We start from the raw sequence: 105,820 nt of genomic DNA on the forward strand, positions 1-105,820 counted from the left end.
AAGGAGATGTTCAAAAAGCATCAATATAGGAGTTTCCCCCTCCGAACACATGGCTTCCATTATTCGCAACTCCAAAAACGTATGAAAATGAAGGGGAACGGCACGTTGGTCACGAACATTTTCATTGTGAAAGGAGTTTAGACTTAATGCCTTTGTCTAATTGGATGTACAGGAGGATCAATGGTCGTATCGTACTCATTGCCTTTCTCCTTTTTGGATTCTTTATTCTTATGGTGTTACCCTGGATATCCGGCTTAACTGACTCATTAATAGGGTCAGGTGAATCTCCTGACAGCTCATTTTATTATTCTGCTACCGATTTATACGACATGGCTGACTCCTATGGCGAGGACGGTCGTCAAGCCTATATCATACTGCGCTGGACCTTTGATATTGTATGGCCGCTCGTCTATGTCTTTTTTCTAAGTGCTTTGCTCTCATGGTTTCTTCAATCAGTGGTTCCCACCAACAAACTTCGCCTTCTCAATCTTCTTCCGGTTGCTGGGGCCATGTTGGATATACTGGAGAACACAGGGGCATCCATCGTAATGGCTCGTTACCCCGAACGTTCGAACGGCATCGCTGAGGTAACGCCCTTTTTTACAGCGTTGAAATGGAGTTTTCTTTACGCAAGCTTTTTCATCGTTTTCCTAGCTGGTCTATGGTGGGTGTACAGGCTTCTGTCTTTAGCAAGAAATAAGAAACGGTGATTGTGTTTTCGTGGTACATTGAACGTAAGCTTTATACACTAACTCATACGAAGAGGTGGACGAAAAATGTCAACGTTAACTGCTGGACAAATCTTTGTCAATTTACCTGTAAAAGACATTAAACGTACGACGACGTTTTTTACCGCATTAGGATTTGAATTCAATCCACAATTTTCTAATGAAAATACAGGATGCATGGTCATTAGCGAACATATTTTTGTCATGCTTCTTGAGGAAGCACGCTTCAAAGATTTTACTAAAAAAGACATCGTTGACGCGTCCAAAGGTACTGAAGCGATTCTTTGCTTGTCCGCAACGAGTCGTGAAGCAGTTGACGAATTAGTCAATAAAGCTGTTGCAGCCGGGGCAACGACACCAAATGAAGTTCAGGATCATGGCTTTATGTACGGCTGGGGTTTTGAAGACTTGGACGGTCACCTTTGGGAACTCATGTATATGGATCCTAGCGCGTTCGAATAAAAGGAGACTGCCGTGTCCTGTCGCTCTTCACAGGACGCGGGGTTTTTTTGATTGGCCGTTAGAGTAACTCCATGCGTTCGAGGCACACTACATAAAGTCATGTAAGAAAGTAGGGATGAATCATGTGGAGTGCAGTTTTATGGGGAGGCATCGCTGGTTCGGCAACCTTGCTGGGCGCTTTGGCAGTCTTGTTTTTTTCCATTCCTAAACAGCTGATTGCGTACATTATGGCACTGGGCACAGGAGCTTTGATTGGCGCAACATTATACGAGTTGCTAGAGGATTCGCTACAGATCAGCAATATTGTCGTTATTTCCATTGGCTTTTTTTCGGGTGCCGTGATATTCACGCTTTTTGATTATCTTGTGACGAAAAAAGGTGGCGAAAAACGGAAGCATTCCTCTCGCGGAATGAAGCAAGCTGGCGGTGCTGGCCTTGCCATTTTCTTCGGTACGATAATGGATGCCTTACCTGAATCGGCCATGATTGGTCTCAGCTTAATGGAACGCCACAGCGTAAGCCTCTCACTTGTGATTGCCATTTTTATAAGCAATTTTCCTGAAGGTCTTTCAAGTACTGAAGGACTTCAAAAAAGCGGCTTTGCAAGGAAGCATATTTTAATGATGTGGACCTCTGTATTGCTAGTCTCAGCTTTAAGCTCGCTTGCAGGCGCCTCGTTGCTCGTGCATGCAACCAATGACATTAAGGCGGGAATGAGCGCCTTCGCTGGTGGTGGCATTATCGCTATGGTCGCCTCTACAATGATGCCAGAAGCGTATAAGGAAGGCGGACCTGTTGTCGGCTTTTTTACTGCGATCGGTGTTTTTATTTCGTTGACTTTAAATCACCTTGGATAGCCATATGCAATCCAAATGGTACAATGATCATTTGCAAGGCATCGTGAATTTTTGTTAAATAGTGTTATAAACGTAGGTTTTTAAAGGAGAGGGATGAAAGGATGGATGAGCAAAAGACGAAACAAACGGATGGTAGTGTAATAGAATTTCTTGAGCAGATTGAGCGTTCTGCGAAAAAAACCGATGCTTATCAATTATTGGATTTGTTCACAGAAGTCTCTGGCCACCCTGCAAAAATGTGGGGTCCAAGCATTATAGGCTTTGGTTCCTATCATTATACGTACGCTTCTGGTCACGAAGGCGATGCTCCCCTAGTCGGTTTTTCACCACGCAAAACAAATTTTAGTCTCTACTTTGCCACAGGCGATGAACAACGTGAAGCTTTATTGGCAAAGCTCGGCAAACACAAAGCTGGTAAGGCCTGTGTGTATATCAATAAACTAGCGGACATTGACGAAACTGCCCTCATTGAACTTATTAATCAGTCTATCGCCTTTTTGCAAGAAACGTATCCCGATTGAGTGTTTTAAAAAACAGGCTGAAACGACCAGTGAATTTTTCACTGGTCGCTCTTTTTCATTATCCGAGTACTTCTGTAAGCACAGGGACGACTTGCTTTTTCCGTGATACAACACCAGGCAATGGAATGACTTGATCAATGATGTTTTGTTCAAAGGCTTTGGCTGCTTTATCTTCGGATAATCCAAGTACGAGGCCTGTCGAATCACTCTTAATAATGTCAGTAATCACAAGCAAAAAGAGATCGAGGTTCTTCTCACTGACGGACGTTGTCATTTCTGCCAGCAATTCAGATCTCAACGCAAGCACTTCCTGGACATCAACCGTGTTAATCTGGGCAATTTCTACACGATGCACACCCATTGAAAATTCCTTCGCATCAATGGAGATGAGCTCTTTCGCTGTTTTTCCAGCCAAGGATGCACCGGCCTTAAGCATGGCGAGACCATATTCATTGACGTCCACTTCCGCAATGGCCGCAAGCTCAGCTGCCGCTGCCTTGTCCTCCTCTGTACACGTTGGAGATTGGAACAATAGTGAGTCAGAAATAATGGCCGAGAGCATTAATCCAGCATTGACTTTAGAGACTTCAACCCCATGCTCCTTAAACAACTTGTTTAAAATCGTCGCTGTACAGCCTACCGGTTCGGCACGATAATAAAGGGGCTCTGCGGTTTGAAAGCCAGAAATGCGATGATGGTCAACCACTTCAACAATGCGCACTTGATCGATATCATTTGCACTTTGGAGTGGCTCATTATGGTCGACAAGGATGACATCCTTTGCCTCCTCAGCTACACGTTCAACGAAACGAGGAGCTTCTACATTAAAGTACTCTAATGCGTAAGCTGTCTCTCCGTTGACTTCCCCAAGGCGAATGGCCTCAGCATCCAAGCCCATTTGTTGCTTCAGAGACGCATATACAATTGCTGAAGTAATTGTATCGGTATCCGGATTTTTATGACCAAACACTAATGTTTTCATTGACGTGCTTCACTCCTTATATGTATAGGTTTGCTTGTACAAAAGTGTACCATACAAACCAATTTTAGCGGAAATAAAAACTTGAGTGAACCTTTTACTGCTATTTTGTCAAAAACGCCATGCGAACACCAAGAATAACAAACAATCCTGCCTTTGTCAGTTGCATCGCATGAACAATCCGCGGATGACGTTGCAGTGTCGTTCCAAGAGTACCGGCAAACATAGACAAAACGGTGAAAACAACAATGGCTTGAAGAATAAACAATCCACCGAGGACCATCATCTGTAATGGAACCGAGCCCTGCTCAACAGACACAAATTGCGGCAACAGCGCGAGAAAGTAGAGGGACACTTTAGGGTTCAACACATTCATGACAATACCCTTTCGATACAAAGCATAAGAGCTTTGGTTCTTCAATTTGTCCGCTCCCTGTTCCTCATGACGCTCAGCGAAAGCTCGCCAAGCGAGATACAACAAATACAAAGCGCCTGCCCATTTGACGACTTGAAAAGCAAAGGCGGACTGGTACACAATCGCAGAAATGCCTAGTGCCGCTGCTGCCGTATGACCAAGAAGACCCGTACATAAGCCGAGCGATGTAGCGAAACCTGCCCTTTTTCCATACGTCATGCTCTGAGCGAGCACAAACAAATTATCTGGTCCTGGCGCCAGGGTGACTAGTATGGCGACACCAAGAAAAGATAAAACAACAGGGACATCCAAAACGTAACCTCCTTCAGTAAACAACATGTTCATTTTATCAGTTCTTCAAGCATTAAGTTAGAGTTTCCTCTTCTCCAGCCGCACCCGTTCTTCATCAATTCGGGTAAGATCAATTCTTGAGAAGAGCGGTTCTGGCGACAATTCAAGCCTCGGAACATGGCGAATGACGAACCAGTTGAATTCTTGTAAGCCGAGCAGCTGTTTCACTTTCTCACTTGAAAAAGGCAGAAACGGCGCAAGGAGTTGGGCAAAGTTGGCGATCCAAACAAGGCAGGTCGCCAACGTGCATTCGGCGTCCGTAGGCTCTTTGCGTACCTGAATCCAAGGTTCCCGACGATCAAAATAAACATTGCAATCACGGATCGCATGAAAAATCAGTTCGATCGCTTTTTTACAGTGCCCAGCTTCCAGACAATCCCCTACTTGTGAGTACAACTCTGTAATTCGCTCAAGCGTCCCGTTTCCCACCTGGCAGTGCTGCAATCCCTCTGGATAGGATTTTTCAATGAATATCAATGTTCGATTGACAAAGTTCCCATAGGCTCCTAATAGCTCACTATTGTGACTATAAATAAACTCCCGCCAAGAAAAATCAGCATCACGTTGCTCCGGTGCGTTCATGAGCAAATAATACCGTAATGAATCTGGTTCATAGCGTTCCAACGTCTCTTTAACCCACACGGCCCAATTTTGACTCGTGGACAGTTTCTTTTTTTCAAGCGTCATATACTCACTTGAGATGATATGGGTAGGATGATCTCCACGATTTGTTCCCATCAATAAGGCTGGCCAAATGATTGTATGAAAAGGAATATTGTCTTTTCCATGAACATAATATGCCTTTGCCCCCTCTGACCAAAAAGGCAACGCACTTTGCCCGCTTGTTTTTTCCCATTTCAGACTGGCAGACAAATAGCCAGCAACAGCTTCAATCCAGACGTAGATTTTCTTAGTAGTGAACCCTTCAATCGGCACTGGCACCCCATTCGGAAGATCACGAGACACGGCTCGGTCCCGGAGTGACTCATGAAGGTAACGCTTTGATAGCTGGATCGCATTGTCACGCCAACGTTTTTCATTTGCAGCTGTTTCTACAAATGTTTCAAGTGCCCGTTGCCATTGACTTAATGCCAAATAAAGATGGGTTGTTTTCCTAGTTTCTGGGACATCTCCACACAGCTTGCATGTTTTTTGCAGCAAGTCTAGGGGATCTAAAATAGTTGCACAAAAGTCGCATTGATCACCTCGCGCCTGACGTCCACATGAAGGACATTGCCCTTCAACATAACGATCTGGGAGGAATTGCGCACAATTGATGCAGTACGTTTGTTCAGTCTCCTTTTCATAAATCCACCCATTGTCATACAGTTCCTTAAAAAGCTCCTGCACAACGACATGATGTTGCTCACAATCGGTTCTCGAGTAGACATCATACGAAAATCCAAGCGTTGCGAACGTAGTGGAAAATTCTTCGTGAAAACGATCAGCAATTTCCGTCGTACTGACGCCTTCTTGTCGTGCACGAATTGAAATTGGAGTTCCATTACAATCAGACCCTGAAACATACAGCACCTCCTCCCCACATTGTCGAAAAAACCTTGCAAGCACATCACCTGGCAAAAGACTCGCCACATGCCCTATGTGTAATGAACCATTGGCATATGGCCACGCCCCTCCAATAAACACCGTCATTTCAACCACGCCTTTCCTTTTGGTAAAATAAAAAACCCTCGTCCGCTATCGTTGTTTAACGATAAAGGACGAGGGTTTTCCGCTCGTGGTACCACCTTTGTTCACAGGTAATTCAATACCTGCCTCAACACGTACGCCGCCATTCATTGCTTGATACGTTGGTCATGATAACGGCGACCGATCCCGTCAAACCCTACTATCCGAAAAAAAGAGTTCAGGTCTGAAGCTTAGAGGCCATTGTTCAAAGGGGGAGATATCGCTTCTTTTCAGCTTCCGAAGCTCTCTGGTAGATATACCCTTCTTTTACTTTTCCTCGTCAATGCTTTTCGATATAAAGTATTCGTAGTATACGCTATAGATTCGATTGATGCAAGGGCGTGAGGCTTGAACCATAATATATCCCTATCCACATATGAAGTTCCAATTTGAAGCAACTTCACAGAACTCATTGGTATAGTTAGTATATGTAACTTATCTATGTGATCCGGAATCAATCAGTTTTTTCGTCAGCTGTAAAAATGCAGCAGCCGATGGCTTTTCAAACCGCATTGGCTTCGTCACACACCAAAACGGTCTCGTCAATTTCACATCTGCCAGGTCCACTTGCACTAACAGACCATGCTTCAGTTCATGTTGAACGGTTGCAGCGGACACAAAACCAAAGCCAAGACCTGACTGTACGGCATTTTTCACCGCCTGTGTTGTGCTTAAAGCCAAGCAGCGGTTAAGCTCTTTCGTTTGAATCTTTTTAGCCAGATGTTCCTCCACCATCCGTCTCGTGTGCGAGGTCTCTTCTCTAGACACATAGGCATGTCCAAGCAAGTCGCGCGCAAAAACATGGTGTTGATTTGCCCAAGGATGCTTAGGATCGACAATAAGAATGACTTCGTCGTACGCGATCGCTTCGGCGTGAAATGATTTACTCTCAACTTCCCCTTCAACAAATGCCATATCAATCGTCTGCATGTCCAGCATTTGTAAAATGGTGGGCGTGTTATAGATCGCAAGCTGTACGCGATCATGGGTGTGTACATCTTGATAGGCTTGGATCACAGGCGGCAGAACGTACTCACCAAGTGTAAAGGAGGCGCCAATATTCAAGCGGGAAAAAGATGCATCCTTTAAGTGCCCAATCGCCTCTACTGAATTTTGGTATTCGGCGAGCATCGCTTTGGCATGAGGGTACAGTAACTCCCCAGCGTCCGTCAGCGTTAAGCTATTTTTCTCACGTTGAAATAACAAAATGCCATATACATCTTCTAAGGAGCGTATATTTTTTGTCACAGAGGGCTGCGAAATAAAGGCTCGTCGTCCCGCACTGCTTATGCTTCCTTCTTCAACAATGTAACAAAACAATTCAAGCCATTTAATATTCATGCGTACACTTCCTTGAAAGGATTTCTTCAGTATTATGTCATAAAGAGGACGTTCCCATTTGCACTAAACATCATTATATCGCTTTTTTCGTTGTAACCCAGATGGTTCCCCCTATACCCCAAAGTACAACTGCCGATCCGAAACTGGCAATGATCCAAGCAAGCCATATGGAATGGTCAAAAACAACGATTTCATTTGGGGCCACTGTTAATGAGATGAGACCGAGTAAACAAAGAGCCCCACCAGCCCAGTGATAGAGCTTTAAGCGAAATAAAAAAGCTAACGGTATGAAATGAACACCAACAATGATTGCAATACTCGCGGGAATATGTTCAGCTAGGTTAAATTGATTTAGCATAAAGGCGACGATAAAAATAGCAACGCCCTCTAAGGCAAAGACCAAATTAAATACTCGCTGCGTGGTAAGCTGGTCTCCCCGCGAAGTTTTATCTTCTGTTTTTCGTGTCAACTTTTTTGAGGATTTCATTAAATAAATGCCGCCAACCATAAGCAGGATACTTATCATCATCGACAAGAGGAAGACCCATGGTTCACCCCACCCTTGCAGCCCTAACGTTCCCGTATATGCCCAAAGGACCGAAAATACAGCCATAAAGATCATTCCCGTTGCTGCACCTTTTACTTGATCAGCTAAATACATGCTCATCTTACCCTTCCCCCTCATTCACGTCCTTTTAAGTATACAAAAAAAATGCGGTAACGTTGCAAGTCGTTACCGCATTTTTTCTTGACTATTATCGTGCGTGCATCTCGTTAGGCGCAGCGCCTTTTCGATCGCCGCTGTCGTAACCATCAATAAATGCCATTTCCTCAGAGGTCAATTCAAAATTAAACACATCAAAATTTTCTTCAATTCGGGACGGTGTGACGGATTTCGGAATCACAATGGAATTGTTTTGCAGATGCCAACGAAGAACGACCTGTGCATTGGTTTTGCCATGGCGATCTGCAATCTCTTTAAGCTTTTCATCTCTTAGAATATCCCCACCTTGAGCAAGGGGACTCCATGCCTCAATGAAAATATTATGCTTCGCACAAAATTCCTTTAGCTCTTTCTGTACAAGACCAGGATGGCACTCCACCTGATTCAGAACTGGAGTAACATCGCACTCGTCTAGCAAACGCTGCAAGTGCTCAATCTCAAAGTTACAGACACCAATGGCTTTTACTCTGCCATCTTTATAGAGCTTTTCTAATGCCTTGTATGTATCCACATAGTTGTCATATTTTGGCGTAGGCCAATGAATCAAATATAAGTCAATGTACTCCAAGCCTAGACGTTCAAGACTGGCATCAAAAGCTTCAAGAGTTTGGTCATAGCCTTGATCACTGTTCCATACCTTTGTTGTAATGAATAGCTTTTCTCTTGGAATATCAGATTGCTTAATCGCCTTACCTACCCCTACTTCATTTTTATAAATCATCGCTGTATCAATCGATGTATAGCCTACCTCCAGCGCTTTAGAAACTGCGGAAGTCGCTTTATCATCTTCGACTTGCCAAACACCAAAACCTAATTGTGGCATCGACACACCATTATTCAGCGTTACATTTTGCATGCTAACCGCTCCTTCGTCGCTCAATTTTTCACTTGTAGTATGACATATACAAGTCAAAAAAGCGTTTTTTTTGCTTATGAATAAGCAAGACAACCATGTTCACACATTGTGATTACACAAAGTTTAGAAATGAGCAATAACCCCAAAGCATCTCCGCCCTGGGGTTTAATCATTGTTACACTGCAGCTTGAATTTGCCTCGTATACAAGTAGCGGACAATAAGAAAATAAATCACTTGAATCACAAGAAAAGCTACAAGGACTGTTCCCGATTGCACTGTTAAATTCGCTTTAAATCCATTAGCCATCGCTGTTAGGGCGACCGCCCCATGAATGAGGGCAACAGCAATGGGCGCAAAAAAAAGAATCGCCGTTTGCCGTGTAATGACTTTATTCAATTCCTTGTTTGTAAGGCCGATTTTTGCGATTGCCTTAAACTTTTCTTTATCGCTGTCCAGATCTGTATATAGTCTAAAGTACAGAAAGCTGCCAGCAGAAACGAAAAAGACAATGCCGATGAACAAGCCTACGAACAATATGGGACCAAAGGTTTGGCCTAAGGCGTACAATTCATAGTCGACGGCAGCAAAATCTAGTGGTCCTACCTTTTCTTTCAGCTCACCACCGACTTGGATAACATCCTGTTTCTTAGCGTCAGTCGTATTCCATACATACGTCGCATTGCTCTGCACAGGGGTTGGAAGGTGCTGAAACGCCTCATCTGAAACGACAAAATACGGATTCGTTTCAGGAATCACCTTAGAGGCAATGACCGTTTCATCACCGGGCATGAGCGATTGTCCGTTGGTCAGTTCTATTACTGATGCTTGTACCTTTGACACTAGATCATCCTCTGCAAACCTAAGCATGCCTTGAGACGGAGAGTCATAATACGTTACGACCGTCACCTTGTTTGTACCTAGTGTTAAAGGTGATTGTCCTGAAAGCTGAGCAAATTCATTGTACACGGATAACGGGATGATTAATATCGCCCTATTGAGATCTAGCTCATAATAATTCAATTGTGCATATGCAGATTCTGTTTGAATATTGTATCTGTCTAAAGTTTTCTTAATCAGGTCAAGGTTATTATCCTCAGTTGGGCTGTTGATATCGCCGTTCACTTTATAATTAAACGTATAGGGGTTATCCTCTTCAATTCCACCTAAAAGCAAAGACTGCAAGCCATATAGTGTGCCGATGGCAGAGAAAGCGACTGTTGAGATAATCGAGACTAGGAAAAAAGTCCGCGCATTGTCCTTCATACGAAAGGCCAAGTCTGAAAACAGAAGCATAGTTGTTTTTTTCCAAAACAACGATTTCCTACGCTTTAACAGGCGAACCAAAAAGACACTGGCTTGTGTAAAAAATAAATAGGTTCCTATGGTCACAACAAGAACAACAGGTAAGAGCGCCAACACCACAACGGCACCTTGCACATTGACGGAAACGACATATCCACCAGCAAGCAAAAGGACGGCGAGGGTAGCTAGAAAAACTGATGCTTTTGGCTCTCCCTTCGATTGCACATCACCTTTGATCATACGTTGCAACTTGCTTTTTCGAAGCAGAAGGGTAATTGAAAACGAAATGACAAGGAACAGCAAAAGAAAGGAAAGCAGTGTCACTACAATGGCCTCTCTCGGAAAATAAAAGGGCAGTGCTGTCTTTATTGTTATGACGGTTTCAGCTGTCAATAAAATACCTTTCGCGAACAGCAGACCTAAGCCAATTCCTCCAACAGTTGCAAGGAAGCCAATCAGCATATTTTCAAGAAACACCATAGAACGGACTTGCCTCAAGGACATCCCCTGCATAACGAGCAGGCCAAATTCTTTTTTTCGACTCTGTAAAAACGAACCCATAGAGTAAAGCACGAAGAAGAACGAAAACACATAAATGATTCCACCAGAAACAGTCATTCCAGTTTGAGCATGTGAAATGTTCTCAGCAGCGAGCGAAGGGTGAAAGGCAAATATAGCAAACGTGAAAAACACCATCACCGTGAACAAACTGCTTAAAAAATAGGCTGCGTAAATACGCTTGTTGCGGAGCACATTGTTAAACGCGAATTGACGAAAGGTCATGACCGTCGCCCCCCATTAATGACAACGTGTCGAGAATGCTTTGGAAAAAGGCTTGGCGATTGTCCCCCCGGTGAATTTCTGAAAACAAAATGCCATCGCGTATAAACACGACGCGATCGCAGTAGCTTGCCGCTTGTGGATCATGGGTGACGAGCATCGTCGTCGTCTTCTCTGTTTGATTAATATTGGATAGCATTTGCATGACTGTTTTGGAGGATTTTGAATCAAGGTTGCCTGTTGGTTCATCTGCGAGAAGCAATTTTGGCGAATGTATCATTGCTCTCGCCACTGCCACACGTTGTGCTTGTCCCCCCGACACCTCGTAAATTCGTTTGCCCATTAAGTCAGTAATGCCAAGCTTTTCTGCGATCGACTCTGCCTTTTGCTTCATTTCGCGAACCTTTGCACCGTCCAATGTCAAAGGCAGGACGATGTTTTCTTCGATTGTAAGGGTATGAAGAAGATTAAAGTCTTGGAAAACAAACCCAAGCTCACGACGACGAAACTTCGCCAACTCCTCATTCTCTAATTTATGCGGATTCTCCCCACCAATCAGAATCTCTCCAGTGGTCGGTTCATCGATCGTCGCAATCAGATTCAACAATGTCGTTTTCCCACTACCTGATGGTCCCATAATGCCGACAAATTCTCCGGGCTCGGTCGTTAAATCAACGTCTGTTAACGCCCGGTAGGCGACTTTACCTTCATATATCTTACTTACCTTGTTTACTTGTAACATATAATCCTTCCTTTCCTACAAAGCTCCCCTTTACCTTACGCTTCGTCGGCTCTTGCCTCTATCGATTTATCTTTCAATTGCCTTACATCGATGTAAGGTTTTGCGTAGTAGGAAAGACGATGCGAAAGGTTGTCCCTTTTTCTTGTTGTGTATTGACCTCTAATTTGTGGCCTAAATATAGAGCTGCTTGCTTTGAGAGGAACAACCCCATCCCCGTTGACTCTCGAAATCGCCGCCCATTTTCGCCGGTAAAAAAGGCATCAAATACGCGTCTTACATCTGTTTTTGAGATACCTACGCCGTAGTCGCAGACGTCCAAAACCGCTCCATTGCTATTCTCATACAATTTAATGTCTACTCGATTGCTTTTTCCTGCCGAGTATTTGACTGCATTTTCAATAAGCTGAGACAAAATAAATCGGAGCCACTTCTCATCTGACTCGACAATAATGTCTGGACGTGATGCCGTAAAATGGGGATATACTTCGTGGCGAATGAAATACCTTTTGTGCTCTTGATTCACGTCATGAACGAGCCCGGCGACATGTACTGGGGCAACGGCAAAGTCCCGATCTATCGTCCGCAGCCTCGCCATGTAAAGCACCTTGTTCAGCCCAATCTTCATCCGGTCCGTTTCCTCGCGTACATTCGACGATTCCGGCTCGTCCAATTGCTCTGCGGTCAATTCAATAACGGACAAAGGCGTTTTCATATGATGCACCCACATGTCGATGTATTTTAGGTGCTCTTTTTGTTGCTGCTCTGCACGTTTCAACCGCTCCTGATACAGCTTGTATTGACTATGTAAAACCTTAGTAAATGCCTCTGGAACGGGTGCCATATCAAGTTGTTCAAAGGTTTCCTCCAGTGTTTCTAACGGACGACTTAATCGCTCATAATACCGCTTTTGACTGGCATAGCGATACACCAGGTAACAGCCTAAAAAAAAGACATTGATCAGAAATGCATAATTGAGGATGGCAAACGAATCTGTATTCCCGTCCATCCAATACAAATAAAGAAAGACCACGGCTTGAAGCACTTGAAGCACAACCAAAAAAATATGCTCCTTTAAGAAAATCTTCACTTACGTATCACCCTTTCCTGCCCATGTGACATGTAATCGATACCCCGCCCCTCTCACAGTTTCAACAATATCGTTAAGCCCAAGCTCAGCAAATTTCTTCCGCACACGCGTGATGTTGACATTTAATGTATTCTCATCGACATACGCTTCCACATCCCAAAGTTTTTCAAGCAAGTCTTCCCTGCTAGTCACTCTAGGAAAACGGTCCATAAGACGTTCAATCGTATCCGCTTCTTTTTTTGTTAAGGAGACTGTTTTTTCTGCAAAGTTAAGCTCTAATCGTTCTGGGTAAAGAACAAGTCCATGCTGTTCGATGACTTGTTCAGTTGACTTTGCAGCATATTCCCCATAGGCACGACGCAAATGACTGCGGATTTTCGCCATCACGACTTCTGCATGAAAGGGTTTCGTAATAAAATCATCTGCGCCATTTTCCAGCGCCAAAATTTGGTCCATTTCACCCGTTCGCGCCGAAATAAACAACACCGGACAAATCGACTCATTCCGAATTTGGCGACACCAGTAATACCCATCAAAGCGCGGCAAATTAATGTCCAGCAAGACAATGTCAGGCTTGAGCTTATGAAAATCACCCATGATGTCAGCAAAGTCTGTGACCACAAAAACATGATGATCGTATTTATGCAATTGTTGTTGAAGCAGTGTTGCAATTTTAGGATCGTCCTCAACGATCATAATTTGTGCCATACCTAATGTCTCCATTTCATTTGGTCCTTATGTACATAGTTAACGATCATAAAATCCGTAGTGACCAATTGCGCTTTTCAATACACTGGCCTCATGATTCATAAATGCTTCATTCGTAATATACGTTAAAAAGAACCTTCACTCATTTTATGAAGAAGCAGCTAACACACCCTTTTGGACAAATTATGTCCGGCATGACTTGTAAAGGAACTGACCGTTCTCCATACCAATTACATCATAACAGTCTTTTGGTTTAAAGTGGATGTTCTCCCGTCCATACTGAAAGATAGAAGAACATTGTGGGCTATGGTTGAATAGGAGGAATGAAAAGATGTGTGGGCGTTTTACACTTACTGCTTCAAACGAGGAAATTGCCGAAACGTTTCAAGTAACCATCCCAGCGGAGAATTGGGCAAGATACAATATCGCCCCAACGCAAAACGTGCTTGCCATTGTAGGTGATGCTAATGGACGTAAAAAAGCAGGTTATTTGCGTTGGGGGCTTGTGCCATCGTGGGCAAAGGACGTCAACATTGGCCATAAACTCATTAATGCACGTGCTGAAACGCTAGCTGAAAAACCAGCTTTTAAGCGGTTACTCCCCCGACGTCGTTGTTTGATTCCTGCAAACTCCTTTTATGAATGGACCCGGCAAGGCGACGCAAAACAACCGTATCGAATTGCACTGGAGAAGGAAAACGTCTTTGCCTTCGCTGGTTTATGGGACCGCTGGACAGACGGCAAGGAAGAGATCGTTTCCTGTGTAATTGTCACTACAGCGCCTAATGGATTCATGTCTCCCTTGCATGATCGCATGCCCGTCATTCTCTCCGAAAACACCCAACAGCTGTGGCTCGATGCCAAAGAGAAAGACCCCTCTTTGTTGACATCAATTTTGGTGCCTTATGTTCATAAGATGAAGGCATATGCTGTATCAAAAGCTGTCAACTCTCCCAAAAATGAAGATGCTTCTGTGGTTGAGCCCATATAACCAAAGCATTACAAATCTCAACTTTTGCAACGCAAAAATAACTCCATGCACCATTCCACTATCTACGCAACACCTTCACAACGACGATCTGATTTTTGTAGCCTGCCTCCCTTAAACAACGACGGACAAAAATGGAGCTGAAGACGCTAAAAAGAATGGCAACCATATCGTAGTGTACGATGTTTTTCGCGGAATAATAGCACACGGTGGCGCCAATGATGTCTGACCAAAACACTTCTCTGGCAAATCCTTTGCGCGCATACACGTCTACAAAATGCCATTCTGATGTATGTGCCATCGTTCAATGCCTCCTAGAGGTTTTTTAGAAGTCTATGACTCTTTCTCGCTGGAAAAACGTTGTCCACACATTGGTCAAGCCATTATTGACAATCGGATCATTTACTTATAAAATTTACTTACCGGTAAGTAAAAAAGGAGAAAAGCCCATGCAAAAAAAAGAACTCACCTCTCAGCAGATTATTGACGTGGCTTTTGGCCTCTTTGCAAAACATGGCATTGACCGGACGAGCTTGGCGATGATCGCGAAAGAAATCGGCATTTCAAAACCAGCCATATATTATCATTTCGATTCAAAGGAAGCATTAATTCAGGCGATCTTTGAAATCGTTTTTCGTGATTACAAGTTTGAAAATGATTTCGACCTTGAAGCGTTTACGAAGGATAATTTCGCCTCCCTTCTTTTTGAGAGTGGGATGAAAACGTTGCCGGACGATGCTCCAGAGCATCAGGTGATGTACCGGGTTCTTATGGAATTCGTGGTGCTCTCAGGTCGAGATGCTACTTATGCAGAACGACTAAAAACGATGCAGTTGGATTATATAAAAGGCTTTCAATCACTTATTACAAAGGGAATCGCGTTAGGCGTTTGTAAACCCGAGCATACTGAAGCAAGTGCTCAATCACTTGCCCTACTGCTTGATAATCTGTCAAGCTACCGTTTTATGGGAATCGCAGTGGACGCTGAGCTCGTTTGGCGTTTGGCGGTTAATCATGTCTTGTTGAGAGAGGATGTATAAGCATGACTCATGTAGGTCTATCAAAGGCAGGAAAAGTTGCCTTTTTCATAGGTCCTCTTGTTCTGTGTGGGATCTTGGGCTGGTTCTTGCCAGTGCTCCTTTATTGGGCAATGACGATAGAGTGGCTGCCACTCCCAGGTTGGCTTGAAAAACTGTCTTTGTTAAAAGGGTTCTGGGTCCCATTTGCCACAACGGCTCTAGGTCTAATCGCAGGTGCTTGGCTCGCGGATGTGATAAAAAAAGAAACCTTAGACGTTGTTCTGACAGATTGTAAGGTGGAGGCAACGTTAAACAGAGAAAAAACGATTTTTATAAAAAAGGATATACAGTATGTTTTTCTCAACCACTCCAACTTAGTGATCGTAGGGTTCACTGGTCGTGAATGGCTACACGCAGAACACGCCTCTACAAAAAAACGTGTACGTGATGCTTTCATTTCTCATGGCTACCCTTGGATTGATACAGACCCCTTCCAGAACGATTATCGTCTCTGGGTGCCTGATACAACTGAATTGCCTCCGAGTGCAAACGCGATTTTGACAGAAAGAGCTAAAGCAATGAAAAAGGACAAAACGAAGGATGTCAAACTACTCAAACGCGAGGTTGAAAAACTGGGGGTGACCGTTCAAAACAAAGAAAAACATCAGTACTGGCGCTTGCACAAAGAAGTATAACGATCTAACCGTAATGAAAGGATGTCTTCCATATGTTTCGTTTTTTTCTCGTATTTCTCTTTACTTTCACCTTTACTTTAGGGCTTAACTATTTTGGTGCTAGCTATTTTGGCGATTTGTTAACATGCGTTAGAGTGTCCCTTAGTACGATGTTTTTCGTGGCAGGAATGGCCCACTTTGGCAAGCACCGTGCTCAGCTCATCCAGATGATTCCCCCCAGCTTTCCGAAAGCAGAAAAGATTGTTTTTTTCGCAGGAGTTCTCCTCATCGCAGGGGCGATTGGCATGGTAATTCCAATCACTCAAATATGGGCTGCGGCATGCTTAGCCATACTTGTCGTTAGCTTTTTGCCAGCCAATATACGCGCAGCTGAGTTAAAACTATTGTTTCTGGGGAAGCCGTCTCCATCCCTTCTTACGACCACTTTGTTCCTTTTGGTGCTTTGCTTTCTATTGCTAATTGTCGCTTAATTCTATGTATGAATGAAAAGAGTAGTGAACTCCCGACGATAGATCCTATTTTTCTCGTATGTTCATAAGGAAGGCAGCTCTCGTATTTGAATAACCTCCATGGACGAGTGATTAATGACTAACAATTCATACTATTAACTTCAATTTCCTTCTTATGGTTCTTTTAAAACCCCGCTCTGAAATGAATAATGAACACATTCTGTAAAATTTACTGAATACAGCAGAAGTTGTTTTGAAATGCTCAATTCAACTATTTCACCTTGCTTCCACTCAAGTACAGCTAGCGTTGAAGGTGATTTTGCACGTTGCCAGAATCACAAACAAACCTGAAGTCCACACTTCAATCTACATTAGATGATGTAACTTTGCATGAAACGATGCGCTTACTTTTCTTGTTTGCTGAAGCAACACAGCTAACTCACTTTTCCATTTTCCCCATTATACGAGACCAATAAAAAATAAAAACAATTTTCGCAGAAACAAACATCAGCGTAGTCAAAATACGTAGACTCCTGCGGGAACAGCGCGAGCTGAAGATCCCGCAGGAAAGCTTGCTTTCCGAGGAAGCTGAAGCCGTGCCCGCGGAAAGCGGAGTATTTTGATGAAGCGGTCGTGTTTTCTTTGCACCCTAAAGGGCACAAGGTACAACATCGATTCGAAATGACCTCATCGTGTTTTTTTGCCGCTAGTTATTTAAAACGTAGAGATCCGCTTAGTTATTATAAAGGCGATTTTAGAAAATACAGGATTATGAGCATTTGCACCTTTAAATTCCCTCAATATTCAAGATGTCAAACCATCTATCTCATCTTGCTTTCACGCAGCCATAGTCAGCGTTGAAGAGGGTTTTTGCACCGCGAAAGTTTTGTTATGTAAATCAAAAACAGCTAGCACGTAAACGTGTTAGCTACTCTTGATCGGTATAATACATTAATGCGAGGGCACCAGGTCCTGTGTGTGCCGTAACAACTGCCGTCGTGTCAACAATGAACATTTCTGCCGAAGTCACAGTAAGCAGTTTTTCCTTTAACGTTTGAGCCAAAGCCTCTGCATCTGCATGGGCAATCGCTATTCTGCGCGTCACACGACCCTTTGTTTCCTCTTCAAATGTTTGCATAAATTGTTTCATCACCTGAGAATGTGTACGCACAGAGTTGATCGGACTCAATGTGCCTTCTTCAAGTCGAGCTACAGGCTTTCGCTTTAACAAAGAACCTATAAGCGCTTTGACTCGGCCAATGCGTCCACCCTTTTTCAAATATTCAAGCGTATCCACCATAATCATAAGTGTGGTTGAGGCTCTAACTTCGTTTAGTCGAGTTACGATCGAAGCCATAGAGTAATTTTCAGCTGCCATTTTTGCTGCTTCTAACACCTGAAATCCTAGAGCGCTTGATGTATACAACGAATCCACGACCGTTACATCGGCGTCGACCTGTGAGGCAGCCGTCCTTGCTGATTCAACCGTCCCACTCATGCCGCCCGTCATATGAATCGAAAGCACCTGATGTCCTTTTTTGGCTAATTCTTCATAGATTGAAACAAACTGACCCACTGCGGGCTGAGATGTCTTTGGTAAGTCCTCTGATTGCTTTAATTTTAATAAAAACTCATGTGCACTAATATCCACACGGTCGGTATATGATGTATTGTCGAGGGTAATCGTTAGCGGAACGACATGGACCTCATACATTTCTAATAAATGGTCTGGTAAGTCTAACGTTGAGTCAGTGACAATCGAAATAGGCTGCATAGTAGCTCCTCTCAAATCTAGGTCTTTAGCTCTACAGATAGAATGACCTTAAGCGTACTGTTTGAACATCGTTTTGTAAACTGTTTCATTTAGTGTTTCGGATGTCGAAGGACTTGCCTGACACAGCTTCGTCACAATACGAAAAGAACCGCAATCTGTCGGTTCACAGATTGCGATTTTTTTAAACGCCGTCTGTCTCATTGGCAGCCTTTTCTGCAGCTGTTGCGAGGGAGAGGTCTTTGTCGGTCACCTTGTCCTCATCATGTGTTCTCAGGCGCAAGGTTACTTTGTCGTACTGAATGAGTATTTCCGGATGATGATTGACATCTTCTGCAATCGAGGCGACATTTTTTACAAAAGCGATTGACGTTAGGAAACTCTGACAAGAAAAGGTTTTTTCAATGCGATCAGCACCTGCTTCATATGTCCATCCTGGCATGCCCGCTAGCGTGTCTGCTAATTCGTCCTTTTTCATGGTGGTACCTGCCTCCTTTTGGTTGGTATCCCCTCTGCTCAAGATTTAAAACCAGATGAAGGGAATTGTTTGATATGTTAGACTATAATGGAGTTTAGCTGAGAGGAGACGAGATGAGATGAGTGAAGGAATGAAATTAGAGGATGTTGTTTGCATAGGGCGAACGCATGGAGAATACTTGGCATTGTTTGATTTGGCATCAGAACGTTTAAAAGGCCTACGCGTGCTTGATTGTCCAGCAGGTGTCTGCTCGTTTACAGCGGATGCTTGCCAACATGGAGTTGATGCTGTCGCAAGTGATCGCGCGTATGCATTTGATGCCTCTGCGCTTTATGAAAAAGGAACGCAAGACATCGTTACAACGATGAAAGCACTGGAACCGATACAGGATCGGTATGTATGGAGCACCTATCAGACAATCGAAGGGCTCACCGCCTTTAGGCGAGAAGCACTTGAAAAATCAACAGCACATCGTAAGCGTTCACCAGAGCGCTACGTGGAAGCAAGTTTGCCCCAGCTTCCTTTTACGGACAGCAGCTTTGATCTTGTGTTGTCGGCGAATTTTCTATTTTTATATGAAGAGCATTTTGATGAAGCCTTTCATGTTCAAGCGTTGCAAGAGCTGATTCGCGTGAGTTCTCGGGAAGTTCGCGTTTATCCAATCGTTGGGCTTAACGGCAAACCATCAATACATTTGGACGCCTGTATCCGTTTGGCAGAGGCGCAAGGGTGCCGAGTCACTCAAGCGGATGTCCCCTATGAATTTTTAAAAGGGGCCTCACGTATGCTTCTTGTTGAAAAATAAATCACAAGTCAGCACCCCTGTATATACTGAGCCAGGGGTGTTTTTTTCACTCTTATTTATTCACTTAATCAGGGGGATAACCAGGTACGTGAATACACCGTCAAGAATTTGAAAACACATCACAAGGAGGGAATTGGTCTATGATTTCCAATACCAGAAAAGTAATGGGCTCATTCCTTAAATCACGAAGAGAACGTTTATCCCCTAAGGATGTAAACCTCCCTATACCACAGGGACAAAGACGAACACCTGGACTACGACGTGAGGAAGTAGCTCTCCTGGCTGGTGTGAGCGTGACCTACTATACTTGGCTTGAGCAAGGTCGAGAGCTGACACCATCAAGAAGTGTTATTGATAGCATCGCACGTGCATTACAGCTATCCCCAGACGAAGAGCAACATTTAATTCAGCTTTGGGACTCTCATACATCTGAAACACCTGACCAAGAGTTGGCTATGTCCTTTTCGCAGATGCAAAAGATGATCGACCAACTTGAAGATCCAGCGCATATCACAAATGAAAGAACGGAAATTCTCGCTTGGAACAAGGCGGCAAAAGAAAAGCTGACCGACTTTTCCGCCATCCCCATCCAAGAGCGTTACTTCATTGAGTTATTAATGGAAGACGATGTCTTGCGCCGTCGTATCCTAAACATTGAGGAATTCACAAGCTATTCAGTTGCGGTCTTCCGTACATATTATGACAAGCACCGTGATGATCCGTGGTTTGACGAAACAGTCAATCATTTAATCCAAAGCAATACTGAATTTGAACGATTATGGAAGCAATACGATGTCCAGGGTAAGAAAGTGAACAGACTGACTTTACAGATGGACGATACGAATTCCCTCACGACATATGACATGCATTCACTCGTCAACATGCCTGGAAACGCAAATGTTCACATCTGTATCTACACACCCGTTTCGGACCAAATAGTTGCTGACGGGTAATTTTTTTACTAGTAAAAGCATTGTGTGGCTGGCCTCATCGATGTGATTTAGACTAAATATAACGTTTAAGTGTATAGAAATGAGGAGTCCATGATGCTTGCAAAACGAAAGCTTGGTAATGAAGGTCTTGAAGTTTCTGCCCTCGGTCTCGGAACGATGCTGATGCCTGATAACGAGGAGTCTGTTCGCACAATTCATGGAGCGTTGGATCTTGGAGTGACGATGTTTGATACAGCTGATCTTTATGGCGACTTTTTGCTTGGACAGTTTGGAGGCAATGAAAAACTTGTCGGTCGTGCCATAAAAGGTCGACGAGATGAGGCCATTATTGCCACAAAGTTTGGTGTAACGCATAGTCAAGGACCAAAAGGGGATCCAGCTTATATTAAAAAATCGGTAGACGCCAGCCTCTATAGTCTAGGCATTGATTATATCGACCTCTACTATCAACACCGGCCAGATCCGAACACCCCTATCGAGGAAACGATCGGTACATTAGCTGACCTCGTGAAGCAAGGTAAGATTCGGTATATTGGGTTGTCAGAAGCTCCTGCTGACCTCATTCGTCGCGCGCATACCGTCCACCCGATTACTGCGGTCGAAACTGAGTATTCGCTTTGGAGCAGGGAAGTTGAGGATGAAGTCATTCCTGTACTGAACGAGCTAGGGATTGGTTTAGTCCCTTATAGCCCTCTTGGTCGTGGCTTTCTAACCGGTCAAATCAAGACGTTTGAGGATCTACCTTTGGACGATTATCGCCGTCATTTTCCAAGGTTTCAAGGTGAAAATTTCGCTAAAAACCTCAACGTTGTTTCTTTGATTGAAGACTTGGCTCATCAAAAAGGGTGTACGGCAGCGCAACTAAGCTTGGCTTGGCTCCTTTCAAGAGGCGAGCACATTGTCCCTATTCCAGGAACCAAACACTTGGATCGTCTAAAAGAAAACATCGGTGCGTTGGACGTGACGTTATCGGCTGGTGATTTGGAAGAGATTGAACGGATCTCTCCTAAAGGCATTGCTGCGGGAAGTCGCTTTGGCGCCATCTAGAAAAGAAAAGACCTCTTCTGTGAACAGTGAAGGGGTCTTTTTTAACCGCTTCGTCAAAATACTTCGCTTTCACCCTAAAGGGCACAAGCGCAACATCGACTCGAAAAGACCTCGTCGTGTTTTCTTTGCCGCCGGGCACGGCTTCAGCTTCCTCGGAAAGCAAAAGCTTTCCTCCGGGATCTTCAGCTCGCGCTGTTCCACCCTAAAGGGTACAAGTGCAACATCGACTCAAAAAGACTTCGTCGTGTTTTCTTTGCCGTAAGAGTCTACGTATTTTGACTACGCTAATATATTGTTTCTGCATAAAATGCTTTTACTTTTTCCGCATGCGATAACAAGCCTGCTTAAATGCGTTTGTGGTAAACATCAAGCGAATGATAAACCTATTAGTGAAAAAACAGCCCACCCTCGGATGTGAAATGGCCTGCTTTATTCACCTTCTTTAAGCACGTTATTCGAAAGTCGATGATGATACGACCTTTATGCGAATGAAAGATGATCACATGGGCAATTAAAAACAAGCTACAACTGGCAGGTAGGAACTCAACATCAATTTATTCTTCATTGAAGTGTGCACTTAAAATGCCCATTTGAATTTAAATCACGAAAAACCTCGACGCAGTTGTTCAAAGCATCGAGGCTTTCTACATTAAAGGGCTTTTGAGACAGCCCCTTTTGAATAGAAACTATGACTCAATCGAGATGAAACACTTCATGCTGAATGAGCTTCATTTTCGGCTGTCCGTTCTCGTCCATTTCGAGGATATCACTCATGTACGATTGCCATTTTGTATTGGCAGGCTCTGCTTCCATTCGTTTGTTCGCCGCTTCAAGATCATTCGTTTCCACATAAGCGTATAGCGTATTGCCTTCCATAAAAATACTGTAATTGTGAAAACCGTTTCGTTGCAGGGCCTCTAGCATCTCTGGAAACACCTCTTTATGGCGCTTCTCGTATTCTACTTCTGAGCCTGGTTTGCAAGACATGATAAACATATACCGTTTCATTTAAACACCTCTCCAATGTTTGTTAGTTGGATACATGTCTCCATCGTATGAAACCGATTACAAATTGTCAATTTTCAGATTCATGATATTTAGTTCATGCTTTGATCATTTGCTTGAGCGCCCCAAGATGATAGGCTGCATGCGCCAATGAGCCCAGCATTTCATTCGCATGAGCCTCGTCCCATTGCACCTGATCGATTCCTGCTAGCAAGGTGTTGAATTCCTTTACTAGAGCTTGCTTGATGTCATCCCATTCTGCCTCATTGACCGCATTGATTTGCCAACTCTGTTGCCAATCCATATCAGGGAATGTGCCTGTTCTCAAAAACTCATTCGTTCCCCACATATGGTAACGCACATGATCGGCATGCGCCGCAATGGTTGATCCATTCCTTGACAATGATGCCTTCTCTGCGGGTAACCCTTCAAGAATACCGAAGATCCCGGCATTTTCCTCCGCATTCGTAAACCAACTCCACTCCTCAGACGGTCCCTCAAACGCTTCTTTCAGTAATAGCTTTAACGACTCCTGTAAGGCATGTGCCATGGATAAGACCTCCAATCTTTATAATGGGTTAGGAATGATACACCCAAAACCAATGGTTGTAAAGCTCAATGAGATCTGCATTTTGATTTTTGCTACTAACAGTCATTGATCCTAATGGAAGGGTCACTACTCCTTCATCAATTTTCACATCGATTAAGATCGCATAGATATCGTCAATTTTTATATCTTGATTTAGTTGAACACATGTGACATCCATTTGCAAAACCGACGTTGGCCCATTCTCTTCTTCATACATCGCGTCAAAAGGAAATGACAAATTGTCCTGTAAATATGTATAAAACGTTTCAAGCCTTTCTGGAGTAACTGCCAGAAATCTAAAAATGTCACTATCATGATAATCTTTTGACGGGTCTAATTCATCGATGCCAAGGATTTTAGCAACTTCGGCCTCCCATTCTACGACTTTATCTTTTACAAGGTCATTAGAAAGAAGGAACCCATTCATCATTGACATGCTGTTAAAGGGACTTGATTCACTCATTGAAGCTGTAGAAAATTCATTATCGTAATAAGACATTTTAAACATGTCTCTGATTACTTTTGACTTTTGTACGCTTGTGCTTTGCTTTGTATTGAAAAATTCGCAAATGTCCGAGACCGCCACATAAGGTTCAAACGATTTGTCAAATAAGAAATTAATTGTTCCAAGAGAATGAACGACTGCAGCTGCCCAAATATCCATACGACCTGTTAAAAAAGGAACCTCTCTCTTTCTACCCATTTTATCAATAAGTTTTTCAATCACTTCATCATACTCGCTATTTAAATGCTCTTGGCTGAATGCCAGGGATAATTCTTTTAGTTGCTTTTTCTTTTCGGCTACTTTTTCTTTTTTTGTTGACATAATGTACACCTTACCCTGATTGTTTTGAATTTGAATGTAACCAAGCAAAAGGATCAAAAAGGCACTTCATCAATGCTAATTTCTTCGACTTTGCTATGCGTCTTGTGAGTATCCTTAACTCTCGTCGCTGATGAATTGTTCGGCTTGAGAACATGACAAAACTTCTCCTCATATAGTCGACGTACCCAGATTTTCACTGGATCCTTCCATTGCTGAGTCGGTGAAGGAATGTTTTTCTCTAAACTTTTTGGAGTCATGCCTAGTTCTTTTGCCATCGAAATATCTGCTTCGTTTAGGCGGCAGCGTTTTTTTGCAGCAGCCCAAGCAGCATCTGAATGTCTTTTCCCCACAAACCGTCCGCTCCCTTTTTAAAAATGATACATCTTCAAGATGAACAAAAATGAAGCTTTAATTAATCATAACAACGCACGTCTAATTAGATCAAGTGGTCATTTTCTACATAGAGGTTTTCTATCCCCCTCTAAAATACCGAAGCTCCCATCACTTTCCTCCACATTCGTAAACCAACTCCACTTCTTAGACGGTCCCTCAAACGCAAAAGCTTTAACGATTCCTCTAAGGCATATGCCATGCGTTCACCCTCCGTTTCTTTATTAAATGATCCATAAATCCAGAACTGCAAATGCACCCATAATCAGAACACACTGCAGCAACGTGTAAAAGAATATCGACGAAATGGAACGCTCTCGCTTCGTTTTTCCAATCAACGTCATGATGAGCAGGTTCACCCAAAAAAGGGCAAACATGAATACAGCGCCGAAGACAATATACGTGATCAAAGCTTCCCTCTCCAATCTCAATCTAAAAATGGCTACCTTCATCATATGGGAAGTTTCCCCATTGATCAACTGCTAGCACGATGTTTGAGCATCTCTTATACCTCTAACAAAAAAACCACATGTCGGCAACATGCGGTCGCTTGTTAGCTTAATTATCTGCAAACTCATGATCGGATTTAAAGAAGTGCATAAACAAGTATTTATGTTTTCCAGATGTTGAAGTATCGTACGATTTTTTAAGGATCTGATGCATAAACACATCACCTGAAGGCAAGTCGGTTTCATTAAGACCTGTTCCATCCATCGGATCGGTTATTCCAAACGTCCCGTATGCGTAAGAGTCTGGACCTACATAATTAAAAGCACTCCAATGCAATTGATGTTCTTTTACGACCTGGCCAGAAATATTGGCCACGTATACTTTGAGTCGCCCACTATTCGGAAACCCTCTGAAAGGAACATCGCTATACACAGCTGTTAACGGCACCAATTCGCCTTCAAAACTCATGTCTCGATTATGCAGCTCCTCCAGCTTCCATTGCTCGCTCTCCTTAAAAAACATCTCACTTTCCAGCCCAATCCTTCGGTATTTTGCTTCCAAAGTGACTTTGATGTCAAGACCCTCTGCTAAATATCGCGATGGCACCATTGTCGTGTCATTCGTTACGACAGCCTCCGTGTCCAAATCCACACGGTTTCCATTCACCGTCATCCATGCTTCTCCAATTGGCATCACAATCGTAAACCATTAAACGTAATGGTAACCTCTTGCTTGCTTTCATTCCAAGAGGTTTCCGCGCCTTTTAACAGGTCAGCAACGAGTCGAAGGGGGACAAGCGTCCGATCTCGTTCATCTACATACGGCATTGTCTGGTGCGAGTAAATGACATAGGCCTCATTCAGTTTCATATGCACATCTTCTTTTTTAACATATGTTGCAGAAGCGGTTGGAACATTCGCAAAAATGAACACACTTATGAGACCAATAAAACAAAGTAGTGTTCTCTTCAACGTTATTCACTCCTTTTATCAAGATTACATAGTACACTTTTCGTACCATTATAAACCATTTTTCTCCAAAAACAGAGACCTTGTTATACGTCATTGAAGAATAGATGGCGTCTATTTTGAAATTTTGTTTGTTATTCATCACTATTGTCAAGATTATCTACGGAACATAAATCTTCTCAACTAAATCAAAAACCGAACGTACTTGGCTCCATCTCTTTGGCTTTTGGAAGCTGCCTCAAAGTTGGATGCAGGAGCCAAACAACTGCGATGGCAAATAGCCCTGTTCCGGACAGGGTGAATAGAAGATGACTTCCCATCAATGTAGCCAAATATCCTCCAGCAAGAGATCCGATGGGCATACTCACCACACTCATGGACGTCATGACTGAATTGACACGTCCTAAAAGTCGGTTCGGAATCATCGATTGGGTGACACCTGCCAACAGCACATTGACCGCACCCATCGGAATCCACGCCAAAGCGAAACAAATGATCGTGACTGTTGGAATCGGCACAAGTGCTGCCGTCATCCAAGCCACGCCACCAAGGAAAAACGATAGAATAGCAGCGACCCCTATATTGTATTTTCCTAAAACAGACCCGAGCAATGCACCAATGAGTGAGCCACCTGCCATCGCTGCCTGCATCCCTCCATACATCTCAGCTCCTCCATAGCTACTCGAAAAGGCGGGCATAACGGCCATCGACATCCCGATGCAGAGATTGACCATTGTCGATCCGATCAAAAAGATATACATAAATGAACGAAAAACGACGGAAAATCCTTCTCTAAGGTCTTTTGCGTACGATTTGGCAGCGGCCGTCATCGTCGGTTTGTCTGTTGTCATTCGTCGTTTCGCAGGAATGGTCACGAGTGAAAAGCAAAGTGCGGCAATGGCAAAAGTGACTGAATCTATCAGATACACCGTTACTGCACCGACCAGCATCACTAGCATTCCTGCTAAGGCATTGCAGAGCAGATCCACACCCTGATAAGCAAATGAGAACAACCCATTGGCATCAACGAGTCTCTCCTTCTCTACCAATAAAGGCAACGCCTTGGTTTGACTTGGGTAGGCAAATTCTTCAATACAAGCGATCAATGGCATCACCGTTAGAATAAATGGGACGGTGAGCATATCCACGGCATAGGCAAGCGGTAGCAAGCAAATCAACACCGCCTGGAGGAGCTGTGTAATCACCAGTGTTTTTTTGATCGCCCATCGATCTACAAAAGGGCCTGTGAGAAACTGTAATGCTTTCGGTAGAAGAATGAGAAAACCAGCTAACCCTGTATAAAAAGAGCTGTCACTCAGTGTAAACACAAGCCACATAGATGCAACATAGTATAAGCTGTCGCCAATATTTGTGATGAGACGGCCGATAAACAACCATAGAACATTCTTGTTTAGAAGGATGGGAAGCATTTTAATCTCCTTAAAGTAAATTTATAGAAACGGTTAAATTAATTTAACAATAGAACCAAAAGAAAATACCTAGAGGAAAAAACTAATTTCTCGCGGTATTCACCCAGGTATCTAGCTAGCCTTTTTACTCTTCATTCAAGTCTTTAATATCCTGCAGAACGAGATCATCCACTTCAAAAGCCATTGTAGAAATGTAATAGATTTTCTCTTCTTTAGAAGCGACTTTTGGGCTCCTTGATAACTCTCTTAGCTCCTCCATCATGGAATGGTATTTTGCCACCCATGCTTGAAATTGTGCATCCGTTACGGACACTTGCCACGTTGAACCGACATATGGCCAATCTTTCGGATCCACACTGTCTTCTTTTAATTCAAACGCTTGTTCTGGCGCCGAAAGAAGCACGGCTTTGGTTCGTTCCGTCATTTGAAAAAACATCTGTCTTGCCGTTTCACTAACTTCCTCAACATGTGGCAATAATTCCGCTGAAGGGGTAAATCCTCGTGCGACGGATTGATAAAACTTTTGCAAAATGCCGTTTTTCTCTTCCTTTCTCACAATCTTTATAAGGTGATTTTTCTCTAACTCTTTCAAATGATAGTGAATATTAGCTCTCGACAAACTAAAGATCTCAGAAAGCTGTTGGCCAGTGAATGGCTTTTCAATCAATCGCATCATCAACTTTGCTCGCAAAGGATCTGCCAACGATTTTAGCTGAGCGTGTGTCGTTACTGTAAACATTGGTTTCATACAAAGACTCCTCCATAATTAAAATTACACGGTCAAATTAAATTAACTATAGCTTACAGCATTGTCTGCTTACCGGCAATACCAAATGTGCTCCCTATGCTATACTTCTTTTAAAAATGTAGTTCTTGAAGGAGTGGAGATTTGTGAAACAAAACAAATACGATCAACCCGACTTTTTTTCAGCCTACAGTCAAATGCCGCGGTCTGCTAAAGGCTTAGAAGCCGCCGGTGAGTGGCACGCTTTTCAATCAATGCTCCCAGAACTGCACGGAAAGCGAGTCCTTGATCTTGGTTGTGGTTTTGGATGGCATTGCCGTTATGCTCGCGAACAAGGCGCTTCGCACGTAGTTGGTGTCGATATCTCTGAAAAAATGTTGGAGCGTGCCAAAGAGATGACAAACGATGACAAAATTCAATACCACCGTTCCTCCATGGAGAGTATTAAATTTAAAGAAGGCTCCTTTGATGTCGTCATTAGCTCGCTCGCCTTTCATTACGTTCAGGACATTGCTACGCTGTTCGAAGAGATCCATCGTGTGCTTTCTCCTGACGGGGCTCTCGTGTTTTCCATGGAACACCCGATATTCACTTCTAGGGCCGATCAGGATTGGACATACAATGAAGCAGGTGAAATACGCCATTGGCCGGTCGATCACTACCAAGAGGAAGGCATTCGTCATACCTCCTTTTTGACGAACGATGTGATCAAATACCATCGAACCTCAGCTACGTTAATCAATACATTGTTATCCGCAGGATTCCAGCTTAAAGAAATACAGGAGCCGCAGCCAACAAAAGAAATGATGGCGGCTCAGCCAACGATGAAGGAAGAATCGCGGCGCCCCATGTTTCTCCTGCTCTCAGCTCTAAAATAAAGGGAGTTAAAAGGTTGAAATTCATGTCAATCTCCTGTAATATGTCGCGTGGACTTTGTAAAAAGAGAGCGTACCAAACAGGGGGAAATTTCATGACGACAACATTGTCTCGCGAAACTCTTCAAGACTCTGTAGAGTTTCAGCTTTTTCGCATTCAACAAAATGTAAAAGACATCGCCAAAGAAACCGACAAGGAAGTCATTGGCTTTGAACAGGATAAAAATGACCAATGGGTCGTTGTTTCAATAAAAGAGGTTGAACGAACGTTTCATTTGCTCCTTCATTCCTGTCAATCTGCTTACCGTGGCCATTGGGACTTTTCCTTAATGGGCGAGTACTTGGAGGATGGGTCTCTTTGGATCAGTGATATTCGCGGGGATGCCAATCAAGGACTTGGCTCGATTTGTATGGAGTATGTGAAGGAAAAAGCCCAACAAGAAAATTGTTGGGGCATTCAGGGGAACATCTCAAAACGGGATTGGGACCATATTGACAGGTTGCGCCATTTTTATGAGAAGCACGGCTTTTCGATTGAGCTCGATAGCCAAAACCATCAAGGAATCGTTTATTGGCAGGCAGCATAAGAACGACGTTTGCATACTATGCAAACGTCGTTTTTTAGTAGTGAATTTATAAGATTACGTCCTTCAAACAACCATCTGATGCAAGGAAATCACTTGTTATCAAAAGAATACCTTATGTCTTGCTGATTCCTCAATGCCACCTTCTACTTTACAGGCGGGGAGCTGTAAACCTCTGTTAGACTATAGTGCCCTTGACTCGGGCGGTCTAAAATCTGCTCCCTTGCCTCCAAATCATTAAAATGCCACCATTCCGATGCCAGCGGGGTCAGTCCGGCAGCGGTGCTATAGCGTTGCAAGTTAATGGCTGCTTCGTTCATGGACGATGTATACGTCGCATTTTTCCACGCCGTCGGTGAATTTGAGTTAACGGGAAGCGTGAAAATGGCTGACGAACCACTTAATTCGTGAATACGCGTAGGCATTTGATATTCTGTGTAGTCCGTAATCTCCGTCACGGAATAATGACCGATTGTCGTCTCAGAGGTCGCCTTAACCTTCGAAAGGCTAACATCGATGGCATATCCCATTTGATGATTGGACACACCGTCTGTGATAAACCACGTAATTCCCCAAGGTGGCGTATTAATGCCTGCTTTAACTGCAGCATCTTGCTTTGCCAAGGCGGTTAACTCATTTACAACCTTTTTTTGTACGGAATACGGTCTGTACGCTTCATACATTTTTAATGAATTCCCATCCGCCAGCGCGTGTTGTTGCGCTGCATGGACTTTTTTCGACATTGAATATAACACAGGCATAATAAATTCTTCTTTGCCAAGACGTTTGTTATAGCTTTTACCGGAATACAGCATTTGGTTCGTCACATTCGGAATGGCGTATCCTGATGATGTGAACATTGAGGAATACGTATTCGTGTTGTCATAAATAATGGAGGGAATCACATCCGGTAGATTGATAAAGCAATAGTGATGAGGGAGCCAACCAATGACGTCGCCTCGTTTGATATACCACCATTCCCCCTCTTCGTTTAGAATTTCAAATCCGGTGCCTGCTTTCATCGTTCTCTCTGTCTGCGCTGATTCGCCTGGCTCAGTTTTTAATGCTAAATCAATAGAGGCATAACCCGTTGCGCCTCTAATTGGCAACTCCAATGGACCGTCATAGTCTTTTGATTGGCCAAGCGAACTTCCCGAAATCTTCTTTTGACTCAAGGCGAGTTCCCGATCGCTATGTAAGGATTGAACCGTGCCGTTTGAGCAAGCAGCCAGTAAGCCAATGATAAGTGCAACCGCCATGAAACGCGCGAATATTCTATTCCTATTCAAAACCATTGATACGCTCCTTTAAAAACTGTTAGCCAAATACGACATGACTTAGAATATATAAAAGAAAAAGGTGCAGGGGATAGAACACGTAAAATGACCATTGGATCAGTTTTGATTTTTTTCCTTTTTGTCCATTGTACAATAGAAGCAATGGAACAACGAGGAGAATACCGAAGCGGAAAATAGAATCAAAGCCCATTGTGTTTATCCCTGGAATGAGATATAAAACAGTACCTATTAAAACAAAGCTAAGCAGTTGCAGGTGAATCCGCCCTCTGAATAGCCCGAAAAACAAGACCCATAGCACACCGATATAATTCCAATCCGCTGTCCATGCGAACAGGCAGCATAATAAGATTAAAACAATTCTTATGAAAAGGGGCAGGCGACTTCTCTGACTAATATACAAGGCGACGAGTCCCATAAGCAATGTCCATATAACGCTTGTCCCTTGCCACCACGAAAGGCCTAAAAACAGAACAAATGGAAAATGGGAAATCAGGGAGAAAATAAAAAGCCGTTTCATATATCTATGAATGTTGGACGTGTAACAATAGCCTTCGGCGATTAAGTAACACATAATCGGCGCGGCCATTCGCCCAATCGTATGGGTGATCATATCCATTGTTGTTCCAGGTGCGACAAGCCAAATCGAGGTGTGGTCGATCACCATTGTAACAATAGCGATCAGTTTAAGTGCGTTAGAATTTAACTTTATCTGGTTGAGGTTCATAGAGGGTACTCCCTTTTTGCTAAAAATTACTCTTCGGTCGATCAAAGACTATTGAAATGAATATAGATAAGCCATTTGTTCGTTAGTGCAAATTGGCGTGTTTTTCACATTCTCTAAAAAAGATTGATTTTAGTCCCTTATACAATTCGTTTCCTCCCAGCGAAATTATATCCCCCCGGGGAGATTTATCGAATGGAAATAATATCACATAATGAACCAACCGAAATTCATTTCCCAAAACGATGGTTGGCAAAGACCCAAAAATAAAACGTCTGGATGGCACATAGTGCCCCCAGACGTTTTACCTTTAATTCGCAGTGCTTTCTTCCTGTTGCAATGCCTCTAAGAAGGCTTCTCCATATTTCTCTAGCTTCATCTGGCCGATGCCTGAAACGTCAAGCATGGCGTCCATAGAATGTGGCTGTTTGTCGCACATGTCACGTAAAGTTTTATCGGAAAAAATCATAAATGGCGGCAAGCCTTCCTCTTGTGCAAGGCGCTTACGACATGCGCGTAGCACCTCAAAGAGCTTGTCCGACACTTCGGCTGGACGACTTGCTTCAATGAATTGCTCGACCCGTCTTTCCCCTCGTAACACTTCAGCTCCCTTTGGCGTAACCTTCACCTTAGGAAATTCATCGAGCGTCAAACGAACGTATTGCTCAGCCAATAAAAATTCAATAAACCCCTGAACGATCTTGGCTGATGTTCCTTTCATCAACCCATACGTCGACACGGTATGAAGCTTGAATTGCAGTACCTTCTGGTTTCGTGACCCTGTAAGCACTTGAGCGATCATCGTCTTGCCGTAATTCTCCCTCATACGCAATACACAGGACAACACCTTTTGCGCGTCCTCGGTTCGATCCATTCGCTCGCCTTCACGTGTGCAATTGCCACAGCGACCACATGCACTCACATCCTGCTCACCAAAATAGGAAAGTACATTTTCCACGAGGCAGCCATCGGTATGACAATAGCCCGTCATGTCCTGAAGCATGCCATACAAGGCTTCGATTCGATCTTGTGGAGCGTCGGATTGTTCAATAAAGAAGCGCTGCGTACGCACATCCTGGGCAGAAAACAACAGAAGACATTCTGCTGGGGCGCCGTCTCTCCCTGCTCGACCCGCCTCCTGGTAATACGCTTCCACACTGCCCGGCATGCTGGCATGGATAACGAACCGCACATTGGATTTGTTGATCCCCATTCCAAAGGCATTCGTTGCGACCATCACTTGACATTCATCGTAGAGAAAATCTTCCTGGTTCTTCCTTCTCTCTTCCTCACTTAAGCCCCCATGGTATAGCCCAACCTGTACGCCTTTTCGTTGCAACGATTTTTGCAGCGCCTCGGCTTCTTTGCGGGTGGCTGTGTAAACAATCCCGGCCTCCTGTTGTCGCCGTTTCACATACTGATCAATGTAAGTCGCCTTGTCCGCACCTTTAACGACATGAAACGTCAAATTGTCACGAGCGAAGCCTGTTTCAACGGAATGGTCAGGTGCAATGTCAAAGGCGTTTCGCAGCTCTTCAGCAACCGATGGCGTCGCAGTAGCAGTGAGCGCCAAGACGGAGGGAGCGGGCTGAAAGGAATAAATCCATGCTGGAATTTCTTTATAGCTGGGACGAAAATCATGCCCCCATTGTGATAAGCAATGAGCTTCATCCACAGCAACAAATGCAAGACCTGCCTGCATCAGTGCACGGCGCAACCGCTCATCTCCTAAGCGTTCAGGCGCAACATACAGTAGATCGATATCGCCTGCTGAGACTGCATTGAGACGATCAGTCACATCCTGGCGCGCTAACGTGCTATTGATGTAGCTGCCTTTTATTCCGAGCGCTCGCAAGGCATCGACCTGATCCTTCATTAGTGAGATCAATGGTGAGATGACAAGGGTCACGCCTTCAAGGAGAAGTGCAGGTAGCTGATAACAAAGCGATTTCCCTCCCCCAGTCGGCATGACTGCTAGCGTATCAATTCGTTCGAGCACCTGCTGAATCACTTGTTCCTGTCCGGGGCGAAACGAATCGTATCCGTAGATTTCCTGAAGCAACTGACGTGCCTGTTCCATTTGTTCTGCTTTCATTCAACCATTCCCTTTATCGTTTCCTATGTACTCTATGCTCAAGTCTAGCATGCGAAATAGATGTCGGACAATGCCTTTTATGTTCTTACTTGCGACTAAATCGTTTCTCTGACACAATCAAAAGAAAAAGGCAGTGATGGTTATGATTCAATATGAAGATGGGCGACTCCGTGTTTTTCAAAGTGCCCTCTACTGCACGACAAGCACCGTCATGCAAATGAGCAATGCTGTCGTCGTTATTGACCCAACATGGCTTCCAGAAGAAGTTCAAGCGATCAGGCAGTATGTCGATACCATTTTGAACGGCCGAGAGCTGTATCTTGTGTTCACACACAATGACTTTGACCACATTCTTGGAGCTGGTGCTTTTCCTGAGGCCACAACAATTGCCACTCAAACGTTTGCCACATGCACGAAAAAAGAACAGGTTCTTCAAGAAATCTCTGCCTTTGACAACACATTCTACCTCCAACGCCCTTACCAAGTCCAGTACCCTGACATTCATCTGCCCATTCAGGTGGACGGGCAAGAGCTACATCTAGAAGATCGTACACTGCAGTTTTATCTCGCCCCTGGCCATACCGCGGATGGGTTGTTTATTGTCGATAAAACAGCTGGTCTCCTTGTCGCTGGAGATTATTTTTCAAATGTTGAGTTTCCCTTTATTGAAGATTCCTATAGTGCGTATGTAAAAACAGTCGAAAAGGCAATGCAGTTGTTTCAGCAGTCTGATTTGACCATGTTAATTCCCGGTCATGGGCATCTCGCTAAAACGAGAGAAGAAGCCGAGCTCCGAATGTTGTTTGCACATGACTATTTGCAAAGGCTCCCACATGCAGACGAAGCATTGGCAAATCAGCTTAGAGAAACCTTTCCCTTTTACGATGCAATGAAAAAGACACATCAGAAGAATATTGTCAAAGCACAGAATGAAAGACAAGCGACCAATTAATTGGTCGCTTGAGAGGGAAGGCATGTTATACGACGCTCAAAATTCTTTTCCCCTAATTGGTGCATCATGCACGAGCTTGATCAGCATAACCGGAGACACCTGCAAGAGCATTATGATGCAATGTGGCGTAAAATCCATTGGCAGCTAAAAGCTCGTCATGACTTCCCCTTTCGGTAATTTCACCCTCTTGAAGCACAATGATTTGATCAGCATTTCGAATCGTATTCAAGCGATGGGCAATAACGAAGCTTGTACGTCCTTCCATTAACCGCCCAAGCGCTTCCTGAATGGTAATTTCCGTCACCGTATCGATATTGGAAGTAGCTTCATCTAAAATCAACAGCTTAGGGTCTGCGAGGATGGCGCGACTTATCGACAACAGCTGCTTCTGGCCTTGGCTAATGCCTCCTCCTTCACTTGAGATCCTCGTATCATAGCCTTGGGGGAGCTTTGAAATAAAGTCATGCGCATTTGCCGAAATGGCCGCATTCACCACTTCCTCATCTGTTGCATTTAAACGCCCATAGCGGATGTTCTCTCGGATCGTCCCTGTAAACAAAAATGTGTCCTGAAGCACACAGGCCAGTTGAGATCTCAAGCTCTCTCGAGTAATCGATTCGATTGGCCGGTCATCTAACAATATATCTCCATCGTCCACTTCATAAAAACGAGCAAGGAGATTAATCATCGTTGTTTTCCCAGCTCCTGTGGGGCCGACAAAAGCCACCGTTTCACCTGCTTTTGCTTTAAAAGAAACATCATGTATGATATGCCCAGCTTCTTTTTCGTAGGAAAATGTGACATGCTGGAACGTGACGTCTCCCTTCACTTCATCCATGGCTTTCGCGTTTGTTTCGCCCTTCGCTTCGTTATCCTCATCCATCACTTCAAATACTCGCTCCGCGCCAGCCACGGCCGACAGCAGTGTGTTCCACTGATTAGCAAGGTCGTTCAATGGACGTGTGAACTGGCGCGAAAACTCCACAAAAATGACGATGACACCGATCGATACGATCTCTGGATTATGGTAAGCTAGGAACCCTCCTACCCCAGCGATGAGCGCAAAGCTAGCGTTGTTTAGAAAATTCATCAGCTTCGGGATAAACCCGGAATACACTTGAGCCCAGAAGCCAGCGATTCTCAATACGTTGTTCTTTTCGGTCATTTCGGTCAAAACTCGCTCTTCTTGCGAAAATACTTTGATGACACGTTGTCCAGATAAGGTCTCTTCAATGAATCCATTGATTTCCCCTAGATGACGCTGCTGAGCCTTGAAGCGTACGCTCGTTCGTTTCGTAATCCATTTCATCCCAAAATACATTGCAGGAATAATCGTCATTGTGACAGCCGTCATGATAGGGCTTAACACAAGCATAACGATGACTGTGCCAATAAGTGTTAACACACTCGAACACAATTGAATAAACGATGTATTTAGCGTGTTGCTGACGTTTTCAATATCGTTCGTCACACGACTCATCAATTCGCCGTGCTGGCGTTTGTCAAAGTAGGCTATGGGAAGCTTATGAAATTTATTGAACAACTCTGTACGTAACTGGTACACCGTGCGCTGCGCAATCGCAATCATCGTATTGTTATGAATCATCATTGCTGCTGCTTGCCCAGCAAACACGAACCCTAGCGACACGAGCATCCATATAAATCCTTGCTCTTCCCTATTCGTGATATAGTCATCAATGGCAAACCCAACAATGACCGGCCCTAAAAGACCAAGACCCGAGCTGATGAACACCATAAATACAACGAGAAATAGCTTGTTTTTCGTTTTCGCTAAATAATTCCATAGACGTGCCAGCGTCCCTTTGACGTCTTTTGGCTTCTTTTTTTTATCACTAATGCCTTTTTCGTGTGGCCCTTGACCGAAAACAGAGGTGACCCCACCGGTTTGCTGTGAAGCATCGAGTTCAGGTTTTGGTTGCTGGAATGGTTTCTTTAGCTCTTCAATGATGCGCTTAGCCATTGGACATTTCCTCCTTCCCAGCCTGTGAGGCATAGATGGACTGGTAGAGAGCATCGGTGGCGAGGAGCTCCTCGTGAGTACCTGTACCTCGTATTTTCCCATTTTCTAAGACAAACACCCGATCACAACGAATGGTTGTACTCATCTTCTGTGTGATTAAAAGTGTCGTACATTGATAGGCTTTAAGCGCATCCAGTAACTTGGCTTCGGTGTCTACATCGAGGGCACTCGTGCTGTCATCCAACAACAAAATATCCGGTCTTCGGACTAAAGCTCTTGCAATGGACAGTCGTTGCTTTTGTCCTCCTGACAGGTTGACGCCTTTCTGCCCTAGCGTGGTTTCATATTGATCTGGCAGTTTCATGATCGTACTGTGAATTTGTGCGGCCATCGCTGCCTCACGAATGTCGTCGATGGAGGCATCATTTTTTCCCCATGCGATATTTTCTGAAATGGTGCCTGAAAACAAGAGGACTTCCTGAGGGACATAACCAATGATGCCTCGGAGTGCGTCAAGTTTTTGATCCAAGGTATTTTCGCCGTTCACAAAGACGGTCCCTGAAGTCACGTCATACAAACGTGGAATGAGTTGAAATAATGTCGTTTTCCCTGCACCCGTTGCCCCAATCACGGCGATGCGTTCACCAGGAGCAACCGAAAATGAAATATCTTCTAACACAGCTCTTGATTGATTCGGATATTGGAAATGAACGTTTGAAAACGTGATTTCACCAGCCGTAGTGTGAGACGAACTCGATGCGATAGCGTCACTCTGCTTCTCCACGTTTACATCCGTTTCTAAAACTTCTGCAATTCGATCAGAAGATGCTTGTGCACGAGATAAGCCCATGACAATCATTGAAAATGCTGAAAGTGACCCCATAATGCGCGTGGCGTAGTTGACAATGGCCACGACGTCGCCTGCAGATGCGTCATTCGTACCTACCTGAAGATTCCCAAACCAAAGAATGGCGATGATGCTAAGGTTCATCAGCAGCATGGCTATTGGCATAGCAATTTCGATGAGTCGCAGTGCAGAGACCGTATGATGCTGTAGCTTTTCGCTCTCAGAATTAAACCGGGTCGTTTCGTGTTTTTGGCGTAGAAACGCTTTGATGACTCTCATGCCTGCGAGATTTTCCTGCATCACGGTATTGACGGCATCAATCTTATCTTGAACCGATCGAAACCGTAAGCGAACGCGCTTTAAGATGTGATACAAAAACACACATAAAATTGGCATAAAAAGAAGCAGTACAGAGGCAATTTGCCAATCAACAATAAAGGCCATGACAGTCCCCGCGATAACAAATAATGGCGCACGTGTGGCAAACCGTAATGCCATAAAAACTGTGTTTTGAATTTGGGTGACATCACTCGTCAGTCTCGTGATCAAAGAGGATGTTGGAAATTTAGCGAAATTTTGATACGCAAATGACTGTATTTTTCTGTACAATTGATCTCTTACATCATAACTGACACCTTGACTGGCATAGGCGGCATAAAAAGACGTGATGAGACCTGCAATAAATGCAATAAAGGAGAGACCTAGAAGCACAGCTCCATTCCAGTAGACTGCCTCAAGATTGTCCCCTTGAATGCCATCATCAATAATTTTACCGATTAACAAAGGCTGCACGAGCTCCACAGCAAGCTCCAAAAACATTAAAAGCAACGCCATCGCTGCCGCTATTTTATATTTTTTCAGAAAACTAAGTATGATCTTCATTCTTTTCCCCCACCATCGAGCTACACTTGGACATGCTCATAGACCTTATTAATTAATCGGTTCAACGGACCATTCACGCAATGTAGATTTTTATTCCTGCTCATAATGAGTAAACCATTTTGGCTTGTATAAACGAAAGTCATCGTGCTCTATGCAAATACGATCAATTCGTTGACGCATGGCCGCCGCATTCTCAGGATTCATTTTATTCGTCCAAACCATTGCCGAAATGATTCCCATAGCGGTGTACAGGCTGTAAAACGGCCAAAAATTTGCGGGTGGTTCATTTCCCGAGAAATATCCATAGAGCTGCCCAACCGCAAAAGCACTGCTGCACTCTTGAGAAAAAAAGGCCAGCTTAGTAAAGTCGTGCCACGGATCACCCCAATCAAAACGATCAAAATCAATCACTCCGGCGTATGTAGAATCGTTAACAATCAAATTCCCAACATGAAAATCATCATGCTGAAATTGGTTTGGGCGATCATTCATAAGGTGAAGATGAGACTCTATAAAGGCAAATACCTCTTGGGTCTTTGTGAAGTGCAAACCAAGACGGTGAAAGTCCACTTCATACCGACGATGCTTTGCCACCGCTCTCTCTTTCCAAGAAGGATGGTCTACTGATACGTCATAGCTATGAATAAGAATAAGGTCTTCACCGGAATCCTTCCCAGCGTTCCATTGCTCCTTTGTCGACAGTGAATGCATGTTTTCTCTTATTGTAGTGCCCTCGATGAAGGTGGTCAAAGTGTAGGCAAGGTTATGGTCGGGACACGAATCAACAGTTAACACATCAGCACAATGTACGCCATGACGCTTTAACTTCATCATGTGAGCTGCCACTTCTTTTTTTCGTGACAATCCCTCAAGCGGACCTGATTTAAGGAGAAGTTTTAACCCGTTCTCCATCGTTACTACACTGACTGTATCCTCACTGAATCCACCAGCTAGCAATTGAATTGCTCTAGCATTCCTAACCTCAGGTACATAATGAAGCAGAGACCCCATGTATTTCACCTCAAACGTTTTGAAAATTGGTTTACCTATCATACCATAAACTGAATGAAATCGCTGTCTTAGGGGGATTCATCACACAAAAAAAATGCAAAGAAAAAAGCCGCCCCATAAGCTACATTACAGCTCGGGAACGACTTTACTTATTAATGATGATGTCCACCACCGCCATGATTCTCCTGTTCATCATTCTCTATCGTGTCCTGTTCTTCTTCACTCAAGTCACCAACGACAAATCGTTTGATCGGCGTAAGTGTTTGTTTCTCTGAGACGGTCGCTTCAGCTTTGACATAATAAATTCCATCTGTACCTACTGGAAGAAGAGCTGTGTACATACCATTCGTCGCGGGCTCTCCATCCATGTAAATTGCGTTTTCCCGATCATTTTCCTTCCAAACCGAAAACACAACCTTTGCGTCTTGAATCGGTTCATCCCCGTTTGTCACCATGACCTCTACTGTCGCCTCCTGATCGGGCTGAACGTCACCGACAATTGAAAGCTCTGTGTCCAAAGGAGGCTGTTGAGTGTACAACGTTTCGACGCCTGGTGAAAGACTGCACCCAGTTATAATGAACAGGAGCATCACCCCCATAATGATGTTTGAACCAATCATCTTACTCATCCTATTCATCCCTCCTATGCATTCAGAAACGCCTTCAAACGAGGCACTCGCTTGACAATCAGAAAATCAATCAATGCGACAATGATGATGGATAAGCCAACGAGTGGAAAAAAAACACCGAAGAAAAGAATGAGTAACCATACCCAGCGAAGCTTCGATATTGGTGGTGCTTTTGGTGCTCCAAGGTTTCCTTCAGGCTTTCGCTTCTTCCAGAGCCAAAAGCCGCTCAACACAATTCCAAGAATACCGAGGCAAATGAGAGAGCCGATGAGCTGATTAATCAACCCAAATTGCGTTCCTCGGTGCAGCGTAATCCCTAATGCAATCGTCTTTCCTGCTATGCCATAATCGTCAAAACGATAATCAGCCAAAACGGCTCCTGAATACTGATCAATGTGCACGGTCGCCTCATCCTGCGCGCGTGGAGGGAACGTGGATATCGTATACACACCTTCAGGGCTCGTTGGTATTAACACATCATAGGCTGGAAACACATCTCTTTGCTGTGCTGTTGCAACAACATTATCAATTGATACAGGGACGGCTTCTTGCGGCGTTGATTCCGGTACTGGAAGCTCCTCCGCATTCCATGACACGTCACCTAGCTCACCTGTGGTCATATTTGATGTTGGTGCATCACCAACCCATATGGATGGCGGATATCCTTCACCCGAATTCGTGGCGACAACCTGAACAATATTCCCCCATAAACCCGACCAAGGCAAGCCCGTCATGATGAGAAAAAACATACCTGCAGAGATCCAGACCGCAGGAACGACGTGCAAATCCCTTGCCGCAAGCTTCTTCCCTTTTGACAGGCGTGGAAGCCACGTTCCCCATATGCCTTTTTTTCTCGGCCACCACATATAGAGACCTGTAAAAATTAAGATAATTGCCCAGCAAGCCGCTAATTCAACAATTCGATCGCCCAGAGTGCCAGCACTTAGCTCCCCATGGATGACTTCCAATTGGTTCATAATCATCCGATCATCTCTCATTGACCCAAGAATGGTTCCATTGTAAGGGTCAACAAATACCGTTGTCGCTTCCCCAGCATTCATCATTCCAACCTCAGCAGAACGATCTTCGCTATCCTGTGGTCGATAACGATTAATCATAGCGCCAGGGTATTCCTCTTTAACAAGCGCAATTTGAGCGGACGGTGCCATCGCTTCGCCCTGCGCCTCAACATGGTAATACTCATGGTACAGCGCCTCTTGAATCTGAGGCTTGTACAAATAAATGCCCCCAGTAAGCGCCAATATGAATAAAAAGGGCATCACAATAAGCCCAGCATAAAAATGCCAACGCCAAATGGATTTATACAAAGCAGATCGCCGTGCTTGTTTCGTGTTGTTGTTTTCTTTTTCCACGATTTTTTTTCCCCCTTGTACGTCCTACATGTAGCGTACAGAAGAAGGAGGAAGCCAACAAGGTCTAAACAGCTTCAAATGTGATCATTTGTTGAAAGCCTACATTTTTTCATAATTAAAATTTCAAGGGGATTTGAGACCATAAAAACAAGCCTCCAAGAATAGCTATGCCAGTCAGTAAATTTTTCACAAAATGTGGCATCGTAAGGGGACGTAATAATAACCCCACAATCATTCCTGCACTAAACATCATCAGTAGGACCGTCGCACCTTGAATTGCGATATCACTGACCACTTGTTGAATCTTTAAAAACTGCATGCTGTCCACTTAAATCCCCTCCCCTATAAGGATTGTCGGTCAAATGGCTTAGAAGGTTTAGAGATTTTTAAAACTTCCTGGGTCTATTAACTCAACTTTCTCAGAGAAAAATATTTTTAATGTTGACTGTGCCTGAGGTGAAGCAAGGTGAAATTGATCGATTAACATCTTGAAAAGATGTGTAAAAAAAAATGCTAATGTTCACAATCCTGTATCTTGAAAAGATTTTCTTTTATAACAAAGTGGACTTCCACACCATTAGTAACGACTGCTTCGTCAAAATACTTCGCTTTCCGCGGGCACGGCTTCAGCTTCCTCGGAAAGCAAAAGCGGCTTTCCTGCGGGATCTTCAGCTCGCGCTGTTCCCGCAGGAGTCTGCGTATGTTGACTACGCTGAGGTTAGTTTCTGCGTTTTAATTCATATTACAGCATAAAATGAGGCCATCATTTAAAGATGCTACTAGCGAGACTCCAGCGGCAAAGAAAACACGACGAGGTCTTCTCGAGTCGATGTTGCCCTTGTACCCGTAGGGTGAAAAGAAAACACGATGAGTCGTACTTGCGAATCGATGTTGAACTTATGCCACTTATGGTGACAGCGAGCTTATGGCAGCTTGTATAAAAAGCAACTACAACGTTGGTTTTTAGGTTTACCCAATGATATCTAAGCGTGCCTGCAAAAAAGGTGCATTTTATTTCCATTTACTTGTCTTAAGAAAGAGAAGCACTCAACCTGTCTTTTTATGTGTTTGACGATGCTTCACCTTATTCTAGTTACAGAATATAGCAAGCTCTTTTAAATGGTTCTCCCTATAAAAATCTAACCTCTTACTCTAGGGCGTGTCTTAAATCTCGCTAAGAGGCATCTGTCACCACCTTTCCGTCCCCATCTGCATTCCTTTTCCTTGACTTACGTCCGGTACGCCTGCGAAAAAGCGCCTTGCTTGGAACGAAAATTCGGCAACATCTACTCCCTTCTGAGTTCTCAGACACACCCTAGGAAAAAAGTCATTGACGCTTAATAAATTTTCCTATAGGCTTACTTATGATTATATTTAAGATAAAAAGGGAGAAACGATTATAATGATCAGAAATCGCATTTTATTCTCATTTTTGCTAACAATTACATTTATCATTTCAGGATGTGGACAGAGCTCAACTTCATCAACAACTTCACTATCAGAACTTCCAGAAGAGGTAAAATCCCAACTCCCTTCATCATTAGTAGATAAAGAAGAGGTTCATTTGATGGTCATTCGTAAAATAGGAGGCGACGATCATACCGCTCAATATTTAGCTGGTGCAAAGGCAGAAGGCGAATCTTTAGGTTTCACAGTTGATACATTTTCAGCTAATGGCGATTCAGCTAAGTTTCATGATGCCATCGCTCAAGCTCTCGAAAAAGAGTATGACGGTATTATTCTCTCACACGGAGATGATCCTGCCACAGTGGACGATGTGAAAAAGATTACCGACCAAGGGATCCCTGTTGTTACGTTTGATTCGTTACCGGAACTTGCTGAAATTCCTAATGTGACGGTTACATCACAAGACGATGAAGCATTGGCCACCTTTGCACTCGATCATCTAATTGATAATGAAGGGGAGGATGCAAAGATTGCCTATTTATGGGTTGACGGATTCCCTCCAATGGTTCGGCGAAATGCGGTATATCAAACATATTTAGAAGAATACCCTTCCCTTACAGAGGTAGAACGTTTTGGGATTGCTGCAGAGGATACAAGTGTTCAAACACAAAATGCCGTTTCAGCCATGCTCACAAAATACCCTGAAGGTGAATTAGATGCCATTTTTGCAACATGGGACGCCTTTGCTATCGGTGCAGCCCGTGCAATTAAAGAAGCTGGTCGCGATGATGTGAAAATCTACGGGATAGACGTTTCCAATGCTGACTTACAGGTGATGCAAGAGGATGAGAGTGCTTGGGTATCGACTGCAGCTGTAGATCCAAAAATGATCGGTGCGGTCAACGTGCGTTTAGTTGCCAAAAAAATTGCTGGAGAAGAAACACCACAAGAGTTTCATCTTGAAGCATCGAACATTGACCGTGAGACTCTTATAACTTCTGAAAACCCTGTAAATATGGACAACTTAGCTGACATCCTTCCTGGTTGGGGAGAAACTGATGCGTTCCAAGAACCGTGGATGCAATCACTTAAAGATTATTACAATCAAACAGAGTAGAACCAATAATGACTCTCTAATTTCCGCTATGGAGTGTCATCCACTTGAATACAGTAGGTGATCACGTTGACAAGCCTTCATTTGAAAGATATTTGCATTTCCTTTCCAGGCATTAATGTTCTTAAAGACGTAAGTTTACAGGCACACCAAGGAAAAGTACACGCTCTTCTCGGCGCAAACGGGGCTGGAAAATCAACATTAATGAAAATCCTTGCAGGCGCGTACTCTCATTACAAAGGGAGCATAGAGCTAGACGATAACAAAATCGCAGTTCGTTCCCCTAGAGACGCTAAGCGAAATGGCATACAAGTCGTTCATCAGGAAGTCGACACGTTATTGGTTGATACATTAACGGTTGGAGAAAACATTATGATGGAACAAATCGTGCATCAAAAGAATGAAAGATCCTTCGTTCATTGGACTTCGCTTCATAAGAATGCTCAAGACAAACTTGATGAATTAAATGTTCGAGTTTCTTCCAAACAACTTGTAAGTCAACTGACCCTTGCTGAGAAGCAAATGGTTGTCATTGCAAGAGCCGTTACGATGGATTGTCGTTTTCTTGTGTTAGACGAACCAACTGCCCCATTAAGTGATACTGAAACACAGGGACTTTTTCGACTTGTACGCTCTTTAACAAAAAGAGATGTAGGCATCATATTTATTTCTCATCGTCTGCCTGAAATCTACGAACTCTGTGATGAAGTAACGATCATGAGGGATGGACGGATTGTTGCACATGATCAGATTGAACATATGCAACAATCTAAAATGATCGAACATATGATTGGAACTAAGCTTGCGCAACAATATCCTGAGAAAACCAAGGCACAAGAGACTGTTGTATTAGAGGTTACCCATCTTTCAGAACCTGGAAAGTTAAACGATGTAAATCTCCATCTGAAAAAAGGAGAAATTGTTGGTCTCGCTGGACTTGTAGGAGCAGGAAAAACAGAAGTATTGCGTGCTCTATTCGGTGCCTCGCCCAATGCAACTGTTGAATTGTCTCTTCATGGAAAACATATTCACTTACATTCGCCAGCAAGTGCAGTTGCTCACGGCATAGCACTTGTGCCTGAGGAAAGGCGTCGACAAGGTATTTTTATAAAGGATAGCGTTCGTCATAATTTAAGTGCTTCCTCGCTTGGTAAATTTACAAAGTTCGGTCTGTGGCTACATACTGTCAGCGAGAAAAAAGCCGTAAGTAATATGATCAGCTCTTTAGGAATAAAAGCAGCAAATGACACGACAGATCTACAGCATTTATCAGGGGGCAATCAACAGAAGGTCGCTATAGGTAAATGGTTACTTGCTGATGCCGACGTCTATTTATTTGATGAGCCAACCAAAGGTGTTGATATTGGAGCAAAACGGGACATTTTCCTCCTTTTAAGTAAGCTTGCAAAAGAAGGTAAAACAGTGCTCTATGCCTCCAGTGAGCTATCAGAAATCATCGGAATCTCTCATCGAATTTACGTCATGTATGATGGTCAAATCACTAAAGAATTTGAGACAGAAGGTACCACAGAAGAAGAGCTTATGTTTTACTGCACTGGAGGAACATCAAGTTGAAAAATGATATCACTGAGCATAATAAATCACAAAGCATCTTCAATTTCTTTTATAAATACGGAACAATTCTGACGATCTTTGTTTTAATTATTTTCTTTAGCCTTGCCTCTGAAAGCTTTTTGTCTGCCAGTAATATGATTTCTATTCTTCGATCAATCTCCATTGTCACGATCATCGCGATTGGTTTGACCATCTCGCTTGCAGCTGGTGGTTTTGACCTTTCGATAGGTTCAACAGCATCCATCGCAAACGCCGTTTGTCTATCTTTATTCGTGTGGTTTGGACAAGGTCTTGGAATCAGTATAGGAGTCACGCTATTGGCATGTTTGCTCATTGGTGCAATTAATGCCTTTCTCGTTATTCAATTCCGAATACAGGACATGCTTATGACGCTAGCAACGATGTTTATTTTCCAAGGCGTTGCACTGACCTATACACGTGGGGCTACCATTTCAGAGAATATGGTTATGCCTAATGGAAGCTATGCTGAAGGCACAATCCCTACTCTTTTTGGCACATTGGGCCAAGCTCCGTGGATTATTATCATTATGCTGATTATCGTACTTGTCGTTCACATTGCATTGACCTATACAAAACAAGGACGTTTTCTATACATGATAGGCGGCAATCGTGAAGCTGCTGAACTGACTGGTATTCCTGTCAGCAAATATCGCCTGTTTGCATATATGTTTTCTGCGTTGCTCGCAGGAGTTGGTGGACTTATGCTTGGTGCACGAGTGATGAGTGCAGAAATTAATGCCGGGTCGCCATATTTAATGGATGCAGTAGCCGCCGCCTTTATTGGATACGCCTTTTTAGGGGCAGGAAAACCGAATGCCCTTGGTACATTTGCTGGTGCAATTCTTATAGGTATACTTCAAAACGGGCTCATTATGATGTCTGTTCCCTATTACTCTATGGATATTGTTAAAGGCTCGGTGCTGGCATTAGCATTGGCTCTGACGTACTATAAACGTGCGCACTAAAATGAGGCTACTTCGGAAATCTTGAAAATGATTTCCGAAGCAGCCCTCTCATTCCTACTTAATTGACAGAGATTGACCACTGCACCCTATGAAACTTTTCCTACAAAGACGTACAACTGTAGATCTTTTCTCAACACAGTTAAATTAATCTTTTAGTTCACTCCTCCTTCGTCTCACCAAAAACCATAAAGACGCAGAAACAATCCCAAGAAACATCCCTGAAATCGAAGACACGACCGTTATCCCAATCAGGTTGGTACTGTCTGAAAACCATATCTTCAGGATGAGTGTCAGGAAAGCGACTAGCGTGCTTATTCCCCAAAATATCCATTTTTCTCGGCTGGGTAAGAGATCATTTGACGTCGGTTTTACTCGTTGCTTGAAGATCTGTTGTAGAAATAAAAGAAACAAACCTAACAACCCTAGTAACGACAAGCTGTGTTGCAGAAGTTTATATACTGGAACACCGGCAAGGCTTTGTTGAAGAAAGCTTATCCTGGTGACAAATACGCCAGATTGGTGCGTAAAGGCATCGACAAACAGATGTGAGTAGAATCCAATGATGACTGACAGTAGAAAGACAAGCCAGCTTCGAACTCCAGTTAATCGCCAATTCGACTTATTGGCGATTGAGAGGCAACGGCTGTCGAGTTGTCCCCAAGAAGGCATATGCAGCGCAAGTGGACGTTTCAAAAGAAAGTGAAAAACAACGGCTAGAATAATACTGATAGGCAATGCATGCAAAAACAGTCCTTCCCACGAATGCCCGATCGATTGAAATGGTTCAAGTGCAATAAAATACTCAAAATCGGGAGACATGCTCCCTAAAATTAACCCTGTCAAACAAACATAGCGTGGGCTCACATATTTCGCTGGCAATGCATAAAGCGGATGGCCAAAAGTAAAAGGCATTATGCTGTCTCCTTTATTTCTCAAATCGAGTCGATGTTGTATATGGAAGCTTTTTTCTCATAGGGATATTTTACCACAATTTCATACTCTTGTTTTACTGTTTATATTCCCTCCACAAGCATTTAATCAAATTATGTGAATCAAATGACAATATCCATTTCATCATTGATTTATTGATAATACCTTGCTGCTATGCGATACTCAAAAACGATGATAGACTTTAGTGCTTGACCAATATAAAGAGGGGGTTTTTACATTGCTTCACTATAAACCATTGGCACGTATGCTTACAGTAGCTGCATTCTTGCTCGTGCTGTCCGCTTGCTCGATTATTTCAGAGGATGAGTCCTCCTGGGGCACAATTAAAAATGAAGGCGTTCTTAAAGTAGCGACTTCTGGCACGCTTTATCCTACCTCTTATCATGATGACAACGACGGGTTAACTGGCTATGAGGTGGAGATTGTACGTGAAATGGCTTCTCGCCTTGACTTGGACGTTGAATTCGTAGAAATGGGGTTTGATGGCATGCTACCCTCTGTTGAAAATGGCACGGTGGATATGGCATCCAACGACATCACGATCACGGAAGATCGAAAAGACAAGTTTGCTTATTCATTGCCAATTAAATATTCATATGGTGGGGCCATCGTACGGAAAGAAGATTTGTCAGGCATTCAAACATTAGAGGATTTAAAAGGGAAACGTGCAGCAGGCGCCGCATCATCCATTTACATGAATTTGGCAGAAGAATATGATGCAGAAGCTGTCTATTATGATAACGCCACAAACGACGTGTACTTACGTGATGTTGATAACAATCAAACAGACGTGATCTTAAACGACTATTATTTACAAACGCTCGCTTTAAAAGCCTTTCCTCAGTTCGACATCGTACTACACCCTGACCTCTTCTATTTGCCAAACGATCAGGCCGTTATTATGAAGAAGGGCAATGAGGAATTAATTAAGCAGGTGAATGAAGCTCTTCAATCCATGCTTGAAGACGGTACGGTCACAGAGCTTTCAAAGCAATTTTTTGATGGAGCCGATGTGTCACAGAAACCTGATATCAATTTCGAGGAAGAATAAACGCATATGCGTGATATCGAATGGACAAATCTGTTTGACCCTGAGTTAGCGGTGGAGGCCTTTCCTTATATCCTTCAAGGTATGGGGCTTACACTACTGATTTCACTGATTAGCATGGCTTTCGGGCTTTTGCTTGGTCTGCTTATTGCTTTAGCACGCTCCTCAAATCGAGCGGTTTTACGCTGGCCAGCCAGACTGTATATCTCATTTATGCGCGGTGTCCCGATTTTGGTTATCTTGTTTATTCTGTATTTCGGCTTTCCAGTCATTGGCATTCAATTCACAGCCATTTTAGCAGCGATCATTGGATTCAGCATTAATAGCGCTGCCTATATTGCTGAGATTAACCGCTCAGCCATTTCATCCATTGACAAAGGACAGTGGGAAGGGGCACACGCGTTGAATTTTACGTATTGGCAAACACTACGGCGCGTTATCCTGCCACAGGCAACAAGAGTCGCCATTCCTCCATTGTTTAATGTCTTGCTTGATTTAACGAAAGCGTCCTCGCTTGCGGCGATGATTACTGTACCTGAGCTCCTCCACAAAGCCCGTGTGTTCGGGGCGAAGGAATTCGATTTCATGACCGCTCTCATCGTCGTCGCGATTATTTACTGGGTTGTTTGTTCTGCCATGGCCTTCTTTCAGGATGGTCTTGAAAAGCGATTTAGTCGTTATTTATAAATGCAAAGTCCTGGACAAAGAATTTACTTCACACAAACACTGAACTGCATCCAACGCCATGCTAAACGGCCTCGTTCCTATATTCTTATAGGAGCGAGGCCGTTTAGTCGTTTCAGCTATATAGATGGTGGGAGAATCTATGGAACATTGCTTAATTGTTGTCGTAGATATAGTATAATTAGTTAACAATAACGGTACTCACGGGTGGATCGGCACTCCTTGTAGAAAGGGGGTGTGGACAAGATGACCAGATCATCATGGTGATTTTAAAAGTAATCGAATTAGTGATTACAATAATGTTGTCGTTTGGTACGCTTATTTTTCTGTTAACACAGAAAAATAAGTAATCCACCCCATGAGTTGAGCGCTCTGGCGGATTACTTTTCGTCCTTAGCCGATCCATTACGGAATCGTTGTTGTAAGTCACAAGTGTTAGTAGCACTTGTGGCTTTATTAGTGTTTCCACTTGTTAAGAACAGTATAACACAGAACTCATTGTTTCCCAATACAATGTTTATTTTTGATATTACGCCGGATAGAAACAAATTCGTGAAGAGCTTCTAGAAGAATTGTGCTTTGTTCAAACTTCCCACTATTGTGCTAGAGCGAGATGATAATCAATTCCTTCATCCTGTATTACCCCAACTCAAGAAAACGAGCTCGTTCTTCAGGTGATGGAAGATGGCAAGCATCAACTTGACCAAACCATTGATAACGGTGCTTCGCAAACCAGCGATAGGCAGCGTCACGAAGCCGTTTTGGAAGGACAATCAGTGCAAGCAACAGTTTCCATCCCCCTTTTAAATGGCGACAAATGCGCAAGGCTGCCGTTGACTCTGTGTACATCCCTTTCTTCTCTAATAACACAATGGAATCGGGTCTCTCATGGTTGGGATATTCCGCAAGCAAACGAGCAGCTAACGCTGATTGAAGCGACACAAAATAAAAATATCGCTTTGGATCACGCTTCATAATAAACTGAACCGATTTATCACAGAACGAACATTCTCCATCATAGAAAATGATTCCGTTCTTGTTCAGATCAATTGATGAACTTGTCATCTCCGTCACCCCTCGATATCGTTTTGTATGCTATAGTGTCCTTTTTCACGTATAAACAGCGACTAACCATCATTAGAACTAATAATATATTGACCAAAAGGAAGGAGCAAGGGTACAGTAAGTACATTCGATTGCAAGGAGCTGATTGTTTTGGATAAAAAACAGCTTGAGGATCATATTATTAAACAATTCAGACAGGATGAGCAAATGATGATTCTTGTGTTTGCTCAATGGTGCGTCAATCATGACTTAGATGCCAAACAACTTTACGCACGAGCCTACCCAAAACAGCAGGACAACCCTGAATTGGTGCAAGCACTGAAAAACACTGTCCCAAAAACCGAAGCTGGGCCAATCTCAGACGAGACAGTGCTTGGCGTGCTTTCCCTCTTTGACAACGCTGATCTTGCAAGTGTGGTTACTGAAGAAATTGCCTTACGATCATGACACTTATTCTATGATTTAAAAAGCCAATTCAAGCAAAATAGGGCAATGGTCACTCCCTACTGTTTCTGGATGAATGGCTGCCGTTTGAATGTTTGTAGCCAGCTGAGCTGAGACAAGCCAATAATCAATACGCCAGCCAATATTCCGTGCACGTACATTAGCCATATAAGACCACCATGTATAATGCCCATCTTCATCCCCGTTCATATAACGGAAGCTATCGACGAAACCAGCTTCCAGCAGAGCCGTCATTTTTTCACGCTCTTCGTCAGTAAACCCTGAGTTCCCTCGATTTGCCCGATCATTTTTCAAATCAATGGGACGATGAGCAACATTTAAATCGCCACAAAGAAGCACTGGTTTTTGTAGCTCGAGGTTGCAAAGATACGTTCTTGCAGCATCCTCCCACGCCAATCGGTAAGACAATCTAGACAAATCACGTTTGGCGTTAGGCGTGTACATCGTAACGATATAAAACTGAGGATATTCGAGTGTAATTACTCGGCCTTCATCATCCGGAAACTGTTCTCCTAAGCCTCGTTGAACAGACATAGGTTCCTCTTTCACAAACACGGCTGTTCCTGAATAGCCCTTCCTCGTTGCATCATTCCAATATTGCTTATAGCCTGGCAGCTCCAATTCCAGCTGCCCTTCCTGCATCTTTGTTTCCTGAACGCAAAATACATCTGCATCCATAGCTGCAAAATAGTCCAGAAAGCCTTTTTTTACGCAAGCTCTTAATCCATTCACATTCCAAGAAATCATCTTCATACGAACAACCTCTACCTTATGTATTTCTCTAGTTTTCTGTTTCCGAGCGCATAGGCTCTTCTTGGCGAAACACACGCCAGCTTGTTTTTAAACTGGCGTAGACGCCAACTGCAGCATTGCCATAAAAAAATCCCATAAAAAGACCAGCTGCCACATCATGGGGATGACTATAAATGAGCGATACAAGAACACCTAGAACTGTTGCGATGGTTGGGACAAATACCCTTGGGATGAAAATGACCACCTTTAACAGCTGCGTTACGACCAAAACGAGCGGCACGGCGATCAATGCATCCCAAATGTTGGTTTGGATAAAAGGCAATTCCATTCGCTAGAAACCTCCCAGCAGTTTTCGCCTACCTTTCCCAAATCCAACCTTTGTCATTCATTCTATAGGAAAGCTATTCTTTTTTGCCTTCACGCTTCGCTTTACGATAGTCGTTAATGATGAAAATGATCGTCACAATTAAAAAAAGTCCCAGTACTGTAAAAACGACTACATCAGCCATTTAAATCACCCTTCACACACGTTTTATTCCCTACATTGTAACAAACCGGTCAAGCGATCCTACATCTTACGGATGCTTAAAGACCGTGAGAGCTTATGCAAAAGGAATCGCCTTCACTATACGTCAGACGGCTGGTTCGTTTCGGGCACCAATAAAGTTCACAATCTGGAGCACACCCCAATACGCAATCCCACCAGATGTTCCTAAAATCCCACCGAGTAGCGCGGCCTGTGGATGGAAAACTATTATGACACTGGAAATGACACCAACGACGATCCCCCCGATGGCATATGTCAGAAACCCTATAAAAATACGCTTCACATTTTTCCATTGACTGTTCCGCTTTTGGAGCCAAGAGTCCACAATGATGGAACCAGGCACACCTAACAGTAAGAAGATTGGTAGTGCATAGAACATAGCCATAATGAACATTGATCCAAAAGTGATCTCATTTAGCATTTCCTCTGTGGGTAATTCAATACTTTCAAACACAGATAGAAATACGCCAGCGATCCATAATGAAAATATTGTACCTGCGATAACACCAACAAGAATGCGTTTCCAAATCGGTCTTTTCATACCCCTTCCCCCCTCTTAACCATCTCTCTTTATTGTATCAAATCTTACGAAGCATGTCAGAAGCTTTGCCGTAGTGCTCATCAAATTTTTCCCGTTATTTACTCTTGCTGTATCGTTCTTTATACTTAGGAAGGAATTGATTATGACAGGCTGGAGGAGATGTCGATGAAAGCAATTGCCGTTTTTTGTGGGTCAAGGCTTGGTGCGAAAGACGCTTATAAACAAGGGGCCGTCGCGCTTGGAAAAGCGCTTGCAAGAGAAAACATCACGCTCGTGTATGGAGGAGCGAGTGTGGGATTAATGGGAACCGTAGCGGATGAAGTTTTGCAAGCTGGAGGAAAAGTGATCGGTGTGATGCCCCGTTTTCTTGATGAGCGAGAAATTTCCCATCCATCATTAACTGAATTGATTGTCGTCGACTCCATGCACGAGCGAAAGGCAAAGATGGCTGAACTTTCCGATGGGTTTATTGCCTTGCCAGGAGGTCCAGGAACGCTTGAAGAGATTTTCGAAGTGTTCACATGGGCTCAGCTTGGTTTACATCAAAAGCCATGTGGATTTTTAAACATTCATCAGTATTACGATCAAATGGAAAAGCTGTTCGATCATATGACGAAAGAGGCCTTTCTTTCGGATACCTATCGTTCAATCGCGCTTTTTGAAGATCAGCCCGAAACGCTAATCGAGCGTTTTAAACAGTACACTCCACCAGAAGTCAAAACGTACATTACATCGGAAGACCAAACATAATTAATTCAAGCCTATGGTGTGCCTGAGAACTCAGAAAGGAGCAGATGTTGCCGAATTTTCGTTCCAAGCAAGGCGCTTTTTCGCAGGCGTACCGGGAACGCAGATGGGGACGAAAAGGTGGTGATAGCTGCCTCTGAGCGAGTTTTAAGACACGTCCTAAAAGCGTACCAGTCAACATGGTACGCTTCTTTTGTATGAAAGGCAGTCGACAACTTTCTATTATTCAATCGTTTCTATTTTTTCTTCACTAACAGCCAAAATGGAGCTACGCACGGACTCAATAATTTGATGAAATGCCGAAACAGCCTTCTCTTGATCACTTGCTCGTATTGCATCAAGCAAGGTTTCATGATAAGGATAACTGCTATCAAAAATATCTGACTTGCCAAAGGGTTCGTCCCAGAATTTATCAAACTGTACTGCCATGGAATCGATCATACTCTCAAGCAAACTATTGTCTGCGATATGGTAAATCAGGTGATGAAACTTGGCATCTGCTTGATTTGCTTCGTCTCTTCTATTTTCTCGAATGCTTTGTCGATAAACCGTTAAGCAAGCAGACAGCTCAGCCACTTGTTGATCCGTTGCTTTCATGGTAGCCAGTTGAACTGCCTTGCCTTCGAGCGCCTCTCGAACATCCAACGCATCTAACAAAAAGCTCGTCTCGTTCTCTATTTGAAACCGTGTTTGTATAAGAAATGGTGCTACCTTTTGGACAAAAGTGCCTTTACCGTTTTCAATGAATACAACCTCTCTTGCTTCAAGAATTTGCAAAGCTTCCCTTAAAGTCGATCGACCGACCTCGAATGTTCGAGCCATCGTATCAATAGATGGAAGCTTTTCGCCTGCTGAAAGATTGTTGCTCCGAATATATTGAACGAGCTCTTCAGCCACCATCTCCGGCAACCGTTGCTTTTTTACTGCTTTCACACCAACCGCTCCTTTTTGTTCATTAGTCAAAGTATAACAGAAGCATCATGGAATTCATTGTAAACATTTTCACACTCAACCTATCATACAGCATGACAGTGTGATAGAATAAACGCATTCATTTATTTCACACTGGAGGGATTTCAAATGGAAGATTCGGATTCAATGATCTGTATGCAAACCATTGATGAGAACGGTCAATACCATGGCGCAGTTGCCACCCCAATTTTTCAAACAAGCTTGTTTGCCCAGCCTGATTTTGAAACGTTTACAAAAGTACACCAAAAGGAAAGGGAGAATTTTGTTTACAGCAGAGGTGTAAATCCTACCGTGCGAGCACTCGAAATAAAACTTGCCACACTTGAGCGTGCGGAGGAATGCAAATGTTTTGCTTCTGGAATGGGTGCTATCTCTGCCACAATGCTAACCTTACTTCAACAAGGGGATCATGTCCTTTTCCTCAATACAATTTATGGTCCAACGCGGCAACTACTTGATTTTCTTCATCGATATGGGGTTTCATACGACCATAGCAATCCAGTTAAATCGGATATCGAGCGGGACATTAAACCAAACACTAAAGTCATATATCTCGAGAGTCCAAGTACCAATTTAATGGATGTTGCTGATTTGAAAGCGATTTCTACTCTTGCTAAACAACACAACATAGTAACGGTAATTGACAACACTTGGTCTACACCGCTTTTCCAAAAACCACTAGAATTTGGGATAGACCTGGTGTTGCATTCTTTAACAAAATACATTGGTGGACATAGCGATCTTATTGGTGGTGCTGTAGCTGGAAATAGAAAAACTATAGACCGAATTTTTGAAGAGGGCTTTTTGCTGACAGGGTCCGTATTAAGTCCTAATGATGCATTTCTCGTCCTTCGCGGATTAAGCACATTGCCCGTACGAATGAAACAACATTGGGAGAATGCTAAAGATGTAATAGCATACCTGCTTCATCAACCTGAAGTCGAACATATTTTTCATCCAAGTCAAGCTACAGGAGAAACAAAGAAAATCGTTCAGAATCAGATGAAGGGATTCTCAGGTCTGCTCAGCTTCTCAATAAGGGACGCTTCATTTGAAGATGTTCGAACATTCATTAACGCATTTACTTTATTCAAAATTGGGGTAAGTTGGGGTGGTTATGAAAGCTTGGTGATTGCTCCCATTCGAGAAAACAATGCTGAAAAACTACGATCTGAAAACATTCCACCTGGGCTGATTCGACTTTCCATTGGTCTTGAAGGAAGTGCTTTGCAAATTAATGACTTGAATAAAGGATTCAATGCACTCCGAAACCGATAACCTACCATTGAGGAGAGATTCTTATGACAGACCGAACTACTAAAAGACCAAGTGTAACTCTTGCCGCAATATTGTTAGTTCTAAGTATGCTTATATTAATTATTGGAATTGGAGTGCTAAAATACCCTGGACAGCTTATGCTTATTATGGCTGGCGCATTACTTACGATCTCAGCTGTATTCCATGGAAGTACATTTGACGAAGTCATCTCGACCATGTCTACAAAAATCAAGAAGGCTTTGCCAGCGATCCTTATCCTCCTAAGCATCGGTTTGCTTATTGGAAGTTGGATAAGTGCAGGAACCATTCCTTTTCTCGTGTATTATGGCTTAACTTTTATTGATCCACAATTCATTTTTATAATGGCTTTTGTTATTACAGCAATTGTTTCAACTTGCACTGGCACGTCTTGGGGCTCAGCTGGTACAGTAGGGGTCGCTTTAATGAGCGTTGCTGCAACACTTGACGTATCCCTTGCCATTACTGCTGGTGCTGTTATTTCCGGCGCATATTTCGGTGACAAATTGTCCCCTCTTTCGGATACGACGATTATGAGTGCGTTGTCCGTTGAAGTGTCTGTGTATGACCATATTCGTCACATGCTCTACACGAATATCCCTTCAGCTGTCATTGCTGCTATAGTCTTCACAACACTGGGCATAAATTCAAATAACTCAAATGTCTCAGTTGAAGAAGTCACATCAATGTTGAACACCTTATCTGACCTATTTCATCTTAACCTAGTCGTTTTACTGCCGGCAATTGTTGTTATTGTTGGCTCTCTAATGAAGAAAAATCCTTTATTGGTAATAATCAGTTCTTCATTCACTGCGATGCTACTTGCAATATTTCTACAAGGGGCACCGTTAGGGATCGTGTTTAGCACATTGGCTGATGGATTCTCAGTCAAAAGCCTAGAGAGCTATATTCCTGGGCTGGATTCATCTACGTTACCTGAAAGTGTCGTTTCTTTAATGGAACGTGGTGGATTGGCTTCGATGTACGCTCCAACATTTATTGTATTTTGTGCGTTCTTTTTTGCGTCTGCTCTTGAACAATCACAAGTGTTGGTTGTTTTTCTAGAAAAGGTAACGAGCTATCTTAAATCAACTGGAAGTGTCATTTTCACTTCACTTGTAACAGGCTTTAGCATTGTTGTTTGCACATCAAATTCATATGTAACTTTTTTCTTAATGAAAGATTTATTTGGCGAATTATATAAGAAGCAACGCCTCCACAGAATGAACTTGTCTCGAAGTATGGAGGATTCAATTACCGTAACAGAGGCACTTATGCCGTGGACTGTGTCGGGTGTATTTATGGCGACAACACTTGGCGTAGAAAACTTTGAGTTTTTGCCATTTGCCATCTTTAACTTAGGCGGCTTCGTCTTCTCAGCACTGTACGCCTTTTTATCTCCAGTGACAAAAGGGTTTGGTATTCGCAAATTATCAGAAACGGATTCTGAGCCAACACCAACCTCACAAGGAACGGACGTAACGCCTAAATAATAAGAAGCAAAGCTGTACCGTATGCCTATCATCTAAGCGTACAGTACAGCTTTTTTCTGTTTTAGTAGAACTTAAGACGACTGATAGCGCTCGTATTGATCTTTTCTAATTTCAATTAACTTCTCATACCCCATTTGCTTCAGAGTATTGACGTAATTTTCCCATTCCGCTTCAACATCAAGCTCACCAGTGATAAATTTCGACCGCATTTCTTCCATATACGTATTGATGTCGGTGTTGATTGCATCTAACTCATCACTTTCTTCAGCGGTTGGCGTAAATGTTGAAATAATGGTCTCAGGCAAATACGCTTCAGCCTCTGCCGGGTCTGCATTCACCGATTTCGCTAATTCATTGCCCATGGCAGCTGTTCTCCACGTATCTGGAGGCTCAAGGTAAGGCCAATACCCTCCATAAACGTTATCAACAAATTGGAATGCTCCAATTTGAGCTCCCTCTTCATGATTCAAAATCTCGTCGGAGTATCGTGGCAAACCATCAACCATTGTATACGTGTAGCCCTCTTCACCAAATGCAGCGAATTTACTTCCTTCTTCACTGTAAAAGAAATCGACCCATTTAATGGATTCTTCTGGGTATGGATTTTTTGAAGTGACTGTAAAGGACGATGTCCCGCGAACTACAGGATCTACCCAACTCATCACTTGGTCGCCGTAAGGACCTTCCAACGCATGGATGCCAACGTAATTTTCTTCGGTTTTAACGCCTGAATAATCAGGGTTTGCCCATGAGAAGGCGCCGATCTGATCAGCAGCTACTTGATTGACCCACTGCCCATATTCCAAACCGCTAAACGATGTTTTTCCTACTAAGCCCTCTTTATACATCTCCTGCAATAGCATAAATACTTCTTTATAGCGCTCATCCGTTAAGAGCGGTTGAACTTCATTATTCTCATCTAAATAGATATACTGACCAATCGCTGGTGAACCGCCATTGCCTAATCCATAGCTTCCTAACAGCTGATGCATCAACGACCAGCTAAGCGTACCAGACGGCATCGACCAACCTTGTTCATCATTTGGATCTCCATTCCCATTGGCATCCTCATCTCGAAATGCTCTCAGCACATTCACGAATTCCTCAACAGTTTCTGGCTGCTCCAGTCCTAAATTGTCAAGCCACTTTTGATTGACATAAAGGCGGATGGAGCGAAAAACATACGAGTTGTCGATGTAAGGCAATGAATAGATATGACCATCTGATTGCGTAATCGCTTTTCTAATTTCAGGATTCTCGTCGAGCAGCTTTTGAATGTTCGGCGCATGCTCTTCAATTAAATCTTCAAGTGGAATAAACAACCCTTGTTTTCCGTATTTCAATAACTCATCGTTCGAAAAACCAATTTGATAGAAAGCATCTGGCAAATCCTTAGAAGCCATCATGATGTTTTTGCGCTCATCTAAGCTACTGCTGTTAATTTCTTCCCAATTAATATCGACTCCCGTTTTCTTTTGCAGCTCCTGAAACATCCAAAGTTCCTCTGAAGGTGGCCTATGCTCAACCATACTTGGTCGGGCAAGCTCAAGTACGATATCTCCTGACTCATTGGTCGTTGCTTCACGCGGTCCTGCTCCTCCACTGTTGGCACAGCCTGAGATCGCTAGTAGGATTGCAGCCCCAAGTAAACCAACAGCTTTTTGATGTATTTTCATAAATTTTTCCCCCTTTTGTGGTTACCCTTTAATAAATCCTTCTGAAATAAATGATTTTAAAACTTTGACAAAATTGAATAATATATAAGCCCCTTGAAATTGTTACATTGGCCGACGACCTAGGAGAGCAACAAGAAAGCAGTTCTAGTCGGGTACAGCTCTTCCTATCACTTCGATTTACGCGATTCCGCATAATTTATGACGATTGATAGCGCTCATATTGCTCTTTTCGAATTTCAATCAATCTGTCATACCCCATTTGCTTGAGTGTATTGACGTAATTTTCCCATTCTGCTTCAATATCAAGCTCGCCAGTAATAAACTTAGTTCGCATCTCTTCCATAAATGTATTGATGTCGGTAGTAATGGCGTCTAACTCTCCGCTTTCATCTGCGGTTGGCGTAAATGTTGAAATAATGGTCTCAGGCAAATACGCTTCTGCCTCCTCAGGGTCGGCATTAATTCTATTCGTTAAATCATCGCCAAGAGCAGCTGCTCTCCACGTATCTTTGGGTTCGAGATAGGGCCAATACCCTCCATAGAGATTATCAATAAATTGGAATGCTCCCATTTGTGCGCCTTCAGGATGATTTAAAATCTCATCAGAATACCGCGGCATGCCGTCGACCATCTCATATGTGACACCTTCTTCACCAAACTTAGCGAAGTTGCTTCCTTCTTCACTATAAAAGAAATCGACCCATTTCATAGATTCTTCTGGGTATGGATTTTTTGATGTTATTGTAAACGAGGACGTCCCTCTTACCGCAGGATCTACCCAGCTCATCACCCGGTCCCCGTAAGGTCCTTCCAACGCATGAATGCCAATGTAATTTTCTTCGGTTTTATCGCCCGAATAGTAAGGATTCTCCCAAGAGAAGGCCCCAATCTGATCGGCGGCTACTTGATTAACCCATTCTCCATATTCCAAACCACTGAACGATGTTTTTCCGATTAAGCCCTCTTTATACATCTCCTGCAAAAGCGTAAACACTTCTTTATAGCGCTCATCGGTTAACAGCGGTTGAACTTCATTATTCTCATCTAAATAGATATACTGACCAATCGCTGGCGAACCACCATTGCCCAACCCATAGCTTCCTAAAAGTTGATGCATCAATGACCAGCTTAATGTACCAGATGCCATCGACCAGCCTTGCTCATCAGTTGGGTCACCATTCCCATTGGCGTCTTCATCTCGGAAAGCTCTTAGGACATCAACAAATTCCTCTACTGTCTCTGGCTTCTCTAGTCCTAAATTGTCTAGCCACTTTTGATTGACATAGAGGCGAATAGAACGAAAGACATGCGAGTGGTCGACGTATGGCAAGGAATAAATGTGTCCATCCGATTGCGTTATGGCTTTTCGGATTTCAGGGTTCTCGTCGAGCATTTTTTTAATATTTGGCGCATGCTCTTCAATTAAATCTTCAAGTGGAATAAACAACCCTTGTTTTCCGTATTTCAATAACTCATCGTTCGAAAAACCAATTTGATAAAACGCATCGGGCAAATCCTTGGATGCCATCATGATGTTTTTACGTTCACCCAAGCTGTTACGGTTAATTTCATCCCAAGTGATGTCAACCCCTGTTTTCTTTTGCAGCTCCTGAAAAATCCAAAGCTCGTCTGATGGTGGGCGTGTATCGGTGTAGCTTGGTCGGGCAAGCTCAAGCACGATATCCCCCGCCTCATTCGTGGTCGCTTCACGTGGTCCTGCTCCACCACTGTTTGAACACCCTGTGACGGCGAGAAGTATTGCTGCCCCTACTAAACCAACGATTCTTTGATAAGACGTCATATCTTCCCCCCTAATTGTGGTTACCCTTTAATAGATCCGACAAGAATTCCTTTCTCAAAAAACTTCGACAATAATGGATATAAAATGAGCAAAGGCAGAGCCGAGACAACGACAACGGCATACTTCAACCCTTCCTTGGCTAGCATCCGATCGGCGTACCCAGTGTCCGATGCACTTTGTAGCATATTTTCCATTTCTTCTTTGACAAGAATTTCACGAAGAAACAGCTGGAGTGGAAACTGATTTCGATCCGACAGATAGATGAGCGCATCAAAATAATTGTTCCAATGACCGACCCCATAAAAGAGAACCATAACAGCAATGATAGGAGCTGAGAGTGGCAACACCACCTTCATTAGCAATTTAATATCATTACATCCATCCATAAATGCACTTTCTTCAAGCTCGCGTGGAATACGCGTTTGAAAATATGTTCGCATGATAATCATATTAAACACTGAAATGGCTCCTGGCAGGATAAGCGCCCACATTGAACCTACAATGCCAATGGATTGATTGACGAGGTACATTGGAATAAGGCCGCCACTGAAAAACATTGTGAACGTGAAAACAAATGTAAAAAAGCCGCGTCCAAAAAAATCTCGTCTACTCAATGGGTAAGCTGCCAACACAGTCATCAGAATATTTGTAAATGTCCCCACAAAGGTGTACAAAATAGAGTTGCGAAATCCCGTCCAAATATCTGGATTCTCAAATACGAGCCTGTAGCTCTCCACATTGAAACCACGTGGCCATATCAACAATGGGTTTTCGTACAATTCAGCCGGATTGCTAAACGATGCCAAAACAACGTACAGCAACGGGTACAAAATAATGCATGTAAAGATCAAAATGATGGCAACGTTGATCCCATCAAACAATTTTTCACCTTGTGACCTGTTCACGAGGGACATAGGCTGCTTCCTCCTTTACCAAAGACTCGTCTCTCCAACTTTGCGCGCAATGGCATTGACGACAATTAACAAAGCAAAATTAATAATATTGTTGAACAAACCTACAGCAGCAGAAAAGCTATATTGTGCATTTAGTATCCCTGATTTGTACATGTAGGTTGAGATCACTTCCGACGTTTCCAGGTTGCTTCCTGTTTGCATGAGGAGGACTTTTTCAAAACCAACACTCATGATTCCCCCAACAGCTAAAATCGCTAGAATAACAATGGTTGGTCGGATACCAGGCAATGTAATATGCCAAATACGTCTAAATTTACCCGCACCATCGATGTAGGCAGCTTCATACTGCTCAGGAGGCACCCCTGCCATAGCAGCAGTATAAATGAGCGACGACCAACCAATGCTCTGCCAAATGCCAGACCAAGTAAACAAATGCCAGAAATTATTAGGATCTGCGAGAAAATCGATCCTTTCGCCGCCCCACATCTCAATGACGCCATTGACCACTCCACTTGTCGGAGAAATAAAAAACAACAGCATCCCAACAATGACAACCACGGAGATAAAATGAGGTGCATAGGATATGGTTTGCACGATGTTCCGCAATTTCTTGTTCCTAAGCTCATTGAGCATCAAGGCAAGTATAATTGGAAGTGGAACACCAACGATAAGCCCATACGCAGAAATTGCCAAAGTATTGCGAATTAAACGTTCGAAATAATAGGCATTGAAAAACCGTTCAAAATGCTCAAAACCAACCCATGGACTTCCCCAAATACCAGAGCCGGGAAGAAAATCTTTAAATGCAATTTGCACGCCATACATCGGCCAATAATGCCAGATGCCAAAATATATGATCGGCAGTAAAAGAATCACATACAAGCCTGCACTTTTTTTCAATCGCTTTTTCGTTTCTTTCCAACCTGATCGATTGGCTTCAATTTGCGCCAAAATAGCTTGCTGATCTAGCTGTGACTTTGCCTTTGCCATCCCGTTCCCCCTCACTTTTAGGTAGCGCTTTCATTCAGATAATGATTATATCAAATTTAAGTTAAATATATCATATAATAATGTGAATATTCATGTCAATAAGATGATTCAAAGTCTTTGATCGTCTCCTTGATTTCTGCTCCTAAATGAAATATTCAAAGCTATATTATAAGAAACATGATAGGATTACATTCCTTATTTATCTTTCTAAACAATCAATTGGTCGACAATTTAGAAGCGATTAAAGACAAGTGCGCCACATACATTCGACCTCTAAATTTACAAAAAAAGCGAATACCACTATGAACTTTGCTACATTTCAATCATAATTAAGTATACTTATAAATTTAAAGAGTATTCTTTTCCACTCATCTTTCTCACTTTACATTCGCGGAAAGCGAACGTATAGCCGTTTGCCTATAGAGAATGTTTTCCAGCTTTACTTTGTGCGAAAACAAGCACCACAATTCATTTTGATTAAAATGAGATCTACGTTACCTGATAGGGCACTAGCGAGGGTCCAGTGGCAAATAAAACACGACGAGGTCTTCTCGAGTCGATGTTGCACTTGTACACTTTAGGGTGAAAGCGAGCGTATGGCAGCTTGTATAAAAAGCAACCACAACAACGGCTTGTAGGTTTAGCCAGTTATATCTAAGCGTGTCAGCCAGGCTGCTTTTATTGATGTACTCATCTTTAATGGTGTACAAATCCGCTTGGTTACTAAGAGTCGCAATTTTAGAAGGTATTTTTATATTTACTGAATACAACCGGCGTTGTCTTGAAGAGGTCACTGGATCTATCTCACCTCGCTTCCACTCAAGCACAGCTAGCGTTGTAGTTGATTTTGCACTTCGGAAGTTTTCTAAACCACAAATTAACCTGAAGTCCACTGCTTAATCTACATTAGGTGATATAACTTTGCATGAAACGATGCACTTACATGTCTTGTTTGCTAAAGCAACACAGCTTAACTCCTTTTCCATTTTCCTCATAAATAATACGAGACGAAACAAAATAAAACAATTTACGCAGAGGCAAACATCAGCGTAGTCAACATACGTAGACTCCTGCGGCAAAGAAATCACGACGAAGTCTTTTTGAGTCGATGATACACTTGTGCCCTTTAGGGTGGAACAGCGCGAGCTGAAGATCCCGCAGGAAAGCAAGACTCCAAGGAAGCTGAAGCCGTGCCCGGCGGCAAAGAAAACACGGCGAGGTCTTCTTGAGTCGATGTTGTACTTGTACCCGTAGGGTGAAAAGTAAACACGATGAGGTACTCGCGAATCGATGTTGACCTTATACCCTTTAGGGTGAAAGCGAAGTATTTTGACGAAGCGGTCGTGTTTTCTTTACACCCCTCATCCTATATCTTAATTGACCTATCTCATCTTGCCTCCACACAAGCACAGTTAGCTTTGAAGGTTGTTTTTACGCTGTGAAAGTCGTTTTATTACACAAACAAGTCACAGAGGCAATGCCTCTGTGACCTGTTTTATTACGAAGCTTGGTAACGCTCATATTGTGCTTCACGAATTTCCATTAGACGATCGTACCCCATCGTCTTTAACGTTTCGACATAGTTTTGCCATTCCGCTTCTATATCAAGCTCACCTGTAATGAATTTTGTACGCATTTCTTCCATGTACGTTCGAATGTCGGTCGTAATGGCATCAAGCTCTCCACTTTCTTCATCCGTTGGTGTGAAATTAGAAAGAATCGTCTCTGGCAAGTAAGCTTCCGCATCAGCTGGATCGGCATTAATCGCTGCCTCCAAATCACTGCCCTTCGCTGCCGCTCTCCATGTATCTAAAGGTTCGATATATGGCCAGTACCCTCCGTACACATTATCAAGAAATTGGAATGCACCGATTTGTGGTCCTTCCTCATGGTTCAGAATTTCGTCTGAATAACGTGGCATGCCATCAACCATGGTGTAGGTTTCCCCTTCTTCGCCAAAGGCAGCGAAGTTAATGCCTTCCTCGCTATAAAAGAAGTCAACCCATTTCATCGTCTCTTCTGGATTCGGGTTTTTCGATGTAATGGTAAACGCGGACGCTCCTCTCACTGGTGAATCAATCCAACTCATCACGCGATCCCCATGAGGTCCTTCAAGGGCATGGATACCTGTATAGTTATCTTTCACTTTTACACCAGCATAGTCTGATCCTGCCCAAGAAAAGGCACCAACCGTGTCATCAGCTGCCTGAGTCACCCACTGGCCGTATTCTAATCCACTAAATGCCGTTTTTCCAATCAAGCCTTCTTCGTACATTTGGTTCAGTACTAAGAAAACTTCTTTGTAGCGTTCATCCGTCAACATCGGTTGAATGGCTTTGTCTGCGTCAATATAGACATATTGGCCAATGGCAGAATTCCCCCCACCACCAATACCATAACTCCCAAGAAGTTGATTCATGAGCGTCCACGGCAATGTGCCAGACTGCATTGTCCAGCCTTGCTCATCATTAGGGTCCCCATTTCCGTTCGCATCTTCATCACGAAAGGCTCTGAGCACATCGATAAACTCGTCAACAGTTTCGGGCTGCTCTAAGCCGAGGTTATCCAACCACTTCTGATTCACATATAGGCGAATCGAACGATACACAGCTGAATGGTCGACATATGGCAATGAATAGATATGGCCATCTGATTGCGTGATCGCTTTACGAATTTCAGGACTCTCATCCAACATTCTTTGGATGTTTGGTGCATGCTCTGCAATTAAATCTTCTAACGGAATGAAAAGACCTTGGTTCCCGTACTTTAACAACTCATCATTTGAAAAGCCGATTTGATAGAATGCATCAGGTAAATCCTTTGAGGCCATCATAATATTTTTTCTCTCATCGAGACTATTTCTTGAAATCTCATCCCAATTAATATCTACGCCAGATTTTTCTTGCAACTTTTGAAACATCCAAAGATCTTCAGAGGCTGGACGAAGATCGGTTTGGCTAGGGCGAGCGAACTCAAGGACAAGATCGCCAGCTTCATTCGTTGTTTCTTCTCTAGGCGCTGAGCTCCCACTGTTCGAACAGCCTGAGATGCCTAAAAGGACTGACATTCCAATAACACTTAATGCTCTGTAACCTAATTTCATAGAAATTCCCCCTTATATCTATCCTTTAATAGAACCTACTAAAATGCCCTTCTCGAAAAACTTGGATAACAACGGATACAAAATTAACAATGGCAATGCCGACACAACAACAACCGCGTACTTTACTCCTTCTTTGGCAAGCATACGATCGGCGTAGCCTGTGTCAGATGCACTCTGGAGCATGTTTTCCATCTCTTCCTTAACGAGAATTTCTCTCAAAAAGAGCTGCAAAGGGAACTGATTTCGATCAGATAAATAAATTAACGCATCAAAGTAGTTGTTCCAATGACCTACACCATAAAACAACACCATAACGGCAATGATTGGTGCCGAAAGGGGTAACACAATTTTGATCAGCAACTTAATATCATTACACCCATCCATGAAGGCGCTTTCCTCAAGCTCCCTAGGAATCCTCGTTTGAAAATAAGTCCGCATAATGATCATATTAAAAACGGAAATGGCTCCTGGAAGAACAAGTGCCCACATAGACCCAACTAGACCAAGTGACGAATTCACTAGATACATCGGGATGAGACCTCCACTAAAAAACATCGTGAAGGTGAAGAGAAAGGTGAAAATGCCTCGTCCGAAAAAGTCCCTCCTGCTCAACGGATACGCAGCCAGTACAGTCATCAAAATGTTAATAAACGTACCAACAAACGTGTAAATAAAGGAGTTTCTAAATCCGATCCAAATATCAGGATTCTCGAACACAAGCTTATAGCTTTCTACATTGAAGCCCTGTGGCCAAAACAGCAATGGATTTTTATACAATTCCGCTGGATTGCTAAAGGAAGCAAGGACCACATAAAGCAGCGGGTATAAAATAATGAGACTAAACACCATAATGAAAATTAAATTGAATGCATCAAACACTTTTTCACCTTTGGAGCGATTCACCATCGCCATTAGTAATCCCCCCTTACCATAAGCTCGTTTCACCGACTTTTCTCGCGATTTGATTAACGACAATTAACAGAATGAAATTAATAATATTGTTAAACAAACCAACGGCTGCCGAAAAGCTGTACTGTGCATTTAATATCCCTGATTTGTACATGTAAGTCGAAATGACTTCAGAGGTTTCTAAATTGCTTCCAATTTGCATAAGGAGGACCTTTTCGAATCCTACGCTCATCACACCTCCGACGGCTAAGATCGCCAGAATGACAATGGTAGGCCGTATGCCCGGCAAGGTAATATGCCAAATGCGCCTGAATTTACCTGCACCATCTATATATGCAGCTTCATATTGTTCCGGCGGCACCCCTGCCATTGCGGCTGTATAAATTAATGAGGACCACCCTATACTCTGCCAAATTCCTGACCAAGTGAACAAGTGCCAGAAGTTGTCTGGATCTGCAAGAAAATCAACTGATTGCCCGCCAAACATTTCGATCACGCCATTTACGACACCACTTGTTGGCGAGATGAAAAACAGAAGCATCCCAACAATAACGACGACAGAAATAAAATGTGGTGCATAAGAAATCGTTTGCACAACGTTACGAAGTTTTTTGCTTCTCATCTCATTGAGCATTAATGCCAAAATGATTGGAAGCGGAACACCTACAACGAGCCCATAAAATGAAATGGCCAACGTATTTCGAATTAATCGTTCAAAATAATAGGCATTAAAGAATCGCTCAAAATGTTCAAAGCCAACCCAAGGGCTCCCCCATATACCTAAGCCGGGAAGAAAATCCTTGAAGGCAATTTGCACACCGTACATTGGCCAGTAATGCCAGATACCAAAATACAGAACAGGCAACAATAAGATCAGGTACAGCCCCGCGCTTTTCTTAAGCCTCTTCATTATTTCTTGGCTTTTAGAGCGATTGGCCTCAATCTGAGCTATAATGTCCTCTTGATTGGCTGATGGTTTATAATTACCCATATTTTACCTCCTTAACGATTTTTCAGGCAGCGCTTACATAATACTTTAATTAGTTATATCAATATCTCTATTAAATATATCATATAATGAGTAAAATAATTTTGTCAATAAGATTGTTTAGGATATTTAAGCAATTTATTTGTTGGTTTAATGAGAAAATTAGGATAATTTCTGCAAAAAGTACCTTTTTCGCCTTGGGTTGATATATCTAATTTGATTTAAATTTTATTGTTTAAAAACCATAAAATGGGTTTATTCTTTTTTAGACAACTCGCGCAGTGCAAAAGTCACCTTCAATGCTTGCTGTGCTTGAGTGGAAGCAAGGTGGAATAGATCCATTGATCTCTTCAATGCAACGCCTGCTGTATTCAGAAATATAAAGATACCATTGCTCACAAGCCTATTTTTTCTAATAAGGCGCCACTAAGTTACCCCAGTTAAATATGCCCATACACAAAAAGAGTGTGCTGGATCAGTCGTTTGATCCGCACACTCTTTTTGTCTTTTTTTAAGGCACCTATCCCTTTACCCAAACAAGCTAGTAGAGTGCTTCGGTTGCACCTTGCTATCGGGATTGAGGTACGCATAGGCATTGTTAATCGCGGTTGGCCCTTCGCCAAACCCAGTTGCAATAAGCTTGATCTTGCCATCATACGTGCAAATATCCCCTGCTGCATAAATGCCTGGTATATTTGTCTCCATACGTGTATTGACGACGATTGAATTTTTATCAATATCTAGTCCCCACTCTTTAATCGGCCCAAGCGAAGAAATAAATCCATAATTGACAATCAGTGTATTCGCTTCAAGCGTTTGCTCCGAGCCATCCTTGCTACGTGCAATGACTTGTGTTACATCAGGATCGCCAATGATGTCAACGACTTCATATGGCGTCATAATTTCAACGCTAGATGCTTTTAGTTCATTTACTGAATGCTCATGCGCGCGAAACTGATCACGTCGATGAATGAGGGTTACTTTTTCGGCAATTGGCTCTAGCATAAGCGCCCAGTCAACTGCTGAATCCCCTCCACCTGTGATGACCACATGATGGCCTTTAAATTTTTCTAAATCTTTAATATGATAATGGAGACATCGACCTTCGTATCTATCCGCACATTCAAGCTTCAAACGTCGGGGTTGGAATGATCCCACGCCACCAGTGATAATGACTGTTTTTGAAAAATGCACGTCGTCCCCTGTTTTCAATAAAAACGTCCCATCTGCTTGCTTCTCTACGCTGTCTACCTGTTTGCCCAACACAATAGATTGATCAAATTTGCTCATTTGATCACGTAAATTATCGACAAGCTCACTTGCTTTTATTTTCGGAAATCCTGCTACATCGTATATATATTTATCCGGATAAAGTGCCGTTAACTGCCCCCCGAGATCAGGCATACTATCGATTAACTTCACTTTCATATCTCTCATTCCACCATAAAATGATGCAAATAGCCCTGTAGGCCCTGCACCGATAATGGTGACATCATACATTTCACTCACGTCTCGTCCCTCCAATGAAATCCATACTTTCTGGAATGTTCCAAGTCATGCAGTTCTTCTAGTTACAATGTATTATTATATAGGAAAAGACGTCATTCGTCACTGGTTGAGATTGAATTTCATTTACAAGTAGCATGTAATTGTTCACAACTCTGTCCATAAATTGTCTGAGGAGAGCTGATTTTGACATTTGTTTTTTCTCTTTCTACAATGAAAGTAGACGGTCTTCACAAGAAGAAAAGAGGCGAACAGCTTGCATCGAGATGATTTTATTATGAGAATGTTTCAATCCGCTGTTGCAATGGCAGCAAAAATTGCTGGTCTTCGCACTGAGCGTAATAAAGCAGAAATTGATGCTATGCTAAATGAGGCCATGAAAGGCGTCTCTGGAATGAGCCGAAAAACCATTGGTCTGCTCCCTCCTGCAGAGTTAGAATCGATGTTTTCCTCGCGTGAAGATCAAGCTGAACGTGCTACAGGACTTGCCTTGCTTCTCATTGAAGAAGGGGATAGTCATGAAGTGTTTGACGAAAGTGAGGCTGCTTACGAAGATTACATCAGAGCGTTAACTTTAGTGCTACCTGTCGTTCTAAACGGCTCATCAGCTGTACGTGAACAACTTCACTATACCGTGGACGGTCTAATTGAACGACTAAAAAATTACCCCTCCACTAGTGGCTGGCCCCTTAGAACGGTCGATTATTTTGAGACCATTCACCAGCGGTATGATCTTGCAGAGAATGTCCTTTTCGCAATTGCCGAGCTTGCACCAACACCTGAAATCTTTTCTCGCGGGGAGACGTTTTATACATCAAGGCTTGCTGAATCAGCGGAGGCTTTGAACAAGGGGCAGCTCCCAAAAGACGAAGCCATTGATGGGTGGAAGGATTTCCAAGCTTTATTTAAGAACTAGCAAGGGAGTGAGGGGATGTCTGAGTTTAAAGACAATTACAGTTTTCATTTTAATGAACAACCTGCATTCACCAACCCGCTGTCTCTCGTAAGTACTGGTTGGGAAAGGACAACATCACCTGACTACCAGTGGAACGGAAACGAACGCACGGGTGAAAATGTGCTTCTGTTTCAATATACACTGTCAGGTTACGGCCTATTGCAAACGAGCGCACACCAGTATGAGGTCCACGCTGGTCAAGGGTTTCTTGTTTGGCTTCCTAGCGATCACCATTACGGATTGCCAAACACTAGCACACATTGGGAGTTTCTTTATGTGATGTTTAAAGGGAATGAGCTTCAAACAACCACGAGAGACCTTGTGGAACGGGTTGGCTCTTTTTTTCATGCCTCTCCAGATGCTTCATCAATCAAAATCCTGCGTGAATTGCATCAGCTCGCTAAAGATGGTCAAATTAGAGATGGGTACCTTGCATCTAGTCTGTCGTATCAGTTTTTATTAGAGCTTTATCGATTGCAATCCAACGTCCCATTTGTACAAGCACCATCCTATATACAAGAAGCAGTACAGTTTATCACCATGCACTTCGCTACAATTGATTCTATTGAAACGCTCTCAAAGCACACCTCCGTATCACGCGCACATTTTTACAGACAATTTCGCAGGTACACAGGCCTCACAGCAAATGATTATCTTGTTAAAGTGCGTCTTGAACAGGCGGCCATGCTTTTGAAGCAAAGCAAACAATCACTTGATGACATTGCCCATGCTGTTGGATTTTCAAGTGGTCATTATCTGTCAAAGGTGTTTCGTCAATGGATTGGTCTAACGCCTGGAAGTTATCGTCGGAGCACGAGTCAAGCGACAAGTGGGAAGCTGATCGTGAGCCCTCCCCTAAGGCCAAAGAAAAAAAGAGATACAACCAACGAGTAGGCATTATTAAAAACGTGCATGACGAAGCTGAATCCAAAGGCTGTAAAGCCACCTTGATCGACGTTTCGCTAGCTTAAGATTAGCAATCGCAGCAATCTTTTCGGTGACCTCTTGAACGTCAATGCCCGCTGTGTTGATACGATGGGCTGGGAGCCTTTCCATCGCTTCAACACAGCGGTCTATCTGGTGCCAATTCCATGTTTTTGGTCCATCTCCCCGTTTTTTTAACCGTTGCTGGATCGTTGCTTTTGATGCGATTAACGAAATAGGCAACACGTCTATGCCTCGTTCTTTTAACGTTTCAATCGTTTCTGTATAGTACAGCTCATTTGTAATCGTCATCGGTACGATCGTGACCCCTTTGTGTCCCTGCAATTCGATATGTGTAAGCAACTCAACGATGTATGTTCGCCAAATAGGATAATCCTGAAAATCCTCAAGTTGCGCTTCTTCGGGAACGTCCTTTTGTATTCGGTAGCCTATTTTTTCAGGATCAAACAAATGTGCTTTGGATAATCTACGTTTTAGCTCATAGGCGGTTTGGGTTTTCCCAACACCAAAGGAACCATTAATCCAAACAATCATAGATGACCTCCGTTCTAAGAGCGTTGTTTTTTTCAGCTGTACGTGAATATTGTTATTCTAAATCGTTTATAGAGCTACGTGCAATTCTCTCTTACGAAATGTTTGGGGGAAATAGAGCAATAAAGGCTGCCTAAACAGTCATCTTATGACGTTTAGGCAGCCTTTATTATACGACTTATGAATCTTTGTAACCGACAGACCAGCGCTCATCTGAGCCGGTCACTGATTGTTCCCCAGTAAGTGTACTGGGCACAGGACCAACGCGACCTGCTGATTTTGTATAATACCCTTTCGGCGCTGGAATGTCTTCCCACGTACGACCTTCGCCATTAAACTGCGGTAACCATTGAGCCAAGGCGTCAAACATTTCATCGCACATCGCCCAAACTTCTTCAGGTGAACAGACAGCGGCAGTGAGAGGATCATGAAGAATCGCTAATTTGACGAGCTCACGATTGCCTGTGAGGGCAGCTTCAACAGCCATTTCTTGTACAGACACAGACACGTTGCACGTCGCTGCACATTGCAAAGGGAGGTCCCCGACAAAGGTCGGCTGCATCCCAGCACCATCCACATAGCCAGGAAGCTCTACAGTACATCCATCAGGAAGGTTCGTGATCAAGCCACGGTTTTCGACGTTGAAATGCCCACGGTACACTCGACCAGTTTCGAGCGCCTCAATGATGTAGGAGCCATGTTCTTCAGAACGCTGTCCGAGCTTGATGTACTCCTCTTCACCTTTCATCCATTTTGGAAACATCTCACGATACTCATCCGTTTTTTCCATACAATGGTACAAGTAACCTCCTGTGCGTCCACCAATCCAGTCCCCATTATAAATCCAGCGATCTATTTCCTCTGGACGTTTTCGATACCAAGGCAAATATTCACTCAGATGACCATTCGATTCTGTCGAATAGTAACCAAATCGCTTCAATACATCAATACGAGTCGGTTCACGCTCTGAAAGATCGGGATGTTTTTCAAATGCCTCGAGCAGATAAGGACGCATATCCTGACCCTTGTGATTTACCTCAACGTACCACGTTTGATGGTTGATACCCGCACAAACAATATCCACTTCGGACTTGTCCAAACCAAGCGCGCGTGCAATTTGACTATGCCCACCTTGCACTCCATGGCACAAGCCCACAACATGAATGCCTCCTGCTCTACGCAACGCCCACGTATTCATCGCCATTGGGTTCGAGTAATTTAACAGCAACGCATTTGGTGCGACCTCACGCATATCCTTTGCAATATCAAGCAACACGGGGATCGTACGAAGCGCAAAGAAGACACCACCAGGCCCTAGCGTATCCCCAACGCACTGATCCACTCCATACTTTAAGGGAATCTCAATATCATGCTTGAAAGCCTCTAGCCCACCAACGCGAGCCGTACAAATAACGTAGTCTGCGTCTCGAATTGCTTCACGCTGATTCGTCGTCGCCACAATATTCGCTTTAAGCCCATTATCCTCAGCCATTTTCGTACATAATTGCGCCACCATGTCCAAATTGTCTTGATGGATATCCATAAATCGAAATTCTGTATCACGAAGCTCCTCGACTGACAAAATATCCATAAACAAACGGCGCGTAAACCCGATACTGCCAGCACCAATCATTGCTACACGGATCATAAAGGCATCCCTCCAAAAGTTAAGTTACACTCACTTTACGTGCTTTTGCAAACGGATACAATACATAAAACTGCTCAATATATGGAGAATTGTAACCTGAATGAAGGCGAATGTGGATTGGAATGAAAAAGCTCGGATGAGACACCAAATCCTTCTATTAATAATGAATACTTCGAGGATGAACATCAGCACGATGAAGGAAAAGATCTAAACCATTAAAGACTCGGGCACATTATTTTGCTGTGGAAAAAGCTTCTGCTATGATTTTAGTATGTAAGCACTATATTGCATAAGGAGTGAGCAAATGCCTTCATTCGTTGAGCTTGGATCATCCGGATTGAAAGTAAACCCTATTGGTTTAGGAACAAATGCCGTTGGAGGGCACAACATCTATCCGAATCTTAATGAAGAAACCGGAAAAGATGTGATTCGTGCAGCCATTGAGCATGGCAGTACTTTTCTCGACACTGCCTTTATTTATGGACCAGGACGCTCCGAAGAATTAATTGGTGACGTCATCAAGCAAATGGACAAACGGAAAGCTGTCACTCTAGCCACAAAAGGTGGACATCACATTGAAAACGGCAACGTGACTGTCGACAACTCTCCTGCATTTCTAAAAAAGACCTTTGAGGAAAGCCTCTCTAGGTTACAGACCGATTACATCGACTTATTTTACATTCATTTCCCAGATGAAAACACACCAAAGGCGGAAGCCGTTGGTGCATTAAAGACATTAAAAGATGAAGGCAAGCTTAAGGCTATTGGCGTATCCAATTTCTCAATTGAACAGTTGAAAGAAGCAAACAAGGATGGCTATGTGGACGTTGTGCAAGACGAATACAACCTATTTAAACGTGATGCTGAGAAAGACATCTTGCCCTACTGCCGAGAAAACAACATCTCCTTTGTTCCATACTTTCCACTTGCTGCTGGTCTTTTAGCTGGCACCTATACAGAACAAACAACCTTTTCAGACGGACGAGCGAAAAACCCGATGTTCCAAGGAGATGCCTTCAAGCAAAATCTTGCTAAGGTTGAACAGTTAAAGCAAATTGCAGCTAAAAAAGAGGTAGAAACGCCTCATCTAGTCCTCTCCTGGTACTTGCATCAAGAAGGGATTGACGTGATCATTCCTGGAGCAAAAAAACCTGCTCAAGTGCTCGATAACCTTAGAACGCATGACGTGTCTTTAACAGAAGAGGAAATCGAAAAGATTCGTTTCATTTTTCAATAAAACGATTTCACAGCACGATGAACCGATTGTTCATCGTGTTTTTCTTTTGAATGGTGTTCACTTTTGGAATTCTCTCGTGTGCTCAAGCAATTTCGTCAATTTGAATTTCCTTACTTTTTTGTAGGATTCCTTCTAACCTACGAAAGAAAAAGGGAGTATCGTGACGAACATTGTAAAGACTTAGAAGAGATTGAAGAAAGAAGGAACAACCGCATGAGAAAAATTCTTACAACCACTTGCTTTTTTTCATTATTATGGCTCGTCGCTTGCCGACAAGAAGCTGCGATCCAAACGGATTCTACACAGACTCCTGCAGAAAATAATTATGCGATTGTTGATAACGGAAGCTCTATTCAACATCTTGATCAATTAGATAAATTTATTAAACGGATGAATACCAATACGCCTTCAAAAGTAACAATTTACAAATTGAACGAAAACAAAAAGAGCATTCACACGTTAACCTATTCATCAGCAGGACTCGTTTATACAGTGGCTAAACAGCATAACGAAAACTCGCAAAAGCAGCAAGTCACGCAAACTCAATGTGAAACGGTTCAACGGCGGTCAGAGGGAAAAGCTCTTGTCTATGCCATTTATCATTGTGATGGAATCAATGAACAGGAAGTGCTGCGTCAAGAACTCCCATAATTTCTTAACGACATTCTATAGAAGATTTGATACACTGAGCATTAAATACACGAATAAAGGCAGGCGCTAATGCGATCTATGAAAACTCTAATGCTGAATCGTGCCGAATGCAATCAGTTGCTATCTTTGCAAGAGCTTTTCCCTTTAATCCGGTCTGTCTTAAAAACGGCTTCAGCGCACTTGATGGAACGGACTGATGATCTTGCCTTCACCTTGCCCACAGGACGAATACCGGGCATCCCTGCATATTCTGTGAATGCAAGGTCTGATCAAGGGCCAGATACAAGCATGCTCCAGCTTTTTAGAGCCTCTGATCACCAGCTTCTTGCCATTATGCCAGCCGTGCATGTGACGGAACTTAGTTTAATGGCATTTGCGGCCTTTGGCACAGATATTCTTGCATCTCATGAAGCCAAGACGGTTGGCATTATCGGCTGGAACGAATCCACAGAAAAGATCGCGAGTGCTCTTTTGTTCTTACGCCCATATGACCACCTTCTCGTCTATCCTGGAGATGCACAGAGCCCAAAAATCGAACACAATCGTCACGCTCACCCTACATTTGAAGCTGTCCATAACGTAGATACAATTTTGTCAGAGGCGGATATTTTGCTTGTATCGCAAAGCGCTACACAATGGCTTAAACATGCGATATTCTGGCGACCTGGCTTACATATAACGGTCGTTGGTGAAAAACTTCAAGCCTTGCCACGTGCTTTCCGGCAGCCTGTTCGTTTTTGGAGCGAGCAGCTTCACCAAGTAACCGGAAGTGATTTCCAATTGCATTCATGCGTAGCAGGTATTGAACCACCAAAGGAACGCCAAAGCCACATTACTGTGTTTCATGCAAATAGTCTACCTTATCTTGAGCTTGCTGCCGCTTGGCAAGTCTATAAAAAAGCCCTCTATCATGGACATGGAAGCTGGATGGATTTTGTCAAATGAGACCTCTGTTTTAGAACACATCAAAAAGCGACTGGAGAAATGACATCCAGACGCTTTTTTCCTTATCTATCCTGCAAGATTCTCAATGCTTGACTGGAGTTCATGAAGCTGTTGAAGTGTTTTAAACAGCTCGCTATTTTGAAGCTCCTCCGCTGTGAGCTGCGCATTTTCCATCTGTTGCTGAATTTGATCTAGAGAAGCTTCTGCTTGCTCCGTTAATGACAGTAACTGCGCATGAATATCCTCAGCAATTTGTGGTGGCTCCATCGCCTCAAAGCTTTCCATTTCCGCTCTAAACTGTTCAATGGATTGTTCAAGCTCTGCTTGTGCTTCAGGGTTGTTCGCCGCATTAGAGACCAACTGAGGCGCCTCTTGAACGAATATCTGAACATCCTCTAAATACTGTATCGTTTCCTGTGTATAGTTCAAACTGTTGTTTACTTCTTCAAGGACACCACAGCCACTCAACACCAAGAAGGCCGCACTGACCAAAATAGTGATCCAATTTTTCATTCTCATACTTGTTATCCCTCCTAAGACTCTCTACATATATACCTTATTTCTTTCAAGGGAGCAAGGATGAAATCTCGTACTTTCAGTGCTTGTCACCAATTGTTCAAGAGTTCATCTGTAAGCACTATATGAAACACGTATACTGGAAATAACGAATAAAAAGGAGTTTGGTGTATGCTTCGTACAGCACTTGGTCGCGTTCGTTTAATTGGAATGATTGAAGGCATTTCTTTTCTAATGCTTCTAGGCATTGCTATGCCGCTGAAATACTGGGCAAACATCCCAATGGCCGTCACTATTGTGGGCTCATTGCACGGATTATTATTTGTATTGTTCGTCATGGCCATTGCCAATGTCGCCGTCGTCGATAGGTGGCGCGTGTCATTGATTGCCGGCGCATTGCTTTCATCATTAATTCCGTTTGGTCCATTTGTTCTAGACAAAAAATTGAAAGACGACCCTACTGCGTAAAGGGGCTGTCCCATAAGGTAAAAAATGACCTTGTGAGAATATTTTCAAGGTTTTTTTCTGGTAATAGAATTAAACCGCTCCATCAAAATACTTCGCTTGCACCCTACGGGTACAAGTGCAACATCGACTCGAGAAGACCTCCTCGTGTTTTCTATGCCGCCGGGCACGGCTTCAGCTTCCTCGGAAAGCAAAAAATCGCTTTCCTGCGGGATCTTCAGCTCGTGCTGTTCCCGCAGGAGTCTACGTATTTTGACTACGCTAATCTTCTGACTCTGCATAAAATCAATCGCCACTCAAATTATAAAACATGAAAAACCTCAAGGTATCTGTTCAAATGCCTTGAGGTTTTCTACTTTTAAGAGGCTTTTGAGACAACCCCTTTTTTGTTCAATAACTCAACTTTCACACCTTCCATTAGACATCGACTCGAAAAGACCTCATCGTATACGCTTATTGAAAATAGTACCTTCTCCATTATTGCTCCTCCTACAACATACTCTTTTTTCAACAAATCCTTATTTCATACTAGAAACTATACATTTCCGTTAAAATTAGCCATAAGTCAATCAGAGATATTTTCTCTCACTGAATATTGTCAATGGATTTTCTGTGACTTTTCATTTCACAGTGCCCTTTTTTGATTTTTCGTCACAATTATCTTTCATTCTTTAACTAAATTGCGTATACTTTATAAAAGACGTTCAAAATTTGGACACAATTGAAAGCGTTATCTTTTAAAATTTCCGTAAGGAGTGACCTCTATGCTTACATCAAAACGTTTTTTGCTCTTATTCTCACTACTTAATCTTACGCTAATTCTCGGTGTTCAACAGGTGTTTTTGCATCTCTTTAACAGCCGTTATGAAGGTGTCATGAACACACTTACTGTGTATGTTCTCTTTTTACTTATTTGTACCGTTCCCTATACAATCGTTGCCCTGTTACAAAAGCGTAGAACAGCTTCAGGCGTGATCGGTGTTTTGGCGGCTACTGTTGTGACGATGCTTGTGACAAACGGCCTGCTGTTTCTTCAGGCGCCCTCTTACAGCTACGCTTCTGCTTCGGAATTGGTAGAAACGCAATTGACTGATGGAGAAACCCTTGTTGCTCCACCAGTTGCAAGCATCAACAAACAGAAAAGGCATAACGGCTTTAGAGACATGTATGCCTTCGATTACTTGCTTTATTCTGAAGATAAAGAAGGCAATCTCCATGCTTATCAAGTGAAGCCAGATACAGGTGACTTTCATGAGGTGCCAGTGCCACTGAGCAGACTGCAAGCAGCTGGTTGGACACCATAAACCCTAGCACAGATTAACGAACACCAGGCGAGGCAATGCGCAATACAAACAAGAAAGCGAGCGTTTCTCTTCTAACCTTTTAGGCTGAATGAAAACGCTTGTCTTATCTCAGCGCAAAGCCTTGGGAGGCGCGGAGTTGCCACATGGGCAATGAGCACCGGACAAGGCAAAGCAACGACGAAAGCGAGCGTTTCTCATCAGCCTAAAAAGCGCAGACCCGAAATACGGGCCTGCGCTTTTTGCTTACATGTGATGGTTTAAATGAACGCCGAAATTCATGACCCAGAAAGAGCCAAGGACAACAACGATTGCGATAAAGGCAGCAAACAATATATTTCCAGCTTGAATTCGTCCTGACTTCCCTTCCGTCAGATGCATAAACATCAAGAGCTGCAGAGCTGCTTGGAGAAATGCAAAAAGGAAAATGATAATAATCTTTGTTTGAAGGGTAAAGTCGGTTTGAAAACAAATCCATAAAGCGGCCAGGGTGAGAACGATCGACATGACAAAACCTACAATGTGTTTCCATGGGAAATGTCCTTTTTGGGCTGTTGTATTGCTTTGAGCCATCTTACTTCACCATCCCTAGCAAGTAGACGCCTGTAAAGATGAAAATCCAAACGACATCTAGAAAGTGCCAGTAAAGGCTTGAGATAAATACTTTCGATGACGTTTTAGGCGTCAAACCACGTCGTTTAATTTGAATCATAATCATGATAATCCAGCAAATACCGATACTAACGTGCAAGCCGTGAGTACCTAGCAATACAAAGAAGGATGACCAAAAAGCACTCGTGGATAATGTCGCACCTTCATGGGCGTAATGCGCAAACTCATAAATTTCAAAGCCTACAAATCCCATACCAAGTAAGACTGTAACAATGAGCCATGCGATCGTTGCCTTTGTATTGCGGTTCCGAAGTTCATGGACTGCGAGTCCGCAAGTAAATGAACTTGTGAGTAAGAGAAATGTCATAATTAGTACGAGTTTTAGTTCGAAAAGCTCGCCTGGCATGATCTCTCCTGCCGTCCGGTTAATGAGTACAAAATATGTCGCAAACAGTGTGGAGAACAGTGCGATTTCTGCCCCTAGAAATATCCAAAAACCGAGGATATTTAAGCGACCCGTTTCGGACTGATACTCCAATGGTTCATTTTCATTCATTACTTCATGAGCCATATGCTTGTATCCTCCTTTACTTCGCCGAAGCTTTTTGCTCGGTCTCCTGGATTTTTTCTACTGGGACATAATAGCCATCATCTTCTTGGAAGGATCTATAGGTCATACAGAGCAATGTCAGGATGCCCCCAACGAGTCCGATCCAATACCAATGGAAGACAAGACCGAAGCCAGCAATTCCTAAACAGACGGACATAAGGAAGCCCAATGCCGAATTGTTAGGCATATGGATTTTCTTATAATCCTTCTTTTGCTGCGTTTCAATGCCATCTTCCTTCGTTTTCCAATACGCATCAATGCTTTTCACTTCAGGAAGAACGGCAAAATTATAAAACGGCGGAACAGCAGAGCTCGTCGCCCATTCTAACGTACGACCTGTGCCCCAGCAGTCGCCGCTCGTTTCTCTTTTTGAATGTCTGAAGCTGTAATAAATGTTGTACGCAAAAATCATAAACCCAATACCCATCATAAAGGCACCGACTGTTGACAAAGCGTTAAGGCTAAACCAGCCTTCTTCCGGTAAATACGTATTTACACGACGTGGCATTCCGTCGAGACCAAGGAAATATTGCGGGAAGAAACAAACGTTAAATCCAATCACAAAAATCCAGAAACTCCAACGGCCAATGCGTTCGTTTAACTTATGTCCAAACATTTTTGGATACCAAAACACCAAGCCTGCAAAGCAAGCAAACACAGTTCCAGCAATTAAAACGTAATGGAAATGCGATACAAGGAAGTACGTGTTGTGGTACTGGTAGTCTGCGGCTGCCATCGCAAGCATAACCCCTGTCACGCCACCCACTACAAAGTTAGGAATAAATGCTAACGCCCACAACATTGGTACGGTGAAACGTATCCTACCCTTATAAAGCGTAAACAGCCAGTTAAAGATCTTAACCCCTGTTGGTATGGCAATCGCCATCGTTGTAATAGAGAAAAATGAATTGACCAATGCACCGGAACCCATCGTAAAGAAGTGATGCACCCAAACTAAAAAGCTCAATACGGAAATAAGAACGACCGATGCAATCATAGCTTTATAACCAAACAATGTTTTGCGTGCAAACGTTGTAATGATTTCAGAAAAGATACCGAATGCCGGCAAAATAACAATGTAAACCTCAGGATGTCCCCATATCCAGAACAGGTTCGCCCAAAGCATTGGCATCCCGCCATCATGAAGTGTAAAGAAGGCTGTGCCAAACAAGCGGTCAAACGTCATTAAAGCAAGTGATACCGTTAAAACAGGAAAAGCAAAAACGATGATAACCATTGTAATTAATGATGTCCATGTAAACATCGGCATGCGGAAAAGTGTCATACCTTTTGTACGCATTTTGAAGATCGTAACGATAAAGTTAATCCCTGTCATAAGCGTACCAATTCCGGCAATCTGCAAACCGAGCAAGTAGTAATTTTGTCCAGGACCAGGACTAAGTTCATTCGTCGCCAACGGCATGTAACTGGTCCAGCCAGCAGACGGTGAACCGCCGATAACGAACGAAATATTGAAAAGCATCGCCCCGACAAAAAATGTCCAGAAGCTCAGGTTGTTCAAGAATGGAAAAGCGACATCGCGTGCTCCTATTTGAAGTGGAACAACGACATTTATTAAACCGATCAAAAATGGCATTGCCATAAAAATAATCATAATGGTTCCGTGCGTTGTAAAAATTTCGTTGTAATGTTGGGAATTGAGCAGCTCCATATTTGGTGCAGCTAACTGTGTTCGCATCAACAGAGCGTCAACGCCTCCCCTGAACAACATCAATAAGGCTGCAAGAATATACATAATGCCAAGACGTTTATGGTCGACTGATGTGATCCATTCTGTCCACAACCAGCGCCATTTCTTGAAATACGTAAGACCACCAACGATGGCTATACTCGCAAGCACAATCGAAATTTGTGCGCCTAATATGAGAGGGTCTCCGGTTATGATAAATTCATCCCATCGTAAATTCATGTGTGACGTCCCCCTTTCTTAATGGCCTTCGCCATGGCTCATATCTTCATCTTGTGTCATGTCTTCATGGTCTTCATGACCGCCGTGTCCCTGGTTACTATCAGAGGTTTCCGTTTCTCTCGATTCAGGGTTTGTATAAAACTCCAATTCTGAAGGGTCCTTTAAAGGTGGTACAGGGCCCTTTGCATGTGGATTACGATTAATATACCCAAGGCGTTCACGTGCTTCTAAAGCATAGCTTGCATTCTTTACGTGATTAACCCAATCAAGGTGTGTATTGCTAAAGGTCATCTCATCGACGGAACCTGGAATCATCAGCTTAAGATCATATTCTGCCTGAGTGAGCTCTGGCGCATTTTCCTGAGTGTCCTCCACCCATGCAGCATAATCCTCTTCTGTTAGAGCATGTACTTCAAAACGTTGATTCGTGAAGCCATCGCCTGTGAAGTTTGCATTTCTTCCTTTATAAGTTCCTACATGGTCTGCCTGTAAGTAAAGCTTCGTTTCCATACCTGCCATGTTGTACTTTTGACCGCCAAGTTGAGGAATCCATAGGGCAGCCATTGAGTCGGCAGACGTAAGTCGAAAGAGAATAGGTCTGTCTTCAGGGATGTTTAAATAATTCACTGTTTCAATGTCTTCTTCAGGATAACTAAAAATCCATTTCCAGTTCGCCGACGTCGCATGAATCACAAGTGGTTCTTTATGCGCTGTAGCCACTGGTGCTTTTTCCAACGAATAAATCGTGCTGACTGTAGGTATAGAGAGTGCAATAACGATGACCACCGGAATCACAGTCCACACAATCTCTAGTAGCACATTCCCCTCGTGCTTAGGATCGTAATTTGGATTTTCCTTCCGATCCTTGTACTTCACAAGAATGACAGTAAAAAGGACGAAAATCACAGCCACAATTGTGAGCATGAAAATTATGGAATATACAATGAGATCACTTTGCTGCTCGGCCACTGGTCCTTTCGGCTTTAACACTGTTGGCGCGCTACAGCCAACCATAAGTAATGAGATGAGTCCAAAAAGCACCAATGATTTAAGCCTATGAAACATGGTCATTCACCTTCCTTTCAATCATTCACTCGGTAGTGACTCTATGCAAGAGTCCGATACGTCGTTTAAGTCCCTTTTGAACGTATCAATAATGTTGGCGTATGTCAGTCTATCTTCGAGCTTTCACACACACTTGTCATTTTTTCGACTAGAATTGTTCACAAAACCATCAAGATTTTGTGATTTTCAGGTGCCACTGGAAGAATAAGCGCTTTCGCACCAAGAGTTTATTCCATCCTATTACACCTTTTAAATTCGATAATTACAGTTTTAATGATTAACAAGCAGTTAATTTTTCCTTTTATACAAATGTCTCGTCTCTTAAACGACAAATATGTGAAGTATTGAACAATCCATAGCGAAATCGTTTTACCGTAAGATGGGGACGTCCCAAAATTCACAAAAAATGATTTTCAGGCACCCCATTTAGCTTACACACTATTCAATGATTGAAGCGCCTAGAACGTTCGTAAAGTGATTCAATGCCCACTTATGACCGACCGAATCAAAGCTTGCGACAGCATTTTTATGAACAACAATGGAGTAGTTCAACGAGTAAGCATAAACCGCTGTGTGCAACACACAAATATCTGTCACATCTCCAATCAAATGAACTTCTGTAACCCCACGTTCACGAAGCTTTATATCTAAGTCAGTTCCTACAAAAGCTGAGTACCTTGTTTTGTTGAGAAAATATACATTAGGAAGGTGCTTAACCGTTTCATAATACGTTCCCAATGTGCCATAAAGGTTCCTCCCAGTTGACCCACGAAGATTATGAGGAGGAAATAACGCTGTTTCAGGATGATACGAGTCGTCCTCCTCGTGCACATCCACCGCAAGAACGACAAAGTCACCTGCCTCAGTAAACATTTTTGTCGTTTGAGTGACTGTCTCTTCGATGGCTCGTCCAGGTTCTCCAATGGAAAGCGTTCCACTTTCAGCAATGAAATCATTTGTGTAATCAATAACAATTAGCGCTTTCATATACCATTCTCCTTTCATTTCTTTTGTATTATCTCATAAGTGAGGCAGCTACCTCAGGGACCATCCGTTTACAATGTTCCGCTTATAAATCAAACAGACCGAAATGCAAGCACCTGGGGCAGTGCGAGCATTTCGGTCATTGAAAAAGGATATGATGGATCACTTCTTAGTGTACTAGATGCACTTTCGCCTGCCTCAGTTTTTGTTAGATAAGCTCACACTATTTTCGTCCATCTGTGGTGCCCCTTGTATGACTTCTGCAACGCCTTTACCAGCACAAAACCCTGTGACAAATGCGGCTGTGATATTATAACCACCTGTGTATCCATGAATGTCTAAAACCTCGCCACAAAAGAATAAGCCATTCATCTTCTTTGATTGCATTGTTTTTGGATCAACCTCTTTAAGATGCACACCACCGCCAGTGATAAACGCTTTTTCTATAGAAAGTGTCCCATTCACGCTGGCTCTAAAATCTTTACACAATCCAGCAAGTACTCTCAGCTTTTGTTTAGGGATTGTCCTCGCCATTACATCCTCGTCAATGTCAGCATGCTCAAGCAATAAACGTAAATAGCGTTCAGGCAAGAAACCTCGAAAGGCATTTTTTACTGCTTTGTCTGGTGCCTGTTGTTGTATTTGGCAAATCTGTTGAAATACGTCTTCCATCATGCTGTCCGGAAATATATCGAAACCTAACGATACATCCCCCTGGCCTTTCGACTTTTTCAATGCCTTCACCACATATTGACTGCAACGCAGAATGGCAGGTCCTGAAAAACCAAAGTGTGTAATTAAAGCGTCCCATCGATGTGTTTTAATGGCTTTGTTTTTATGAGAATAAACGGTCACTGCAACATCAGACAGAGAAAGCCCTTGAAGTTGCTTTGATTGAATCCATCCCACATTGGATGTCACAGGGACTTCGGTCGGATAAAGCTCTGTTATGCTATGACCGGCTGCTTTTGCCCATCCATAACCATCACCTGTCGATCCTGTTTTCGGCACCGATTTTCCCCCTGTTGCGATAATGACCGTCGGGGCTTTAAGCAACCCTTTTCCTTTAACAATTACGCCTTCTAAACCCTGTCCAGCAAATTGCAGTCCCTCGACCTTCGTATTGACATGCATGTCAACATGTAGCGTGGATAGCTTTCTTAAAAGCGCTTGAACAACATCCTGTGCAGAATTAGAAACAGGGAACATTCTGCCCCGATCCTCTTCCTTCAATTGAATCCCAAGCTGTTCAAAAAACGCAATAATGCTCTCATTATTAAATACGGAAAATCCGCTGTATAAAAATTTACCGTTCCCTGGCAAGTGCTCAACTAATAGTGGCAACGGCTGACGATTGGTCACATTACAGCGTCCTCCACCAGATATTGCAAGCTTTCGTCCGAGTTTCCCGCCTTTTTCCAACAAACATACTCGTGCACCATGCTCTGCGGCAGAAGCAGCCGCCATCAAACCAGCCGGACCTCCACCTATAACTATACAATCATACATTTCTAGCACCGTCCTTCCCTGTCAAAGGATAGCACAGGTTCTGTTTGGAACACCAGAATATGAGGCATTGGTTGGTTTTTTCAAGGAAAGGCATTTCTCTCATTCCACTTTCACTGTCGCCGCATAAGATGCTATATGTTCTTATGAAGGAGGTGCTTTATTCATGGGTTCTTCTTATAACGGTGGAGGATACGGTAGCAGCTTTGCTTTAATCGTTGTACTGTTTATTCTTTTGATTATCGTAGGTGCTGCATTCGTTTACTAAGCATAATTAGGGAGTAACAAGCCCTATAGCTACACTTTAAACATAAAAAAACGTCCCGAGGGACGTTTTTTTATTTATCTTTATTGACGATCTAATGTAACAGTTTGAGCGTCTGCATTGAAGGAAACATCCCAGCCTAATAATCTAGCCACTTCAGCTACAGGAATTTGTGTGCGACCTTCAACGATCGTAACATTTGAAGTCATATCTAACTTCTCACGATTGACCCAGACTTGTCCAGTATCCACATTGATACGGATTTGTTTGTCGTCTGATTGTACTACGACTGAACGCATGTCATTGTCCCAAAGAACAATTTCACCAGTTGTCATTGCAAGAGAGCGAATTGAAACATACGTGTGTCCATCCCAGATAAATGGTGCTACATCAAGTGAGTTCGTTTCACCATCAGCCGTGAATTGCGATGCACCAATATTTAAAACTACTTCCAACACTGGATTCGCAGGAGGACCTACTGGTGCTTCTGTTTCTTCTTCTTGTTCTTCATTCATTTGAGTTACGATGGCTCCACCTAACGTTTCGCCAATACCGAACATAAAGCCAAAGCCTTCATTGAATGAATTGTATGTTTCATCATAATTCCCATCAACATAAGCGTCAAACGTTGCAATCACATCTTCTTCATGTGCCCAGATTGCTTCAGTAGCAGCATCTTCAGGCAAGTTTCCTGCAGTTGCCATAGCAAGGAAAGAACCAAAATCATCAGCGAACATTTCCAAGCTTTCTACTGCTTCTTCACGTGCTTCTTCATCATCTTCACGCACAGCTACAGCAAGATCACTCTGTGCATCAATATGTTCTGAAACCCAAATATCTTCAAATGCATTTGCGCCTTCAGTACCGTAAAGTGAAGCGATTGCTTCTTTGAATTCTTGTGTATTTGCTTCTTCAGCCCATTGAACAGCATCCAAAGTGTCTGATTCTTCATATACTGCTTGCAATTCAAGTGTTGCTAAAACAAAATGCTCTGCAGCGATAGTGTTTAACATTGAACGCAAGTTTGCTGCATCTGTGTCAACCGTTGTGTTATCAAATTTTTCAGGGAACTGTGTCACAATGGCATTTGATAGTGCTTTGCTGATGCCAAATACTTGTTTAAAGCCTTCACGGAATGTTTTATAAGCTTCTTCATGATCACCAGCTACATAGGCATCAAAAGTGCCTATTACAAGGTCTTCATGGGCACGAAGAGCTTCAGCTGCTGCTTCTTCAGGAAGGTTTCCTTCTGTAGCTGTAGCAAGGAATTCTGAGAATGTGCTTACAAACTCGTCAACCTCTGCTTCAGCTTCTTCTCTTAGCTCTTCATCATCATTTTTAGCAGCTTGTACGAAGTCATTTGTGTACGTATTGTGATTTCTAAAAATGTCTTCGAATTGCTCTGCGCCTTCATCACCATAAATTGAAGCCACAGCTGGAGTGAATGCTACAGCGTTCTCATCCAATGCGTCGTACACTGCGTCTGCGTCTGGCGCATCGTCATATTCCTTAATTAATGCAAGAACTGCTAACGAATAATGTTCTGATAACAATTGATCTAATGTTGCTCGTAAATCTGATGCGGGCGTTTTAACCGATGCATCGGCTGCGAATGCGAATGATGGGACCAATAAAAAGACAGCCATTAATGATACTAGCAAGCGTTTTGCTTTCATTTGATGGTTCACTCTCCCCTGATTTAATTGTCTATTCATATACCTATCGAATGAAGATTACATTTGGATCACATTTCCGAAAAAAAATGTCATCTTTTTTGAATCAAATGTCATCCTGCAAATTTATGGGTTAAATTGAAAGGTTAATTACGTTAATGACTCTTTGCATAATTAGTTGATCTTTCGGGCTTATATTTTGCGGTTAAGTCAGGGTTCTAGGTGATTTTTGTAATAAGAAAGATAAGGTGTCATGACTACGCGACAGTAAGTCAGAGCGATCTGTTTATCGTCTGGTGCTTTTCCCACCAACTTAGTTTGGTACGGTCGAAAATGAATCTAAAAGCTCTTTCTTTTATTATTTGTCCTTTAAAATAAACCAAAAGCAGCTACTAGTAGAGACTCCTGCGGCAAAGATAACAATCGATGTTGCACTTGTACTATTTAGGGTGCAAGTCATGACCGCTTCGTCAAAATACTTCGCTTTCCGCGGGCACGGCTTCAGCTTCCTCGGAAAGCAAAAGCTTTCCTCCGGGATCTTCAGCTCGTGCTGTTCCCGCAGGAGTCTACGTATTTTGACTACGCTGATGTTTGTTTCTGCGTAAATTGTTTTTATTTTAGACAAGTAAAAGTATCGTTTCATGCAAAGTTATATCACCTAGGGCAATATTGGTGCAGCGGTGGACTTAAGTTTAGACAACTTTTACAGCGCTTGGGTGGATGCAAGGTAAGATCCGCTTCAAAACAACGCCTGCTGTATTCTGTAAAAAAAAGGTGACCAACATGACGAAGCGTACTTCGAGTCGATGTTGCACATGTGCCCTTCAGGGTTAAAGCGAAGGTATGGCAGCTTGTATAGCAACCACAACAATAAATTTCATGTTTATCCAGTGCTATCTAAGTGTGTCCGCCAAATGTAAAGTGCGATAGTTAAGTAAATAAAATAAGATCTACTTTACCTGAAAGTGCATGAGCTCTTAATGCTCAGATAATGCTTAAGAATAACTTGTTCGATATGCTATGTTTGAGATAACTTAATCGAGAAAGGAGATTTTACTTTGGATATCCAAATAACAGAAATTAAAGCTGATTATCCCTTTCATTTGCTTCTGCTCGCAGATCCATCAGAAGAACTAGTGCGTGAATATTGTGAGCGAGGTCGTTGTTTTATTGGTGCAAAAGAGGACGAGGAAATAGTTGCTGTCTATGTTCTGTTGCCAACAAGACCAGCCACTGTTGAACTTGTGAACATTGTTATTGCCGAGGAATATCAAGGAAAAGGGCTAGGAAAGAAGGTCGTCCTCCATGCGATAGACCAAGCAAAATGGCTTGGCTTTCATACAGTTGAGATTGGCACCGGAAGCACTGGTGTAGCCCAGCTATCCCTTTATCAAAAATGTGGCTTTCGCATCACAGGCGTTGACCGTGATTTTTTTCTTCGTCATTATTCACAGCCAATCTTTGAAAATGGGGTTCAAGTGATTGATATGGTAAGACTATCTATGGATTTACATTCAGGCTGATGAGAAACGCTCGCTTTCTTCGTTGCTTCGCCTTGTCCTGTGCTCATTGCCCTTTTGGCAACTCCGCGCCTCCCAAAGCTTTGCGCCTCGAAAGTTCCTCTCGCCCCTTAGCTTTGTCCATCTAAAAAGATCGGACGCGTTTGCGTCCGATCTTTTTTTGACGAATGACTATTTTGTAAGAGTGACGGTTTTTGCGTTGCTGTCGTAGTCCAAGTTCCATCCTAAGATGCGTGCTACATCAGCTACTGGAACTTGCGTATGATCGCCACGGATCACAATGTCTGAAGATGACTCCATCTCGGTCCCATCTACAGTCACACGATTTGAATCAGCATACATTTTGACAGTTGCTCCACCTGCTTTAACAATCGCTGCACGGTCCTCATTGTCCCAGCTTACTTGTGCTCCAACTGTTTCAGCTAGGTTGCGCAAAGGAACATACGTATGACCTTCCCAGATAAATGGTGCATTAAATAGATCCATGACTTGACCATCAACAGTGGATTGATCAGAATCAATTGTTAGAATTACTTCTGCGACCAAGTTACCAGCATCTGGGGCTTCATGACCTGGATTATGGTCTTGTGGTTCTTCTCCGTCACTGTCGTCATTATTCTGTGCAACAATGGCATTCGCCAGTCCTACTGCTGGCATATACATATGCGCATAAGCATCACGGCTTTGATCGTATGCTTCGGCATAGTCACCTGCAACATAGGACTCAAAGCTGCCAATGAGTTGATTGACGTGTTCCTGTAATCCATCAGCCACAGGGCCAGCTTTCAAACCACCCTCTGTTGCTGTTTCCAGGAATTCAGAGAAATCAGCGCGATACCCATCAAGGTTATTTAATGCTTGCTCTTTTGCTTCTTCATCTTCTTCACCTGTAGCAACGACATAATCTACGAAATAGCCAATGTGCTCGCTCCACATTTCTTTAAACTGCTCGCCTGCTTCATTGCCATAAACACTTTCAATGGCTGCTGACAAATCATCTGTATTGTTCGCCAAAGCGGCTGCAGATGCTTCAAAATCCTCTGATCCATCAGCACCATTTTGCATAACAGTGACAGCAAGTCCAGCATGTTCACTTAGAAGATGACCTAAGTGTGCTTTAAGATCAGCTTTATCTGTCACAGCTTTAGTGTTGTCAAACTTCTCTGGGAACTGTTTGACAATCTCGGTAGATAACATCTTGCCTACCATATTCATATGATGAATCGCTTCACGTTCAAGCTTATAGGATTCCTCATAATCACCTTCAACTGATGCTTCAAACGAACCGATTAGCTGATCGATATGACTTTGAAGGCCTTCAGCTACAGCGTCTGCGTCCATGCTACCCTCAGTTGCTTCTTCAAGAAAGGTTGAGAAATCTGCTCGATAGCCGTCTAATTCCTCAAGTGCCTCTTCTTTTGCTGCTTCATCGCCTGCGCCTGTTGCTTTTACATAATCAACAAAGTAGCCGATATGAGCACTCCAGATATCATTAAATGCCTCGCCGGCTTCCTCACCGTAAACTGATTCAATCGCGTTCGTGAGATCATCCGTATTTGTATCTAATGCGGCTGCAATCTCTTCAAAATCATCTGCACCTTCTCCGCCCTTCACCATTGTTTCAACGGCAAGGTATGCATGTTCGCTTAACAAATGAGATAGTGTCAATCGTAATTCTACTGCTGGAGTCGACGCTTCAGACATTTCATGCATTGCCGCATGAGCTGTTGGAGGCTCAGACAACACGTTGAATGGAGTTACGGCACCACCTGCAAGCAAAGCGGCAGTCATCGGAACAGCCATAAGTTTCTTGTTGAGTTTCATCTGTAAATCGCTCCTTTTGTGTATATTGTCTTTCACCGAGCATTCGTGGTGACTCTATGTTTGGATCACTTTTATTAAAAAACAACCGTTGGTGAATTTATACAAAGATCAAATAAAACGCTTAGACTAGGCTTTTGTGCATCAGAATTTCAACCAAAAAAAACTAGCTTTTTTATCGTTAAATCGAAAAGCGAGGTGAATGCTTCTGTGAAATATAGTAAAAATTGTAATGATATCACGGGTCATTCGTTCAGCTGTAAACGCTTCTTCGTCGTTTTTAGCCGTATCGCATAATCTACTTTTGAATGAAGCCTAGCCAATAAAAAACGACCATGGGATTTTCATGAAGAATCCAATGGTCGCTTGGTCGTTTTTAAAAGAATCTATTTAGTTTTCGCACGCGTTGGTATTCGTTTTAAGAACGATCTACTTTAAAACGTATTCTGAAGGAGGATGTCTCCTTCAGGAGTTTGGTTGCCCGGTTGTGGTTCTTTTGTAATCGCGACGGCATCCCAGTCGACCTCTCCGTCTGGCATTGGATGAAAAACAACGGCTCCGGCACCAGTCTCATCAGGTTTAAATGAACCTGCTGGTGATGGGGCACCATCGTTTAAAAGCCATACTTGGTAGACTTCTTCTCCAGCAAGCGGCTCTAAATTATTGGCAAGAACAAGTAAAGACTGATTTGAATCGGTTTGGACGAAGCTCGCTTGCCCTTCCCCACTAAACCCCTCAGAAGCTTGCAATGAAACGACATTGTTCGCTTGAAAAGTAGTGTCTGTTTGACCAGGAGAGAGCAAATACACGTTGGTTGCTAAAGAGAGGAACAATAATGCAACCAGAGTTCCCGCTACAACACCTCGCTGATACCATTTCTTCATTTTAACTGTTTCCACAGGAGGTGCCTGCTTGCTTGGTATCTCTTCATTGTTCTCGGTGTTCACTTGGCCAAGAGTAGATGAGCGTCTGAGCACATTTGCAAGAATCCTCTCCTTCATGCCTTCAGATGGCTTGATAGGAGGGGAGTGGTAGGGGAGCTCACTCATAAGAGTGACGAGACTTTCGTACTCTTCTCTGCACGCCGGATGTTCTTCCAAATGTTTTTCGAATTGTTCTTTTTCATCTGTATTCAAATGACCATTTATATAATCTAAGATGTTATCACAGAGATTGTTCACCCTCGGACCCCCCTCTCGTTGTCCAAGGCCTTTTTCAAATGGTTCAGCGCAAGCCTCAGTCTGCCTTTTACCGTACCGAGCGGCATGCTACAGACCTCTGCAATTTTTCTTTGCGTTAATCCTTGATAATAAAATAATTCAACAATCTCTTTTTGTTCGTCACTGAGCGTACCCACTGCATTCCAAAGCTGCGAACCGGTTTCACGCCACTCTACGTCACGTTCAATATTTTCTTCGCTAGGAGAGTTTTCAAAAACATAATCCTCTGTTGGCACTTGCTTCATATTTTTGCGAAGCAAATCAATCGCGGTGAACCGCGTCACTGTCAACAGCCAAGATGAAAAACTGCCTTTACTTTTGCAATATACTGCTCGCCCTTCCCAAAGCTTAATAAACACTTCTTGAAGGACTTCCTCTGAAAGCGCTTTGCTTTTTGTAATACGGAAGGCAAACGAATACAATAAGCGTTCATATTGATCGTATAGCTTTTCTAACGCTGATTCATCGCGCATTTTTAACGACTCGTACCATCTAATGGATAGCGGATTCTCTATCATATATTCATTTCATTCCCTACGAAAGCGCAACTGTTCACCACAATGCCCCCTGTTCTTATCTCTTGAATCATCCATTATTGGCGAATGATGTATGTACTCATTGTGTTCTTTATCTTATACCCTTATTCAGACTTTTTTCGTCATATTTTTTAAGATTTTTTTCTTTCTTTATATTCAATAGCACTTTCACGCAAAAAAAGACGCCTGATATAGTCTATCAGACGCCTGCCTAAACTCTGCTTTACAGCCTTATCCTGCTCTTTTTTGTTTCTGCAAACGATACATTTGTGCGTACGAACCGTTCTTTTCCATCAATTCATCATGATTGCCCTGTTCTACAATTCGACCGGCGTCAAGAACAAGAATCTGGTCTGCATCTCTTATAGTAGAAAGTCGGTGTGCAATCACAAATGTCGTTCTGCCTTTCTTTAGCACGTTAAGTCCGTGCTGGATGATGCTTTCTGTTTCTGTATCAATATTCGAAGTGGCTTCATCCAGGACAAGAATTGAAGGGTCTGCTGCCAATGCTCTGGCAAAACTGATCAACTGTCGCTGACCGCTTGATAATGTGCTCCCCTTCTCTTTTACTGGCTCATCAATGCCTAACTCCAAGTGCTGAAACACCGAATCTCCCCCAACTGCCTTTAATGCTTCCTCTATCGTTTCTCTAGACATTGATGGGTCATCCATCGCAATATTGGAGCCAATTGTCCCTGTGAACAAATAAGGGTCCTGTAGAACAATTCCCATGTGAGAACGAATGGCTTGTGGAGAATAGGAACGAATTTCTTTGCCATCTAATAAAATCTCACCTTGCTGTGCATCGTAAAAGCGAAACAGCAGGTTCATAATGGAGCTCTTTCCTGACCCTGTATGGCCAACTAAGGCAATGGTTTCACCAGGTTTCGCGTGAAATTGGATCTCCTTTAGTACCGGTTCTGATTCCTTGTAGCCAAAGGTTACTTTTTCAAACGCAACCTCCCCTTTTAACCGCGATACTTCATCGTCTTGAACATCCACGCCTGGTTCATCCATAAGCTTAAATACCCGCTCTCCAGAGACTCTCGCTTGTTCGAGGTTAGACAATTGATTCACAATGTTATTCAATGGTTCAAACAAACGTGTGACATAGTCAACGAATGCATAGAGGGCACCAAGGCTTAGCACACTTCCAAGCGAGCCGGTCATTCCTCCAGCAGCCGCCCAAATAATCATCGCGAGCACGAGATTTCGAAGCACCCATGTCAAGTTGTGCGACATTAGAGAATTTAAACGAAGCATTTTGTTTTGAGCGTCATAATACTCTTTGTTCATTTTCTCAAAGCGTTCTTTTCGAAAAGCTTCCCGGCGAAACGCTTGAATCATCGTCATTCCTTGGATGTTTTCGTTCATATCACCGTTAATTTCGCTTATTTTCGAACGAATTTGATGATTATAGCTCGACGCAAACTTGCGATATACGATAATCCACAGTGTAAGCACAGGGATTAAGAGCAAGCTATATGTGGCGAGTTGTGGGCTAAGCAAGAATAATGCAATATAAATCCCTGTCATGTAAATGCCGCTTGTGAAAAAATTTGATAGCACAGCAACATAAAGTTCACGAATTGCTTCCGTGTCATTAGTGACTCGGGACACTACTTTCCCTGCAGGGAGATTATCAAAGAAACGAACAGGTAACCGCGACAAGTGAGCGAACACATCGACTCGTAGCCTTTGAATAATTCGATTCGCTGACTTCTTCAATAGAAAGTTTTGTCCATACTGGAAGAACATCGCTATCAGAATGAGTCCGAAATAAAAGGCTAACCAGCCCATTATTTTCGGGCCTTCTGGTGCATAAAATGCGAGCACCTCACTCCCGTTTAATGGCGATGCGTCAACCCGAGTGGTGGTTTGATCACCCTCCACGACAATGGCGCCATCTTCATAGGACTGCTGTCCAACAGGTAAAACGTCTTCTGCCCAATAGAACTGTGTGCCTATCTGAACAAATTGACCCACAGGTTCTTTCGTTTCTGGTGCCTCTGCATAGTACTCACGTATGATCCATTGCCCGTTATACTGGATAGCATTTGGCTGCTCCGTTGTTTCATACCACGGCTCAACCACACCAGCAATATGGCGATCAATAATCGCTTTAGCGATAAAAGGTCCTGTTAACTCTGCTGCGACTGCAACAACGAGCAATAGCAGGCCTGTAATGATTGTTTTTCGGCTGGTCTTCGCGTATTCAAACAATCGTTTGCCTGTACTCACGAGACCACCTCCTCTTTTTCCAACTGCTGGGCGAAAGCTTGCTCTTTATACCAACCCTCGGACGCCATAAGCTCTTCATGCGTGCCACGTTCAACAATTCGACCGTTATCAAACACATAGATTTGATCTGCATGCTCAACAGCTGACATTCGATGCGTCGTAATGAGCGTTGTTTTTCCAGCTCGTTCCGTTTTTAAATTGTTCACGATGGCTGATTCAGTTTTAGCATCAACAGCCGAAAGTGAATCGTCAAGAATGAGAATGTCAGGTTGTGCCAGCAATGCTCGGGCGATCGATATTCGTTGCTTCTGACCGCCTGAAAGAGCTACCCCCTGTTCACCTACCATCGTTTCTACCCCTTCTGGTAAAAAGGCCAAATCTTTGTGTAGAGCAGATAGTCTAATGGACTCTTCAATGTCTGCTTCTGACGCAGAAGGGTTTCCAAACAGAATATTTTCCTTTACAGAAGCCGAGAAAAGAATATGATCCTGAGGCACATAACCGATACGGCTTCGTAATGCATTTTTTGTTTGGCTTTCAATGTGCACGCCACCAACATTTATTACACCAACCGTGCCAGGATAAAAACGCAATAGCTGTTTGATAAACGTTGATTTCCCACTGCCCGTTCGACCTACGATGCCTACCGTTTCTCCTTTTTGAATTTGCAAGGAGATATCCTTTAACTGATATTCATTTGTTTCTGGGTAGGAGAAAGTTACCGAATTGAAGACAATATCTGCTTCTCCATTGGAGGAAACAGGTGTTTGCGGGTCTGGCACATCCTCTTTCTCTGCCAAGGTATCATTTACCCTCGCAAGTGACGCATTGCCTCGTTGCATAATGTTAATCAATTCACCAATCGCAAACATTGGCCAAATCATCATGCCAAGATAAATATTGAACGTCACAAGCTCACCGATTGTCAACTGACCATGAAACACCAAGTAACTACCGAAGCCTATGCCGATAATGTAACTTAACCCAACAATGAGGTTGACCACTGGGTCGAAAAACGCTTCGATCTTGGCAACTTCAACATTCTTTTGATACACATCTTCGCTCATTTCTTGAAAGCGGCGCTCATCATCTCGTTCTTTACGAAACGCACGAATGACACGCATGCCTCCAACCGATTCGAGCACCCTGTCATTAATATGACCAAAGGCTGCCTGAGCAACGGTAAAGCGTTGATGTATTTTCCTCCCTAAAAAAGTTATGCAAAGAGCCATAATAGGAAGTGGCAGAATGGCAGCCAAAGTAAGCTTCCAATCGATAAGGATGGTCATTGCGAGTAAAATCGTTAACATAAACACGGTGGAGTCCACGAGCGTCAACAACCCGAAACCTGCTGTCATTGATACAGCTTTTAAATCATTCGTGCCTCGAGCCATGAGATCTCCCGTTCGATTTCGCTCATAGAAAGGCGGAGCCATGTCAAACAGATGTTTCATTAGCTTTGATCGGAGCCGTCTCTCAGCAACAAACGCGCCACCGAAAAGCTTTGACATCCAAATAAATGTGAGGAAATAACTCACAACTGCTGAACCTATAATAACCGTTATATACGTCGTAACGACATCGTAATCGAGCCCTCCGTTTTGAAGCTTATCGACCGCAAGACCAATAATCCTCGGAGGCACAATATCGATCACGCCAACAACAATTAATAATGTTAGGGCAATGATATACCGCTTCTTCTCTTCTTTAAAAAACCAAGACATTCGTTTTAATACTTGAAACACAATTTGCACGTCCTCTCTTTATCTACTTCAATGCAACATCGCTAACCACCATCTAGATCTCCTGTCAAAATGTGAAGTTTGTCATTTGCAATGGGCACATTCATTCTCCTCCTACTTCTATTTTTTTACATCAAAAAACACACAAAAAAGGCATGTTGCAAGAGCAACATACCTTCATCTACAGAATTCAATTTAAAAAAGACGAATGGGCACACATAGACAGAACTAGTGTACTAAAGGTCTTCCTAAATCCAAATTCTTCGGAGGTTGTCATAGCTCTTCGCTTCGAATTGATGCAATACAGCAGGGATAAATCGTTGAATGTTGTAGAATAGCATTTGAGCAACCTCCTTTCTCCGTGTTTTTTGATCTTTCTCATCTTACCTTTAAACTTGTGAACATTCAAGCACAATTTGTAATTTCACAAATAGGAAATTCATCCTAAATTCGTCCCTTAGGCAAAGCTAACGATCACAATGAAAAGTGGTTTAAACCAAGGGGATTACTCTTTATTTTTTTACGATCGCTCGTTCTGACTTAGTTAGATTGACGAATTGAACATCTTTGACTCCAAGGGCTTTTTTAGCAAATTCGGCAGGTACATACAGATGATTGTCAATCATTACAGGATCACTGAATTGCAGAGATGAGAAGTGATTGATTGTGTACCTTTTGGTTCGTGCCTGTATGAGGATGTCATCCTCACCTTTCTCTAATGTTACTATCCCTAGGTCCTGATCCCATGTGATAGAATATCCAAACGCAGCAGCTAAATCGCGTGCGGACAGGACTACGTCATCCGACGTTGCTGCGGCTAATACTTCAACGGATGTGCCAGTATTTGATGGAGGAGTGGTTTGTGAAGCAATCGCATCAACCAATGGGACATCTTTTCTAGGGAGCTGAATGGAATTCGCCCCAAACACTCCTGGCGCCACATCATACTTAGAAAAATAGACTGTTAAATAATCATCTGACAATGAAAAAGCCTGATTGTCCTGAATGCCCTCATACTTTTCAACAACTTCGGGAAAATAATTCTCAGGATTCTCTTTGAATGCTTTCTGAAGCAGTTGGTTTATCTTCTCACGATCTGATGTGATCTGTGGCAGTGTGAACATTTGTCCTTTGTCCGCATCTAAGAAGTTATAGGATTTAACCGTTTGGATCCCGTTTGCTCCTCCTGTGTATTCATAATTTGAAAACACGACGGAATGAAAATCACCTGTTTGTTGAAGTGTTGCATCAATATAAAGCGCATAAGGCGCCCCTTGAGGTGAAGGATGCTCTTTACTTCCTTTAATGATTTCTTGTTTCCTCGAATCCACCCATGATGCAATTTCTTCATTTAATTTCTTTTCAAATGCAGCATCCTTTAAACCATTGAATTGAGGGTATCGTAGATTAATATCGTATGTTGACGTCTTTTCTTTGAATGTTTCGTAAGACACTCGAACATTTTCGCTTGCTTGGGCAGTCTGAAGCTCCGATGGATTGTATGGGGCTGTAAATGAAATACCGCTAATTGCCAAAGTTCCCGCTGTCGCTACTGAAATGAACCACTGTCTTTTTTTCATTCTGTTTGCGCCTCCTTGATGGTTTAGAATTTATTTTTCCCTTTTGCCCGAAATTAAATTCTGATTTTAGAAAAGAACATGTCGGTGTGAAATGCCCCTTTTATATGAAGACGACACATTTCGATACAAAGTTACAAATCCCCGACGATTGCCTTGACAAATCCCCTTAAATTGTTTGTAATGAGATTATGTTTATTGAAGGAAAGGAGTGACCCTAATGCCGTTTGTTATTACTTCCGCCTGCGTAAATGAAAAAGCTGCGGATTGTGTAGAGGTATGTCCAGTTGATTGCATTCATGAAGGCGATGATCAGTACTTCATTGATCCAGATATTTGCATTGACTGTGGTGCATGTGAACCTGTATGCCCTGTTGAAGCCATTTATCCAGACGATGAAGTCCCTGAAGAGGAAGAGCCGTTTATCCTCAAAAACGTCAATTTCTTTAAATAACAAAACCGCCCTAGAGGCGGTTTTTCACCGTTATAAAACATACTAAATTCATATGTTTTATAAATATACTTATTTTTTATTCCATAACACCTATTTACCTATTCGTAGCTTCATACGCCTTTCTTTAATTATTCCTATAAGTTATATTGACTTTAAGATAATTTCATCATAGGATGAATAGTATGATTTATTATTAATAACGAAAAAGTCAATGGTTGATGGTTCACTCTTGAGAGGAGCTGTGATTCAATCTTATGATCACTTACGAAAATTGGCACCAACCACCCTTTCCTGATATTCCAGCGCCTGGTGGTAAAGAAGGTAGTCTCGCCGTATTACGTTGGGCATATGAGACATACGGAGATGACCTCGTCTATGCATGCAGCTTCGGCGCAGAAAGCATGGTCATGCTCGATTTAATCACTACGGTTTATCCAGATGCACATGTTGTTTTTTTAGACACAGGTCTTCACTTTAAGGAAACATACGAAACGATTGATGCGGTGAAAGAACGCTTTCCCTCATTAAATATCAAACTAAAAACACCTGAGCTATCCGTAGCGGAGCAAGCAGAAAAATATGGAGATGAGCTTTGGAAGCACCAACCAAATCGATGTTGCTATTACAGAAAGGTGAAACCTTTAGAGGACACATTGTCAGGCGCAACGGCTTGGATATCAGGCTTACGACGTGAGCAGTCACCTAGTCGAGCAAATACAGAAGTCATCAGCAAAGATGAACGGTTCCAATCGGTCAAAGTTTGTCCACTTGTAAACTGGACTTGGGACGATATCTGGGCACATATCAAAGAAGAGCAGTTGCCTTACAATCGTTTGCATGACGAAGGGTACCCTAGCATCGGTTGTGCACCATGTACAACGCCATCAGATGATCCCCACTCGCGAAAGGGCCGTTGGGCTGCTTTTGATACAAAATCAGAGTGTGGACTACATGTAAATCTTGACAACACCAATGCTTGAAATAGTCAAAAATCATTGAATGTTATCACTTAGGAGGAATACCGATGAGTTCTATTACCCCACACGGCGGAACACTCATTTACCAAATTGACGAAACCCTTGAAACAAGCCATATCACCAAGGAAATTGTGACAGATGCGACGACAAGAAGTGATACCGAACTCATTGCGAACGGCGCTTTTTCACCTTTGACAGGCTTTATTGGTTCAAAAGATTATGCCAGTGTCGTCTCGGATATGCGTTTAGATAACGGCATCCCTTGGAGCATTCCAGTCACTCTTCCTGTGTCTGAAGAGGTTGCCGCAACGCTACACATTGGTCAACAAGCACGTCTCGTTCATGACGGAGAAACCTATGCGGTCATCGACATTGAGGAAACCTATATCCCAGATCTCGAAAACGAGGCAGCTCACGTTTATCGAACAACTGACCTTGAACACCCAGGGGTTAAAAAATTGTTTGATCGTGGCAATGTTTACGTTGCAGGGCGTATCATTTTGACAAAAAAACAGCGTGATCCCCTCTTTGAGGATGTTACGCTTGAACCTATTCAAACGAGATCGTATTTCCAACGAAAAGGGTGGAAAAAGATCGTTGGCTTCCAAACGAGAAATCCGATTCATCGTGCACATGAGTACATTCAGAAAACAGCCCTTGAAACAGTTGATGGTCTGCTCGTTCACCCTCTAGTCGGAGCAACCAAATCGGATGATGTGCCTGCAGACATTCGCTTTAAAAGCTACAAAGTATTGCTTTCTGAGTATTATCCGAAAGATCGAACTGCCCTGTCTGTGTACCCAGCAGCAATGCGTTATGCTGGCCCGCGTGAAGCCATTTTTCATGCGATTGCGAGAAAGAATTATGGCTGCACACATTTTATCGTAGGCCGGGACCACGCAGGTGTCGGAAACTATTATGGAACATACGATTCTCAGAAAATTTTCTCAGAGTTCACTCCTGAAGAGCTTGGGATTCAACCGCTTTTCTTTGAACACAGCTTTTATTGCAAGCGTTGTGAAGGGATGGCATCACATAAAACATGCCCTCACCAAGATGAGGATCGCGTCATTCTCTCCGGAACAAAGGTGCGCGAGTTATTACGCGCAGGAGAACTTCCACCACCAACGTTCAGCCGCCCTGAAGTGGCTAAGATTCTTGTTGAAGGGATGGCACCCACCGTATGAGTAATGTAACTTGGCACGATACATTTTTACAAAAAGAGGATTATCGCCGCAGTCACGGTCACTATAGCGCTGTCCTTTGGTTTACTGGTCTCTCGGGCTCAGGTAAATCGTCCATCGCTAACGCGGTTTCAAAGCTTCTCCACGAGAAAGGGATTCACGCCTCCTTACTTGATGGAGACAATCTCCGCCACGGTTTAAATAATGATCTTGGCTTCAGTGCGGAGGATCGTACAGAGAACATTCGTCGTACCGGGGAAGTGGCAAAGCTTTTTGTTGATCATGGTCTTTTTTGTATCACTGCGTTCATCTCACCGTACCAAGAAGATCGTCAACGTGTTCGAGCACTCCTTCCACAAAATGAATTTATTGAAGTGTTTGTTGACGCACCTTTAGATGTATGTGAGCAACGTGATCCTAAAGGCTTGTATAAAAAGGCTCGAGCAGGTCAAATCCCTTCCTTTACGGGCATATCTGCTCCTTATGAGGCGCCAGAGAAAGCGGAAATAGTCATAAATACTGCCTTGAAAAGTATTGAGGACAGCGCGAAACAAATCATTGCTTATTTAGAAGACAAAGGCTATATTCATTCTGAGAAGAAAGCCGAGCGGTCTTGGGAAATTCAAACCTAAATTGATGGTGCTCGGTCATTACATCATCGAGACTTCAAGAAGGGAAGCGAGCGGAACATGACAGAGGGGTTTGTTTTCATCGTAGGCGCTGGTCCAGGAGATCCTGACTTAATTACAGTGAAGGGATTAAAAGCGATTCAATCTGCTGATGTTCTCCTCTATGATCGATTAGCCGCCAAAGAACTCATTCAACACACACGAAAGCAATGTGAGAAGATATATGTAGGCAAACAACCTGGGGGCCATCGCACAACGCAAGAAGAGATTCATGAGTTACTTTTATCAAAGGCTCGCCAAGGAAAGATCGTAACGAGACTAAAGGGTGGCGATCCAATGATTTTTGGTAGGGGAGCGGAAGAGGCACATGCTCTCTCGTCGGCTGGGGTTCGTTATGAAATTATCCCTGGCATTTCTTCTGGGTCAGCGGTACCCACTGCTGTTGGTATTCCTCTCACCTTCCGAGGCATTTCTCAAAGTGTCACCTTTGTCACCGGTCACGCCCAGGATGAACGCCTTGAACCAAATTGGAGAGCTCTCGCTCAAGCGACGGATACATTAGTGATTTATATGGGCGTTGCAAAAAGCGAATCAATTACAACACAGTTGTCTGAAGGCGGGTTGTCTACGCTTACGCCCGCTGCGATCATTCAGTGGGGAACGACAGAAAAACAAAAAACAGTAATAACCACTTTGGGAGACTTGCCAGAGGCGATTCAAACGGATGAGATTCAGGCACCTGCCATTATCATTATTGGGCAAGTGGTCTCTTGTGCTGTCACCAGAGATAGTATTGCTGAGAAAGCCTTTGATCATCAAGCGTCTCTCTAAATCGTGCTAGACGTCTTGTCTTTAAAACGGAGCTGCCCACTGTCAATTCTATTGACTAATGAGCAGCTCCGTTTTATGTTCATGGTTTAGGATAAATTTTGACTCCAATCAAGGATGCGTTCGCCTTCTAAATACTTTTCACAATCCATTGCCGCCATGCAACCCGTCCCAGCAGCAGTAATCGCTTGACGATACGTCTTATCCTGTACATCTCCACACGCAAACAACCCTGGGATCTTTGTGTGTGTACTGCCAGGTTGGACGTTGATATACCCTGTCTCATCCACTATATTTAGGTCCTTTAAAAATGATGTGTTGGGACGGTGTCCGATAGCCACAAATACACCATCTGCGTCCAAGTTTTCATTTTCGCCAGAATCATTATTCACCACTTCAAGCCCTATCGTTTTTTGACCATCCGTCAAAATCCCAATTGGAGTTCGATTCATCGCCCACGTAATTTTTTTATTATTTCTCGCTCGTTCCTGCATGATTTTGGATGCCCTTAACTCATCACGCCGGTGAACAACGAGGACTTCTGATGCGAATTTTGTTAGAAAATTGGCCTCCTCCATCGCCGAATCTCCGCCACCTACGATAATGACCCTTTTATTCCGGAAGAAAAACCCATCACACGTGGCGCATGTGCTCACACCATTTCCTATCATTTCCGTTTCTCCTGGAATACCTAACAATTTAGCAGAAGCACCCGTTGAAACAATAACCGCCTCAGCTTCAATATCGCCCATCGAATCAATCACGATTGTAAAGGAAGAGCTCTTGCTTTTTAATTTCGTGACAAGCCCTCTTTCGAACCTTGCTCCAAAGCGTACCGCTTGTTTTTTCATTGTCTCCATTAATTCCGGACCAAGAATGCCTTGCTCAAAGCCTGGATAATTCTCTACTTCGGTCGTCAGTGTAAGTTGGCCTCCAGGTTCAGGTCCTTCAATCACAACAGGTTCCATATTAGCCCTTGCCAAATAAATGGCCGCTGTCAGACCAGCCGGACCTGTCCCCAATATGACCGCTTTATACAATGTCATTCCTCCTTAATCCAGTGCAAAAGGGAATTGTCCTTTAACTGAAATCACTTCTCTACTCATGATTCCCAGTATGTCCCTCTTGCATCCTAATCATTTAATTAAGGTTGTTTTTGGACGAATGTTGGACGCATCACATGTCTGCGTTGATCACTCCGATAGTCACTAGGTGAAATACCAACATGTTCACGGAACAATTTTGCGAAATAGCCTGGCGAAGAAAAACCTGTCTGCAAGGCAATTTTTTTCATACTATCATCTGATCCTAAAATCTTTTCTTTCGCCTTTTCAATGCGAATTTCATTTAGCACTTGCCTAAAGTTACTATTTAATTTTTTTGCGATCAGTTGACTTACATAGGAAGGATTACGCTGGATAGAATAGGCGACGTCTTGTAGCTTTAAATCCTGGTTCATATAGTGCGACTCCAAATACAATATCGCTTGCTCCAGAGTGTCGCCAACTTTACTTCGAAGGACAAGCATCCACGCTTGAATACATTCAATCATCTCTTCCAGCGTATGAGCGTTCCAAATTGCTTGCAGCATTGCTTCATACTTGGCCTTCGCCTCTGTTTCAGCATCTTCTAAGCCCTCTTGAAACCTTGCAAATGCGACAAGTTGACTTATACGTATCCTAACAACGAATGGAGAATCGTAGGAAGACCCCCAAGGTTTATATCGTCGTCTAATAAATTTTGATATTTTCTCAGCATTTCCTTGAAGGATTAATTTTTTCCATTCACTCATTTCTTCGTTAGAGACGGTAGCTGGTTTAGTTTGACTGACCTCATCTTGTCGGACATGCACTTCATTAAAGCCATGGAAAAATGAACGATGAAGACCTTCCTTGCATTCCTGGTACATTTGAACGACGGATTTGCCTAGATCATTGGTTGCTGCAATGATTACTAACTGGTCCGTTTGCTCATACCACCCCCGCATGACGGCAGACATTTCTTGTATGCATTCGTGTAAGGAAGCATCATAAAAACCAATCATCACATCTGTGAAATTTGGTGTAATAAAATTCTTATGTGTGAACGTATAACGATGAAGGTAAGCTAAGAAACCCTCAATTTCGGAAGGATTTGGTGTCGCGCAAACAGCCATTGATCTCGGGCGTTTCGCAGGCTGGTTAGCCAGATAGTCCCTCCCCTTTATAACAAGAGGTTGTGCAATTTCTACAGTGGTCATTATTTCTAAAGTAGACAACAAGTCCGCTGTATCAATTGGCTTTAGAAGCACATCTCTGGCATGAAAGAGGAAGGCTTTTCGAATAAATCTAATGTCTAGCTTGGACACCATTGCGATCCATGGAATTGACAACGTTGTGATAAGCGCTTCAAAATTCTTTTCATCTTCGTTACTCATATCATCAATCGTGGCGATAAGAATTGTTGGCATAAAAGCCTTTATTTTTGAAACTTCAACTGTTCTCGAAGCTTCTACCGTCGATACATTTAAATGACTTCCCTGAATTAACCATTTCATTCCGACTTGGATATGCTCATCAGGTTCAATAATCCATATTTTCATGTGATTTTCCTAGTCCTTTTATTTTCTTCTGAAGAACATTTCTAACAACTAATAACGTGTTAATCATTTCATCAATATTCATTTAGGGACTATTGACCTACAACGCATCTAAAACAATGGCGAATAATCATAATTGTATCCCTGCCCTTGATGCTATTCAATACTCTTTATTTTATCCTTAAATGCCCCTTACGTGTACTATTAATGATAAATTCATACGGTTTCTTATTTTTTTTATTCACAATTGATCATTCTGGGCAATTTGCACTGGTCGATCTGATAAGAAACGCTCGTTTTCTTCGTTGTTTTTGCTTGCTCGGTGTTCAATACCCTTTTCTTTCCACCCACCTCGCAGAGCTTTGCGCTCAATCAGATGGACATTATAAACCTGCGGTCATAAGGTATGCCAAGATTCGCACAACAATCACAAGTCGACGCATTGTTGCGACTAAATTATAATAGAATACGAACACTAGACAAATGACTTGGAAAGCCCGCTTCAAATTATAGGTAGGCTAGAAAGGAGATCGTCATTGAGTAAAGCAACAGACATTGCGCTTTCTTTTTTTCGTGTTGGCATTCTAGGCTATGGAGGGGGACCGTCTTCTATCCCGCTTGTGTATAAAGAAGTTGTAGAAAAATACGAATGGATGGACGCCGATGAGTTTGCTGATGTTTTAGCTCTTGCTAATGCACTTCCTGGACCTATCCTCACGAAACTTGCCGGATATATCGGCTATCGTGTGGCTGGTAGTTTAGGACTCGTGTTTGCTTTGCTGTCCTCTGTCATGCCAACTGTTTTATTGGTCATTATTTTATTTCTTGCGCTGCAAACATTTCAGCAGCAACAATTTATTGCTGGGATGACGAAAGCGATTTCGCCTGTTATTGCTGTCATGATCGGTACTTTGGCTTGGCAGTTTGCTAAAAGAGGAGCGAAAGGCTTGGGGCACTTGATAAATACAATCGCTCTTGCCCTCAGTGCAATCGCTATCCTTTTATTTCATTTGCATCCGGCCATCCTAATTCTCTTATGCCTTATCCTTGCACTACTCCCAAGGAAAGAACGTTCTAGAAATGAGGCTTCCTCATGATCATATGGCAACTATTTTTAGCTTTTTTTATTCCGGCAATTATAGGCTATGGTGGTGGTCCAGCTTCTATTCCACTTGTTCAACATGAGGTTGTCCAGAATTATGGCTGGCTTACAAATGATCAATTTGCTGAAATGCTGGCCGTATCAAATGCGCTTCCAGGACCTATAGCGACAAAAATGGCTGGATATGTGGGTTTCTCCGTAGCTGGATGGGTCGGGGCGTTGGTAACTTTGCTAGCAACCATTCTGCCTTCACTTTTTTTAATGTTGCTTTTTATGGGCGTTTTAATGAAATTTAAGGACGCACCTCAGGTTCAGAGACTAACAAGCTATGTTCGACCAGTCATTTGCTTGCTGTTAGTTGTAATGACGTATCAATTTATATCTGAAGGGGTGACTGATACTGGTTGGGTACATACAGTGGTTCTCATCGCCGGAAGTTACATCTTGCTTGAAAAAGTGAAGCTTCACCCTGCATATGTTATTCTTGTTGCTATGGTGTATGGTGGTTTTCTTCTCTCCTAGTCAGGCGTATGACAACCGCTCGCTTTCTTCGTTGCTTTGCCTCGTCCGGTGCTCATTGCCTTAGGGCAACTCCGCTCCTGCCAAGCCTTCGCGCCTCGGAAGACAAACGGTTTCATTTCG

104 protein-coding genes and 1 other annotated feature are annotated in these 105,820 nt (G+C 43.0%); of the genes, 40 read left to right on the plus strand and 64 right to left on the minus strand.

Going from position 1 to position 105,820, the window contains the following annotated elements:
* The first annotated feature begins 146 nt into the window (after nucleotides 1-146).
* The 4 genes from EV213_RS00275 (at nucleotide 147) to EV213_RS00290 (ending at nucleotide 2,568) form a co-directional block, all read left to right on the plus strand.
* Nucleotides 147-710 carry a hypothetical protein gene (locus tag EV213_RS00275; RefSeq protein ID WP_133578472.1) on the plus strand — a complete coding sequence of 188 codons (564 nt, stop codon included), beginning with the start codon at nucleotides 147-149 and terminating at the stop codon, nucleotides 708-710.
* A 66-nt stretch (nucleotides 711-776) separates the two neighbouring features.
* Nucleotides 777-1,190 (plus strand): VOC family protein, encoded by a 414-nt coding sequence (locus EV213_RS00280; protein WP_133578473.1) that lies wholly within the window; start codon nucleotides 777-779, stop codon nucleotides 1,188-1,190.
* A gap of 122 nt (nucleotides 1,191-1,312) precedes the next feature.
* The gene (locus tag EV213_RS00285; protein ID WP_133578474.1) at nucleotides 1,313-2,047 is read left to right on the plus strand and encodes a ZIP family metal transporter; all 735 of its coding nucleotides are present in this window, start codon (nucleotides 1,313-1,315) and stop codon (nucleotides 2,045-2,047) included.
* 101 nt (nucleotides 2,048-2,148) lie between these two features.
* The gene (locus EV213_RS00290) at nucleotides 2,149-2,568 is read left to right on the plus strand and encodes a DUF1801 domain-containing protein (RefSeq protein WP_133578475.1); all 420 of its coding nucleotides are present in this window, start codon (nucleotides 2,149-2,151) and stop codon (nucleotides 2,566-2,568) included.
* Between the two features lie 58 nt (nucleotides 2,569-2,626).
* On the opposite strand, the gene EV213_RS00295 is transcribed toward EV213_RS00290, so the two are convergent.
* The 10 genes from EV213_RS00295 to EV213_RS00340 all read right to left on the minus strand — a co-directional run bounded on the left by EV213_RS00295 (nucleotide 2,627) and on the right by EV213_RS00340 (nucleotide 13,543).
* The gene (locus EV213_RS00295; protein WP_133578476.1) at nucleotides 2,627-3,550 is read right to left on the minus strand and encodes a manganese-dependent inorganic pyrophosphatase; all 924 of its coding nucleotides are present in this window, start codon (nucleotides 3,548-3,550) and stop codon (nucleotides 2,627-2,629) included.
* 100 nt (nucleotides 3,551-3,650) lie between these two features.
* Nucleotides 3,651-4,274 carry a LysE family translocator gene (locus EV213_RS00300; RefSeq protein ID WP_133578477.1) on the minus strand — a complete coding sequence of 208 codons (624 nt, stop codon included), beginning with the start codon at nucleotides 4,272-4,274 and terminating at the stop codon, nucleotides 3,651-3,653.
* Nucleotides 4,275-4,331: 57 nt separating this feature from the next.
* Nucleotides 4,332-5,966 (minus strand): methionine--tRNA ligase, encoded by a 1,635-nt coding sequence (gene metG / locus EV213_RS00305; protein WP_133578478.1) that lies wholly within the window; start codon nucleotides 5,964-5,966, stop codon nucleotides 4,332-4,334.
* Between the two features lie 61 nt (nucleotides 5,967-6,027).
* Nucleotides 6,028-6,295 (minus strand) — a binding site (T-box leader).
* Between the two features lie 142 nt (nucleotides 6,296-6,437).
* Nucleotides 6,438-7,343 (minus strand): LysR family transcriptional regulator, encoded by a 906-nt coding sequence (locus EV213_RS00310; RefSeq protein WP_133578479.1) that lies wholly within the window; start codon nucleotides 7,341-7,343, stop codon nucleotides 6,438-6,440.
* Between the two features lie 73 nt (nucleotides 7,344-7,416).
* Nucleotides 7,417-8,010, minus strand: coding sequence for a DUF7010 family protein (locus tag EV213_RS00315; protein WP_133578480.1), 594 nt, complete (start codon nucleotides 8,008-8,010; stop codon nucleotides 7,417-7,419).
* Between the two features lie 88 nt (nucleotides 8,011-8,098).
* On the minus strand, nucleotides 8,099-8,923 hold the full coding sequence (locus tag EV213_RS00320) for an aldo/keto reductase (RefSeq protein WP_133578481.1): 825 nt from the start codon (nucleotides 8,921-8,923) through the stop codon (nucleotides 8,099-8,101).
* A 175-nt stretch (nucleotides 8,924-9,098) separates the two neighbouring features.
* On the minus strand, nucleotides 9,099-11,009 hold the full coding sequence (locus EV213_RS00325; RefSeq protein ID WP_133578482.1) for an FtsX-like permease family protein: 1,911 nt from the start codon (nucleotides 11,007-11,009) through the stop codon (nucleotides 9,099-9,101).
* On the minus strand, nucleotides 10,984-11,748 hold the full coding sequence (locus EV213_RS00330) for an ABC transporter ATP-binding protein (RefSeq protein WP_133578483.1): 765 nt from the start codon (nucleotides 11,746-11,748) through the stop codon (nucleotides 10,984-10,986). The genes EV213_RS00325 and EV213_RS00330 overlap by 26 nt, the downstream gene beginning before the upstream one ends.
* An 82-nt stretch (nucleotides 11,749-11,830) precedes the next feature.
* Complete coding sequence (locus EV213_RS00335) at nucleotides 11,831-12,835, minus strand: sensor histidine kinase (protein ID WP_133578484.1); 1,005 nt, start codon at nucleotides 12,833-12,835, stop codon at nucleotides 11,831-11,833.
* Nucleotides 12,836-13,543, minus strand: coding sequence for a response regulator transcription factor (locus tag EV213_RS00340; protein WP_133578485.1), 708 nt, complete (start codon nucleotides 13,541-13,543; stop codon nucleotides 12,836-12,838).
* A gap of 331 nt (nucleotides 13,544-13,874) precedes the next feature.
* Here EV213_RS00340 and EV213_RS00345 point away from each other — a divergent pair, with 331 nt between their 5' ends.
* A complete protein-coding gene (locus tag EV213_RS00345) occupies nucleotides 13,875-14,534 on the plus strand; it encodes an SOS response-associated peptidase (RefSeq protein WP_133578486.1) in 660 nt (219 codons plus the stop codon).
* 58 nt (nucleotides 14,535-14,592) lie between these two features.
* Here the strand turns inward: EV213_RS00345 and EV213_RS00350 are convergent, their stop codons facing one another.
* Nucleotides 14,593-14,832 (minus strand): hypothetical protein, encoded by a 240-nt coding sequence (locus EV213_RS00350; protein ID WP_133578487.1) that lies wholly within the window; start codon nucleotides 14,830-14,832, stop codon nucleotides 14,593-14,595.
* 148 nt (nucleotides 14,833-14,980) lie between these two features.
* Here EV213_RS00350 and EV213_RS00355 point away from each other — a divergent pair, with 148 nt between their 5' ends.
* From EV213_RS00355 to EV213_RS00365, 3 genes are read left to right on the plus strand one after another with little or no spacing between them, the layout of a single operon-like run.
* Nucleotides 14,981-15,571 carry a TetR/AcrR family transcriptional regulator gene (locus EV213_RS00355; protein ID WP_166639098.1) on the plus strand — a complete coding sequence of 197 codons (591 nt, stop codon included), beginning with the start codon at nucleotides 14,981-14,983 and terminating at the stop codon, nucleotides 15,569-15,571.
* Nucleotides 15,572-15,573: 2 nt separating this feature from the next.
* On the plus strand, nucleotides 15,574-16,245 hold the full coding sequence (locus tag EV213_RS00360) for a YqeB family protein (RefSeq protein WP_133578489.1): 672 nt from the start codon (nucleotides 15,574-15,576) through the stop codon (nucleotides 16,243-16,245).
* A gap of 32 nt (nucleotides 16,246-16,277) precedes the next feature.
* Nucleotides 16,278-16,715, plus strand: coding sequence for a DoxX family protein (locus EV213_RS00365; RefSeq protein ID WP_133578490.1), 438 nt, complete (start codon nucleotides 16,278-16,280; stop codon nucleotides 16,713-16,715).
* 907 nt (nucleotides 16,716-17,622) lie between these two features.
* Here EV213_RS00365 and EV213_RS00370 read toward each other — a convergent pair.
* Nucleotides 17,623-18,468, minus strand: a complete 846-nt coding sequence (locus EV213_RS00370; RefSeq protein ID WP_133578491.1) for a DegV family protein — start codon at nucleotides 18,466-18,468, stop codon at nucleotides 17,623-17,625.
* A 181-nt stretch (nucleotides 18,469-18,649) separates the two neighbouring features.
* Nucleotides 18,650-18,943 carry a 4a-hydroxytetrahydrobiopterin dehydratase gene (locus EV213_RS00375; RefSeq protein WP_133578492.1) on the minus strand — a complete coding sequence of 98 codons (294 nt, stop codon included), beginning with the start codon at nucleotides 18,941-18,943 and terminating at the stop codon, nucleotides 18,650-18,652.
* Nucleotides 18,944-19,061: 118 nt separating this feature from the next.
* On the opposite strand from EV213_RS00375, the gene EV213_RS00380 reads away from it, so the two are divergent.
* From EV213_RS00380 to EV213_RS00395, 4 genes are all read left to right on the plus strand, one after another.
* Nucleotides 19,062-19,748 (plus strand): methyltransferase domain-containing protein, encoded by a 687-nt coding sequence (locus tag EV213_RS00380; RefSeq protein ID WP_133578493.1) that lies wholly within the window; start codon nucleotides 19,062-19,064, stop codon nucleotides 19,746-19,748.
* A gap of 140 nt (nucleotides 19,749-19,888) precedes the next feature.
* Nucleotides 19,889-20,701: a helix-turn-helix transcriptional regulator gene (locus EV213_RS00385; protein ID WP_133578494.1), complete on the plus strand. Its 813-nt coding sequence runs from the start codon at nucleotides 19,889-19,891 to the stop codon at nucleotides 20,699-20,701.
* Between the two features lie 90 nt (nucleotides 20,702-20,791).
* Nucleotides 20,792-21,748 carry an aldo/keto reductase gene (locus EV213_RS00390; RefSeq protein WP_243739933.1) on the plus strand — a complete coding sequence of 319 codons (957 nt, stop codon included), beginning with the start codon at nucleotides 20,792-20,794 and terminating at the stop codon, nucleotides 21,746-21,748.
* The gene (locus tag EV213_RS00395; RefSeq protein ID WP_133578496.1) at nucleotides 21,735-22,010 is read left to right on the plus strand and encodes a hypothetical protein; all 276 of its coding nucleotides are present in this window, start codon (nucleotides 21,735-21,737) and stop codon (nucleotides 22,008-22,010) included. The genes EV213_RS00390 and EV213_RS00395 overlap by 14 nt, the downstream gene beginning before the upstream one ends.
* 431 nt (nucleotides 22,011-22,441) lie before the next feature.
* Here EV213_RS00395 and EV213_RS00400 read toward each other — a convergent pair whose 3' ends face one another.
* The 9 genes from EV213_RS00400 to EV213_RS00440 all read right to left on the minus strand — a co-directional run bounded on the left by EV213_RS00400 (nucleotide 22,442) and on the right by EV213_RS00440 (nucleotide 28,154).
* On the minus strand, nucleotides 22,442-22,756 hold the full coding sequence (locus EV213_RS00400; RefSeq protein ID WP_133578497.1) for an L-rhamnose mutarotase: 315 nt from the start codon (nucleotides 22,754-22,756) through the stop codon (nucleotides 22,442-22,444).
* 94 nt (nucleotides 22,757-22,850) lie between these two features.
* Complete coding sequence (locus EV213_RS00405) at nucleotides 22,851-23,303, minus strand: hypothetical protein (RefSeq protein WP_133578498.1); 453 nt, start codon at nucleotides 23,301-23,303, stop codon at nucleotides 22,851-22,853.
* Nucleotides 23,304-23,331: 28 nt separating this feature from the next.
* Entirely contained in the window at nucleotides 23,332-24,168 is an 837-nt protein-coding gene (locus EV213_RS00410) for a DUF6398 domain-containing protein (RefSeq protein ID WP_133578499.1), read from the minus strand.
* A 53-nt stretch (nucleotides 24,169-24,221) separates the two neighbouring features.
* Nucleotides 24,222-24,518, minus strand: a complete 297-nt coding sequence (locus EV213_RS00415; RefSeq protein ID WP_133578500.1) for a hypothetical protein — start codon at nucleotides 24,516-24,518, stop codon at nucleotides 24,222-24,224.
* A 264-nt stretch (nucleotides 24,519-24,782) separates the two neighbouring features.
* Entirely contained in the window at nucleotides 24,783-24,968 is a 186-nt protein-coding gene (locus EV213_RS00420) for a hypothetical protein (RefSeq protein WP_133578501.1), read from the minus strand.
* A gap of 148 nt (nucleotides 24,969-25,116) precedes the next feature.
* Nucleotides 25,117-25,680 (minus strand): stalk domain-containing protein, encoded by a 564-nt coding sequence (locus EV213_RS00425; RefSeq protein WP_166639099.1) that lies wholly within the window; start codon nucleotides 25,678-25,680, stop codon nucleotides 25,117-25,119.
* Nucleotides 25,681-25,700: 20 nt separating this feature from the next.
* On the minus strand, nucleotides 25,701-25,979 hold the full coding sequence (locus EV213_RS21180) for a stalk domain-containing protein (protein WP_133578503.1): 279 nt from the start codon (nucleotides 25,977-25,979) through the stop codon (nucleotides 25,701-25,703).
* A 185-nt stretch (nucleotides 25,980-26,164) separates the two neighbouring features.
* Complete coding sequence (locus tag EV213_RS00435; RefSeq protein ID WP_133578504.1) at nucleotides 26,165-27,406, minus strand: MFS transporter; 1,242 nt, start codon at nucleotides 27,404-27,406, stop codon at nucleotides 26,165-26,167.
* 124 nt (nucleotides 27,407-27,530) lie between these two features.
* The gene (locus EV213_RS00440; RefSeq protein ID WP_133578505.1) at nucleotides 27,531-28,154 is read right to left on the minus strand and encodes an ArsR/SmtB family transcription factor; all 624 of its coding nucleotides are present in this window, start codon (nucleotides 28,152-28,154) and stop codon (nucleotides 27,531-27,533) included.
* A gap of 143 nt (nucleotides 28,155-28,297) precedes the next feature.
* Here EV213_RS00440 and EV213_RS00445 point away from each other — a divergent pair, with 143 nt between their 5' ends.
* Both EV213_RS00445 and EV213_RS00450 read left to right on the plus strand, forming a co-directional pair.
* The gene (locus EV213_RS00445) at nucleotides 28,298-29,029 is read left to right on the plus strand and encodes a class I SAM-dependent methyltransferase (protein WP_133578506.1); all 732 of its coding nucleotides are present in this window, start codon (nucleotides 28,298-28,300) and stop codon (nucleotides 29,027-29,029) included.
* 92 nt (nucleotides 29,030-29,121) lie between these two features.
* The gene (locus EV213_RS00450; RefSeq protein ID WP_133578507.1) at nucleotides 29,122-29,613 is read left to right on the plus strand and encodes an N-acetyltransferase; all 492 of its coding nucleotides are present in this window, start codon (nucleotides 29,122-29,124) and stop codon (nucleotides 29,611-29,613) included.
* A 143-nt stretch (nucleotides 29,614-29,756) separates the two neighbouring features.
* On the opposite strand, the gene EV213_RS00455 is transcribed toward EV213_RS00450, so the two are convergent.
* The 3 genes from EV213_RS00455 to recQ form a co-directional block, all read right to left on the minus strand.
* Complete coding sequence (locus tag EV213_RS00455; protein ID WP_133578508.1) at nucleotides 29,757-30,905, minus strand: D-alanyl-D-alanine carboxypeptidase family protein; 1,149 nt, start codon at nucleotides 30,903-30,905, stop codon at nucleotides 29,757-29,759.
* A 22-nt stretch (nucleotides 30,906-30,927) separates the two neighbouring features.
* On the minus strand, nucleotides 30,928-31,632 hold the full coding sequence (locus EV213_RS00460) for a TraX family protein (protein ID WP_133578509.1): 705 nt from the start codon (nucleotides 31,630-31,632) through the stop codon (nucleotides 30,928-30,930).
* Nucleotides 31,633-31,939: 307 nt separating this feature from the next.
* Nucleotides 31,940-33,724 carry a DNA helicase RecQ gene (gene recQ / locus EV213_RS00465; protein ID WP_243739934.1) on the minus strand — a complete coding sequence of 595 codons (1,785 nt, stop codon included), beginning with the start codon at nucleotides 33,722-33,724 and terminating at the stop codon, nucleotides 31,940-31,942.
* Between the two features lie 142 nt (nucleotides 33,725-33,866).
* On the opposite strand from recQ, the gene EV213_RS00470 reads away from it, so the two are divergent.
* On the plus strand, nucleotides 33,867-34,676 hold the full coding sequence (locus EV213_RS00470) for an MBL fold metallo-hydrolase (RefSeq protein ID WP_166639100.1): 810 nt from the start codon (nucleotides 33,867-33,869) through the stop codon (nucleotides 34,674-34,676).
* 64 nt (nucleotides 34,677-34,740) lie between these two features.
* On the opposite strand, the gene EV213_RS00475 is transcribed toward EV213_RS00470, so the two are convergent.
* From EV213_RS00475 to EV213_RS00500, 6 genes are all read right to left on the minus strand, one after another.
* A complete protein-coding gene (locus EV213_RS00475) occupies nucleotides 34,741-36,657 on the minus strand; it encodes an ABC transporter ATP-binding protein (RefSeq protein ID WP_133578511.1) in 1,917 nt (638 codons plus the stop codon).
* Entirely contained in the window at nucleotides 36,650-38,386 is a 1,737-nt protein-coding gene (locus EV213_RS00480; RefSeq protein ID WP_133578512.1) for an ABC transporter ATP-binding protein, read from the minus strand. The genes EV213_RS00475 and EV213_RS00480 overlap by 8 nt, the downstream gene beginning before the upstream one ends.
* A 90-nt stretch (nucleotides 38,387-38,476) precedes the next feature.
* Nucleotides 38,477-39,397, minus strand: coding sequence for an aminoglycoside phosphotransferase family protein (locus tag EV213_RS00485; protein WP_166639101.1), 921 nt, complete (start codon nucleotides 39,395-39,397; stop codon nucleotides 38,477-38,479).
* A 152-nt stretch (nucleotides 39,398-39,549) separates the two neighbouring features.
* Nucleotides 39,550-40,026: a FixH family protein gene (locus tag EV213_RS00490; protein WP_133578514.1), complete on the minus strand. Its 477-nt coding sequence runs from the start codon at nucleotides 40,024-40,026 to the stop codon at nucleotides 39,550-39,552.
* Nucleotides 40,027-40,040: 14 nt separating this feature from the next.
* A complete protein-coding gene (locus EV213_RS00495; RefSeq protein WP_243739935.1) occupies nucleotides 40,041-41,399 on the minus strand; it encodes a PepSY-associated TM helix domain-containing protein in 1,359 nt (452 codons plus the stop codon).
* A 115-nt stretch (nucleotides 41,400-41,514) separates the two neighbouring features.
* Entirely contained in the window at nucleotides 41,515-41,727 is a 213-nt protein-coding gene (locus EV213_RS00500) for a hypothetical protein (protein WP_133578516.1), read from the minus strand.
* A 1,074-nt stretch (nucleotides 41,728-42,801) separates the two neighbouring features.
* Between EV213_RS00500 and EV213_RS00505 the strand changes: the two genes are divergently transcribed.
* The 3 genes from EV213_RS00505 to EV213_RS00515 are packed head-to-tail and all read left to right on the plus strand — an operon-like array spanning nucleotide 42,802 to nucleotide 46,481.
* Nucleotides 42,802-43,923: a sugar ABC transporter substrate-binding protein gene (locus EV213_RS00505; protein WP_133578517.1), complete on the plus strand. Its 1,122-nt coding sequence runs from the start codon at nucleotides 42,802-42,804 to the stop codon at nucleotides 43,921-43,923.
* A 57-nt stretch (nucleotides 43,924-43,980) separates the two neighbouring features.
* Complete coding sequence (locus EV213_RS00510) at nucleotides 43,981-45,495, plus strand: sugar ABC transporter ATP-binding protein (RefSeq protein WP_341770309.1); 1,515 nt, start codon at nucleotides 43,981-43,983, stop codon at nucleotides 45,493-45,495.
* Nucleotides 45,492-46,481: an ABC transporter permease gene (locus EV213_RS00515; RefSeq protein WP_208112695.1), complete on the plus strand. Its 990-nt coding sequence runs from the start codon at nucleotides 45,492-45,494 to the stop codon at nucleotides 46,479-46,481. The genes EV213_RS00510 and EV213_RS00515 overlap by 4 nt, the downstream gene beginning before the upstream one ends.
* A 144-nt stretch (nucleotides 46,482-46,625) precedes the next feature.
* Here the strand turns inward: EV213_RS00515 and EV213_RS00520 are convergent, their stop codons facing one another.
* Nucleotides 46,626-47,393, minus strand: a complete 768-nt coding sequence (locus EV213_RS00520) for a DUF4184 family protein (protein WP_133578519.1) — start codon at nucleotides 47,391-47,393, stop codon at nucleotides 46,626-46,628.
* 283 nt (nucleotides 47,394-47,676) lie between these two features.
* Between EV213_RS00520 and EV213_RS00525 the strand changes: the two genes are divergently transcribed.
* Complete coding sequence (locus EV213_RS00525) at nucleotides 47,677-48,483, plus strand: transporter substrate-binding domain-containing protein (RefSeq protein ID WP_133578856.1); 807 nt, start codon at nucleotides 47,677-47,679, stop codon at nucleotides 48,481-48,483.
* A 6-nt stretch (nucleotides 48,484-48,489) separates the two neighbouring features.
* The gene (locus tag EV213_RS00530) at nucleotides 48,490-49,167 is read left to right on the plus strand and encodes an amino acid ABC transporter permease (protein WP_133578520.1); all 678 of its coding nucleotides are present in this window, start codon (nucleotides 48,490-48,492) and stop codon (nucleotides 49,165-49,167) included.
* 636 nt (nucleotides 49,168-49,803) lie between these two features.
* On the opposite strand, the gene EV213_RS00535 is transcribed toward EV213_RS00530, so the two are convergent.
* Nucleotides 49,804-50,229, minus strand: a complete 426-nt coding sequence (locus tag EV213_RS00535) for a thiol-disulfide oxidoreductase DCC family protein (protein ID WP_133578521.1) — start codon at nucleotides 50,227-50,229, stop codon at nucleotides 49,804-49,806.
* A gap of 150 nt (nucleotides 50,230-50,379) precedes the next feature.
* On the opposite strand from EV213_RS00535, the gene EV213_RS00540 reads away from it, so the two are divergent.
* Nucleotides 50,380-50,676, plus strand: a complete 297-nt coding sequence (locus tag EV213_RS00540; RefSeq protein ID WP_133578522.1) for a hypothetical protein — start codon at nucleotides 50,380-50,382, stop codon at nucleotides 50,674-50,676.
* 15 nt (nucleotides 50,677-50,691) lie between these two features.
* Here the strand turns inward: EV213_RS00540 and EV213_RS00545 are convergent, their stop codons facing one another.
* The 3 genes from EV213_RS00545 to EV213_RS00555 form a co-directional block, all read right to left on the minus strand.
* Nucleotides 50,692-51,447: an exodeoxyribonuclease III gene (locus tag EV213_RS00545; RefSeq protein WP_133578523.1), complete on the minus strand. Its 756-nt coding sequence runs from the start codon at nucleotides 51,445-51,447 to the stop codon at nucleotides 50,692-50,694.
* Between the two features lie 28 nt (nucleotides 51,448-51,475).
* The gene (locus EV213_RS00550) at nucleotides 51,476-51,775 is read right to left on the minus strand and encodes a hypothetical protein (RefSeq protein ID WP_133578524.1); all 300 of its coding nucleotides are present in this window, start codon (nucleotides 51,773-51,775) and stop codon (nucleotides 51,476-51,478) included.
* Nucleotides 51,776-52,079: 304 nt separating this feature from the next.
* Nucleotides 52,080-52,535, minus strand: a complete 456-nt coding sequence (locus EV213_RS00555; RefSeq protein ID WP_133578525.1) for a hypothetical protein — start codon at nucleotides 52,533-52,535, stop codon at nucleotides 52,080-52,082.
* Nucleotides 52,536-52,700: 165 nt separating this feature from the next.
* Between EV213_RS00555 and EV213_RS00560 the strand changes: the two genes are divergently transcribed.
* Nucleotides 52,701-53,285: an LOG family protein gene (locus tag EV213_RS00560; protein ID WP_133578526.1), complete on the plus strand. Its 585-nt coding sequence runs from the start codon at nucleotides 52,701-52,703 to the stop codon at nucleotides 53,283-53,285.
* Between the two features lie 219 nt (nucleotides 53,286-53,504).
* Here the strand turns inward: EV213_RS00560 and EV213_RS00565 are convergent, their stop codons facing one another.
* Nucleotides 53,505-54,215, minus strand: coding sequence for a FadR/GntR family transcriptional regulator (locus EV213_RS00565; protein WP_133578527.1), 711 nt, complete (start codon nucleotides 54,213-54,215; stop codon nucleotides 53,505-53,507).
* Between the two features lie 174 nt (nucleotides 54,216-54,389).
* Here EV213_RS00565 and EV213_RS00570 point away from each other — a divergent pair, with 174 nt between their 5' ends.
* Both EV213_RS00570 and nhaC read left to right on the plus strand, forming a co-directional pair.
* The gene (locus EV213_RS00570; protein ID WP_208112696.1) at nucleotides 54,390-55,532 is read left to right on the plus strand and encodes a trans-sulfuration enzyme family protein; all 1,143 of its coding nucleotides are present in this window, start codon (nucleotides 54,390-54,392) and stop codon (nucleotides 55,530-55,532) included.
* A 23-nt stretch (nucleotides 55,533-55,555) separates the two neighbouring features.
* Nucleotides 55,556-57,043, plus strand: a complete 1,488-nt coding sequence (gene nhaC / locus EV213_RS00575) for a Na+/H+ antiporter NhaC (protein WP_133578529.1) — start codon at nucleotides 55,556-55,558, stop codon at nucleotides 57,041-57,043.
* Nucleotides 57,044-57,114: 71 nt separating this feature from the next.
* Here nhaC and EV213_RS00580 read toward each other — a convergent pair whose 3' ends face one another.
* The 9 genes from EV213_RS00580 to EV213_RS00620 all read right to left on the minus strand — a co-directional run bounded on the left by EV213_RS00580 (nucleotide 57,115) and on the right by EV213_RS00620 (nucleotide 68,948).
* Nucleotides 57,115-58,719 carry an extracellular solute-binding protein gene (locus EV213_RS00580; protein ID WP_133578530.1) on the minus strand — a complete coding sequence of 535 codons (1,605 nt, stop codon included), beginning with the start codon at nucleotides 58,717-58,719 and terminating at the stop codon, nucleotides 57,115-57,117.
* A 196-nt stretch (nucleotides 58,720-58,915) separates the two neighbouring features.
* Nucleotides 58,916-60,520, minus strand: coding sequence for an extracellular solute-binding protein (locus tag EV213_RS00585; RefSeq protein WP_133578531.1), 1,605 nt, complete (start codon nucleotides 60,518-60,520; stop codon nucleotides 58,916-58,918).
* A gap of 20 nt (nucleotides 60,521-60,540) precedes the next feature.
* The gene (locus EV213_RS00590; RefSeq protein ID WP_133578532.1) at nucleotides 60,541-61,434 is read right to left on the minus strand and encodes a carbohydrate ABC transporter permease; all 894 of its coding nucleotides are present in this window, start codon (nucleotides 61,432-61,434) and stop codon (nucleotides 60,541-60,543) included.
* Between the two features lie 15 nt (nucleotides 61,435-61,449).
* Complete coding sequence (locus tag EV213_RS00595; RefSeq protein WP_133578533.1) at nucleotides 61,450-62,424, minus strand: ABC transporter permease; 975 nt, start codon at nucleotides 62,422-62,424, stop codon at nucleotides 61,450-61,452.
* Between the two features lie 509 nt (nucleotides 62,425-62,933).
* Nucleotides 62,934-63,218, minus strand: coding sequence for a hypothetical protein (locus tag EV213_RS00600; RefSeq protein WP_133578534.1), 285 nt, complete (start codon nucleotides 63,216-63,218; stop codon nucleotides 62,934-62,936).
* Nucleotides 63,219-63,922: 704 nt separating this feature from the next.
* Nucleotides 63,923-65,527 (minus strand): extracellular solute-binding protein, encoded by a 1,605-nt coding sequence (locus tag EV213_RS00605; protein WP_133578535.1) that lies wholly within the window; start codon nucleotides 65,525-65,527, stop codon nucleotides 63,923-63,925.
* Nucleotides 65,528-65,545: 18 nt separating this feature from the next.
* Nucleotides 65,546-66,439 carry a carbohydrate ABC transporter permease gene (locus EV213_RS00610; protein ID WP_133578536.1) on the minus strand — a complete coding sequence of 298 codons (894 nt, stop codon included), beginning with the start codon at nucleotides 66,437-66,439 and terminating at the stop codon, nucleotides 65,546-65,548.
* A 13-nt stretch (nucleotides 66,440-66,452) separates the two neighbouring features.
* A complete protein-coding gene (locus EV213_RS00615) occupies nucleotides 66,453-67,346 on the minus strand; it encodes an ABC transporter permease (RefSeq protein WP_243739955.1) in 894 nt (297 codons plus the stop codon).
* Nucleotides 67,347-67,952: 606 nt separating this feature from the next.
* Nucleotides 67,953-68,948: an NAD(P)/FAD-dependent oxidoreductase gene (locus EV213_RS00620; RefSeq protein WP_424923006.1), complete on the minus strand. Its 996-nt coding sequence runs from the start codon at nucleotides 68,946-68,948 to the stop codon at nucleotides 67,953-67,955.
* Between the two features lie 238 nt (nucleotides 68,949-69,186).
* Between EV213_RS00620 and EV213_RS00625 the strand changes: the two genes are divergently transcribed.
* Both EV213_RS00625 and EV213_RS00630 read left to right on the plus strand, forming a co-directional pair.
* Nucleotides 69,187-69,846, plus strand: coding sequence for a DUF6483 family protein (locus tag EV213_RS00625; RefSeq protein ID WP_133578538.1), 660 nt, complete (start codon nucleotides 69,187-69,189; stop codon nucleotides 69,844-69,846).
* Between the two features lie 15 nt (nucleotides 69,847-69,861).
* Nucleotides 69,862-70,779 (plus strand): AraC family transcriptional regulator, encoded by a 918-nt coding sequence (locus EV213_RS00630; protein ID WP_133578539.1) that lies wholly within the window; start codon nucleotides 69,862-69,864, stop codon nucleotides 70,777-70,779.
* Nucleotides 70,780-70,785: 6 nt separating this feature from the next.
* On the opposite strand, the gene EV213_RS00635 is transcribed toward EV213_RS00630, so the two are convergent.
* Both EV213_RS00635 and melA read right to left on the minus strand, forming a co-directional pair.
* Nucleotides 70,786-71,364, minus strand: coding sequence for an AAA family ATPase (locus EV213_RS00635; protein ID WP_133578540.1), 579 nt, complete (start codon nucleotides 71,362-71,364; stop codon nucleotides 70,786-70,788).
* Nucleotides 71,365-71,539: 175 nt separating this feature from the next.
* Entirely contained in the window at nucleotides 71,540-73,009 is a 1,470-nt protein-coding gene (gene melA / locus EV213_RS00640) for an alpha-glucosidase/alpha-galactosidase (protein WP_133578541.1), read from the minus strand.
* A gap of 304 nt (nucleotides 73,010-73,313) precedes the next feature.
* On the opposite strand from melA, the gene EV213_RS00645 reads away from it, so the two are divergent.
* The 3 genes from EV213_RS00645 to EV213_RS00655 all read left to right on the plus strand — a co-directional run bounded on the left by EV213_RS00645 (nucleotide 73,314) and on the right by EV213_RS00655 (nucleotide 75,842).
* Complete coding sequence (locus EV213_RS00645; RefSeq protein ID WP_133578542.1) at nucleotides 73,314-74,246, plus strand: aldo/keto reductase; 933 nt, start codon at nucleotides 73,314-73,316, stop codon at nucleotides 74,244-74,246.
* A 213-nt stretch (nucleotides 74,247-74,459) separates the two neighbouring features.
* Nucleotides 74,460-74,897 (plus strand): DUF4362 domain-containing protein, encoded by a 438-nt coding sequence (locus tag EV213_RS00650; RefSeq protein WP_133578543.1) that lies wholly within the window; start codon nucleotides 74,460-74,462, stop codon nucleotides 74,895-74,897.
* 69 nt (nucleotides 74,898-74,966) lie between these two features.
* Nucleotides 74,967-75,842 carry a hypothetical protein gene (locus tag EV213_RS00655; protein ID WP_133578544.1) on the plus strand — a complete coding sequence of 292 codons (876 nt, stop codon included), beginning with the start codon at nucleotides 74,967-74,969 and terminating at the stop codon, nucleotides 75,840-75,842.
* Between the two features lie 66 nt (nucleotides 75,843-75,908).
* On the opposite strand, the gene EV213_RS00660 is transcribed toward EV213_RS00655, so the two are convergent.
* A complete protein-coding gene (locus EV213_RS00660; RefSeq protein ID WP_133578545.1) occupies nucleotides 75,909-76,361 on the minus strand; it encodes a DUF6376 family protein in 453 nt (150 codons plus the stop codon).
* A gap of 168 nt (nucleotides 76,362-76,529) precedes the next feature.
* Here EV213_RS00660 and EV213_RS00665 point away from each other — a divergent pair, with 168 nt between their 5' ends.
* Both EV213_RS00665 and EV213_RS00670 read left to right on the plus strand, forming a co-directional pair.
* Nucleotides 76,530-76,826, plus strand: a complete 297-nt coding sequence (locus EV213_RS00665; RefSeq protein ID WP_133578546.1) for a DUF3817 domain-containing protein — start codon at nucleotides 76,530-76,532, stop codon at nucleotides 76,824-76,826.
* Between the two features lie 761 nt (nucleotides 76,827-77,587).
* Nucleotides 77,588-78,127, plus strand: coding sequence for a hypothetical protein (locus EV213_RS00670; RefSeq protein ID WP_133578547.1), 540 nt, complete (start codon nucleotides 77,588-77,590; stop codon nucleotides 78,125-78,127).
* 243 nt (nucleotides 78,128-78,370) lie between these two features.
* Here the strand turns inward: EV213_RS00670 and qoxD are convergent, their stop codons facing one another.
* From qoxD to EV213_RS00700, 6 genes are all read right to left on the minus strand, one after another.
* Entirely contained in the window at nucleotides 78,371-78,697 is a 327-nt protein-coding gene (qoxD, locus tag EV213_RS00675; RefSeq protein ID WP_133578548.1) for a cytochrome aa3 quinol oxidase subunit IV, read from the minus strand.
* A 1-nt stretch (nucleotide 78,698) separates the two neighbouring features.
* Nucleotides 78,699-79,307, minus strand: coding sequence for a cytochrome aa3 quinol oxidase subunit III (qoxC, locus tag EV213_RS00680; protein WP_133578549.1), 609 nt, complete (start codon nucleotides 79,305-79,307; stop codon nucleotides 78,699-78,701).
* Nucleotides 79,308-79,323: 16 nt separating this feature from the next.
* On the minus strand, nucleotides 79,324-81,276 hold the full coding sequence (gene qoxB / locus EV213_RS00685; RefSeq protein WP_133578550.1) for a cytochrome aa3 quinol oxidase subunit I: 1,953 nt from the start codon (nucleotides 81,274-81,276) through the stop codon (nucleotides 79,324-79,326).
* An 18-nt stretch (nucleotides 81,277-81,294) separates the two neighbouring features.
* The gene (gene qoxA / locus EV213_RS00690) at nucleotides 81,295-82,341 is read right to left on the minus strand and encodes a cytochrome aa3 quinol oxidase subunit II (protein ID WP_243739936.1); all 1,047 of its coding nucleotides are present in this window, start codon (nucleotides 82,339-82,341) and stop codon (nucleotides 81,295-81,297) included.
* Between the two features lie 438 nt (nucleotides 82,342-82,779).
* Nucleotides 82,780-83,328: a cysteine hydrolase family protein gene (locus EV213_RS00695; protein ID WP_133578552.1), complete on the minus strand. Its 549-nt coding sequence runs from the start codon at nucleotides 83,326-83,328 to the stop codon at nucleotides 82,780-82,782.
* Nucleotides 83,329-83,523: 195 nt separating this feature from the next.
* Complete coding sequence (locus tag EV213_RS00700; RefSeq protein ID WP_133578553.1) at nucleotides 83,524-84,834, minus strand: BaiN/RdsA family NAD(P)/FAD-dependent oxidoreductase; 1,311 nt, start codon at nucleotides 84,832-84,834, stop codon at nucleotides 83,524-83,526.
* 163 nt (nucleotides 84,835-84,997) lie between these two features.
* Between EV213_RS00700 and EV213_RS00705 the strand changes: the two genes are divergently transcribed.
* A complete protein-coding gene (locus tag EV213_RS00705; RefSeq protein WP_133578554.1) occupies nucleotides 84,998-85,099 on the plus strand; it encodes a YjcZ family sporulation protein in 102 nt (33 codons plus the stop codon).
* Nucleotides 85,100-85,179: 80 nt separating this feature from the next.
* Here the strand turns inward: EV213_RS00705 and EV213_RS00710 are convergent, their stop codons facing one another.
* Nucleotides 85,180-86,772, minus strand: coding sequence for a copper amine oxidase N-terminal domain-containing protein (locus EV213_RS00710; RefSeq protein ID WP_133578555.1), 1,593 nt, complete (start codon nucleotides 86,770-86,772; stop codon nucleotides 85,180-85,182).
* A gap of 1,061 nt (nucleotides 86,773-87,833) precedes the next feature.
* Here EV213_RS00710 and EV213_RS00715 point away from each other — a divergent pair.
* Nucleotides 87,834-88,292: a GNAT family N-acetyltransferase gene (locus EV213_RS00715; protein WP_133578858.1), complete on the plus strand. Its 459-nt coding sequence runs from the start codon at nucleotides 87,834-87,836 to the stop codon at nucleotides 88,290-88,292.
* A 168-nt stretch (nucleotides 88,293-88,460) separates the two neighbouring features.
* On the opposite strand, the gene EV213_RS00720 is transcribed toward EV213_RS00715, so the two are convergent.
* The 6 genes from EV213_RS00720 to EV213_RS00745 form a co-directional block, all read right to left on the minus strand.
* A complete protein-coding gene (locus tag EV213_RS00720; RefSeq protein WP_133578556.1) occupies nucleotides 88,461-90,113 on the minus strand; it encodes a copper amine oxidase N-terminal domain-containing protein in 1,653 nt (550 codons plus the stop codon).
* Between the two features lie 431 nt (nucleotides 90,114-90,544).
* Nucleotides 90,545-91,291, minus strand: coding sequence for an anti-sigma factor (locus EV213_RS00725; RefSeq protein ID WP_133578557.1), 747 nt, complete (start codon nucleotides 91,289-91,291; stop codon nucleotides 90,545-90,547).
* On the minus strand, nucleotides 91,288-91,803 hold the full coding sequence (locus EV213_RS00730) for an RNA polymerase sigma factor (RefSeq protein ID WP_243739937.1): 516 nt from the start codon (nucleotides 91,801-91,803) through the stop codon (nucleotides 91,288-91,290). Before EV213_RS00730 ends, EV213_RS00725 begins: the two co-directional genes overlap by 4 nt.
* Nucleotides 91,804-92,097: 294 nt before the next feature.
* Nucleotides 92,098-94,107 carry an ABC transporter ATP-binding protein gene (locus EV213_RS00735; protein WP_133578559.1) on the minus strand — a complete coding sequence of 670 codons (2,010 nt, stop codon included), beginning with the start codon at nucleotides 94,105-94,107 and terminating at the stop codon, nucleotides 92,098-92,100.
* A complete protein-coding gene (locus tag EV213_RS00740; protein WP_133578560.1) occupies nucleotides 94,104-95,852 on the minus strand; it encodes an ABC transporter ATP-binding protein in 1,749 nt (582 codons plus the stop codon). Before EV213_RS00740 ends, EV213_RS00735 begins: the two co-directional genes overlap by 4 nt.
* A 509-nt stretch (nucleotides 95,853-96,361) precedes the next feature.
* Nucleotides 96,362-97,429, minus strand: a complete 1,068-nt coding sequence (locus EV213_RS00745) for a PdaC/SigV domain-containing protein (RefSeq protein ID WP_133578561.1) — start codon at nucleotides 97,427-97,429, stop codon at nucleotides 96,362-96,364.
* A 217-nt stretch (nucleotides 97,430-97,646) separates the two neighbouring features.
* On the opposite strand from EV213_RS00745, the gene EV213_RS00750 reads away from it, so the two are divergent.
* From EV213_RS00750 to cobA, 5 genes are all read left to right on the plus strand, one after another.
* Complete coding sequence (locus EV213_RS00750; RefSeq protein WP_133578562.1) at nucleotides 97,647-97,880, plus strand: indolepyruvate ferredoxin oxidoreductase subunit alpha; 234 nt, start codon at nucleotides 97,647-97,649, stop codon at nucleotides 97,878-97,880.
* A 254-nt stretch (nucleotides 97,881-98,134) separates the two neighbouring features.
* Entirely contained in the window at nucleotides 98,135-98,860 is a 726-nt protein-coding gene (locus EV213_RS00755) for a phosphoadenylyl-sulfate reductase (protein WP_133578563.1), read from the plus strand.
* A gap of 44 nt (nucleotides 98,861-98,904) precedes the next feature.
* Nucleotides 98,905-100,044 carry a sulfate adenylyltransferase gene (gene sat / locus EV213_RS00760; protein WP_133578564.1) on the plus strand — a complete coding sequence of 380 codons (1,140 nt, stop codon included), beginning with the start codon at nucleotides 98,905-98,907 and terminating at the stop codon, nucleotides 100,042-100,044.
* A complete protein-coding gene (cysC, locus tag EV213_RS00765) occupies nucleotides 100,041-100,673 on the plus strand; it encodes an adenylyl-sulfate kinase (protein WP_133578565.1) in 633 nt (210 codons plus the stop codon). Before sat ends, cysC begins: the two co-directional genes overlap by 4 nt.
* Before the next feature lie 57 nt (nucleotides 100,674-100,730).
* Entirely contained in the window at nucleotides 100,731-101,501 is a 771-nt protein-coding gene (gene cobA, locus EV213_RS00770) for a uroporphyrinogen-III C-methyltransferase (protein ID WP_133578566.1), read from the plus strand.
* A gap of 86 nt (nucleotides 101,502-101,587) precedes the next feature.
* Here the strand turns inward: cobA and trxB are convergent, their stop codons facing one another.
* Entirely contained in the window at nucleotides 101,588-102,538 is a 951-nt protein-coding gene (gene trxB / locus EV213_RS00775) for a thioredoxin-disulfide reductase (RefSeq protein ID WP_133578859.1), read from the minus strand.
* Between the two features lie 104 nt (nucleotides 102,539-102,642).
* Nucleotides 102,643-104,079 (minus strand): helix-turn-helix transcriptional regulator, encoded by a 1,437-nt coding sequence (locus EV213_RS00780; RefSeq protein WP_133578567.1) that lies wholly within the window; start codon nucleotides 104,077-104,079, stop codon nucleotides 102,643-102,645.
* A 533-nt stretch (nucleotides 104,080-104,612) separates the two neighbouring features.
* Here EV213_RS00780 and EV213_RS00785 point away from each other — a divergent pair.
* Nucleotides 104,613-105,173 (plus strand): chromate transporter, encoded by a 561-nt coding sequence (locus tag EV213_RS00785; RefSeq protein ID WP_133578568.1) that lies wholly within the window; start codon nucleotides 104,613-104,615, stop codon nucleotides 105,171-105,173.
* Nucleotides 105,170-105,700, plus strand: coding sequence for a chromate transporter (locus tag EV213_RS00790; protein ID WP_133578569.1), 531 nt, complete (start codon nucleotides 105,170-105,172; stop codon nucleotides 105,698-105,700). The genes EV213_RS00785 and EV213_RS00790 overlap by 4 nt, the downstream gene beginning before the upstream one ends.
* The last annotated feature ends 120 nt before the right edge of the window (nucleotides 105,701-105,820 follow it).

This window comes from Aureibacillus halotolerans (genome assembly GCF_004363045.1).
Classification (GTDB): Bacteria; Bacillota; Bacilli; order Bacillales; family DSM-28697; genus Aureibacillus; species Aureibacillus halotolerans.

Coding starts and splice junctions, on each gene's coding strand:
- EV213_RS00275 (WP_133578472.1), top strand. CDS start 147: ATGCCTTTGTCTAATTGGATGTACAGGAGGATCAATGGTCGTATCGTA.
- EV213_RS00280 (WP_133578473.1), top strand. CDS start 777: ATGTCAACGTTAACTGCTGGACAAATCTTTGTCAATTTACCTGTAAAA.
- EV213_RS00285 (WP_133578474.1), top strand. CDS start 1,313: ATGTGGAGTGCAGTTTTATGGGGAGGCATCGCTGGTTCGGCAACCTTG.
- EV213_RS00290 (WP_133578475.1), top strand. CDS start 2,149: ATGGATGAGCAAAAGACGAAACAAACGGATGGTAGTGTAATAGAATTT.
- EV213_RS00295 (WP_133578476.1), bottom strand. CDS start 3,550: ATGAAAACATTAGTGTTTGGTCATAAAAATCCGGATACCGATACAATT.
- metG (WP_133578478.1), bottom strand. CDS start 5,966: ATGACGGTGTTTATTGGAGGGGCGTGGCCATATGCCAATGGTTCATTA.
- EV213_RS00310 (WP_133578479.1), bottom strand. CDS start 7,343: ATGAATATTAAATGGCTTGAATTGTTTTGTTACATTGTTGAAGAAGGA.
- EV213_RS00315 (WP_133578480.1), bottom strand. CDS start 8,010: ATGAGCATGTATTTAGCTGATCAAGTAAAAGGTGCAGCAACGGGAATG.
- EV213_RS00320 (WP_133578481.1), bottom strand. CDS start 8,923: ATGCAAAATGTAACGCTGAATAATGGTGTGTCGATGCCACAATTAGGT.
- EV213_RS00325 (WP_133578482.1), bottom strand. CDS start 11,009: ATGACCTTTCGTCAATTCGCGTTTAACAATGTGCTCCGCAACAAGCGT.
- EV213_RS00330 (WP_133578483.1), bottom strand. CDS start 11,748: ATGTTACAAGTAAACAAGGTAAGTAAGATATATGAAGGTAAAGTCGCC.
- EV213_RS00340 (WP_133578485.1), bottom strand. CDS start 13,543: ATGGCACAAATTATGATCGTTGAGGACGATCCTAAAATTGCAACACTG.
- EV213_RS00345 (WP_133578486.1), top strand. CDS start 13,875: ATGTGTGGGCGTTTTACACTTACTGCTTCAAACGAGGAAATTGCCGAA.
- EV213_RS00350 (WP_133578487.1), bottom strand. CDS start 14,832: ATGGCACATACATCAGAATGGCATTTTGTAGACGTGTATGCGCGCAAA.
- EV213_RS00355 (WP_166639098.1), top strand. CDS start 14,981: ATGCAAAAAAAAGAACTCACCTCTCAGCAGATTATTGACGTGGCTTTT.
- EV213_RS00360 (WP_133578489.1), top strand. CDS start 15,574: ATGACTCATGTAGGTCTATCAAAGGCAGGAAAAGTTGCCTTTTTCATA.
- EV213_RS00365 (WP_133578490.1), top strand. CDS start 16,278: ATGTTTCGTTTTTTTCTCGTATTTCTCTTTACTTTCACCTTTACTTTA.
- EV213_RS00370 (WP_133578491.1), bottom strand. CDS start 18,468: ATGCAGCCTATTTCGATTGTCACTGACTCAACGTTAGACTTACCAGAC.
- EV213_RS00375 (WP_133578492.1), bottom strand. CDS start 18,943: ATGAAAAAGGACGAATTAGCAGACACGCTAGCGGGCATGCCAGGATGG.
- EV213_RS00380 (WP_133578493.1), top strand. CDS start 19,062: ATGAGTGAAGGAATGAAATTAGAGGATGTTGTTTGCATAGGGCGAACG.
- EV213_RS00385 (WP_133578494.1), top strand. CDS start 19,889: ATGATTTCCAATACCAGAAAAGTAATGGGCTCATTCCTTAAATCACGA.
- EV213_RS00390 (WP_243739933.1), top strand. CDS start 20,792: ATGATGCTTGCAAAACGAAAGCTTGGTAATGAAGGTCTTGAAGTTTCT.
- EV213_RS00400 (WP_133578497.1), bottom strand. CDS start 22,756: ATGAAACGGTATATGTTTATCATGTCTTGCAAACCAGGCTCAGAAGTA.
- EV213_RS00405 (WP_133578498.1), bottom strand. CDS start 23,303: ATGGCACATGCCTTACAGGAGTCGTTAAAGCTATTACTGAAAGAAGCG.
- EV213_RS00410 (WP_133578499.1), bottom strand. CDS start 24,168: ATGTCAACAAAAAAAGAAAAAGTAGCCGAAAAGAAAAAGCAACTAAAA.
- EV213_RS00425 (WP_166639099.1), bottom strand. CDS start 25,680: ATGACGGTGAATGGAAACCGTGTGGATTTGGACACGGAGGCTGTCGTA.
- EV213_RS00435 (WP_133578504.1), bottom strand. CDS start 27,406: ATGCTTCCCATCCTTCTAAACAAGAATGTTCTATGGTTGTTTATCGGC.
- EV213_RS00440 (WP_133578505.1), bottom strand. CDS start 28,154: ATGAAACCAATGTTTACAGTAACGACACACGCTCAGCTAAAATCGTTG.
- EV213_RS00450 (WP_133578507.1), top strand. CDS start 29,122: ATGACGACAACATTGTCTCGCGAAACTCTTCAAGACTCTGTAGAGTTT.
- EV213_RS00455 (WP_133578508.1), bottom strand. CDS start 30,905: ATGGTTTTGAATAGGAATAGAATATTCGCGCGTTTCATGGCGGTTGCA.
- EV213_RS00460 (WP_133578509.1), bottom strand. CDS start 31,632: ATGAACCTCAACCAGATAAAGTTAAATTCTAACGCACTTAAACTGATC.
- recQ (WP_243739934.1), bottom strand. CDS start 33,724: ATGAAAGCAGAACAAATGGAACAGGCACGTCAGTTGCTTCAGGAAATC.
- EV213_RS00470 (WP_166639100.1), top strand. CDS start 33,867: ATGATTCAATATGAAGATGGGCGACTCCGTGTTTTTCAAAGTGCCCTC.
- EV213_RS00475 (WP_133578511.1), bottom strand. CDS start 36,657: ATGGCTAAGCGCATCATTGAAGAGCTAAAGAAACCATTCCAGCAACCA.
- EV213_RS00480 (WP_133578512.1), bottom strand. CDS start 38,386: ATGAAGATCATACTTAGTTTTCTGAAAAAATATAAAATAGCGGCAGCG.
- EV213_RS00485 (WP_166639101.1), bottom strand. CDS start 39,397: ATGGGGTCTCTGCTTCATTATGTACCTGAGGTTAGGAATGCTAGAGCA.
- EV213_RS00490 (WP_133578514.1), bottom strand. CDS start 40,026: ATGAGTAAGATGATTGGTTCAAACATCATTATGGGGGTGATGCTCCTG.
- EV213_RS00505 (WP_133578517.1), top strand. CDS start 42,802: ATGATCAGAAATCGCATTTTATTCTCATTTTTGCTAACAATTACATTT.
- EV213_RS00520 (WP_133578519.1), bottom strand. CDS start 47,393: ATGCCTTTTACTTTTGGCCATCCGCTTTATGCATTGCCAGCGAAATAT.
- EV213_RS00525 (WP_133578856.1), top strand. CDS start 47,677: ATGCTTACAGTAGCTGCATTCTTGCTCGTGCTGTCCGCTTGCTCGATT.
- EV213_RS00530 (WP_133578520.1), top strand. CDS start 48,490: ATGCGTGATATCGAATGGACAAATCTGTTTGACCCTGAGTTAGCGGTG.
- EV213_RS00535 (WP_133578521.1), bottom strand. CDS start 50,229: ATGACAAGTTCATCAATTGATCTGAACAAGAACGGAATCATTTTCTAT.
- EV213_RS00545 (WP_133578523.1), bottom strand. CDS start 51,447: ATGAAGATGATTTCTTGGAATGTGAATGGATTAAGAGCTTGCGTAAAA.
- EV213_RS00550 (WP_133578524.1), bottom strand. CDS start 51,775: ATGGAATTGCCTTTTATCCAAACCAACATTTGGGATGCATTGATCGCC.
- EV213_RS00555 (WP_133578525.1), bottom strand. CDS start 52,535: ATGAAAAGACCGATTTGGAAACGCATTCTTGTTGGTGTTATCGCAGGT.
- EV213_RS00560 (WP_133578526.1), top strand. CDS start 52,701: ATGAAAGCAATTGCCGTTTTTTGTGGGTCAAGGCTTGGTGCGAAAGAC.
- EV213_RS00570 (WP_208112696.1), top strand. CDS start 54,390: ATGCAAACCATTGATGAGAACGGTCAATACCATGGCGCAGTTGCCACC.
- nhaC (WP_133578529.1), top strand. CDS start 55,556: ATGACAGACCGAACTACTAAAAGACCAAGTGTAACTCTTGCCGCAATA.
- EV213_RS00580 (WP_133578530.1), bottom strand. CDS start 58,719: ATGAAAATACATCAAAAAGCTGTTGGTTTACTTGGGGCTGCAATCCTA.
- EV213_RS00585 (WP_133578531.1), bottom strand. CDS start 60,520: ATGACGTCTTATCAAAGAATCGTTGGTTTAGTAGGGGCAGCAATACTT.
- EV213_RS00590 (WP_133578532.1), bottom strand. CDS start 61,434: ATGTCCCTCGTGAACAGGTCACAAGGTGAAAAATTGTTTGATGGGATC.
- EV213_RS00595 (WP_133578533.1), bottom strand. CDS start 62,424: ATGGCAAAGGCAAAGTCACAGCTAGATCAGCAAGCTATTTTGGCGCAA.
- EV213_RS00605 (WP_133578535.1), bottom strand. CDS start 65,527: ATGAAATTAGGTTACAGAGCATTAAGTGTTATTGGAATGTCAGTCCTT.
- EV213_RS00610 (WP_133578536.1), bottom strand. CDS start 66,439: ATGGCGATGGTGAATCGCTCCAAAGGTGAAAAAGTGTTTGATGCATTC.
- EV213_RS00615 (WP_243739955.1), bottom strand. CDS start 67,346: ATGAAGAGGCTTAAGAAAAGCGCGGGGCTGTACCTGATCTTATTGTTG.
- EV213_RS00630 (WP_133578539.1), top strand. CDS start 69,862: ATGTCTGAGTTTAAAGACAATTACAGTTTTCATTTTAATGAACAACCT.
- EV213_RS00635 (WP_133578540.1), bottom strand. CDS start 71,364: ATGATTGTTTGGATTAATGGTTCCTTTGGTGTTGGGAAAACCCAAACC.
- melA (WP_133578541.1), bottom strand. CDS start 73,009: ATGATCCGTGTAGCAATGATTGGTGCTGGCAGTATCGGGTTTACGCGC.
- EV213_RS00645 (WP_133578542.1), top strand. CDS start 73,314: ATGCCTTCATTCGTTGAGCTTGGATCATCCGGATTGAAAGTAAACCCT.
- EV213_RS00650 (WP_133578543.1), top strand. CDS start 74,460: ATGAGAAAAATTCTTACAACCACTTGCTTTTTTTCATTATTATGGCTC.
- EV213_RS00655 (WP_133578544.1), top strand. CDS start 74,967: ATGCGATCTATGAAAACTCTAATGCTGAATCGTGCCGAATGCAATCAG.
- EV213_RS00660 (WP_133578545.1), bottom strand. CDS start 76,361: ATGAGAATGAAAAATTGGATCACTATTTTGGTCAGTGCGGCCTTCTTG.
- EV213_RS00665 (WP_133578546.1), top strand. CDS start 76,530: ATGCTTCGTACAGCACTTGGTCGCGTTCGTTTAATTGGAATGATTGAA.
- EV213_RS00670 (WP_133578547.1), top strand. CDS start 77,588: ATGCTTACATCAAAACGTTTTTTGCTCTTATTCTCACTACTTAATCTT.
- qoxD (WP_133578548.1), bottom strand. CDS start 78,697: ATGGCTCAAAGCAATACAACAGCCCAAAAAGGACATTTCCCATGGAAA.
- qoxC (WP_133578549.1), bottom strand. CDS start 79,307: ATGGCTCATGAAGTAATGAATGAAAATGAACCATTGGAGTATCAGTCC.
- qoxB (WP_133578550.1), bottom strand. CDS start 81,276: ATGAATTTACGATGGGATGAATTTATCATAACCGGAGACCCTCTCATA.
- qoxA (WP_243739936.1), bottom strand. CDS start 82,341: ATGTTTCATAGGCTTAAATCATTGGTGCTTTTTGGACTCATCTCATTA.
- EV213_RS00695 (WP_133578552.1), bottom strand. CDS start 83,328: ATGAAAGCGCTAATTGTTATTGATTACACAAATGATTTCATTGCTGAA.
- EV213_RS00700 (WP_133578553.1), bottom strand. CDS start 84,834: ATGTATGATTGTATAGTTATAGGTGGAGGTCCGGCTGGTTTGATGGCG.
- EV213_RS00705 (WP_133578554.1), top strand. CDS start 84,998: ATGGGTTCTTCTTATAACGGTGGAGGATACGGTAGCAGCTTTGCTTTA.
- EV213_RS00710 (WP_133578555.1), bottom strand. CDS start 86,772: ATGAAAGCAAAACGCTTGCTAGTATCATTAATGGCTGTCTTTTTATTG.
- EV213_RS00720 (WP_133578556.1), bottom strand. CDS start 90,113: ATGAAACTCAACAAGAAACTTATGGCTGTTCCGATGACTGCCGCTTTG.
- EV213_RS00730 (WP_243739937.1), bottom strand. CDS start 91,803: ATGCGCGATGAATCAGCGTTAGAAAAGCTATACGATCAATATGAACGC.
- EV213_RS00745 (WP_133578561.1), bottom strand. CDS start 97,429: ATGAAAAAAAGACAGTGGTTCATTTCAGTAGCGACAGCGGGAACTTTG.
- EV213_RS00750 (WP_133578562.1), top strand. CDS start 97,647: ATGCCGTTTGTTATTACTTCCGCCTGCGTAAATGAAAAAGCTGCGGAT.
- EV213_RS00755 (WP_133578563.1), top strand. CDS start 98,135: ATGATCACTTACGAAAATTGGCACCAACCACCCTTTCCTGATATTCCA.
- sat (WP_133578564.1), top strand. CDS start 98,905: ATGAGTTCTATTACCCCACACGGCGGAACACTCATTTACCAAATTGAC.
- cysC (WP_133578565.1), top strand. CDS start 100,041: ATGAGTAATGTAACTTGGCACGATACATTTTTACAAAAAGAGGATTAT.
- cobA (WP_133578566.1), top strand. CDS start 100,731: ATGACAGAGGGGTTTGTTTTCATCGTAGGCGCTGGTCCAGGAGATCCT.
- EV213_RS00780 (WP_133578567.1), bottom strand. CDS start 104,079: ATGAAAATATGGATTATTGAACCTGATGAGCATATCCAAGTCGGAATG.
- EV213_RS00790 (WP_133578569.1), top strand. CDS start 105,170: ATGATCATATGGCAACTATTTTTAGCTTTTTTTATTCCGGCAATTATA.